The following is a 111,025-nucleotide window of genomic DNA, read 5'->3' on the forward strand; positions in this document are numbered from 1 at the left end:
CGGATCGGGCAACGATGTGCAGTTCGCCCAGAAAATCACCCTCGACTGCCTCGCGTGGCAGGTCGAAAGCAAAACCGCTGGTCTCGGCGCCGATTAGGTGCGGATGCGCGTTGGCAACGTCACGGCGCAGGATAGAAGGTTTGCCGAGGGAAATGCGCTGGTCGTCCAGCCAAGCCTCAACATGCACGCCTCCGCGTCCTGCCGCCCATCCGGCAACGCGGCCACCTGCTAATACGTCGATCGCGCCAACGGGGCCTAGCTTGCGATTAGCCCAAATAAAAAGCGGAACCCGGCGTTTGTTATCCATCTGCATTCCTGCCCTATTGTTGCGTCAACCCTTGATGGCAAGCGCGCTTACGTTCAAGAGAGCGGTCGCCTAAATCGGGGGACGCATGGCTAGCCTGTTTCAAAATTTTCTGCTTCGCGCCAATCGCTGGCACTCGGTCCGTTCGTACAATGCACTGATTGCACGCCACCGTCGTGTCTATCGCGGTGATGAGGAAATGGCGATGATCGCCTCGATTGGCGATGTTTCGCCACAGGATTTCAAGCGGCAAGGGGATACGCATGTCGCGGTGCTGCGGCACCATGGCCTTAAAGATGGCATGGCGATTTACGACCTCGGTTGTGGCTGCGGACGCACGGCAATAGCACTGCAGCGCGATGCATGGCGGGGCACGTACAAGGGAGCAGACATTGTTAAACCTTTGATCGAATACCTGAGGGCAAACTGTCCTGACTTCGAGGCGGTGATCCACCGCGACAACACCATCGCCGCACCAGACTCCTCGCTCGACATGGTATTCCACTGGTCGGTGTTTACGCATCTCTATCCCGAAGAATGCTTTCTCTACATGGAGGATACTTTCCGGGCGCTCAAGCCTGGGGGCAAACTCATCTTCTCCTTCCTCGAGTTCGAAGAAGAGAAGCATCTTGGGGTTTTCGCCGGCAAGGTAGGGCAATTCCGTCAACGTGGCTGGTCTCGGACACTCGACGTGTTCCTCCACCGCGATTGGATCCGCCTTTGGGCACGGCAGATCGGCTTCCAGGATGTGGCGTTCACCAATGGAACAGACGGAACCTATCACCCCGAGTTTTGGCAGGCTCTCGTCGCGATGCGCAAGCCGGACTAGATAAGGTGTTCCGTTCCAATCGCACCGTGGTCGGTCACAAAGGTAACACCCGTGTTGGAACGGAAAAAATGGCACTTCTTCTTACATGATCATCGGTGAATCTTGATTCACGCCTTTCGCCACCACCACATCTTACAAAACGCAGGTTCGAGCCTCGATCTCGCATTGCGCCGTTAGTTCTGCCCGAGTGCGTTTAACGGAATGTGAGGCGACCGCCTTATCGTTCCGCCAATATCTTGCGCAGATAACGGCCATAGTCCGACTTGCCGAGTGTAGCAATAATTCGCTCCATCTCGGTTTCTCCGATAAAGTCCTGTCGGAAGGCGATTTCTTCTGGGCTGGCGATCTTGAAGCCCTGCCTTTTTTCCAGCACGCGCACGAAGTCGGCGGCATCGAGCAGGCTGTCGGGCGTGCCCGTATCGAGCCACGCATAGCCGCGGCCCATGATCTCGACCGAAAGCTGACCCCGCTCCAGATAGACGCGGTTGACGTCGGTGATTTCCAGTTCGCCGCGCGGGCTCGGCTTGAGGTTGGCAGCAATGTCCACCACCTGCTCATCATAAAAGTACAAGCCGGTCACCGCCCAGTTCGATTGCGGCTGCTCCGGCTTCTCCTCGATCGACATAGCCTTCATCGCATTGTCGAAGCTGACAACGCCGTACCGCTCAGGGTCGGTGACGTGATAGGCGAATACGCTCGCCCCGTGAGTGCGGGCGCAAGCGCTTCCAAGCAATTCCGGCAAACCGTGACCGTGGTAGATATTGTCGCCCAGGATCAATGCCGACTGCTTTCCGGCGACGAAATCCGCGCCGATAATGTAGGCCTGCGCCAGTCCGTCAGGGCTCGGCTGTTCGGCATATTCGAATTGCATGCCCCACTGCGATCCGTCTCCCAGCAGTGCTTGGAATGACGGGAGGTCGCGCGGCGTCGAGATGATCAGCACTTCGCGGATTCCCGCCAGCATCAACGTGCTGAGCGGATAGTAGATCATCGGCTTGTCATAGACCGACATCAGCTGCTTGGAGGTAGCCAAAGTCATCGGATAGAGGCGAGTGCCGCTTCCGCCGGCGAGGATGATACCCTTCACGTGTCTGTTTCCTTGTCTGGGCAGCGGTTCAGGCAGCCGGAGCCTGAAGGCGGGCGACCACAGTCTTCAATGGGCCGTGCCATTCCGGCAATGCGACGTCGTGAATGCGGGCGATCGAGCCGCATTCGAGCCGCGAGTTAGCCGGCCGGGCGGCCGCGGTGGGATAGTCGGCCGTGGTGATGCGCTTGACCTGCGCCGATGGCCCGCCGAGCGCTGCGGAAGCGGCAAAGATGGCTTCGGCAAAGTCTGCCCAGCTGGCTTCTCCTGCCGCCGTCATGTGGAATACGCCGCGCATCGCCGGATCGCGATCGGCGACGAGATTGCCGGCGACCTTGAGGACGCCATCGGCGATGTCCAGCGCACTTGTCGGATTACCCAACTGGTCGGCGACAACGGAAACCTCGTCCCGGTCAGCAGCGAGACGCAGCATGGTCTTTACAAAATTGGCACCGAACGGGCTGTAGACCCAAGCCACGCGCAGGACCGTGCTGTTATCGCCATGCGCCGCCAGGACGGCCTGCTCGCCTGCCAGCTTGGACAGGCCATAAACGCCGGTCGGCCCTGTCAAGTCGGTCTCGATGTACGGGCGCTCCAGCCCGCCGTCGAAGACGTAGTCGGTCGAAAGATGGACAAGCGGCACTCCCAGCGCCCTAGCCGCTTCTGCCACGGCTTCAGCTCCGTGAGCGTTGATTGAATGGGCAAGCTCGCTCTCACTCTCCGCCCGGTCGACTGCTGTATAAGCGGCAGCCGAAACCACCACGTCGGGCGCAGCGGCCTCGAGCGCGCGGAGCACGGAAGCGGGATCGGTCAAATCGAGCTCGGGGCGACCCAGCGCGATCATCTCGTGGCCGGCCGCTTCGCCCCGTTCCAGAAGACTGGTGGCGACCTGTCCAACCTTGCCGGTGACCGCAATCTTCATGCAACGACCTCGGCGGCTGTATCCGCCTTAGTCAGCCCCAGCCTCTGACCATCGTAACGATCGCGTAGCGGGCCCCACCACCAGTCGTTCTCGAGATACCAGCGCACGGTCTTTTCGATGCCGCTGTCGAAGTTCTCCTGCGCGCGCCAGCCCAGTTCGGTTTCCAATCTGGTCGCATCGATGGCGTAGCGAGCATCGTGGCCGGGGCGATCGGTCACAAATTCGATCAGACTTTCACGCGGCGCCTCGGCGAGAACCAGTTCGTCGAGCACCGCGCAGATCCGGCGTACGACATCGATGTTGCGTCGCTCGTTGCGACCGCCGACGTTGTATGTCTCGCCCGGACGGCCTTTCTCGATGATCAGGTCCAGCGCACGGGCATGATCGTCAACATAGAGCCAGTCGCGCACGTTCTCACCCTTGCCGTAGACCGGCAGCGGGCGCCCGGCGAGGGCGTTGAGAATGGTGAGCGGGATCAGCTTTTCGGGGAAGTGATAAGGCCCGTAATTGTTCGAGCAGTTCGAGACCACCACCGGCAGCCCATACGTCCGCTGCCATGCCTTGGCGAGATGGTCTGACGCCGCTTTGGAGGCCGAATAGGGCGAACTCGGATCGTAGGGCGTGGTTTCCTCGAACAGGCCCTCGTCACCCAGCGAGCCGTAGACTTCGTCGGTTGAGACGTGAAGGAAGCGGAAGGCGTCCTTTGCGGCGCCCTCAAGCCCGTTCCAGTAGCCGCGCGCGGCCTCCAGGAGAGTGAAGGTACCGACCACGTTGGTCTGGATGAAGTCGGCCGCCCCGGTGATCGAACGGTCGACATGGCTTTCCGCCGCCAGGTGCATGATGCGATCGGGGCGGAAGGAAGCAATCGCCTCGTCCATCGCCGCGCGATCGCAAATGTTGGCCTTCAGGAAACGATGGTTCGCGTTGCCTTCGACCTCACGCAGCGACGCTTCGCAACCGGCATAGGTCAGGGCATCAATCGTCAGGACATCGTAGCCCTTTTGGACAACAAGATAGCGTACAAGGGCCGAGCCGATGAAACCCGCACCGCCGGTCACGATCACACGCATGGATTATTCGCTCCAGTCAAAATAGGGGGGAAGTTCGGACAGGAGCGGCTGCTTGCGATCCTTGGCCGAGAGTGTTTCCATATCTGCTACATCCGGCCAGGTCACGCCAATTGCCTGGTCGTCCCAGGCCAGCCCCTTGTCGCACGCGGCGCTGTAATAGTCGGTGACCTTGTAGCAGATGACCGTATTCGGCTCGAGCGAGCAAAATCCGTGGGCGAAACCGCGAGGAACCCATAACTGCTTGCCGTTTTCAGGGGTTAGCGTTTCACCGACCCAGCGCCCATAAGTTGGCGAGCCACTCCGGATATCGACCGCAACATCGAAAAGCGCGCCCGCCGTGCAGCGCACAAGCTTGCCTTGCGCATGTGGCTCGCTCTGGAAGTGGAGGCCGCGCACAGTGCCAGCCTTTGCGCTAAAGGATTCATTATCCTGAACAAAAGTAAAATCGCCGCAGTGTTCCGCGAAAGTGTCGCGCCGGAACGTTTCCGAAAAATATCCGCGTTCATCACCAATATGCTTCGGAACTACAAGTTTAACTCCGGCAATATCGAATGAAAAAACTTCCATTTACCACCTTGATAATGATGAATCCAAATAAGCGATAATAAATTATCTTGAAGGAATATTTTTCCACACATGCATTTAATGATTTTTAATGCGCAGAAATCCGGCGGTGCAGATAGAATGGATCTACTACTTACCGATAAAACGTCTCCCGAGTCATTCGGTTAGCGATCTGCACCACCTCGAACAACTGATAACTTCGCAGGAAGGTCGGGCATCGGAGGTTCCTGAAGGCGGACATCAGACAACCCGCTACAGATCGGGCAGGCAGCTCATCATCGCCTCACTCCCAGAACCATTCGTAGACGGTCCATGAGCATCCTGCTCATACGCCCAAATCCGCCCTTCCCGGCCCCCATGTCTCTCAGCAGGCCAGAAAAATCGCGACGAAGCGTACCCCGATCATCAAGTTCGCAATAGACTTCCCAGAACGCCTCTGTGCCAAGCGCACGCGGCATGTTCCAAACACCGTGGTAGCCAAAGGTAGTTCGAGGATCACCGATGCGCTCGGCTGCGAACAGGTCAGCCATTTCCCTGGGCCCGAAGCGCATGCCCTGTCCTTCCAGCCAGCCTCGATTGGCGCGCCCGATCGCCACGTCCTCGGGATGAAGCGGGACGAATCCGGGCTCACGGCACAGTTCCATCAACCGCCTGCTACGAAGCGAAAACCCGCCGTTCCCCACATCGTGGCCATCGTCGAACTGGGGCCAGCTCGCGCCGATGTAGTCGTAATCCAGGAACTCCGGCCGCCAGCGCTGCGCGTCGAGGACATGACCGTCCCATTGCGCCACGAGGCAATGCGTCGTCGCCACGTGGTCCACCAGTTCCGACAGGAGAAAGTCGGAATAGGCTGACGATGACCCAAGCCGGCGGATCGGCACGACGCGGATTTCAGGATGCGCGGGCGGGATAGGCGCATCGGTCAGCAACAGGCACTCGGCGAAAGCCACCTGATAAAGGCAGGTCTCCAGCGCGCGTAGCGTGGCTACAACGTTCACCGAAGTGACCGCGCACAAGGTCACTTGCGGGAGGGAAAGGCGCGTATCGTCTGTCATCCGTATCGCTACAGCCGCACCACGAAGTGCTCACTGAACCGATTGAGTTCAGGATGGTGGTATGGATCAATTTCCTCGTCCGGTCCTGCGTCCGTGCGCCATGCCGCCTTGAGCGCCGCCAGTTCGCCGGCGAAGCGCGCCGCTCCCACCGGATCCCGGTCGAACCCGCGCGAAACAGATTCGTGATGGATCAGCGTCGCGCGCGGCTCGTAAAGCGACTGCCAGCCCCGCGCATTGAGGCGCATGCACAAATCCACGTCATTGAAAGCGACCGCGAAGTTCTCTTCATCCAGGCCGCCGACCGCCTCGAAGCTTTCGCGCCTGACGACAAGGCAGGCAGCCGTCACCGCCGAAACGAACTGCGGAAGCGCATGGCGGCGGAAATAGCCTCCCTCATCAGGATGGAGCAATCGATGGGCATGCGCTGCGCCGCCGCAAATTCCGAGCACTACCCCTGCATGCTGGATACGCCCATCGGGATAGAGAAGCCGCGCGCCCACTGCGCCGACTTCGGGACGGAGGGCCTGACGGGCCATTGTTGCAAGCCAACTCGGTTCAATCACCTCAATGTCGTTGTTGAGCAGGCAAAGCAATTGGCCTGTTGCCAGTCTTGCGGCGCGATTGTTGAGCGTCGAGAAGTTGAATGGCCCTGAGTGGCGCAGTACCTGGTAGCGGGCGGGATTGAGGTTAGCGAGATAGTCGAGCGTCGCCGGATCGTCGCTGCCATTGTCGACTACGATTACCTCAAAGTCGGAATAGTCGGTGCGTTCGAGCCCCTCGAGGCACGTGCGCAGCAAGTCAACGCGATTGCGCGTGGGTACGATGACGCTCACGCTGGGCAGAGCCGCTTGTTGCGGTTCGAGCACCGTTGGAACGCGCGGCACTGGGCGCGAGCGGCGATGATGCAGGATGTGCGGGATTCGTAGCGGATCCCGATCCCTTGCGTTCACTTTCGCTTTTGCGGCGACCAGCTCGGCAGCCCAGTTGGAGCCGGAAAGCCGGGCAAGGTCTTCCTGTCCAGCCTTCACAATGCAGGTTCCTGTCAGGTAATCGAAGTGACGGAACAGTTCGGCATTCCAGGCTGGCTTGAAATGCGGCGCGGTGCGTCGTCCTCCAGCGTCGAGGATGTCATCGTCAGCATAGATGATACGACCACGCGCTTGGGCAGCGGCGGTTCGGTATGCGTCTATGGCCTTTGGCGATAGCACATCTCCGGCTGCGAGGGGCATAAGCCAAGGAGACGCACTCCAGTCGATAACTGCTGCGGCTGCGGCAAGGGTGGGAATCGCCGCGGTTCCGAGCGGTAGCGTCGTCGCTCCTTGCCCAAATAAACTACCAATCGTCGCGCTCTGTCCTGGGCCGGCAGCGATCAGCGCCACGATGGCAGGTCCCTTTAGCGCGTTCGATGTATCGGGACTTGGCTCATTCAGCAACCACAGACGATAGGCGCGCGGAGATGCGGCCAGCAACTGAGCAAACTGCGCACGCGCGCGCACTCGTTTTCTCAATATGCGCCACCACAAGGCGGTCAACCAGGCACGCGGAGCTAGGCATGCGGCGTCGAAATGCACCGCCAACAACAACCACACGTTGCGGTTCACGCGCAGTTCCTTCCCGTTTCTGTCCGCTTAGATCGCATCTCAATTTGGCGATAGCCGTTTGGGGAGCGACAACAAGAGGAAAAGCCGCGAAAATTTTGTAGCTTTCGGATAGCTTTCTTGGGGCACTAAAATCGCCGCCAAGCTTGAGTGGGCTAGGCGGCGCGGGCAAATTTGAGCCAGTATCTGGCGGTGGTGAGATTGACCACTCCGAGGAAGCTCTTGGCCAGTAGATCGTATCGGGTGGCGCCGGCCCAGTTTTGCATGGCGCCTGACAAATGGACCAAATTTGGCGAATTTGAGAGCAATCCAATTGATTACAAGTGTTTGAATAAGCTGTTGTATTATCCCTAGCCGCTCCATCCGCCTTCCCCTGAGCCTTTGAAATTCGGACCCATGGTCGCTTGTGCCAACGAAGCGGCAGGACAGGTTATGCGGACAGACCCTGTCCGAGTGCGCATGGGCTGCCTTGGGCGACCAACGATGTCGACTACCAGGCGCATTGCGGCGCCTCGCATTCGCCCGATCCGCGAGGGTACCGATCTGACCGACGAGTTGATCGTCGGGTTCACCGGCGTTTTCGCCAAGTGATCATGGTCTACACCAGCAGAGGCCGGGCTTTCACATTCGGCGTTGGCACGGGTCTCTGAAAGGGCTTTCGCCTCGGCGGGTTATTGCGGCAGCGGCGTGGCGGTAACGACCATTCGGCCGAGGAATACCGGCTTGTCGTTGCCGAGCACAACCGATTGCGCGGCGACATGTTGGGCCGTGCGGACGGTCTGATGCGCGCCCGGCGCGATGCCGTAGGCAAGGGAGGACGAGGCGGCGACTGCGGCTATGGCTGGCAAGAGGCGGATCATCTGGGCATCCCTTCGGTGTTCGACCTTGCCCTTGTGATCGTCGGGTGTCGCAGTGTTTTGTCCCGCCGGCATCAAATTGTCCGAAAGTGTCCCCGATGTGCGACCGTGGCGAGAGTGCCTCGCACTTTCAGCGCGGGCAGTCCGTTCAATTACAATGTTCACGAGGGTGATAGCCTCGGGAATTCCGATATGCTCCGCAAGGCTGCGTCGATGGTGTGACCGAATGCAGGTACGCTTTACGATAGCCAATAATCATGTAAGCGTCCGAATCCGAAAACTGGTGGAGGATAGAGTGGATCAGCAGGACAGCATACTGCAACCGCTGCGTATCGGCGACCGGGTTCCGCGCTTCGTCGCGCGCAGCACGCATGGGCCCTTCGATTTGGAGGACTATCGCGGGCACTGGTTGATCCTCTTCTCGCACCCGGCGGACTTCACGCCGGTCTGCACCAGTGAAGTCCTCGCGCTTGCCCGGGCCGCGCCGCAATTTGCCGCGCGCGATTGCCGGCTGGTGGGGCTCTCGATCGACAGCCTCTATTCGCACCTCGCGTGGATCCGCCTGATCCGTGACACCACCGGAACCGCCATCGGCTTTCCCATCATCGAGGATCCGACGATGGAGATCGCGCGCGGTTTCGGCATGGTCGGCGCGGACGCGCATGACAGCGCGACCGTGCGGATGACCTATTTCATCGATCCCGATGGCGTGCTTCAGGCGCTCACCAGCTATCCGCTGACCGTGGGCCGCTCGATTCCCGAGATCCTGCGCGTGCTGGCAGCGCTCCAGTGCGTGCGCGGCGGCAGCGGTCTGGCCCCGGCCGACTGGCAGGAAGGACAGGACCTGCTGCGCGCGCCCGAGGATACGACCGAGGCGGTGCTCGCCAGCGCTGATCCGGCCGCGTGGTTCTACACGCCGCTCGGCAAGGAGGGCTGACATGGTCCCCGCGACCGAAAACGAGCTTGACGCGACCGCCGAGCTGCTGCGCGCGCTGGCCCATCCACTGCGGCTCCAGATCCTCAACGCGGTTCGCGCAGCTGAGCTTTCGGTGGGCGAGATCGAGGATGTGACGGGGATTGGTCAGCCCGGGCTTTCGCAGCAGCTCGCGGTGCTGCGCAAGGCGGAGCTTGTGGCGACACGGCGGACCGGAAAGCAGGTGTTTTACCGCGTCGATGGCGGCCACATGGCCGCGCTCGCGGCATTTCTGGCGGGGATGGCGCGCGATGGCGTCTCGACGCGGGTTCTGTCGCCCGCACCGACTGCGGCCTTGGTCGAGCCGGTGAGCACGACCAAAGGCGGTGCTGCCGGATTCGCGCGCGTCCTGCGCTGAGCGGTCAGGTCAGCGCGCCGATCTCCGCGCGTTCCTTGCAAAGCGCCAGCGGCGCAGGGCGGTGGGAGACGAGGACCAGTCCGGTGCCGGTCCGGTCCAGCCATGCGCCAAGGCTTTGCACAAGCGCCGCTTCGGTGCGGGCATCGAGCCCTTCGCTGGGCTCGTCGAGCAGTAGCCAGGGCCGCCTCGCCAGCAGAGCGCGGGCCAGCGACAGGCGCTTGCGTTCGCCGCCCGAGAATGTGCCGCCGCCTTCGCCGAGCGGCGTATCGAGCCCTGCCTCGCTGCGGGAAATGCGGTCCTTGAGCTGCGCCACGTCGAGCGCGTCCCACATCTCCGCTTCGGTCAGGCCAGCGCGGGCGAGGCGCAGGTTGTCGGCCACGGTGCCGATCAGCAGCGGGGCGTCTTGCGGCGAAAGCGCGAACTGTGCACTAAGCTGGCGGGCGGTGCATGCCGATGCGTCGACGCCGTTGATAGCAAGCGGAACCGCCGGTTCCTGCATGCCCGCGAGTGCCAGCAGTACTCGCGTCTTGCCCGCGCCCGAGGGGCCGGTGAGCGCCACGCGGGAACCCGGTGCGAAAGACCGCGCGCCCAATGTGATCGTGGCCGCCTGCTGCGCCGTCAGCGGTTGGGGCAATGTGCGATCGAGTGCGTCGAGCGCGGCGATCCGGCGCAGTCCGGCATCGAGCGAGGCGCGCCGCAGCAGGCTGCGCGCGAAACCGCCCATCGCCTCCACCGCCGAGGCCGTTGCCAGCATGACGAGCGCGACGATCGGCGCGGAGGCCTGCGCCGAGAGCAACACGCCGGCCATGGCAAAGGCGCCGTAGAGCGTCAGCAGACCGCCTTGCAGCGCCTCGGCACGGAACAGGTGGGCGCGGGCGTGGTCGAACCGGGCGACGCGCGGTTCGAGTTCGGCCATGGCCTCGTCCGCCAGCCCATAGGCGGCGATTTCCGCGCGCGAAGCGGCGAGTTCGATGTAGTGGCGGCGTAAGTCGCCCAATGCCTCTGCGGCGGCTTCGGCGGGCTCTTTCGTCAACACGCGCGAGATCGCGCCGAACAGGACCGGCAGCAGAGCGAGCATGAGCGCGAGGAAAGCCAGCGCCGGAATTCCGGCAAAGGCCGCGGCGCCAAGGCTCACGGCCGCCGAAACCAGCGCGGCATGGCGGGCTGGTTCGCGGATCACCAGATCCTCCAGCGCGGCCACGTCATCGATCAGGCGGTTGCTGGCCTCGCCCGGGGAGGTGTTTGCCGCCGTGCGGGTGTCCTGCGCGGCCAGCTTGTCGAACAGCGATCCGCGCAGCGCGGCCATGCTTTCCAGCGCGACTTTGTGCGAGAGCAGTCGCTCACCATAGCGGGCGATGGTGCGGACGATGGCGAGCAGGCGGATCAGCGCGCTCGGGATCAGGTAGTTGAAAGCGCCGACTGCCACGGTTCCGGCGGTTCCCGCCAGCGCGGCGGCGGTCAGGAACCAGCCGGAGACGCCGAGCAGTCCGATGGCGGCTATCGTTGCGAAAGCGGCGCAGAGGCTGGCGACAAGCAGGCGTCCACGCGCGAGCCCGGCGACGGTCAGGGGGTTTTGACGTGGAGCGATCACAGCGCGACCTCCAGCCTTGCGGCGCTCGCCAGCGCTGCATCGTGGGTGGCGACGAGTATGCAGCGCGATCCGGCAAGGTTCTTCAGCAGTGCGATCACGGCCGCGGCGGAGGCGGCGTCGAGATCGGCGGTGGGCTCGTCGCACAGCAGCAGCGGACGGCCCGACAGGATCGCGCGGGCGAGCCCGATGCGGCGTCGCTCGCCGCCGGAGAGGCCGGACCCGGCGTGGTCGACCGCCATGTCGAGCCCGCCGCGCTGCGCCAGTAGCGGGCCGAGGCCGACTTGCTCGGCGACGGCGAGGATATCTTCTGGACTGGCATGTGGGGCGGCCAGCGCGAGATTGCGGGCCAGCGTGCCGGTGACGAGCAGCGGACGCTGCGCGGCCCATGCCACGGCCTCGCTCGGCAGGGGGGCGCCGCCGATGCCAGTCACCTGACCCGCCGCAGGTTGGAGTTGCCCGGCGATTACCGCCAGCGTGCTGGTTTTGCCGCTGCCGGTCGGGCCGGTGAGGGCGACGAGGTCGTGTGGGGCCAGCGTGAAATCCAGTGGCCCCACGGCAATGCCCGGAAAGGCGAGTGTCAGGCCTTGGACGCGCAGGCCGTCGAAGTGCAGGTCCGGCCCTGTGGAAGGCGCTTCGGGCGGCGCGGTGTAAGGCGCGAGCGTGGCTTCAGCGGCCTCGCCAAGCTGCTTTTCATGATAGGCGGCGGCAAGGCGCCGCATCGGCAGATAGAACTCCGGCGCCATGGCGAGCACGAAGAAGGCGGGTACCAGCGTCAGCCGCTCGGGCGGCGCGAACGGCAGCAGGCCGAGCAGCGAAAAGCCGCAATAGACCGCCACCAGCGCGATCGAGAGCGCGGAGAAGAATTCGAGCACCGCGTTCGAAAGGAATGCCGCGCGCAGCACTGTTACTGTGCGATGGGCGACCTGATCGGTGGCCTCGCGCACCTGACGCGAGATGCGCGCTTCGGCGCCGAAATGGCGGATCAGCGGCAAGTGGGTGACACGGTCCACGAAAAGGCCGGATAACGCCGAAAGCGCGGCAAGCTGGCGGTCGGACGCGCGCCGCGCGGCAGTTCCGGCCAGGATCGAGCCGAGCACGAAAGGCAGCAGTGTCGCCAGCATGATCGCGGCGGCAACCAGGCTGGCCGGCGCGACCAGAATGGCGACCACCAGTGGGCCCAGAACTGCGTTCAGGCGGACGGGTGAAAAGCGGACATCGCGATTCTCGATCGCCGTGTTATGGTCAATGGCAAGTGTGGTGCTTTCCCCGGTGCTTAACGGCCCCGGAAGCGGTCTACCGAGGAGAGCGGGCCACAACCGGCGGCGGCGTTCACGGCTTTCAGCCTGCGCGGTGCCGACGGCATTCCGGTCCACGGCGAAAGCCGCGCCGGCACGCAGGGTCGCCCCGCCGAGGATAAGTGCGGCGGGCAGCAGCAGGGGGCCGGATCCCGCAAGGGAACCGGTAGCAGGCCCGGACGCGTGCGCGGCAATCTGCCCCACACCACTGGCCAGACCCCACGAGAGTATGGCTGCGCCGGCGATGTCGACCATCCATGGCGCCGTTGTTTTGATATAGATCAAATTAAAGAAACCATGTAACTAATGTTTGACAGCCCACTTGGGCGAGCCTAACGCGACCCTACGAAACCAACCTGTGCGAGGCAACCTTAACTGTCTCTCCAGGCCGCTCAAAAGGCAGGATTCGACATGATCGACATGGCAGTGGTTGAACTCTCCCGGTTGCAGTTCGCCCTTACGGCGCTGTACCATTTTCTCTTCGTTCCCCTTACGCTTGGCCTTTCCTTCATTCTCGTAATTATGGAAAGTGTTTATGTGATGACCGATCGCCCCATCTGGCGGGACGTCACTCGGTTCTGGGGCAAGCTTTTCGGCATCAATTTCGTGCTCGGTGTCGCCACCGGGCTTACCATGGAGTTCGAGTTCGGCACTAACTGGGCCTATTACTCGCACTATGTGGGCGACATTTTCGGGGCGCCGCTGGCGATCGAGGGGCTCATGGCCTTCTTCCTCGAAGCCACGTTCGTCGGCCTGATGTTCTTCGGCTGGGACCGCCTGTCCAAGCGCGGCCACTTGCTGACGACATTCATGGTCGCGCTGGGCTCCAACCTTTCGGCGCTGTGGATCCTCATCGCCAACGGCTGGATGCAGCATCCGACCGGCGCGGTGTTCAATCCCGAAACGATGCGCATGGAAGTGTCCAACTTCAAGGACGTGATCTTCAATCCGGTCGCGCAGGCGAAGTTCGTCCATACCGTGAGCGCGGGCTATGTCTGCGCCAGCGTCTTCGTGCTGGGCGTATCGTGCTATTACCTGCTGCGCGGGCGCCATCTGGAGCTTGCCAAGCGCAGCTTCACCGTGGCGGCATCGTTCGGCCTGCTCTCCTCGCTCTCGGTCGTGGTGCTGGGTGACGAGAGCGGCTACGCGCTGACCGACAACCAGCAGATGAAGCTGGCCGCCATCGAGGCCATGTGGGAAACCGAACAGGCGCCCGCCGGGCTCGACCTGTTCGGCATTCCGTCGAACTCGGCGCATGAGACGGCGTTCGAGATCAGGATTCCCTACATCCTCGGCCTTGTTGCCACGCGCAGCATCACCGGCGAAGTCACCGGCATCATCCCGCTGGTCGAGCGGGCCGAACACCGCATGCGCAGCGGCATCATCGCCTATGACGCGGTGGAGCGGCTGAAAGTCGACCGCAACGATCTTGCCGCGCGCGAGGCGTGGGAGCGGAACAAGGACGATCTCGGCTTTGCCCTGCTGCTCAAGCGGTTCGTCGCCGATCCGCGCAAGGCCGATGCCGCGACTATCGAGAAGGCCGCCTGGACCACGGTACCCAATGTGCCGGCGCTGTTCTGGATGTTCCGCATCATGGCGGGGCTGGGCTTCTTCTTCATCGCCTTCTTCGCCACGGCCTTCACGTTCTCGGTCCGCCGCCAGTTCGACCGCAAGTGGTTCCTGCGCGCGGCGGTGCTGGCGATCCCCTTGCCGTGGATCGCGATCGAGGTGGGCTGGCTGGTTGCCGAACTCGGGCGTCAGCCCTGGGCGGTGGACGGCGTGTTGCCGACGTTCCTTGGCGCATCGAGCCTGACGAGAGGCCAGATCTGGACGACCATCACCGGCTTCACCGTACTCTACGGGATCATGGCGGTGATCGAAGTCAGGCTCATGCTGGCGACGATCCGCAAGGGGCCCGAGATCTACGAGGGCAACGACGATGGCGATCCCGCGCCCGAGCGGGCGCCCGCGACCACCTTCACCGCCATCCCGGCCGAGTAAGACGGAGGCAACGATGACCATTCCCTTCGACTACGAAACGCTGCGGCTGATCTGGTGGGCGCTGCTGGGCGTCCTGCTTATCGGCTTTGCGCTTACCGACGGTTTCGACCTCGGCTCGGCGGCGCTCCTGCCCTTCGTGGGGCGCACCGATGCCGAGCGCCGCATGGTGATCAACGCCATCGGCCCGACCTGGGAGGGCAACCAGGTCTGGTTCATCCTCGGCGGCGGGGCCATCTTCGCGGCCTGGCCGTTCGTCTATGCCGTCAGCTTCTCGGGCTTCTATCTGGCGATGTTCCTGGTGCTGGCGGCGCTGATCCTGCGGCCCGTCGGCTTCAAATACCGTTCGAAGAAGCCCGATGCGGGCTGGCGCTCACGCTGGGACTGGGCGCTGTTCGTCGGCGGTCTGGTACCCGCGCTGGTCTTCGGCGTGGCGGTGGGCAATGTCCTGCAGGGCGTGCCGTTCCGGCTCGATAGCGATCTGCGCAGCTTCTACGTCGGCACGCTGCTCGGCCTGTTCAGCCCCTTCGCGCTGCTGAGCGGATTGGTTTCGGTCAGCATGCTGGTGCTGCACGGTGCGGGCTGGCTGACGCTCAAGCTGGAACACGGAGCCGCGCGCGATCGGGCGCAGACTTACGGGCAGGTGGCCGCCCTTGTCGTCTTGGTGCTCTACGCGGCGGGCGGCGTGTGGCTGGCGGTGGGCGACATCGGCTACACGGTGATCGGCGCGGTCGATCCGATGGGCCCGTCTAACCCGCGGCTTGCCGTAAGCGTGCCGGCAGCGGGAGCGTGGCTGGCCAATTACGGCGCGCATCCGTGGATGATCCTGGCGCCGGTGCTGGGGCTTGCCGGGCCGCTGGTGGCGCTGGCAGGCATTCGCGGGCGCAAGGACGTGCTGGTCTTCGCGGGATCCTCGATGGCGAATCTGGGCATCATCGCCTCGGTCGGCCTGTCGATGTTCCCCTTCATCCTGCCCAGCTCGATCGACAACCGCTCCAGCCTGCTGGTCTGGAACGCCTCGTCCAGCCACATGACCCTGTTCATCATGCTGCTGGCGACGGTGATCCTGCTGCCCATCGTGCTCGCCTACACCGCCTGGGCCTACAAGATCATGTTCGGCCGGGTGACCGAGCGCGAAGTGGGCCTTAACCCCGATTTCTATTGAGGAGCCGACTATGTGGTACTTTTCCTGGATCCTCGGCGTCGGGCTGGCCGTCGGCTTCGGCATCATCAACGGCGTGTGGCACGAGTTCCACAGCGACCCGTCCGAAGAGAAAACGGTACTCGATTGACGTCATGACAGCGGCGGCGCTCTTGCAGGGAGCGCCGCCGTTTCGTTTCAGGCGGTTCGCCAGCCCATCCATGCACCCAGCCTCGGCGCGATCCGCTGGAGGCTCCACTCCGCCAGCACGGCAAGGCCCAGCGAGATCCCGAACATCGGCATCAGCAAGGCCATCAGCAGGACCAGCGCGACCAGAGCCCAGCTATGACGCAGCGGGGCCAGCGTGGTCGGTGCGCCGAGATGGCCCTTCGGCCGCCGTCGCCACCACAGCACCACGCTCGACAGGCAGAGCGTGACCAGCCCCAACAGCACCGCCAGATTGACGAGCTGGTTGGCCAGCCCCCGCCACGCCCCTTCGTGGATGGCGACACCGTAACCGACCGCGCGGTCGACCCAATGCCGCTGCGAGAAGCGCTGGATGCCGATCAGGGTACCGTCGTTCGCCACTTCGGCACTGTCGCGCATCGGGCGGTTCTCGTCCTGACTGCGGACCTGCCACGGCGCGCCGGAGGCCGTGGGCGGGCTGACCTCCACCGGATGGGCGAAACCAAGGCCGCCCGCGCGGCCGACGACGGCATCGAGTGCGGCGGGGCTTGCGGGCATGTGGCTCATGGTCATGCCGTGATGCTCGGCATGTTCGGACATCATTGCCCGCATTCCGGCATCGGCCATGGCGCGCCGGTGGGCGTCGGCATCGGAGCCGGCGGACCAGTCCTGCCGTCCGGCAGCGGTGCCGGTCAGATAGCGCACCTGCCCGAAGTAGCTCCCCCAGGCATTGGCCCAGGGCAGGCCCGTGGCGATCAGGAACACCGCGCCCAGCGTGATCCATAGGCCGGTGACGGCGTGGATATCGCGCCAGAACAGCGTCCGGCCCCGAAACAGGCGCGGGTAGAGCACCCCGGCAAGGCCGCTCGCCGCACGGGGCCACCAGAGGAACAGTCCGGTCAAAAGCATGACGATCGTCCAGCACGCCGCCGTTTCCACCAGCGCTGAGCCATAGTCTCCCGAAAGCAGTTCACCGTGCAGACGGAAGACCACGCGCATGAAGCGGCTTTCCTCCGGCACCTGGTAGAGCACCGCGCCGGTTTCGGGATGGACCCAGACGCGGATGTCGGTCGCGCCGTTGCCCACCAGCACTTCCACCGCGTCGGCCGGGGATCGGGGCAGGACGTACTTGTGGAGCATCGATCCCGGCACCGCCGCCACGGCGCCCGCGGCGATACGGTCGGGCGAAAGGCGCGGGGCCCGTCCGCTCGCGACGCCGTGATAGGGGGCATAGAGCGCCTGCTCGATCTGCGGCTTGAACAGATAGAGCCCGCCGGAGACGGAGAGCCACAGGACGAAGGGCACGCAGAACAGCCCGGCGTAGAAATGCCAGCGCCAAACCGCGCGGTACCAGCGTTCGGCCCGCATCTCCGGGCGCGTTTCGGTATGCGTTGCAGTGCCCATCACATCTTCCATCCCGCTTCCACCAGGAAGCTGCGCTGCGGGTAGGGGTGGTAGACCCAGGCCCGATCATTGGTCAGGTTGTCGACGCCCGCGCTCAGGCGCAGCTGTTCGGTCACGTCCCAGCTCACTTTGGCGTCGAGCGCGAAGAGTTCGGAGGTGTAGCCGTAGGTATCGCCGCGCTGGAGACCGAACAGGTCGGTGTTCGGGCGGCTGGCATAGCGCAGGCCCAGCGAAAGCAGGACCGGCGGGATCACGCGGTATCGCAGATTGCCGTTGAGCCGCCAGCGCGGGATGCGGGGGAACTGCACGCCCTCGGCGGCGGGGGCGGCGTCATTGCGCACGGTAATCGAATCGATCCACGCCGCGTTGGCATCCACGTCGAGACCGGGCAGCAGCCCACGCGCTTCCGCGATCAGTTCGAAGCCATATTGGCGAGTAAGGTCGATATTCTTGAACGTCGACGTCGTGACGCCATTCTGGTTGAAGCCGGTGAAGGCGAAGATCGTGTTGCTCACTCGCTGCCAGAACGCCGATCCGGTGAGCTTCACTTTGCCGAACTGGCGGGCGAGCAGCAAGTTGGCGTCGGTCGAGCGCTCGGGCTTCAGGTTCGGGTCGAAGCTGTCGGGATTGAAGCTGCCGTCGCCATTGAGACTGCCCTGGAACAGTTCGCCCACGGTGGGAAAGCGCGTGGCCTTGGCAAGGCTGAGCTGGAGGCTGGTCTGATTGTCGATCGCCCATTCGGCCGAGGCCTTGGGCTGGAAGGCGCTGGCGTGGCGGCTGTTGTAGCGGTTGAACACCGGCTGGCCCGAGGTGTCGAGCCGGCCAAGCCCGCCGCCGAACGCACGCCAATCCTCGAAGCGACTGCCCAGCGTCAGCGTGACCGTGCTGATCGGCACGCGCAGTTCGGCCCATGCCGCAAGGTTGCGGGTCTTGCCGAAAGTCTCGGTCGAGAAGGCCGCTGCCGCATCACTGCGCCAGTTGGCGAGGGCGTAATTGACGATGTCGGTCCTGTAGAAATTGCCGCTGAGGCCCCCCGCCAGTTGCGCGCCGCCGAGATCGGCGGTCAGGCCAAGGTCGCCGGTGTACCAATAAGTCGGTCCCTGCCGCGCCAAGGTGCCCGCGCCGTCCGAGGCACCGGCCACATAGCCTGTCGACGTGAAGCCGTCCGACCGCAGGATCTGGTAGGTCGAGACATTGGCGGTCAGCGTCAGCGCATCGGAAAGCGGCGCCGCCACTTTGGCACCTGCCAGCAGTTCGTCCCGCACCGTGCGGGACCAGTTGGCGCCGCTGGCCTTGTAGGTCTGCCCGCCGATCGAGACGAGGCCGTCGCAGACCACGTTGCCGCCCGCGTTGCGCAAGTAGCAATCGGGGGCGGTCTGGCTGTCGAGATTGTGCCAATAGGCCAGCAGCACTTCGCCGCTCACGCCGGAGGCGCCGTCATAGCCGAGCCGCAGCTTGGCCTGATCCTGCGTGATCGCGGCGGGGCTCTGTGCCGCGAAGATCGGACTGGCGGTGGTGCCGGGGGCGCCCGCCATGTGTTGCTTCGGGTCGATCACTGCCCCGGTGACTTCGGGGCCGGTGCCGGTCGATGGCGTGAGGCCGTAGAACATCATCGGCTGGCCGTCGTTGCGGAAATGGCGGCCGGATAGGCGCAGCGACCACGGGCCGTCTTCCTGCCGGAAGCCCACGCCCGCCTCGCCCGACCAGCCCCAATAGCTGTCATGCGTCGCGAACTGGTCGTAGGGCTGGAGCAGGCCCTGCACGGTCACGAAAGCCTCGGTCTTCTCCGGGGAACGTGTGGTGATATTGACCACGCCGCCCATCGAATTGCCCGCGTAGCGCGCCGAGTAGGGGCCGTAGACGACGTCGAACTGTGAAACCTCGCCGGGGCCGACGACGCCCCACTTGGGTGCGTAAGCGAACGAATTGCCGAGGAAGTTGGAGACGGTGAAGCCGTCCACCATCACCAGCGAACGCGCGCTCTGGGTCGAATGGGTGCCGCGAAAGCCCGGAACGCCGTTGGAATCGCCCGCGAAGCGTTTGCGCACGAAGAAATCGGGCGCGTACTTCATCAGGTCCTCGACGTTCTGGGCGTTGACGCCTTGGAACTGCTCATCGCCAAGGCTGACCGAAAGGCCGCGCGCGTCCAGGCTGATCGGCGCGTCACGCTGACCGACGACAAGGATGGAATCGCCCGTCGGAGCATCTGCGGGTTCCTCGGCCATGGCCGGGAGGGAAATAAGGGCAAGCGGAGCCGCGCCAAGCGCGCGCCAGATACGGATCATCGAAAAGTTCACCTGATCGGCACGCGCGATGGGCGTCAGCGTGCACTCAAGCCGGAGGGGCCGCACGCGAACGCGCGGCTGTGGCGGGGATCAGATGGTCGCGGGTGGTCCGCGCAAGGGGGGCCGCAAGCCGGTGCGGACGGTGGCCAGCGCCAGCGGCGCGCGCAGGATCGCGGCGACGAAGACGAAAGCGATCGCGGCGGCCAAGAGCACCGGCAGTGCGGCGTCGATCGCCGCGGCCGCATGCGACGAGAAGGCGCAAGGGTGGTCCATCGCTTTGCCGGCATCATTTCCGGCCCCACCCTTGCGGGCGAGCGCGATCATGACCTTGCCGCCGGTAGAGGCGGCGCCGGAGCAGAGTTCCACCATCAGCGGACCGCCCTGCGCGGCGGGCATATAGCCGGCGGGAACCACGGCCTTGAGGCACAGCGCCACCGCCAGCAGCAGTGCCGCCAGTCCGGGTCGGGCCCGAAAGAAGTGCCGAAGAGTGCCCACGGCAGGGGGACTAGCCGGAAACGACGGCCCCGTCACGGCTCAAGTGCATGCGTCAAGAGAGTTCGGGGCGGCGATCAGGCCGAAGGCGCGACTGCCATGTTGTCGATCAGCCGGGCCTTGCCGATCCGCGCGGCGACCAGCAGGCGCATCGGTCGCTCGCTGCGGGCACCGAGCAGGTCAAGGTTCTCGGCATCGCGCAGTTCGGCATAGTCCACCGACGCGAAACCGCCCGCGATCAGCGCCGCTTCCAGCGCGGCGATGCTCCGGGCGACCGGCTCGCCGCTCTCGATCGCGGCGATCGCGACTTTCATTGCGGTGGGCAGGGTAACCGCCTGCGCGCGCTCTTCTGCCGCCAGATAGGCATTGCGCGAGGAGCGGGCGAGTCCGTCCGCCTCGCGCACCGTCTCCACCCCGATCACGCTATCGACATGGGGCCGGGTAAGATCGAGATCGCGCGCCATGCGGCGGATTACCGCCAGTTGCTGCCAGTCCTTCTCTCCAAACAGCGCAATATCGGGCAGGACCTGATGGAACAGCTTGCACACGACCGTGGCGACGCCATCGAAATGGCCGGGGCGCGAGGCGCCGCACAGACCGTCGCTGACGCCGGTAACCCCCACATTGGTGGAAAAGCCCTGCGGATACATCGCCTCCACGGTCGGGGCCCAGACCAGCGCCACGCCTTCGGGCTCCAGTAGCGCGCAATCGCGCTCAAGCTGGCGCGGATAGGCGTCGAGATCCTCGTTTACACCGAACTGGAGCGGGTTGACGAAAATCGAGACAACCACGTGATCCGCCCGCTTGCGCGCCTCGCGCACGAGTGTCAGGTGCCCTTCATGAAGCGCGCCCATGGTGGGCACGAGGGCGATCGTTCCGGAGCCGTTGTCCGATTGGCGGAGCGCGGAAACCGAACGGCGCAGTGGATCAAGGCTGTAGACGGTTTGCATTGGGGGTGTCTGCTCCGTTAGAATGAACTTGACCGGTCCTCGCGCCAGCCCTTAGCGCCGGCGCGCCCCGGGCGGCAATGGATATCCGCTTCCGGTGGAAGGGGATCAGACTTCGCTTGCCGGGCAGGGCCGGCGACAACAGGGAAAGCGACAGGGTCCGTGACAGCGCATCGCATCGTCTTCGCCAATGAAAAAGGCGGCACCGGCAAGTCCACCACTGCGGTGCACGTCGCCATCGCGCTCGCCTACCAGGGCGCGAAAGTGGCCGCGATCGACCTCGATCCGCGCCAGCGCACGCTTTATCGCTACCTCGAAAACCGCATCGAAACCGAAAAGCTGCGCGACATCGCGCTGCCGGGTGCGCGTTTCTCGGTCTACGACGGGGATGATATCGGCGAGCTTGACGATCTCTCCGAAGCCATCGCCGAAGGTTATGACTTCCTGATCTTCGACACCCCGGGCCGTGACGACCAGTTCGCCCGCCACGTCGCCGCCACGGCGGATACGCTGGTGACCCCGCTGAACGACAGCTTCGTGGACTTCGACCTGATCGGTCAGGTGGAGAACGATACGTTCCGCGTGAAGAAGCTCTCGTTCTATGCCGAACTCATGTGGGAAACCCGCAAGAAGCGCGGGTTGAAGACGATCAACGAAGGTCGGCGTGAGCTTGACTGGGTGGTGGTGCGCAACCGCGTCCAGCACGTCGAGGCGAAGAACATGCGCCGCCTTGAAGGCGCGCTCAAGGAACTGTCGAAGCGGGTGGGCTTCCGGATTTCGCCGGGCCTGTCCGAGCGCGTTATTTTCCGCGAACTGTTCCCCTCGGGCCTGACCTTGCTCGACAAGGGGCACCTTGGCGAACTCGGCACCAGCCATCTGGTCGCGCGGCAGGAACTGCGGCAGCTGGTGGCAGGGCTCAACCTGCCGATGCCGGACCGCCGCGAGCCGCAGTTCGAACTCGCCGACGAAAAGTGAAGCAGGGGCGATGAAACTCATCTGGCTCATCGCACTGGGTTGCATCGCCTGGAAGCTGACCACCGGGCAGTGGCCGTGGCGCAATCTGGCCCGCACGATGAAGCTCAACTCCGCTGCATCGCAGGAGGACAAGGGGCTGTCATTCGCGCAAATCCACGCGCAAGTGCAGGCCCGTGCGCTGCTCGGGCTACCCGAAGGCGCGAACCGCGAGGCCATCCTCGAAGCGCACCGCCGCCGCGTGGTTCAGGTCCACCCCGATCGCGGTGGATCCAATGAGAAGGTCCATGAGGCCAACGCCGCCCGCGACCTGCTGCTGGAAACGCTCGACCGGGGCGCCCGCAACTGAGGCCTCCCGGCATGATGGAAACCCATTGCTTCGATCCGACGATCCTGCGCGAATATGACATTCGCGGCGTTGTCGGCGTCAATCTCGGTACGGACGACGCGCTCGCCATCGGCCGCGCATTTGCCACGCTGCTGCGCCGCGAAGGCGGCCGCAAGGTGGTGGTCGGCCGCGACGGGCGGATCAGTTCCCCGGCGCTGGAAGCGGCGCTGGTGGAAGGCCTGCGGGCCGGCGGCGTCGATGTGGTGCGGATCGGCGTTTCGAGCAGCCCGATGCTCTACTTCGCCGAAGCGTCAGCTGAAGACGTGCAGGGCGGCATTCAGATAACTGGCAGCCACAATCCCGCCGATCAGAATGGCTTCAAGATGGTCATGCAGGGACGCCCGTTTTTCGGGGCGGCGATCCAGCGGCTGGGCGAAATAGCTGCGGTTGGCGCCTGGGAACGGGTCCATAGTGGCGGCCTCCTCGAAGATGTCAGCGTCGAAGATCGCAGCGTCGAGCATGCCTATGTCGAGTGTTTGCTGCCCGCTCTGGCAGGTCTCCCCGCAGACCGTCTGGCCGATCTGCGTATCGGTTGGGACGCCGGCAACGGCGCTGCCGGACCCGTACTGGAACTGCTGATCTCGCGCTTGCCTGGGGAGCATCATCTTCTCTTCACAGAAGTGGACGGGACCTTCCCGAACCACCATCCGGATCCGAGCGAGGAGGCCAATCTTGCAGACCTCAGGGCGCTCGTCGCGGCAAAGAACCTCGATTTCGGAGTGGCTTTCGACGGCGATGCAGACCGTATCGGAGTCATCGACGGAGCGGGCCGGGCGCTTGCCGGGGACCAGCTGCTGCTGATCTATGCGGAAGACCTGCTGCGCCGAAATCCGGGCGCGCAGGTCATTGCCGACGTCAAGGCCTCGCGCGTGTTGTTCGACAGCGTCGCGGCGCTGGGCGGCGTGCCGGACATGTGGAAGACCGGGCACGCGCTCATCAAGGCGCGGATGAAGGAAACCGGCGCGCTGCTCGCGGGCGAGATGACCGGGCACATGTTCTTCGCCGACGACTATTACGGTTTCGACGACGCTTTCTATGCCGCGCTGCGGCTGATCGCCGCGACCTTGCGGCTGGGGCGCAGTGTCGAGGATTTGCATGCGGCGATGCCGCGCCTCGTCTCGACGCCGGAACTGCGTTTCCGGGTGGCCGAAAGCCGCAAGTTCGCCGCCGTTGAGGAAGTCCATGCGCGGCTGATCGAAGCCGGGGCCGAGGTCGTGGCTGTGGACGGCGTGCGCGTCACGACGGCCGACGGCTGGTGGCTTCTGCGCGCCTCGAACACGCAGGGTATGCTGGTGGCGCGCGCCGAAAGCGAGACGGCCGAAGGGCTGGAGCGCCTGGTTGCGGAAATCGACGTTCAACTCGCCGCTTCGGGGCTTTCGCGCTAAAGCAGCGTCAGCACGGCTGCGCCGATGGCCAGCGCGCTGGCGGCAAGGGGCAGCGCGGCGGACCGGCCATTCCGCCATCCCGCAAGGCTGAGGACCACGCCCGCCTTGTACAAAGTGTTGAGCGCGATCGGCACGGCCAGCACCAGTCCGGCCATCCGCGCGTCGAGCGAGTGTCCGGTCAGGCCGCCCAGAGTGATGATGGCGGCATCGACATCGATTGTGCCCGCAAGCGCCAGAACCGCTCCCAGGCCCCGCTCGCCGAAGTTGTCCAGAACCCAGAGCGAGGCGACGGTCAGCACCATGACCAGCCCTGCCAGCATCAGTGCGGGCCCAATGTCGAACGGGTTGCGCATCGCGATTTCGTGGCCGGGATTCGGGGTGGCGGCGTTGCGGCTGCGCCTGAGGTACCAACCGGCGGCAATGATGGCGACGACAAGGCCGGGCGCGATCAGCCGCGCAAGCGTCGGCAGGGCGATCGGCGCGAGGATGGCCACCAGCACCAGCACGCGCAGGAACATGATGACCGAGGCGAAGGCGATGGCGGCGGGGAAGACCGGGCGCGGCTCCTCTCCCTCCTTCATGCGGCTGGCAAGCGAGGCGGTCACGGCCGCTGAAGACACCAGCGCCCCGGCGGCGGCGGTGGCGATGATTCCGCGCGTCGCACCGAGCATGCGGGTCGCGAAATAGCCGCCGAACGACAGGCCCGAGACCAGCACGACCACCAACCAGAGATGGCGCGGATTCCACGCATCGTAGGGCCCGAAAGCCTTGTCCGGCAACAGCGGCAGAATGACCAGCGCGACCAGCGCATAGCGCGCAATCGACAGCACCTCGCGCTGGCTGAGCCGGTTGATCCATCCGTGAAGCTGATCGCGCAGGGCCAGCAGGAGGACCATGATGACGGCGATGGCGGTGCCGGTCAGGCGCTCCCCGACGCCGACGAGAAAACCGCTGGCAAGCGTGAGCAGGGCGACGAGGCCGCTCGTCCCGCTGGCGGTTTCGCTGAGACGGCTGTCGCGGAGGTACCCCACCAGCACCAGCAGCCCTGCCGCGCCGAGCAGAACCGTGGCCGGTCCCGGCGCGCCGCGAAAGAGCATGCCGGCAATGCCGCCGACAAGGCCGATCAGTGCGAAAGTGCGGACGCCTGCGAAACGGGCGCCGTCCTGCCGGTCTCGCTGGGCCCAGCCGCGCTGGATGCCCACCAGCAGCCCGAGCGCAAGGCTCACGGCAAGTCGGGCGAGGTCGGAAAGCTCGAGGTCGATCGGCATGGGCCCCCGCGTCGGTGGCATCGGCTTGCCATGGTGACTGCGCGCGCGGCGAAGCGCAAGTCGGACGTTCTTGCGGTACAAGGCTTTTCTCGCGCCGCGGGACGTGCTCCACCTGTTCGGCCATGGCCGTGAACCGATCCGAGCGATGACCACAAAGTCTTCCGCAGATTCTCCTGCCGAAGTTCCTGTCGAGATCGGGGACTGGTTCGCCGCACGCGGCTGGCGCGTTCGGCGTCACCAGCAGGAGATGCTGGCGGCGGCGGACCGAGGCAATCACGCATTGCTCGTCGCCGATACCGGCGCGGGCAAGACACTGGCGGGGTTCCTGCCGACACTTGCGGATTTCTGCCCCTCTCGGCGGCAGGTGGCGGCGATGCCGGAAAGGCTGCACACGCTCTATGTCTCGCCGCTCAAGGCGCTTGCCCACGATGTCCAGCGCAACCTGCTGGCGCCGGTGGAAGAGATGGGACTGCCGATCCGCATCGAGACCCGCAGCGGTGATACGCCCTCGGACCGCAAGGCCCGCCAGCGCGCCCGGCCGCCGCACGTGCTGCTGACGACGCCCGAATCGCTTTCGCTGCTGCTGACCTATCCCGAAGCGCCGGAACTGTTCTCCGGCCTGAAACGCGTGGTGATCGACGAGATCCATGCGTTCGCCACCGGCAAGCGGGGGGACCTGCTCGCGCTGTCGCTCGCGCGGTTGCAGGCGCTGAGCCCGGGTTTGCAACGGGCCGGGCTTTCGGCGACGCTGGCCGATCCCGATGCCTTCCGGGGCTGGCTGGCCCCTTGGGGGGAGATCGATGCGGTGGAACTGGTAGAGGGCGAGCCCGGCGCCGAACCGGAAGTCTCGATCCTGCTGCCACAGGAGGAGCGCATCCCCTGGAGCGGCCACGCGGCGACATGGGCGATCCCGCAGCTGATCGAACAGATCAAGGCGCACCGCACCACGCTGATATTCACCAATACCCGCTTCCTTGCCGAGTACATCTTTCAGGAATTGTGGGACGCCAACGAGGACAACCTGCCGATCGGCATCCACCACGGCTCGCTCTCGAAGGAGGCGCGGCGCAAGGTGGAGGGGGCGATGGCCGAGGGGCGGCTTCGGGCGCTCGTATGTACCGCCAGCCTCGATCTCGGTGTCGATTGGGGCGATATCGACCTTGTCGTGCAGATGGGGGCGCCCAAGGGATCCTCACGCCTGCTCCAACGTATTGGCCGCGCCAATCACCGGCTCGACCAGCCCAGCAAGGCCATGTTGGTACCGGGCAATCGCTTCGAGTTCCTGGAGGCTTTCGCCGCGCAGGAAGCGGTGCGCGAGGGCCAGCGCGACGGTGAGGCTTTCCGCCCCGGCGGGCTGGACGTGCTGGCGCAGCACGTCATGGGCACCGCCTGTGCGGGGCCGTTCCGCGAGCAGGCGCTGCTTGCCGAACTGCGCTCGTCCGCCGCCTATGCCTGGGTGGACGAGACGATCTTCGCCCGCGTGCTCGATTTCGTGGCGACGGGGGGCTACGCGCTGCGCTCCTATGACCGCTTCCGCCGGATCGTGCGCGAGAAGGATGGGGAGGGGGGCTGGCAATGGCGGTTGACCCATCCCGAGCATGCCGCGCGCCATCGGCTCAATGCTGGGATCATCGTCGATGCCGAAATGCTGGAAGTGCGCTTCCGCAACGGCCGCTCGCTGGGGCGGGTGGAGGAAGGCTTCGGGGCCAGCCTCAAGCCCGGCGACACGTTCCGGTTTGCGGGGATGGATCTGGAGGTCGAGGCTCTGCGCGAACTGGAGCTGATCGTGCGGGCGGCCAAGCGTTCAGCTACGATACCCAGCTACATGGGCCAGCGCATGCCGATCTCCACGCATCTGGCCGAGCGCGTCCGTGCCATGCTGTTCGACCGCGCGGGCTGGGCGCGCTTTCCCGACGACGTGCGCGAATGGCTGGAAGTGCAGGACTGGCGCTCGCACTTGCCCGCGCCGGGGCGGCTGCTGGTGGAAAGCTTCCCGCACCACGGCGCTGCCTATACGACGTACTATACGTTCGAGGGCTGGCCGGCGAACCAGTCGCTGGGCATGCTGATTACCCGGCGCATGGAGGATCGCGGGCTAGGGCCGCTGGGTTTCGTTGCCACCGACTATGCGTTGGTGGTCTGGGGGCTGAAGCCGGTGGAGGCCCCCACCGCGCTGCTCTCGCCCGATATCCTGACGCACGAATTCGTCGACTGGGTGCAGCAGTCCTACCTGCTGCGCCGGGCCTTTCGCGAAGTGGCGGTGATTTCCGGGCTCGTCGAACGGCAGCAGCCGGGGACGCGCAAGTCGGGCCGGCAGGTCACCTTCTCGACCGATCTGATCTACGATGTCCTGCGCAAGTATGAGCCCGATCACTTGCTGATAGAGGCCGCCTGGGCCGATGCCCGCGCGCGCATGACCGATGTGGCCCGCGTGGCCGATGTCCTCGACCGGGCGGCGCGTGAAGTGGACCATGTCCGGCTGGACCGGATCAGCCCGCTCTCGGTCCCGGCCCTGTCGATGATCGGCCGCGAATCGCTGCCGTCCGGAGCGGCCGATGAAGACCTGCTGGTGGAGGCGGAGAGCCTTGCCTCGCTGGCGATGCGGGTGGACCCGCCCGAGGAGGTCTGAGGCTATCTGCGCAGGGCAAAGAAAAAGGGGCGGATCTCTCCGCCCCTTCCTTGGTTCCCGAGGGAACCTGTCCGTTGCCCGGCTTACTTGCCGAATTCGCGGAACTGGTCGTTCCCGACGAAGCCGAACTTGGTCACGTTCGAAGCCTTGATCAGCTCCAGAACCTGAGCCGAAAGCTCGTAGCTTGCCTGGGCTTCCGGCTGGTACTGCAGTTCGGGCTCGACCTTGTAGGTCAGCGACTGCGCCAGCAGGTTCCGCAGGGTTCCCTGGTCGACGGCATTGCCGTTCCAGAGAATCTTCGCATCCGCGGTGAGCACGATCTTGTTCTTGATCGGGTCCACCGGCGGCGGCGTGGTCGTCGGGGGAGTTGCAACCGGAAGATCGATATCGATCGAGTGGGTCGCAACCGGGATGGTGATGATGAACATGATGAGGAGAACGAGCATGACGTCGATCAACGGCGTCGTGTTCATTTCCATCATCGGGGCGCCATCATCCTTGCCGCCTGACATTGCCATGGAATGTTACTCCTTCTCGAGCGTCACGCGCCCGGGTCAACCGGGTTGGTGATGAAGCCAACCGTCGGGTAACCAGCGATCTGGACGTTGTAGATCGCACCGGCCACGCAACGCCAGGGGGCGTTCACGTCACCGCGGATGTGGACCTGCGGCACGAGATCCGGATTGTCCCTAAGGGCTGCCGGACCGCCTTCGCGCTTCACGATGGCGTCAAGACGCTTGAAGGCCTGGTCGTACAGTTCCTGCGAGGTCACCGGCGTGATGTTGTTGAAGTAAACGCGGCATTCGCCATTGCGCGATGCGCCCTGGAAGCCGGGTTCACCTGCACTGCGACCCGAATCGTCGGTGGTCGAGACGGAGAGGAGGAGGTTTTCCACCTTGTCCTTCGATTCGACCGCCACGATGACGGGGATCTTCAGCTTTTCGATCGTCTGGATCGCGACCGGGACCGCGATCAGGAAGATGATCAAAAGCACCAGCATGACGTCGACGAGCGGCGTCGTGTTGATGTCGGACATCGGTTTTTCGGCACCGCCTCCGCCCGTGGATATCGCCATAGTCTTATCCTAATCCTTGCGTTGCCCTGGGGGGCGACGGATGCAAACGAAGTGCTCCGCCGCCTGGGTCCCCGTGGACGCGCTACCGTGTGACAGCGCGTCCCATGCTGCTTACGGCTTGGCCGGAGCAGCAGCCGGCTTGGCCGGAGCAGCGGCGGGCTTGGCGGCGGCGGTGGAGATGACGGGCTTAACGGTGCCCTTCGAGTTGATGTTCGCCAGCAGGTCGGCCGAGAAGCCGGTCAGCAGTTCGGCGATGCGCTTGTTGCGGCTCTGGAGGTAGTTGTAAGCCAGAACTGCGGGAACGGCGACGATCAGGCCGAGCGCGGTCATGATCAGCGATTCACCGACCGGACCGGCAACCTTGTCGATCGAAGCCGAACCGGCGATGCCGATGGCGATCAGGGCGCGGTAGATGCCGACCACGGTACCGAACAGACCGATGAACGGTGCGGTCGCGCCGACGGTGGCGAGGAACGGCAGGCCGGTGGCGAGACGCGAGTTGATCGAGGCTTCCGAACGAGCGAGCGAAGCGTGCATCCAGTCATGGGCTTCGAGCGAGTCGGTCATCTTCGAGTGCTGGTCTTCGGCGGCGATGCCGTCGTCGACGAGCTGGCGCCATGCGCTGTTCTTGTCCAGCTTGGCAGCGCCTTCACGCAGGGTGGGAGCCTTCCAGAACGCGGTGCGCACTGCGCCGAACTGGCGCAGGATCTTCGACTGTTCGAACCACTTGGTGAAGAGGATGTAGAACGAGCCGAACGACATGATGCCCATGATGGTCACGGTGGCGTACGAAATGAAACCACCGGCCTGAAGAGCTTCGACAAAGCCGAACTTGTTCTGCGGCGCTGCTTCGCCAGCGGCGGCAAGGATGTCAACGATAAGCATGCGATTTACCTCTCAAGAAGAATGCAGGATTTGGCCGAATCCAACGCGTGGGGGTTCCGGCCAGGCCGTCAAATTTAACTGAGCTTGTAGACGATCGTCGTCGCGTACGAACCGGTGGTTGCGTTACCCGCGTCATCGAGAGCGGGGTTGAAGCGACCGAAACGGTTCATGCCTTCACAGGCCGCGGCGTCGAGTTCCGGGCTACCGCTGGAGCTGGTGACGGAGCAGCTCGTGACGCGACCATCGGGACCGATCGAAACGCGGACACCGACGCGGCCTTCACGCTCTTCGCGCAAGGCCTTGGCCGGATATTCCTGGTTGAAGCGGCTGGTCCAACCACCCTTGACCGACGCGCCACGCGCCTTCGAGGGGGCCGGGGGGGCCGGCGGTGCAATCGGTGCCGCAGGAGCCGGAATCGGAACCGCGGGCAGCGCCACCGGAGGCGGCGTCGTCACGGTCGTGATGGCCGGCGGAGCCGGTGCGATGTTGATCGGCGGCGGCGGCGCCACGATCGGCGGCGGCGGCGTATCCTGCTTCTGGGGGGGCGGCGGCGGCGGCTCCTCCTTGGGTTTCTCTTCCTTGATGTCGACTGTGGTCACTTTCTTCATGACCTGCTTCACCGCGGAGTAAGCCAGACCCGTGACGAGTGCATAGCCTACAAAGACGTGGATCAGCGCGACAATGACAAGCGCGGCAATCTTGTTGCCGCTCATTTGCTGGTCAGCGTAAGCCATTCAAACGCATCACTCCATAATCAAGCCCCAACCCCACCCGGGTGCGGACAGGGCCAAAGGCGCCCATGGCCCCCTCCCCAAGGAAAGGTCCATGACGAAACTCTAAATTACCCACCCTGACGGCTGTCAGTTCACCTAACCGTAAACGTTGTAACGGGGTTGGCGAACCGTGGGGCATTTTCGTTTTTTTGCCCCGTTTTGCGGAATTCCTTAGCGGGACCGTTGCCCCTGTGCAACGCCTTATCGGCAATCGTGTCGTTAACACCTGATTCATGGCTGTTAAGTTCCAAGCTGGGAAGGGGGAAATTTGTACAGCCTTGTGCAAGTCGCTAAGGCCTCGCCCCGCGCTTTCCGGAGATCGTTCCCAATGCCTGCGAATCTGCCCCGTCTTGCCCTGAAATTGGCGTGTGCCGCCCTGGCTGTGCAGGCGTTTCCGGCGCTAGCGCAGGCCCAGCCGGCTTCCCGGGACGATGCGCCGGCGCTGCTGCGCGAGGCGACTTTCGCCGATCTTGCCACGCTGGCCGATTCGGCCCCGCTGGTGGTGCGCGCTACGGTGCGCAAGATGGCGCGCGTAGAGGATGCCCGCGCGCCGGGGCTTACGCCCGGAATGGGCCGTTTCTACGTGGATGCCGATACCCGTTCGCTGCTCACGGGCTCCTCGCCGATCGGGCAAAGTTTTGCCTATCTCGTGGACCTTCCTCTCGATGCGCGCGGCAAGCCGCCGACGCTGAAGAAGCAGGACGTCCTGCTCTTTGCACGTCCCGTCGCAGGACGCCCCGGAGAGCTGCAACTGGTCACCCCCACCGCCCAGCAACTCTGGACCGAGCAGGTCGAGGCGCGCGTGCGCGGCCTGCTGAAAGCGCTTGTCTCCCCCGATGCGCCGGCGCGAATCACCGGCGTGCGTGAACTGCTCTTTGTCCCGGGCAACCTTGCCGGGCAGGGAGAGACCCAGATCTTCCTCTCGACCGAAAGCGGGTCGGCCGCCTCGATCACGGTCGTCCATGAACCCGGCACGGTTCCCGCCTGGGGTGTCTCGTTCTCCGAACTGGTGGCCGATATCGGCCATCCGCCGAAGCCTGAGACGCTGGAATGGTATCGTCTCGCCTGCTCGCTCCCGGCCAATCCGCCGCAGCGTGCAAACGTTTCCGAAGGCGTGGATGCCATGAAGCAGGCGGCGGCGGACTATCGCATGGTGCTGAACCAGCTCGGACCTTGCGTCCGCAATCCCGTGGGCCGCTGACCGGGCCGTCAGTTGTGGACTCTATATTAAGGGTTCGGGGCGCGAAGGTACTGGAATTTCCCGGTGGGCTCGCTTAGGGCGCGCTCGCGAAAGGGAATTCCATGGTTGAACCGCTGAATATTGCGCTAGCCGGTCTCGGCACGGTCGGGGCGGGCGTTGTCCGTCTCATCGAGACCAATGCCGAACTGATTGCCCGGCGGGCCCGCCGGCCGATCCGCATCGCCGCGGTAAGCGCGCGCGATCGCAGCAAGGATCGCGGGGTAGACCTCTCGCGCTATGACTGGGTGGACGATACCGCCGCGCTGGCCTCGCGTCCCGATGTGGACGTGGTGGTCGAGATGGTGGGCGGTTCGGACGGGCCGGCGCTGGCGCTCGCCCGCAATGCCATCGCGCAGGGCAAGGGCTTCGTTACCGCCAACAAGGCGATGATCGCGCATCATGGGGTGGAACTGGCCTCGGCCGCCGAATCGGCCGGTGTCGCGCTCAAGTTCGAGGCGGCGGTTGCCGGCGGCATCCCTGTCATCAAGGGCCTGAGCGAAGGCGCTGCCGCCAATGCCATAGAGCGGGTCTACGGCATCCTGAACGGCACCTGCAATTACATACTCTCCACCATGGAGGACACCGGCCGCGATTTCGGCGACGTTCTCGCCGAGGCGCAGCGCATGGGCTATGCCGAGGCCGATCCCACCTTCGACATCGAGGGGATCGACGCCGCGCACAAGCTCTCGATCCTTGCCGCCATCGCGTTCGGATCGCAGCTTCGCTTCGATGCGGTGGAGACCTCCGGCATCTCGCGCGTGAAGGCTGCCGACATCGAGCAGGCGCGCTCGCTCGGCTACGTCATCCGCCTGATCGGCATGAGCGAGATCGACCGGGCCGAAGGTACCCCGCGCCTGTTCCAGCGCGTGCGCCCGCATCTGGTGCCGTTTGACCATCCGCTGGCCCATGTCGACGGGGCGACCAATGCCGTCGTCGCCGAGGGCAATTTCATGGGCCGCCTGCTGTTCCAGGGCGCCGGTGCCGGTGACGGGCCGACCGCCAGCGCGGTGGTTGCCGACATCATCGACATCGCCCGCGGCGAGAAGGGCGCGGCATTCTCGATGCCGTCGAGCGAGCTGGAGGCGATCGAGCCCGCCGGCACCGGCCACCGCCGCAGCCGCAGCTATATCCGCTTCACCGTGCCGGACCGGCCCGGCGTGCTGGCCGATATCACCGCCGCCATGCGCGATGCGGGGGTCTCGATCGCCAGCATGATCCAGAAGGGCCATGCCGGGCAGGAGGGCGAGGTGATCCTGGCCATCGTCACGCACGAAGGGCCCGAATCGGCCGTCAGCGAGGCAATGCGCGTGCTGGAGGGCTCGGACAGTCTGGCTGCCGCGCCGCTGGTGATGCAGATCATCGAAGGCTGACATTTTCGGCGCGCCCGTCAGCGAGGGGCGCGCCGAACCTTTTTAATGCGCGCGCAATTCGCCCTTGGCGACGAGGTCCGCGTCGGATCCGGCGGGGGCCTCGGGGATCTGCGACAGGTCGATGATCAGCGGCTGCGCGGGCGCACAGGGCGGAATGAAGCAGCCCCGCGCGGCGGTTACGCCGCCGATGTTCTTTTCGAAATTGGGCGGATGAAGCCGGCCGTCATTGGTGCCGGCAGGCCCGGTCGGGTCGCTTTCGGCGGAGGACTGGACGCGGAATTTCTCCTCGTCCGGTGCGCAGACGACGATTTCGCCCGGCCGCCCCTCGCGCGAACAGGCGCGGTGGGTGGGATCGGGCGTGACTCTGCCGCCCGACGCCATCATCCTCTCGGCCATGGCGCGGTCAGCGTCCGTGATCGGAGGGCCTACCTGACTGGCGGTGGAGGCGGAACCCGAACTGGCCTGTGCAAAGGCGGTTCCGGCGGCGATTCCGGGCGCGCAGGCGGTAGATAGTGTCGCGATTGCGAAAAGCGCGCGCCATGTCCTCGACAATTGGTATTCCTCTGTCTAATCCCCCGACCCGAACCTTTTCCCTCCACGCCTTAATGCGGAGTGATCATGCCCGAAGCAAGTAAAGTCCTCGACCGCGTCCTAGTCCTCGAGATGGTCCGCGTCACCGAGGCGGCTGCCATCGCGGCATCCGAACTGGTTGGCCGCGGTGACGAGAAGGCGGCAGACCATGCCGCCGTTGAAGCCATGCGCAAGGCCTTCGACACCCTTTATATGGATGGCACCGTCGTCATCGGTGAGGGTGAGCGCGACGAAGCGCCGATGCTCTACATCGGCGAGAAGGTGGGCGGCGCCCCCGGTCGCGGCCCGCGCATCGATATCGCGCTGGACCCGCTGGAAGGCACCACCATCACGGCCAAGGCCGGCCCCAACGCGCTGGCCGTGCTGGCGGCGGCGGAAGAGGGCGGCCTGCTCAACGCGCCCGACGTCTATATGGAAAAGCTGGCGGTCGGCCCGGGTTATCCCGAGGACGTGATCGACCTGACCAAGAGCCCGTCGGAGAACGTCAAGGCCGTTGCGGCCGCAAAGGGCGTGGCACCGGACGAGATCATCGTCTGCGTGCTTGACCGTCCGCGCCATGCCGACCTCATTGCCGAACTGCGCGCGCTCGGCTGCGGTGTCGTGCTGATCGGTGACGGTGACGTGGCCGGCGTGATCGCCGTGACCGACGAGAACACCACGATCGACATGTACATGGGCACCGGCGGCGCGCCCGAGGGCGTGCTGGCTGCAGCGGCACTGCGCTGCGTCGGCGGCCAGATCCAGGGCCGCCTGGTGTTCCGCAACGATGACGAGCGCGCCCGCGCCCGCAAGTGGGGCATCGAGGATCTCGACAAGGTCTACAAGCTGCGCGACCTGGCCAAGGGCGACTGTATTTTCGCGGCAACCGGGGTGACCGACGGCTCGCTGCTGCAGGGCGTCAAGCGCCTCAAGGGCGGCCAGATGACCACCGAAAGCGTGGTGATGCGTGCCAGCTCCGGCACGGTGCGCTGGATCAAGGGCGAGCACCGCGTTCGCGGGTAAAATTTCCCGATTCGCGCACAAGTTCTGATGAATCAGATGCTTGAGCCTGAAAACGCCGGTCCGGAGATTGCTCCGGGCCGGCGTTTTCGCGTTCATGTCACGGTGACCGCGCCACGCTTTCTGTTGCAATCCGATGACTCATGAGTAGAGGCGGGCGCGTTCAGCCAACCAATCATCACCAGCCGTCTCGGGGATTCGCCATGAAGATCATGTCCGGCAACAGCAACCTTCCGCTCGCGCGGGCCATCGCAGCCTATCTTGAGCTGCCGCTGACCGATGCGGCGGTCCGCCGCTTCGCCGACGAGGAAATCTTCGTCGAAATCCACGAGAACGTGCGCGGTGAGGACGTCTTCGTCGTCCAGCCGACCAGCTATCCCGTCAACGACAACCTGATGGAACTGCTGATCTGCATCGACGCGCTTCGCCGTGCTTCGGCCAAGCGCATCACCGCCGTGATTCCCTACTTCGGGTACGCCCGCCAGGACCGCAAGCCCGGTCCGCGCACGCCGATCTCGGCCAAGCTGGTTGCCAACCTGCTGACCGAAGCCGGTGCCGACCGCGTTCTCTCGGTGGACCTGCACGCCGGGCAGATCCAGGGCTTCTTCGACATCCCGACCGACAACCTATTCGCTGCGCCGGTCATGGCCGCCGACATTCAGGCGCGTTATGGCGACCAGTCGCTGATGGTGGTTTCGCCCGACGTGGGCGGCGTGGTCCGCGCCCGTTCGCTGGCCAAGCGCCTCGACAACGCGCCGCTCGCCATTGTCGACAAGCGCCGCGACAAGCCCGGCCAGTCGGAAGTGATGAACATCATCGGTGACGTGAAGGGCCGCGCCTGCATCCTGATCGACGACATCATCGATTCGGGCGGCACCCTGTGCAACGCCGCGCAGGCGCTGATGGACGAAGGCGCCACCAGCGTCACCGCCTACATCACCCACGGCGTGCTTTCGGGCGCGGCGGTTTCGCGTGTCACCAACTCCGCGCTGAAGGAACTGGTGATCACCGATTCGATCCAGGCAACCGACGATGCGAAGGCTTCGGACAAGATCCGCATCCTGACGATCGCGCCGCTGATCGGCGAAGCGATCCGCCGCATTGCCGACGAAAGCTCGGTATCGAGCCTGTTCGACTGAGGACGCTTCGGGTCCTTTATGGATGGTTATGAACGGCGCAGGGGGCCTCCCCTGCGCCGTTCTGCTTTCAGCTACTCGTCATTCCAGGGGCGCACTTGTCCCGGTGCCAGCCGGTTGAGCGCTTCCAGCCGCCGCGCCTGCCGCGATTCCAGCGCCAGCGTCATGATCGGCTGCGGCCGCTTCACGAACTGGCTGGGCGACATGCCGAAGAGTTCGGTGAACTCGTGGATCAGGTGGCTCTCGTCGTAATAGCGCAGCGCGATCTCGTCGGCCTCGTCACTGTCGGCCACGCCGCGCAAGTAGCTGGCCATGTCCAGCGCGCGGGCCCGGCGCAGCACTTGCTTGGGCGGCATGCCGAAATCTCGGTTCACCACGCGTTCCAGCGTGCGCCGGTCCACCCCGCATTCACGCGCGGCATCGCTGACCGCCATCGACGGGTCGCGATAGGAGATCACCTCGAAACTGCGCGTCACCGGATCGGGCGGCGGGCAATTCATGCTCTCGATCCGGTGGCGGAACGCCTGCTCCAGATGCTGGAGCCACACTTCGGACGGGGCATCGGGTTCCAGCATGGCGAGAAACTGCTCGGACGGGAGCGAGACCGCGCTGGTGCTGACCAGACGGTCCACGAAATCGCCCACCCGCGGTCCCTGCATCGCGGTGCAGGCACCTGCGCGCAGCGCCACGGCGACGCTGGCGAAGCTGCCCGTCACCGTCACCGGCATGCACCGCGAATGGGGCCCGAAGAACAGTGCCGCGTCGCGGACCCGGCGTTCGCCGTCGGCGGTCTGGACGCACCAGCGGCCTTTGGTCTGAATGCGCAGAAAGGCAGTGTCGCTGAACAGGCTGCACGAAAGCGTGTAGTCTGCGGGCGCGGACACTTTCGTCACCGACACGCGCGCGATCCACGGAGCGAGATCCGCTGCCGGCGCGCGATTGTACGATAACGGTTGTCCGTCCCGCGTATATCCTTGTTCCGGCGCGATTGCCGGATCGATAGCTGGGATTTTCCTGCGCAGCATGCCCCTACTTCTTTGCAGTAGAATATGCCCCCGCCAACGGAATAGGGGCGGCCGCAAGTTCCTGCAATGTGTGAAAAACACATAAGGGTTCGGGGCATGTGCAAGATTCTGCCAGTCTTGATGAATTTCCGGCGGGCGCTTGACCTTCCGGCACTGGAAAAGGCACAGGTCCGCCATGAAACTCGATCAGGATATCGCCCTTGCCCTGCGACTCGCCGATGCGGCAGGCGAAGCGATCAGGCCCCACTTCCGCACGGGACTGAGCGCCGAGCGAAAGTCCGATGCCTCGCCCGTCACCATTGCCGACCGCGCCGCGGAAGAGGCCATGCGGCGGATTCTCAAGGCAGAAGTTCCGCGTGACGCGATTATCGGCGAGGAGTTCGGCACGGAGGAGGGCTCCTCTGGCCGGACCTGGGTGCTCGATCCGATCGATGGCACGGTCTCGTTCATTGCCGGTCGTCCGATTTTCGGCACGCTGATTGCGCTGCTGGTCGATGGCTGGCCGGTGCTGGGCGTGATCGACCAGCCGATCCTGCGCGAACGCTGGGTCGGCGCCAGCGGCATGCCCACCACCTTCAACGGCAAGGAAGTGCGCACGCGCCCGTGCCGCGAACTGTCCGACGCCATGCTGGCGACTACCGGTCCGCAGTATTTCGACGATCACGAGGGTGAGCACTTCATGGCGCTGGCGGCCAAGACCGATCACAAGCGCATGATGATGGGCGGCGACTGCTATAACTATGGCCTGCTCGCTTCGGGCCAGATCGACCTCGTTTGCGAGGCCGGGCTCAAGCTGCACGACTGGGCCGCGCTGGTGCCAGTGGTGGAAGGCGCGGGGGGCACGATGTGCGACTGGAACGGCGAGCCGCTTCACGCGCAGTCCGACGGGCATGTCCTGGCGATCGGCGATCCCGCGCGTCTGGAAGACGTGATCGAGGCGATGGCCTGCCATCATTGATGGCGGTGCGCAGGGTCTGCCTGTTCGTCTATGGCACGCTCCAGCCTCGCGCGGGCACGCGCATGGGCCAATGGCTGGCGGAGCGCACGGAAAGCGCCGAGCCTGCCTCCGTGCCCGGGCGCATCCATGCGATAAAGAGCGGTGACGGCTGGTTTCCGGCGCTTGTCCGAGCACAGGGGGCGAGGCAGGTTCAGGGCACGCTTTGCCGGCTGGGATTGGCGCCCGGCGATCTTGCCCGGCTCGATCGCTATGAGGGGCGCGAGTACCGGCGCATCTGCCTGCCGGTGCGCACTGCTTCGGGCCGAAGGGCGCGGGCGCAAGTCTATCTCTGGCGTCTTGGGCTGCCCCGCGCGGCGCCGGTGATCCGGGACGGGCACTATCTCGGATGGCTGGAACGCACCGGCCACACGGCATTTACGACCTTGCGCTGCCGGGCCTGAAGAGCAGGCCGGGCGGGTGGGGACGGATCAGAGTCCAAACCCCTTGCCTTCCCGCCGTTCTCCCACTAAAGGCGCCCCCTTCAATCGACACGGTTGAGTCTTTGACCAAAGAGATTCGCGCGTCCGCCTGGCGAAAAGGGCTGCCATGGCTGACCGGACGTGTCCCTGTGAAAAGGAGACGAAAATGCCCAAGCTGAAGACCAAGAGCGGTGTGAAGAAGCGCTTCAAGCTCACCGCCACCGGCAAGGTGAAGCACGGCGTAGCCGGCAAGCGCCACCGCCTGATGAGCCATAACGGCAAGTACATCCGCCAGAATCGCGGCACCGAAGTCATTTCCGACGCCGATGCCAAGACGATCAAAAAGTGGGCGCCCTACGGGCTCAACTGAGGAGTACTGACCGATGAGCCGTATCAAGAGGGGTGTTACCACCCGCGCCAAGCACAAGCGTCTTCTCGAACAGGCCAAGGGTTACCGCGGCCGTCGTAAGAATACGATCCGCGTTGCCCGCCAGGCCGTCGAAAAGGCCGGCCAGTACGCGTACCGCGACCGCAAGATCAAGAAGCGCACCTTCCGCGCGCTGTGGATCCAGCGTATCAACGCTGCCGTCCGCGCCGAAGGCCTGACCTATTCGCAGTTCATGCACGGCATCAAGCTTGCCGGCATCGAACTCGATCGCAAGGCGATGGCCGACCTCGCCATGAACGAGGGTTCGGTGTTCTCGACCGTGATCGCACAGGCCAAGGCAGCTCTGCCCGCCGCCTAAGCCGCTGGCACGGCACCCTTGCGGCGCCGCGCTTTGCGACTGCGAAAACAATACGAGGCGCGAGTGTTTCGGCACTCGCGCCTCGAATTGTTTTGCCCGCCCTCAAAACTCGCGGTACGTGATGTATCGGGGTACTTTGGCGGCAAAAAGATACAGAAACAGGCGGGGAATGACGGCCAGGCGTGTCATCATCCAATATTGCCCGGTGCCATTGGAGCTTGATCGCTTCGTATCGGCTCTTTTTTACTGTGAAATCGATATTGGGGAGGGGGGACGTCTTCAGGACGTGCTCTGCCCGGACTGGGCCAGTTTCCGGTTTCACTTCGATTCACAGACCGAAGTGTCGATGCGCAACGGATCCACGATCACCGGATCGCGGTTCACGGTCAGTGGCCCGCGTTCGCAGGAAGTTCACTTTTCGATGGGCTCCTCGCGCCAGTGGGGCTTTCGCCTGACACCGCTGGGCTGGGCCGCGCTGACCGGGCAGACAGCCGACGCCTATGCCAATGTCATCGTCGATGGCGACCGCGATCCCAACTTCGAACGCTTCCGCCCGCTATATGACGCATTGCAGGCCGAACAGGGCGCGCTAGGCGCGCAGCTGGACCGGGTGGTCGCCTTCCTCTCCGCGCTCGAACCCCGGCCTGTTCCGCACGAGGATCTGATCGTCGCCATCGGGGAGGCACTTGCCGATCCGGAACTGCGTTCGTCGGTGGATCTCGTGAAGCGAGTGGGCGCGAATTCGCGCATGGTCGAGCGGGTTTGTCGCGCCGCTTTCGGCTTTCCTCCCAAGCTGCTTCTGCGCCGCCAGCGCTTTTTGCGCAGTGTCGAGCAGTTCACGCTCGACCCGACGCTGAAGTGGATTGGCGCGATTGACGCGGCCTATCACGATCAGGCCCAGTTCGTGCGGGACTTCCGCGACTTCATGGGCATGAGCCCGCGCCAGTATGCCCAGCTCGACAAGCCGCTGACGGTAACGCTGATCCGCGAGCGGATTCGCCACGCGCGCACCGCCGGGCTCTGATCCGCCACTAACGGCGCCGTCCCGGCTTCCACGCGCACCCTCGCCGTTGCGATTCTTGCCCGCGCCCCCTAAGGACCGCGCTTCCAGATTCAGCAACAGTCAGGCAGACCACCAGTGGACTACGCAGCAACCGGCCAGGAGGCGCTCTCGCGGATTGCGGAAGCATCCGATCTCGAAACGCTGGAGGCGCTGCGTGTCGAGTTTCTGGGCAAGCAGGGATCGATCTCCGGCCTGCTGAAGACGCTGGGCAAGCTCGATCCCGAAGAGCGCAAGGTCGAAGGCCCGAAGATCCATGCCTTGCGCGAAAGCGTGAGCGACGCGCTCACCACCCGCAAGGACGTGTTGGAGACGGCGGTGCTGAACACCCGCCTTGCTGCCGAGACCATCGATCTCTCGCTGCCCGCGCCCGAAGCGCCGCGCGGCACCGTTCATCCGATCTCGCAAGTGATGGACGAGATTGCCGAGATTTTCGCCGACCTTGGCTTCTCGGTCGCCACTGGGCCGGAGATCGAGGACGACTGGCACAATTTCACCGCGCTCAACATGCCGGAAAGCCACCCGGCGCGCGCGATGCACGACACGTTCTACTTCCCGGACCGCGACGCGAAGAACCGCGAGATGCTGCTGCGCACGCACACTTCGCCGGTGCAGATGCGCACCATGCTCGAGCAGGGCGCGCCGCTGCGCATCATCGCGCCGGGCCGCGTCTACCGCTCGGACAGCGACGCCACCCACACGCCGATGTTCCACCAGGTCGAAGGTCTGGTGATCGACAAGGACGTCCACCTCGGCCACCTGAAGTGGACGCTGGAAACCTTCCTGAAGGCGTTCTTCGAGCGTGAGGACATCGTCCTGCGCCTGCGCCCCAGCTACTTCCCCTTCACCGAACCTTCGGTGGAAGCGGACATCGGCTTCACCCTGATCGACGGCAAGCGCGTGATCGGCGGCGACCCGTCGAAGGGCGAGGGCGGCTGGATGGAAGTGCTCGGCTCGGGCATGGTCAACCGCCGCGTCATCGAATTCGCCGGGCTCGATCCCGACGAATGGCAGGGTTTCGCCTTCGGCATCGGCATCGATCGCCTTGCCATGCTGAAGTACGGCATGGACGATCTGCGCGCCTTCTTCGACGGCGATGTCCGCTGGCTTTCCCACTACGGTTTCTCCGCCCTCGACGTGCCGACCCTTTCGGGCGGCGTTGGCACTCCGGCTTGAGCGCGGGAAGGATTTAGAAAATGAAGTTCTCGCTTTCCTGGCTCAAGCAGTACCTTGAGACCGACGCCTCGCTTGAGGATATCGCCCTGAAGCTCAACGCCATCGGCCTTGAGGTAGAAGGCATCGAGGATCCCGCCGCCAAGCTGGCCGGTTTCCGCGTGGCTAAGGTGCTGACCGCGGACAAGCATCCGCAGGCGGACAAGCTGCAGGTCCTCACTGTCGATACGGGTGAAGGCGTGCTGCAGGTCGTCTGCGGCGCGCCGAATGCGCGTGCGGGCCTTGTCGGCGTGCTGGGTCTTCCCGGCGCGACCGTGCCCGCCAACGGCATGGTGCTGAAGGTCGCTGCCGTGCGCGGCGTCGAATCGAACGGCATGATGTGCTCCACGCGCGAGCTGGAGCTGGGCGAAGATCACGACGGCATCATCGAACTGCCCGAGGACGCGCCGGTCGGTACGCCTTTCGCAGACTACCACGGCGCCGATCCGGTGATCGAAGTGGCCGTGACCCCGAACCGTCCGGACTGCATGGGCGTCTACGGCATCGCGCGCGATCTGGCCGCTGCCGGCCTTGGCACGCTGAAGCCCATCGAGGTTCTGGACATTGCCGGCAGCTTCCCCTGCCCGGTGGACGTGCGCACCGATGATGCCGAGGGTTGCCCGGCGTTCTACGGCCGCGTGATCAAGGGCGTGAAGAACGGGCCTTCGCCGCAGTGGCTGCAGGATCGCCTGAAGGCGGCCGGTCAGCGTCCGATCTCGGCGCTGGTCGATGCTACCAACTACCTGATGCTGGCCTATGGTCGCCCGGCCCACGCCTATGACCTTGCCAAGCTGAACGGCGGTGTCGTCGCACGCCGCGCCAAGGACGGCGAGACGGTCGTCGCGCTGAACGAGAAGACCTACACGCTCGACGCCGAGATGACCGTGATCGCCGACGATTCGGGCGTGCACGACATTGCCGGCATCATGGGCGGCGAGCATTCGGGCTGCGGGGACGAGACCACCGACGTCCTGCTCGAAATCGCCTACTTCGATCCCGAGCGCATCGCCAAGACCGGCCGCAAGCTCAACCTCACCTCGGACGCGCGCAGCCGTTTCGAGCGCGGGATCGATCCGAATTTCCTCGATACCGGCCTCGACCACCTGACCAAGCTGATTCAGACGCTGTGCGGTGGTGAAGCCTCGCAGGCGGTGCGCAGTGGTGCGGCGCCGAGCACGCCGAAGACTGTCCACTTCGATCCGGCCCTGACCGAGAAGCTGGGCGGCGTAGCGATCGAGCCGGGCGAACAGCAGGGCATCCTTGAGAGCCTTGGCTTCAAGGTCATCGCACAGGAAGCCGGGTTCGACACATCCTGGACCGTCACTGTTCCTGGCTGGCGTCCGGACGTCGACGGCGCGCCTGACATCGTCGAGGAAGTCGTCCGCATCCACGGTCTCGACAAGGTGAAGAGCGTGGCCCTGCCGCGCGCCGATGGCGTCGCCCGTCCGACCGCTACGCCGACGCAGGCGCTGGAGCGCCGCGTTCGCCGCGCTGCCGCTGCGCGCGGTCTGCATGAAGCGGTTACCTGGTCGTTCCTGCCCTCGGCCGAGGCCGATGCCTTTGCGGACGGCAATGCTTTGTGGTCGCTCGCCAACCCGATCAGCGAGGACATGAAGGTCATGAGGCCGTCGCTGCTGCCGGGCCTGCTGATGGCGGCCAAGCGCAACCTCGATCGCGGTGCCTCGTCGCTGCGCCTGTTCGAACTCGGCCGTCGCTATCTGCGCGGCGAGGGCGGTGCGAGCGACGAGCGTCTGGCGCTGGGTTTCGTGCTGGCTGGCGAGAAGGTCTCGCGCGGCTGGGCGACCGGAAAGGCGGTGGCGTTCGACGCCTACGACGCCAAGGCCGAAGTGACCGCGCTGCTGGCCGAAGCCGGGGCTCCGGTGGAAAAGCTGCAGGTCATGGGTGAGGCTGGTCCGCAGTTCCACCCCGGCCAGTCAGCCACGCTGCGCCTTGGGCCCAAGAACGTGCTGGCGCGCTTCGGCATGCTGCACCCGACGGTCGCCAAGCAGTTCGACATCGAAGGCCCGGTGGCGATTGCCGAGATCTATCTCGACGCCATCCCTGGCAAGAAGGGTGCTGCAACCTTCGCCCGTACCCGCTACGCGCCCCCGGCGCTGCAGGCGGTGACGCGCGACTATGCGTTCCTGGTGCCTGCAGAACTGCCCGCCGGTGACCTGATCCGCATGGTCGCGGGCGCGGACAAGGTGAACATCGTCTCGGCCCGCCTGTTCGACGATTTCCGTGGTCAGGGCGTTCCGGAGGGGCAGAAGTCTCTGGCGCTTGAAGTCACTCTCCAGCCGCTCGAAAAGAGCTACAAGGAAGAGGACCTCAAGGCGATCAGCGACAAGGTGACTGCCGCTGCCGCCAAGCTCGGAGCCGTGCTGCGCGGCTGAGAACGCGGCTGAAGAGGCTGCTCGGGAAAAAGGGAAGATCGCCGGTGACTGACATGGAATTCGTGACCATCACCGCCGGCGATCTTACCGCGCGCATTGCCACATACGGGGCCGAGCTGTGGTCGCTGACCGACCGGTCCGGCCGCGAGTACATGACCGACGCCGATCCGGCGTTCTGGACTGGCCATGCGCCGATCCTGTTCCCGATCGTCGGCGCGCTGAACGGCAACCGCTACCGGCTGGACGGCCACGAGTACGAACTTCCCAAGCACGGTTTCGCCCGCCATTCGGCTTTCGAAGTGGTGGAAGCGAGCGATAGCGCGGTCCGCCTGCGGCTGCGCGACAGCGCGGAAACCCGCAACGCCTATCCCATCGCCTTCGTTCTGGACCTTGTGTTCCGGATCGAAGGGGCGACACTCCACGTCGAGGCGGAAGTCGCCAATCCGGGCGATGCGCCGATGCCGTTCAGCCTTGGCTTCCACCCCGCTTTCGCATGGCCGCTGCCCGGCGGCGCGCCCAAGCACGAACACACCATCGCCTTCGAACAGGCCGAGCCCCAGCCGATCCGCCGCATCGATCTGGCGAGCGGCCTCGTTCTGCCCGAGCCGGTGCCGACTCCGGTGGAAGGCCACTTGCTGCACCCGGACGCATCGCAGTTCGTCGAGGACGCGCTGATCTGGGACCACCTCGCCAGCCGCGCGCTGACTTTCGGCACGCCGGGAGGATCGCAACTGGCTGTAGCCTTTCCCGACATGCCGATGCTGGGCATCTGGCAGAAGCCGGGGGCGCATTACCTTTGCATCGAGCCCTGGCAGGGCCACGCCGATCCGCTGGGCTATTCCGGCGACTTTCGCGCCAAGCCGGGTATGCTCTCGCTGGCCCCCGGCGCCAGCCGCCGCTTTCGCATGGACGTGACCGTTCTGACTGCCGACTGAGTGACAAGGCGGATAAAAGCAGTTTTCAGGCAGGGCACAGCGACCCGTCCACCTGCAATAGCTGCGGCTGTTGGGGTTTGCCTGTTGGCCGCATTATTGATGCTTCTCGGTTTTGCGCGCCAATCTTCCGAACGGGAGCGCGAACGCAATGCGCATCCGGTCTTCGAGGCTTCGACCGATGCGGACATGCGCGATGTCGAACGCTGTCTTACAGAACAGTTGGGGCTTGATCCGCGCGGATGGGAAGGGGTGAACACCCGGGTCGATTGGCATCCGATTTGGAAGACAAAGGTTCAAATCTCCCAAGTCGCGACTACGACGCACGTAACGATGTGGACGCCTGAAGGTCGACCGCTTCGCGAACGTGAAAAGTCTGCGCTGAAAAGCTGTGTTTTGGTATCCCCGCGATCTGCCGTTGCGGCCGGTTCAATTTAAGGAGAAATTTCATGAAGACCGCACTCGTAACCGGCGCCACGTCCGGTATCGGCGAAGCCTGTGCCCGCGCGTTCGTGGCCGCGGGCTGGCGCGTGGTCGGTACCGGCCGCCGGGCCGAGCGGCTCGACGCCCTGAAGGCCGAACTGGGCGCGGACAAGTTCCACGCCGCCGTCTTCGACGTGCGTGACGAAGCCGCGCGCGATGCCGCGTTGGCGGCGCTGCCGGCCGAGTTCGCGGGCATTGACTGCCTCGTCAACAATGCCGGCCTCGCGCTGGGCACGGAACCGGCACAGAGCGCCTCGCTCGACGCGTGGAAGACGATGATCGACACCAATGTCACCGCGCTGGTCTCGCTCACGCACAAGCTGCTGCCTGCGCTGGTGGAGCGCAAGGCCGGGATCGTGAACCTCTCCTCGGTGGCGGCGACGTATCCCTACACCGGCGGCAACGTCTACGGCGGCACCAAGGCTTTCGTGCACCAGTTCTCGCTGGGCCTGCGTTCGGACCTTGCCGGCACGGGCGTGCGCATCACCTCGATCGAGCCGGGCATGGTGGAGACCGAATTCACGCTGGTCCGCACCGGCGGCAACCAGCAGGCCTCGGACAATCTCTACGGCGGCGCCAACCCGATGACGGCGGAGGATATTGCGGGGACCGTGCTGTGGGTGGCGACCCTGCCGGCGCACCTCAACATCAACACGCTGGAGCTGATGCCGGTCAGCCAGTCCTTTGCCGGCTTCCAGGTTGCGCGTCAGGGCTGAGGCTTAAACCCCGCCTTCAAACAAACCTCGTCATCCACGCGCAGGCGGGGATCCCGCTTGTTCTTGCGAGGTAGCGCGAAGGAAGCGGGGCCCTCGCCTGCGCGGGGGCGACGGAGTGGTTTGGTGCAGGGTGGTTTGGGCCGATGCGGCTTGGGCTGTAGCTCCAAACGAAAAACGGGGGCTTGCGGATGTCCGCAAGCCCCCGTTTCTATTTCAGCGCTCTGACCGGGATCAGCCGGTGATGCCTGCTGCCGCGAGCACGGCCAGCGTCAGCACATCGGGCGCGATCGCGGTCATCGGCACGATCTGCACGGGCTTCTCGGCACCGATCAGCATCGGCCCGATCGAGGTGGTACCGCCGATTTCCTTGAGCAGCTTGGCCGAGATATTGGCCGACTGCAGCCCCGGCATGATCAGCACGTTGGCAGGCGCCGAAAGGCGGCTGAACGGATAGAGCTTCATGATCTTCGGGTTCAGCGCGGCGTCGGGGGCCATTTCGCCCTCGTACTCGAAGTCCGGCTTTTCCTCGTCGAGAATGCGGATCGCCTCACGCGTCTGCTCCAGCCACTTGCCCGACGGATTGCCGAAGGTGGAGTAGCTGAGGAAGGCCACGCGCGGTTCGTGGCCCAGGCGGCGGGCAACGGCGGCGGTTTCCTTGGCGATCACCGCAAGCTGCTCGGCCGTCGGGCGCTCGTTGATCGTGGTGTCGGCCATGAACACGGTGTGGTTCTTGCCGACCAGCAGGTGGATGCCGAACGCCAGCTTGCCCTCGGCCGGGTCCAGCACGCGCCGCACTTCCTTGATGGTCTGCGCGAAAGGCCGGGTCATGCCGGTGATCATAGCATCGCCCACGCCCAGCTTGAGCAGGCCGGAGGCGAAGATGTTGCGATCGGTATTGACCATGCGCTGCACATCGCGCTGCAGGAAACCGCGACGCTTCAGGCGCTCGTAGACCATCTCCACCATCGGGCCGACATGGTCGGACACCATCGAGTTCTCGATATGGAAGCTTTCCGGATCGGGCACGCCCAGTTCGGCCATCTTGTCGAGTATGACCTGCGTGCGGCCGACCAGGATCGGTTCGCCATAGCCGAAGTCGCGGTACTGGATCGCGGCGCGCAGGACGACTTCGTTGTCCGCCTCGGCAAATATCATCCGCTTGGGATTGGCGCGGACCTGTTCGTAGACGCGGGTGAGCACCGAAGTGGTCGGGTTCAGGCGCGCCTTCAGCTGATCGCGATAGGCTTCGAAGTCCTCGATCGGGCGGCCGGCAACGCCGGAATCCATCGCCGCCTTGGCGACCGCCATCGACACCACTTCCATCAGGCGCGGATCGAACGGCGCCGGGATGATGTAGTCGCGGCCGAACTGCTGCGCTTCGCCATAGGCGGCGGCAACGTCTTCATGGACCTGCTCGCGCGCCAGTTCGGCAATGGCCTTGGCGGCGGCGATCTTCATCTCTTCGTTGATCGCGGTGGCCGAAACGTCCAGCGCGCCGCGGAAGATGAAGGGGAAGCCCAGCACGTTGTTGACCTGGTTCGGATAGTCCGAACGGCCGGTGGCGACGATCGCGTCGGGGCGCACCGCCTTGGCTTCGGGCGGGGTGATTTCAGGGTCCGGATTGGCCATCGCGAAGATGATCGGTTCCGGCGCCATTGCCTTCACCATGTCCGGCGTCAGCGCGCCCTTGGCCGAAAGGCCCAGGAACACATCGGCCCCGACCAGCGCCTCGGTCAGCGTGCGCTTGTCGGTCTTCACGGCGTGGGCGGACTTGAACTGGTCCACCTTTTCGCGGCCCGGATAGATCACGCCGCGCGTGTCACAGACCAGCACGTTCTCATGCTTGACGCCGATCGACTTGATCAGGGCGGTGCAGGCCAGCGCCGAGGCGCCGGCGCCGTTCACCACCACCTTGATCTCGTCCAACTTGCGGCCGGTGATGAGGCAGGCGTTGATCAGGCCGGCGGCGGCGATGATCGCGGTGCCGTGCTGGTCGTCATGCATGACCGGGATGTTCATCCGCTCACGCAGGGCCTGCTCGATGATGAAGCATTCGGGCGCCTTGATGTCTTCAAGGTTGATGCCGCCGAAGCTGGGTTCCATCATGGCGATGGCCTCGATCAGCGCGTCGGTATCCTCGCTGGCGAGTTCGATGTCGATGGAATCGACGTCGGCGAAGCGCTTGAAGAGGACGGCCTTGCCTTCCATCACCGGCTTGGATGCCAGCGCGCCCAGATTGCCCATGCCCAGAATGGCAGTGCCGTTGGAGATCACCGCGACGAGGTTGCCCTTGGCCGTATAGTCATAGGCAGTGGCGGGATCGTCGGCGATGGCCTGAACGGGCACGGCGACGCCGGGAGAATAGGCGAGGCTGAGATCGCGCTGCGTTGCCATCGGCTTGCTGGCGATGATCTCGATCTTACCCGGCCGGATCGTCGAATGGTAGAACAGCGCCTCGCGCTCGGTAAACTGGACCTTGGGCTTCTCGGACAAGCTTTTTCTCCCGGATTTGGGAGGGGCCCTATCGAATGTTTGCGCGACGCGATAGGGGAAAGGCGCGTCGCCGCCGCTTCACAAGGACCGAGCCGCGGGGCTAACGCTCTGCGCCATGACCAGCAATTCCGAGACATCCGGCGTGACCCCGATGATGGCGCAGTACCTTGCCTTGCGTGAGGTCGCGGGCGATTGCCTGCTGTTCTATCGAATGGGCGATTTTTTCGAGCTGTTCTTCGACGATGCGAAAATCGCAAGCCAGGTTCTGGACATTGCACTCACCACGCGCGGCGAGCACGGTGGCAAGCCGATTCCGATGTGCGGCGTGCCCGTCCATGCGGCGGAGGGCTACCTTGCCCGCCTGATCAAGGCAGGTTGCCGCGTGGCGATTGCCGAGCAGACCGAAACACCCGCCGAAGCCAAGAAGCGCGGTGGGTCCAAGGCGCTGGTCCGGCGTGATATCGTGCGCTTCGTCACGGCGGGCACGCTCACCGAGGAATCGCTGCTGGAGCCGCGCCGCGCCAATGTGCTGGCGGCGGCCTGCGATCTGCGCGGCACTGTGGGCGTGGCGGCTTGCGACATCTCGACCGGCCGGATGGAACTGGAAGAGTGTGCGCCCGATCGGCTGGGGGCCGCGCTGGCACGTCTGGGCGCGCGCGAACTGGTGGTGCCCGAAGGGTGGGAACTGGCGCCTGACGGCGCGATTGCGCGCTCGGGGCACGAATTCTCTTCTGACGGGGGCGAAGAGCGGCTGAAGCTGGTCCACGGCGTCGCCACGCTGGACGGCTTCGGCACGTTCACGCGCGCCATGCTGGCGGCGGCGGGCGGGTTGATCGCCTATCTCGATCACGTTGGCCGCGGCAAGCTGCCGTTGCTGCTGCCGCCGGTGGCCCGCGCGGGCGATGCGACCTTGGCGATGGATGAGGCGACGCGTGCCAGCTTGGAAATTCTCGAATCATCGCAAGGCGGACGCAAGGGCAGTCTGGTCGAGGCGATCGACCGCTGCGTCACCGGTGCCGGTGCGCGGCAGTTGGCAGAGGACCTCTCGGCGCCGCTGATGGATCGCCATGCGATTGCCGAGCGGCTCGAACTGGTCGAATGGCTCCATGACGATCATCTGCTGCGCGAGGATATGCGCGCGGCGCTGCGGGCGCTGCCCGATGTCGGCCGCGCGCTGGGCCGCGTGGTGGCGGGGCGCGGTTCGCCGCGCGACCTCGGTCAGCTTCGCGACGGCCTTTCGGGTGCGCGCCGCATCGGTGAACGGCTGGCGCAGATGGATGACCTGCCGGTGCTGCTCGACCGGCTGATGCCCGAACTGGGCGGACATGCGGCGCTCGTCGATCACTTCGCGCAGGCGCTGGTGGAAACCCCGCCGACCGAGCGCGGGCAGGGCGGCTATATCGCCAGCGGCTACGACGCCGGGCTGGACGAACTGCGTGTCACGTCGGGCAATGCCCGCCGCGCGATTGCCGCGCTGGAAGCGAAGTACCGCGAGGAAACCGGCGTTTCCGCGCTGAAGATCAAGCACAACAACGTGCTCGGCTACTTCATCGAAGTGCCGCAGCGCCATGCCGACAAGCTGCTGGAGCCCGACAGCGGCTTCTCGCACCGCCAGACCATGGCCGGCGCGATGCGCTTCAACGCGCTGGCGCTGCATGAGGAGGCGAGCCGCATTACCGAGGCTGGCGCCCATGCGCTCGCCGCCGAGGAAGCGCATTTCGAGGGGCTGGTGGCCGAAGCTGTCGCCGCTCGCCACGAGATCGCCCGCGCCGCCGCCGCGCTCGCCCGTTTCGACGTGGCGGCCGGACAGGCTGAGCGCGCGGCCGAGGGCGGTTGGACGCGGCCCGAAGTGGTCGACGGCCTTTCGCTCGATATCGAAGGCGGCCGCCACCCGGTGGTCGAGGCCGCGCTGAAGGTTCAGGGCGAGCGTTTCGTCGCCAACGATTGCCGCCTCGCCAGCCATGACCGGCTCTGGCTGATCGGCGGCCCCAACATGGGCGGTAAATCGACCTTCCTGCGCCAGAACGCGCTGATCGTGCTGTTGGCGCAGGCGGGCGGTTTCGTACCGGCCAAGTCGGCGCGGATCGGCATGGTGGACCGGCTGTTCAGCCGCGTCGGCGCTTCGGACAATCTTGCGCGCGGCCGTTCGACCTTCATGGTCGAGATGGTGGAAACCGCCGCCATCCTCGCGCAGGCGACCGACCGCAGCTTCGTCATTCTCGACGAAGTGGGGCGCGGCACCTCGACTTACGACGGCCTTGCGCTGGCATGGGCGGTGGCCGAAGCGGTCCACGAGACCAACCGTTGCCGCTGCCTCTTCGCCACGCACTATCACGAGATGGCGCGGCTTGGGGAAACCTGTGAGGCGCTGTCGCTTCACCACGTCCGCGCGCGCGAGTGGAAGGGCGATCTGGTGCTGCTCCACGAACTGGCCGAAGGTCCCGCGGACCGCAGCTATGGCCTTGCTGTTGCGCGGCTGGCCGGGGTGCCACCCAAGGTCATCAGCCGCGCCAAGTCGGTTCTGGAAAAGCTGGAAAAGGGCCGTGCGGAGACCGGCGGCCTTGCGGCGGGGCTCGGCGACCTGCCGCTGTTCGCGGCGGCGCAGGAAGCCCGCGAGGAAGAGTGCGACGTCCTGCGCGAAAAATTGCGCGACATGGACGTGGATGCGCTTTCGCCGCGTGATGCGCTGGAGATTCTCTACGACCTGAAGCGCGAGGCGGGCACGGAGTCTTAACCAAGCCGCGCTAGGTTGCGGTCATGTTCGGACCCAAGATCAGGAACGTCTTCAAGAGTCGCTGGCAGGCCGTGTTCTGGTCCGCCAGCATGTTGCTGACGGCCTATTGCTCGATCCCGTCGTCCGATGACGATGGCGGGAAGGACGATTCCGCCACGCAATTGGCCCAGCAAATGGCGGCGCATGTTGCGGGGCATGAGGCAGGTCATAAGAACCCCTGGGCCAAGGATCCGGCGGCTAACTAGCGCCTCGGCGGCCCACCGGTTCGCAGCATAAGCAGCCGCTCCAACACAACTCTCGTCGCCCCCGCGGAAGCCGGGGCCCCGCTTCCTTTTGCCCTGCCTCAAGAACAAGCGGGATCCCCGCCTTCGCGGGGACGACGGTGTTTGGTGGAGTGTTGCGTATGGAGCCTAAGCGGGGGCAGCGCCTATCAGCTATCGTCGTCCTCGAAATCCTCATCGGCCACGCCTTCGCGGCCATAGCGATTTTCAAGGTCGTCCATCGTTTCTTCGCCGCGATAGGCGGACATGTCGATCACGCCGCTCGAATCCATCTGGTTCATGTGATCGACCAGATCCTCGACATCGTCCTCGTCGTCGATGCCGCCCTTCACTTTCTCGCTGTCTTCGAGGCCGAACACGCCGGTCGCGCGCTCATGCGCCTCTTCGGCAACGGACTGGGCCTGCGCTTCCTCATCATCCTGCTCGGGATTGAAGTTTTCGGGCGCGGAATCGTCGGGACGTTCGATCATGGCGTGTCTCCTTTGCCGGGTTAACGGCTAGGGGAACGCCCGGGTTCCGGTATTGGAAGGACGCGACGGAAAAGAGACTTCCGTCGCGTTTCCCTCTCAGCGCGTCGGAACCGGCGTCTCGCCCGAATAATCGTAGAAGCCCCGGCCCGACTTGCGGCCGTACCAGCCGGCTTCGACGTACTTTTGCAGCAGGGGAGCGGGGCGGTACTTGGGATCGCCGGTGGTCGCCAGGAACACCTTCATGATCTCGTAGAGCGTGTCGAGGCCCACGAAATCGGCCAGAGTCAGCGGCCCCATCGGATGGTTCGCGCCAAGCCGCATGCCGGCGTCGATATCCTCGACCGAAGCCAGCCCCTCGCCCAGCACGAAGATTGCCTCGTTGAGCAGCGGGCAGAGAATGCGGTTGACCACGAAGCCCGGGGCATCGCCGGCCAGCACCACGGTCTTGCCCAGCGCTTCGCCGAAGGCCTTCATCCGCGCGGTGGTTTCCGGCGATGTCGCAAGGCCGGGGATCACTTCGACAAGACCCATCACCGGCACCGGGTTGAAGAAGTGCAGCCCGCAGAACCGCGCCGCGTCGGGCGAACTGGCGGCCATGCGGGTGATCGGGATCGAGCTGGTGTTGGAGGCCAGGATGGCATTGGCGCCCAGTACTTCGCCCACGGCGCCAAAGATCTTGAGCTTGATGTCCTCGCGCTCGGTCGCGGCTTCGATGATGAGGTCGCAATCGCCCATCGTCGAATAGTCGCCTGCCGTGGTGATGCGGGGGAGCAGCGCGTCGACGTCGGCCTGGGCGATCTTTTCCTTGGCCACCAGCTTGGCGAGGCCCTTGGCGATGCCGGCCTTGCCCTTCTCGGCAATGTCGATCGCAATATCGGACAGGACCACGTCCATGCCCTTGCTCGCCACGGTCTGGGCAATGCCCGAACCCATGATGCCCGCACCGATGATTCCGACTTTCCGCACTGCCAAACTCCTCTGCTGGTCTCGTTACGGAGCAGATGCCTAGCGGTTCTGGCCGGGTACCCAAAGCACGTCGTCGGCCCCGTTCGCATTCACCGCCCGGGCGAGCACGAAGAGATAGTCGCTGAGGCGGTTGATGTAGGCTAGCGCGGCCGGATTGGCCGGCACTTCTGCCGCCATGGCGACGGCGGCCCGCTCCGCGCTGCGGGCGGAGGCGCGGGCGATGTGGACGCGCGCGGCGGCCTCGCTGCCGCCGGGCAGGATGAAGCTTTTGAGCGGTTGGAGATGCGCATTGATCGCGTCGATCTCGCCTTCCAGCCATGTCACTTGCGCGGGCACGATGCGCAGGGTCATCTCGCCCGGCGTGAAATCGTCGCCGGGGGTGGCAAGATCGGCGCCGAGATCGAACAGGTCGTTCTGGATGCGCGTGAGGATCGCGGCGTGCGGCGTGCCGGTCAGCGCGCAGATGGCAAGGCCGATCGCGCAGTTCGCCTCGTCCACCTTGCCGATCGCGTCCATGCGGGCGGCGTACTTGGGCAGGCGCGAGCCGTCGACGAGGCCCGTGGTGCCATCGTCACCCGTGCGGGTGTAGATCTTGTTGAGCTTTACCAAGGTGGAGTCCTTTGAAAATCCGCCGTGGGCGGATTTTGGCGGCAAAAGCCTAGCGCGCCATCGCGATCAGGATGGCGCAGACCACCACGGCGGCGGCCTGATACTTGATGCGGTTGAACATCATCTTGTTCTGGAGAAGCTGGTTGGCAGTCGGCCCCGTGGCGCCCGGATCGCGGTTCAGGTCTTCCTTCGTGCTCTGCATGAAAGCGGCGATGCCGCGCACGAGGCTGACGACGACCATGATCACCAGCAGGACGATGATGGGGACGAGAATATAGGTCATGGCCTATGGTCTACGCCCGAGGAAAGCGAAATGCCAGCCGGTAAGCGGTGCTCGCGAAGCGCCTCGGCGATAGCCTTGCCGTCCTCGCCCGCGCGCCGCCGGTCGCCGAGCGAGGACGACCCGCGCCGCTTGGCGAGCTTGCGTCCGTCCGGCTCCAACAGCAGCGGGTGATGGTGCCAGATCGGCACCGGCAGGCCGAGCAGGGCTTGCAGCAGGCGGTGGACGTGGCTGGCCGGAAACAGGTCCATGCCGCGCGTGACGAGCGTGATGCCGTCCGCCGCATCGTCGAGCGTGGCGGCAAGGTGGTAGCTGGCGGGCAAGTCCTTGCGGAGCAGCACCACGTCTCCGAACACCTCCGGCGTGGCGGCCTGCGGACCGGCCAGTTCGTCGGTCCAGGTGAGCGCGCCGGTCAGGTCCAGCGCGCGGGTGACGTCAAGCCGCCAGGCCGCGCCTTCGGGATCGACGCGGTCGGACGTGCCAAGGCGCTGACGGCAAGTGCCGGGATAGACCGGGCCGTCGGGCCCCATCGCGGTGGCAGCGGCGGCGATCTCGGCGCGCGTGCAGCGGCAGGGGTAGAGCAGGCCCATGGCTTTCAGACGCTCTCCCGCTTCGGCATAGGTCTCCAGCCGGTGGGACTGGAAGCCTGCCTCCCCGTCCCAGCCAAGGCCAAGCCATTCGAGATCGCGGAAGAATTCCTCGGTGAATTCCGGGCGGCTGCGTTCGCCGTCGATATCCTCGATCCGCAGCAGGAATTCGCCGCCCCGCGCACGCGCCAGATCGTGCGCCACAACCGCCGCATAGGCGTGGCCGAGGTGAAGTGGGCCGTTGGGGCTGGGGGCAAAGCGGGTGCGGATCATCTCCCTCTGCTCCTACCTGTTGGACCGCTTGCCGCAAGGCCCCGTAACTTTGTGCATAACTTCGGGAGAAGATGTGCGTGGCCTGTGTGCATTAGACGGACAGGTTGTGGAATGGTTGTGCGCAAGCTGTGGATTGTTGTATGGGGCCACCCCGGTCTCGGCTTGACGCCGACTCGCGTAAATGCTGCAAAGAAACACATGCATTGCCATGAAACCGCAATCAGGGCCTGCGACAGGAGGCCATGCTCAAGTCGGAGCTGATAGAGCGCGCGGCCCGGTTCCGCAGCGCGGAGGATGATCCCTCCCGAAGTCTTTCAGACTGCCCTGCTCTAGTGCTCAATGCGGACTACACGCCGCTTTCCTACTACCCTCTCAGCCTCTGGCCCTGGCAGACCGCGATCAAGGCGATCGTGCTGGAAAGGGTGGACATCATCTCCAGCTACGACCGGGTGGTCCACAGCCCGAGCTGGTCGATGCAGATCCCCTCGGTGATCGCGCTTCGCCAATATGTGAAGCCTTCCGAGTTTCCCGCCTTTACCCGTTTCAACCTGTTCCTGCGTGACAGGTTCAGCTGCCAATACTGCGGCTCTCCCCACCAGCTCACATTCGACCATGTGGTGCCGCGCCGGCTGGGTGGGCGCACGAGCTGGGAAAACATCCTCACCGCCTGCGCGCCCTGCAATCTCAAGAAGGGCGGGCGCACCCCCAAGCAGGCGCATATGCCGCCGCTGGTGGCGCCGATCCGGCCGACAAGCTGGCAACTCCTCGAACGCGGCCGGGCGTTCCCGCCCAACTACCTGCACGAGACGTGGCGGGACTGGCTCTATTGGGACATCGAGCTGGAGGCTTGAGGGCGGGTTGTCTGCCTAGCTCCGCCGCATTCCTTCATTATACGACTGGGCCAAGGATGGCGTCCGAGTTAGCCGACTAGGCCAGGAAAATCGTGCAGGCTTTCATCGCGCACAATCCTGCGTCCGATACAGTTGCTCGGATCGGACAGCGCAACCCCCGAAAGTTCGTAATCACGAACGATCGCTCCGAAGCGTTCGTCTACTAGTGGAACGGTATTGGGGGACGGTTTATGGATGGGCATGTCCGGATCTGTATTGAGAACATTAATAGCGTAATAATTTCTGCCTTTAATAGAATGAAAGGGGAGAAATTCTACAAGATTGCGGCAAATGTGCTCCAGAGCATCTTTCGCTTTTTGTGAAATTACCGGTGCGCACAGCATCCACGCGACAAAATCCGCAGGCTTATAGCTGAGGCCATAAGGCGTAACGCGCGGAAGTTCCCAAGATTCTTTCATTGGCTCACAGATGAAATGCGTTCCGAAGTAGCGCAAGTCGTCTGGAATGAATGAGGTACGTCGTTTACAAAGCGGAGAGATTTCGTACTTCATGGAGCGTGTTCTATCCTACTCGCAAGACGCCGGAATGACGGCGCCGACGAACACAATCTCTTCAAATCTCCAACATCTCCGACCGGAATAGCGGACTTGCGGCAAGTGTTTGCCGCGCGGCACTCGTTCCTTCAGTGGAGCGTTTCGGGCACGCTTCCGGCCTCGGCCCGGGTGCCGCCGTCGACCGAGGCGGTCAGCGCTACGTCCATCGTCACATTGCCCACCGTGCGCATGAGGTCAGGCAGGACTTCCACCGCCACCAGCACGCCCAGCGGCCAGAGCGGCACACCCATGGCGGCCGCAATGGGGCCGATCGAGGAAACGAAGCTGATCGTACCCGGTAGCGAAACCGCGCCGAACGTCGTCGCGAAAGCCACCAATGTGCCCGCGATTAGCGCGCCGGTGGTCAGCTCGATCCCGGCCAGCTTCGCGGCATAGACCGCGACTGCCATGTTCATCGCCGGGCCTGTCGCACGGAACAGGGTGACGGCCAGCGGCAGGACGAACTCGGCAGTCGTGCCCGAAACGCCAAGCTTGCGGCTGGAGGCCAGCATCGCCGGAAGCGTTGCGATCGAGGACTGGGTGGAGATGGCGACGATCTGTGCCGGCAGGATCGCGGCGGCAAAGGCGGGCAGGGGGCGGCGTCCGCCGAAAACGGCAATCACATAGCCCGCGATCATCACGACGGTGCCGACCGCCGTGACCAGCACGATATAGTGCGCCAGCGCGCCCAGTGCCGCGCCGCCGCTGCGGACGCCAAGGCCGAAGCCCAGTGCGAACACGCCGATGGGGGCGAGCGTGAGCACCCAGCCGATCACCACCATCATCGCGCCCGCCACGCCCTCGAACAGCACGGCGAGCAGGCGGCGCGGCTCGTCGGCAAGACGCGTCGAGGCAATGGCGAAGAGCGCGACGAACACGATCACCGGCAGCATGGCGTCGGCCGCGGCGGCGGAGATCACGTTCTCCGGCATCAGCGAGGAGAGGAAGTCGGCGATGCCCGGCACTTTGCCCGGATCGTCGGCATGGGCGAACTGGACGCCGGCGGGAATCGGGAAGAATTTCAGCAGCAACGGCATGGCGACCGCGCCCAGCACGGCGCTGAAGGCAAGGAAGCCGACAATGGTGCCCAGCGTGCGCCGCGCCATGGCCCCGGCCTGCGCGACGGCAATGGTCTCGACAATGCCGGTGAACAGCAGGCCGGCGACCAGCGGCAGGATCGTCATCTGCAAGCCCTGAAGCCAGAGCGAACCGATCGGCCCGACCACTTGCAGCACCGGCACCGCCTTCGGGCTGCCGGCAAGAACAAGCCCCAGCAACAGCCCCACGACGAGGCCGATCAGGGTCAGCGTGCCGGGAACCCGGATTTCGGGAATGCGGGAGGCACTACTTTCGATGGCCATCGGGCTGGGGGTATTCATCGGGCTCCTGGGGAATTGCGACCTTGGTCTTCTTCTCCATACTGAGCGCAGTGGCGCATGGCAATTTGCCGAAGGCTTGGGTAAGAGCGCGCGTCATCGGCCATTCACGAAATGGTCTCCAAGAGGGCAGGTCATGAGCAGACAGTTCTTCGGCACAGACGGCATTCGCGGCCGCACCAATCAGGGCGCTATGACCGCCGCCATCGCCATGAAAGTCGGCCAGGCGGCCGGCACCCGCTTCCTGCGCGGCAGCCACCGGCACCGTGTGGTGATCGGCAAGGACACGCGCTTGTCCGGCTACATGCTGGAAAACGCGATGGTCGCGGGCTTCACCAGCGTCGGCATGGACGTTGTCCTGCTCGGCCCGATGCCGACTCCGGCCGTCGCCCTGCTGACCCGCGAGTTGCGCGCCGACGTGGGCGTGATGATCTCCGCCAGCCACAACCCTTACGAGGACAACGGCATCAAGCTGTTCGGCCCCGACGGCTTCAAGCTCTCCGACGAGGATGAGCTGGCGATCGAGGCCATGCTGGCGCAGGAAATCCCGCTCGCGCCTTCCGAGGAAATCGGCCGGGCCCGCCGCATCGATGACGCTCGGGGCCGCTATATCCACGCCGTGAAGCGCTCGCTGCCCGAGGCCGTGCGTCTCGACGGGCTGAAGATCGCGGTCGATTGCGCCAATGGCGCGGCCTATCAGGTGGCGCCTTCCGCCTTCTGGGAACTAGGCGCCGAAGTCGTGTCGATCGGCGTTACGCCCAACGGCAAGAACATCAACGCCAAGTGCGGCTCCACCCATGTCGAAGCCTTGCAGGAAACCGTGGTGTCCTCGGGTGCGGACATCGGCATTGCGCTCGATGGCGATGCCGACCGTCTGATCGTGGTCGACGAGAAGGGCAAGACCGTCGACGGTGACCAGATCATGGCGCTGATCGGCACCCAGCTTGCCGCGCGTGGCGCTCTGCGTGGCGGCGGCGTGGTGGCGACGGTGATGTCGAACCTCGGCCTCGAACGCTATCTGAACAGACAGGGCCTGACGCTGGAGCGCACCAAGGTGGGAGACCGCCATGTGCTGGAACGCATGCGCGCGGGCGGCTTCAATGTCGGCGGCGAGCAGTCGGGCCACATGATCCTGCTCGACCATGCTACCACCGGCGATGGTACCGTGGCGGCGCTTCAGGTGCTGGCCGCGCTGGTCCAGTCGGGCAAGCCGGCGAGCGAGGTGCTGCACCTGTTCGATCCGGTGCCGCAACTGCTGCGCAATGTCCGCTTCGCGGGCGGCAAGCCGCTTGAAGCGGACCGTGTGAAGGCCGTGATTGCGGAGGCCGAGGCCGCCTTGAACGGCAAGGGCCGCCTCGTGATCCGCGCCTCCGGCACTGAGCCTGTCATTCGCGTGATGGCCGAAGGTGACAATGCCGGCGAGGTCGAGGCGGCCGTTGCCTCGATCTGCGCTGCCGTGGAAGAGGCTGCTGCCTGACGCTTCGACAGGCTCAGGGTGAGCGGGAGATTTTGAATGCTTGAAATGCGCCCCGATTGCGAACGCTGCGGTGCCGATCTGCCTGCCGAGGCACCCGGCGCTTTCATTTGCAGCTTCGAATGCACGTACTGCGTCGAATGCGCCGAAGCGCTGGACGACATCTGCCCCAATTGCGGCGGCGAACTGGTCGACCGGCCGACGCGGGCGAAGCAGCACTTCGATTCCGCGCCGCCGTCGAAGGAACGTCACTTCAAGGGATAAAGGATTCACGCGGAGGCGCGGAGACGCGGAGAAAGTTTGCCGTGCCGTAGGCCCTCCATTCCTTCGTTCGCGGTTGTTGCCGCCGATGGAATGGAGAGCCTGCGGCGCAACCAAAACTCCTCCGCATCTCCGCGCCTCCGCGTGAACCCGAAAATGGTGCCCATGCTGCCGAAGTGGCGCTTCAGGAAGGAATGGATTCGCGCAAAGGCGCAAAGGCGCGAAGAGGTCGTGCCTGCGGCGAAGCCGCGCTTCCATTCATTCATAGCCTCGGTGGAAATGAGAAAGGGAGCCTGCGGCGCAGGATGACCTCTTTGCGCCTTTGCGCCTTTGCGCGAATCCAAAACAGCACGGCGCTTGTCGAAGCCCGCCGCTGCTGTCATCAGCCCAACCCATGACCACACCGCCCCGCATCCTCTCCATCGCCGGTTCCGATTCCTCGGGCGGCGCGGGAGTTCAGGCCGATATCAAGACCATCACCGTGCTCGGCGGCTATGCCATGACCGCGATCACCGCAATCACTGCGCAGAACACCTGCGGCGTCACGGACGTCGTGGCGCTCGCACCGGAGATGGTCGCAGCGCAGATCGATGCCTGCGTCAGCGACATCGGCGTCGACGCCGTGAAAATCGGCATGCTTGGCAGTCCGGAGATCGCCCATATTGTCGCCGAGCGGCTGGAAGCGCTGGACGTGCCAGTGATTTTCGATCCCGTCATGATCGCCACCAGCGGCTCGGTGCTGGCGGACGCCGCGACGATCGCCGCCTTCGAGCGGTTGATGGCGCTGGCCACGCTCACGACGCCCAATGTGCCCGAACTGGCCGCGCTGGGCGGCGATGCGGGGCTGGCGGCGCGCGGAGTCGCCTATATCGCCAAGGGCGGCGATGCCGAGGGCCCGGTGGTCGAGGACCGGCTGGTCCTGCCGGGGGAGGCGCCGCTGTCGTGGAACGCGCCGCGTATCGAGACGCGGCACACCCACGGCACCGGCTGCACCTTCTCCAGCGCTATCGCGACATTCATGGGCCGGGGCGAGAGTCTGGTTTCGGCCGTGGAACAGGCCCGCCAGTTCGTGCGTGCCGCGCTGCTGGCCGCGCCCGGCTTCGGCGCCGGGCATGGTCCACTGGGCCATCAGGCCGTGCGCTGAGACCAATCGGCAGCGTCGAGTCGCAAGTAGACGCTGTCACACCAGACGCCGCCGACTTGCCAGGTGCGCGCGACGCGTCCCGTTTCGCGAAAACCCAGCCGTGACAGTAGGGCAAGGCAGCGGTCATTGCGCGGGTCCACATCCGCGTGAACTTGCGGCAGCCGGTGCACCGCGAAAGCACGGGCGATCACGGCTTCCAGCGCCTCGCGGGCCAATCCCCGGCCCCAGAATGCGGGATCGAAGATGAAGCCGATCTCCGGAAATCGCCAAAGCCCGGCCTTGCCGATCACGCGGTCATCCAGCGTGACGATGAAGTCTTCGCCCGCGCCATCCGGAATAGCGATCATGCCGTCCAGCCATTCGCGCGTTTCGGCCATGTCCTTGTGCGGGGGCCGCGACCAGTAGGCCATCGCCTCCGGCTGCACGAAGATGGCGTGGAGCGCCTCGGCGTCGGTCGGCAGCGCGGGGCGCAGCAGCAGCCTTTCGGTGCGAAGCTGCGCCATCTCGCCTTACCTCAGCCGCATTCGAGATCGTAGAACTGGCGCACGACGTCCCAGCCTTCCTCGGCGGTTTCGCACCAGTGGAACAGCTTGAGATCGGCCTTGTTGATCACGCCTTCCTCGGCCAGCGCCTCGAAATTGATGACGCGTTCCCAGAATTCGCGGCCGTAGAGCAGGATCGGCATCGGCTTCATCTTGCCGGTCTGCACCAGCGTCAGAAGCTCGAAGAACTCGTCGAACGTGCCAAAGCCGCCCGGGAACACCGCCACCGCGCGGGCGCGCAACAGGAAGTGCATCTTGCGCAGCGCGAAGTAGTGGAACTGGAACGAGAGGCGCGGCGTCACATAGGGATTGGGCGCCTGCTCGTGCGGCAGCACGATGTTGAGCGCCAGCGTCTCCGCGCCCACTTCATAGGCACCGCGATTGGCCGCTTCCATGATCGAAGGGCCGCCGCCCGAGCAGACCACGAACTGGCGCATGCCCTTTTCGACGACCGCACACTTGCTGGCGATGCGGGCAAGCTTGCGCGCTTCCTCGTAATACTTGGCCTTGGCGACAAGGCGGTCGGCAACCACCTTTTCCTCGTCGGTGGTGGCGCGGGCGAGCACGGCTTCGCATTGTTCGGGCGAGGGGATGCGGGCGGAGCCGTACATCACCAGCGTGGAGCCGATGTTGGCCTCTTCCAGCAGCATCTCGGGCTTGAGCAGTTCAAGCTGGAAACGCACCGGGCGCAGTTCGTCGCGCAGGAGGAATTCGGTGTCCTGGAAGGCAAGGCGGTAGGAGGGGTTCTGCGTTTGCAGCGTGCCTTCCTGCGCATCGGCGAAAGAGGCTTCCTGCTCGGCCTTGTAGAACCGGCGCTTGGTGACTTTGGCGTCTTCAGTATCGTTCATCGGGGTACCATGGCCGCAGGACGCGGCGTGAGAAAGCACAAATATCTAGGACGCTTGTGGTTGCACGCAAGAGATGCGCTCGCCTAATCTCGAATCCATGGCGAATTCGATCCTTACCCGCCGTGGGGCGCTTGCCGGTATCGGCATTGCGGCGGTAGCGGCGGCCCTGCCGGTCTTTCCGGTGCTTTCGGCCCCCGCTGCGCCCCGGCTGGTGAAGCCGCCGCGCCTGCGCGAGGGCGACACGCTCGGGCTGGTGGCGCCCGCCGGGTTCATCGGCGATCGTTTCGGGCTGGATGAAGTCATGACGACGGTCCGCGCGATGGGTCTGGTGCCCAAGCCCGCGCCGCACATGCTGGAGCGGGAGGGCTATCTGGCCGGCTCTGACCGCACGCGGGCCGACGATCTCATGGCCATGTTCGCCGACCCGGACGTGCGCGGCGTGATGGCCGTGCGCGGCGGCTGGGGCTGCGCGCGGATCCTGCCGCTGCTCGACTATGCGAAGATCGCGAGGAGCCCGAAGCTGTTCGTCGGCTTCAGCGACAATACTGCGCTCCACCTCGCATTCGCGGCTCGCACCGGCGTGGCCAGCATTCACGGGCCCAATGCCAGTGCATCGTGGCCGCCCGCCGCATGGGCGAATTTCCACGCGCTCGCGTTCGAAGCGGCGACGCCGACCTGGCAAGTGCCCGAAGGGGCGGGCGCGAACTTGTCCGGGCGCGGCAAGGACTTGCGCACGTTTCACGGCGGCACCGCGCGTGGGCGGCTGCTCGGCGGCAATCTCAGCGTGCTTTCGGGGCTGGTCGGCACGCCTTACCTGCCCGATTTCACTGGCGCCGTGCTGTTCCTGGAAGACACCAACGAATCCGAATACCGGATCGACCGCATGCTCACCCAGCTCGCGCTGGCGGGCGTGTTCGACAAAGTGGCGGGTGTGGTCTTCGGCCAGTGCACCAATTGCACCAATCCGGACGGCGGCTTTTCGAACTTCACCATCTACGAAGTGCTGGACCGCCAGTTCGGCGGCCTGAAAGTGCCTGCTTTCCAAGGCTTGCAGATCGGCCATATCGCCGCGCAGGCGAGCGTGCCGGTTGGCTTGCCGGTGGAGATCGACGCCGATGCCGGGACGATGCGTCTGCTGGAACCGGCCGTCAGTTGATGGGCCGAGGAGGCGCGATCAGCGGATCATGCTGGCGGCCGAGTCCGTGCCGCGCGACAAGGTCCGCATAGACCCGCGCGTCCAGCGGCTCCGCGAATTCCAGCCCGGTCCCGTGCGGGGCGCTCCATGCGACAAAGGCCATCGCCGGGTGGCATCCGGGCAGGCTGAGGTTGATGGCCTCGTCGATCTCCAGCGCATCGATGCCCTCGATCCGGGCGCCGAAGCGGGAGAGGTCTTTGAGCACGACGGTGCATCTCACGAAAGCGCTCCGGAACTTCGCCATCATCTCGACCGGCTCGCGCGTATCGCGGTGATCCGGAGTGGCCCGGATGACGGGGGCGATATCGTGTCTATCCATGTGCACCATCCTGAACAGGCTAACCGGCTGTCTTAGCAGGAAAGATAGGCGCGCTTCCCTTAGCGGGCCTTTCCGCCCGGCTAAGGGTATTCCGCAGGGCTTTAACCCCGGCGCGCCAGCGGCTAGTGCTGGTAACACATCCCCCAGCATCCGGACCCCGCCGATGACCCGCAACCTGCTCGATCCCCTGCCGCTGCCCAACTACGCGGCGCTCACCCCCGACGCGATCGGCGAGGCGCTCGACCTTGCGCTGGCCGATATGCGCGCGGTCGTGGACCGGATCATCGCCGAAAAGCCGAAGGACTTCGACGCGGCCTGGCTGCCGCTCGAACAGGCCGATGTCGCCATCGAGGCGCTGTGGTCGGCGGTTTCGCACCTCAAGTCGGTGGCCAATACGCCCGAACTGCGCGAGGCGCATGCCGCCGGGCAGCAGCGCATCGTCGAGACCATGACGGCGGTGTTCCAGGATCATGACCTCTACGAAGTGATCGCCGCGCTGGAGGCGGCTCCCGAATTCGCGAAGCGCTCGGCGGCGGACCGCGCCGCGGTCGAGCATATGCTGCGCAGCTTCCGCCTTTCGGGCGTGGCGCTCGATGCCGCGCCGCGCGCGCGCTTTGCCGAGATATCGGTCGAGCTGGCCGGGCTGTCGACGGAGTTCTCCGCCGCCGTGCTCGACGCCACCGACGCCTGGTCCGAACATGTCACCGATGCCGAAGTGCTTGCGGGCATCCCCGAAGCGGCCATGGCGATGTTCGCCGCGAACGCCGAGGCCAAGGGGCTGGACGGGGGCTGGGTGGTCACGCTTCAGTGGCCGAGCGTCAATGCCGTGCTGACCTTTGCCGAGAACCGGGGCCTGCGCGAGCGCGTATATGCCGCGTTCGGCACCCGCGCCTCGGATCAGGGCCCCGATGCCGGAAAGTTCGACAATACCCAGCGCATCGCCCGCATCCTCGAACTGCGGCGTGAGGCTGCGGGCCTGCTGGGCTTTGCCGATCCGGTCGAATGGTCGCTCGCCACCAAGATGGCGCCCAATGCGGGGGAAGTGCTGCACTTCCTGCGCGATCTGGCATCGCGTGCCCGCCCCGGCGCCGAGCGCGATCTGGCCGATGCGCGCGCTTTCGCGGCGCGGGAACTCGGCATCGACGATCTCCAGCCGTGGGACCTGACCCACGTTGCCAACCGCATGCGCCTGTCGCGCTTCGCGGTCGACGAGCAGGCGGTGCGCGCCTACTTCCCGGTCGAGCGCGTGCTGGCCGGCTGGCAGGTGCTGCTCGGCCGCCTCTTCGGCATCACCTTGGTGGAGCGGACGGACGTGGCGCTCTGGCATGCCGATGCACGCTACTACGACGTTGCCGACGATGACGGCACGGTGATTGCCGGTGTCTACCTCGATCTTCATGCGAGGGCGGGCAAGCAAGGCGGCGCGTGGATGGCGCAGGCCCGCCCGCGTCTCTCTGCCGGTGCGTCGGCCAGCAATGCGGGCCGCGTACCGGTTGCCTACCTCACCTGCAATTTCGCGCCGAAGGGCGGCGATACGCCCTCGCTGCTCGCGCACAGCGAGGTGGAGACGCTGTTGCATGAGACCGGGCACTGCCTCCACCACCTGTTCACCCGCGTGAACCGGCCGAACGTGGCAGGCACCAGCGGCTTCGAGTGGGACGCGATCGAGCTGCCGAGCCAGCTGATGGAAGACTTCGCCTGGGACCGTGAAGTGCTGACCGGCATGTCCGGCCATTACCGCACCGGCGAGCCGCTTCCCGTCGATCTCTTCGAGAAGATGCTGGCTGCGCGCCGCTTCCAGTCCGGCCTGTTCGTGCTGCGCCAGATTGAATTCGGCCTGTTCGACCTCCTGCTCCACCTCGGCACCATGGGCAGCGATCCGATGGAAGTGATCGGGGCTGTGCGCGAGGAAGTGGGCGTGGTCCATCCGCCCGAATGGCACCGTTTCCCGCATGCCTTCACCCACGTCTTCTCGGGCGGCTATGCCTCTGGCTATTACAGCTATCTCTGGGCCGAAGTGCTCGCCGCCGACGGCTTCCGCAAGTTCGTCGAAGCGGGCGTGGTGGACCGCGCCACGGGCGATGCCTTCCGCGACGAAGTGCTGGCACGCGGCGCCACGCGCCCGGCGGCCGAGAGCTACCGCGCCTTCCGGGGGCGCGACGCCGAAGTCACCGCCTTGCTGGAACGGCGCGGCCTGCTGGGATGAACGCCATCGGTGCGAGCGACCGGCGCCTCTGGCTGCGCGAGGCGGTGCGGCGTATCGAGGCGGACTACAACCGGTCCGCCGATACGCATCTTATCCGGCTGGACCTGCCGCGCTTTCCGGGCATCACGCTCTATCTCAAGGATGAAAGCTCGCACCCCACCGGCAGCCTGAAGCACCGGCTGGCGCGCTCGCTGTTCCTCTATGCGCTGTGCAACGAGTGGATAGGGCCGGATACTTGCGTGATCGAGGCCAGTTCCGGCTCGACGGCGGTGAGCGAGGCCTATTTCGCGCGCATGCTGGGCTTGCGCTTCATCGCCGTGGTGCCGGCCACCACGGCGCAGCCCAAGCTGGACGAGATCCGCTTCCACGGTGGCGAGATCCATGCGGTGGACGATCCGCGCACGGTCTATGCAGTGGCCCACGATCTCGCGCGGCGGACCGGCGGGCATTACCTCGACCAGTTCACTTATGCCGAGCGGGCGACCGACTGGCGCGGCAACAACAACATCGCGGAGAGCATCTTCCACCAGATGGCGGAGGAAGAGCATCCGGAGCCCACCTGGGTCGTCTGCGGTGCGGGCACCGGCGGCACTTCGGCCACGATCGGCAGGTTCCTGCGCTATCGCCGCCATGCCACGCGGCTTTGCGTGGCCGATCCCGAGCATTCGGTCTTCCACCGCCACTTCGCCGACCGGGCCGAGGCCACGCTGCCCGAAGGCTGCGCGGCGCTGATCGAGGGCATCGGCCGCCCGCGCGTGGAGCCGAGCTTCGCGCCGGGCGTGGTCGATCGCATGATCGCGGTTCCGGACGCGGAGAGCATCGGCGCCATGCGCGCGCTCTCGGCCCGGCTGGGGCGGCGCGTCGGCGGGTCGACCGGCACCAATCTCTGGGCCTGCGCCGCGATTGCCGAGGAGATGCATGCCGCCGGGGAGCAGGGAAGCATCGTCACGCTGCTCTGCGACGGCGGCGCGCGCTATGGCTGCACCTATTATGATGACAGCTGGCTGGCCGAACGCGGGCTGGACTGGCGCCCGGCAGAAGCACGCATCGCCCGGTTCCTCGGCGCGGGCTGAGGTCCTTGCCGACCGGGAGCGCAGACCGGCCGCGCTCCCCGAAAAATGCGCGCGGGGGCAGTGTACTCACGCGCGGATTGCCGTAAGTCCACGCCGATTCGCAATTTTCGAAAAGGGCAGGCAGTGACGGCATATCGTGAAACGCGCGCAGGCCGGTGTTTGGGCCGGAGGGCGGGCCAGTGAACGAATATCGCCGCAATGCCCGCATCCTCACCGCCAGCCTCGTCGGCACGGCGGTCGAGTTCTACGACTTCTACGTCTACGCCACGGCCGCCGCACTGGTGTTCGGGCCGCTGTTCTTCCCATCCGATTCCGCATCGGCCCAGCAATTCGCGGCCTATGCCAGCTTCGGCGTGGCCTTCGTCGCCCGCCCAGTGGGCGCGACGCTGTTCGGCCACTTCGGAGACCGGATCGGCCGCAAGTCCACACTGGTCGCTTCGCTGCTGCTGATGGGCAGTGCCACCGTCGCCATCGGTCTGTTGCCGACCTACGAGAGTGCCGGATGGGTCGCGCCTTTCCTGCTCTGCTTGATGCGCTTTGCACAGGGCCTTGGCCTTGGCGGCGAATGGGGCGGCGCGGCGCTGCTGGCGGTGGAGAACGCACCGCCGGGCTGGCGCGCGCGCTTCGGCATGTTCCCGCAGTTGGGCGCCCCGGTCGGCTTCATCGCCGCCAACGGGCTGTTCCTGGTGCTGAGCATGACCCTGTCCGAAGGCGATTTCGTGCGCTGGGGTTGGCGCATTCCCTTCCTGCTCAGTTCGGTGCTGGTCGGCCTTGGCCTGTGGATCCGCTTCCGTCTTGCCGAGACGCCGTCGTTCGCGGCGATGCACGGCGAGCGACCGAAGTCGATCCCCATCGTAGAGCTGTTCCGGACCCACATGCGCCAGACGCTGGCGGGTACCTTCGCCGTCGTCGCCTGCTTCGCGATCTATTACCTGACCACCGCCTTCGCATTGGGCTACGGCACCAAGACGCTCGGCTATGGGCGGCAGGCCTTCCTTGGCGTGCAGCTTTTCGCGATCCTGTTCATGGCGGTGGGCATCGTGCTGGCCGGCTATGCTGCGGATCGCTGGTCCTCGCGCGGGGTGCTGATTGCCGGCAGCGCGGGCTCCATCGTCGTCGGCCTGCTGATGGGGCCGATGTTCGCGGCGGGATCGCTTACCGCCATCGCGGCCTTCCTGTCGCTCGGCCTGTTCACGATGGGCTTCGTCTACGGACCGCTGGCCTCGCTGCTGCCGCAGTTGTTCGACGCGCGGGTGCGCTATACCGGCTCGTCGATCGCCTTCAATGTCGGCGGGATCCTGGGCGGCGGCTTCGCGCCGGCCATCGCGCAGGGGCTGGTGGACAAGGGCGGCGTGCTGTTCGTCGGGCTCTATATCTCCGTGGCGGCTGTGCTCAGCCTTGTCGGCCTGCTCTGGGTACCGCGCCATACCGAGGCCAATTTCGCGGGCTAACTGGGCGCGCCATATTCGGCGGCGAGCGCCCGCAGGTTGTCGTCGCGCTGCACGCCAGTGGAGCGCATGACGCCGGCCAGCGCCACATAGGCGCCCACGGTGAAGAGGAAGTCGAGCATCTGCCGCTCGTCCCACTCTTCGCGCAGGGCCGTCCAGTTTTCGGGCGAAACTTCGTGGCGTTCCACCAGATCCTCGGTGGCGCGGATCACCGCGCGTTCGAATTCCGTGAAATAGGGATCATCGGCGCCCACTTGCAGCGGCCGGAACATCTCGGGTGAGAGGCCGCAGAGCATGCTGGTGTTGAGATGGCTCGACCACATGTAGCGCGCCTTGCACAGCCACGCCGTGCGCATGATCGCAATCTGGCGCTCCTTGACCGGCAGGGTGCTGGTGGAGAGCAAGTGGACGTTGAATTGCGAGAACAGGTCGCCAAGCTGCGGATGGTGCGCAAAGGTCATCAGCACCGGGTTGCGATCCGCATTCTTGAAGAAGCCGCCGGTCCAGCGGTTAAAGAACTGGTCGGTTTCCTCGGTGAAGCGTTCGGGCTCCAAGGGCGGAATGCGCGGTGCGGGATCGGGCTGGTGCATGGTTCTTGTGCCTCTGCGTGGCGGCGGCAGAGGATGGCATCGCCAAACCGGGGAGCCAATCGCGCCGGCGTTTCTTGTGCCGGACCGCGTTTCGGCGACGGCATGCAAGGAAGCGCGGAGCCACTTTCAAGGGCATTGCCGATTCGGTGATGAATAGGGCCGCGCAGGCCCTTTGCGCACGCGCCGTACGGTAACGGCGTTCGTCCGCCGCAGCATTTCTATTCGGGTCGAAAGAAAGCCCCCATATCGCCCCGTGGCGGGCGCAAGGCGTGCAAATGCCGGCAGCCAGCGCGGTCCGCGCCTTCGCGCGTGAGGGCACAATGCCCTGCTATTCCAGCAATGTATGGAGAATTGGATGCCCCGCGAGGATTCGAACCTCGATAGACGGAATCAGAATCCGTAGTCTTACCATTAGACGACGGGGCATCGGGAGGCGCCCCTCTAGTAGCGGTCGTGATTCGGGTCAACACCCTTTTTTACTGCCCTTGCTCCTTTGTCGTGGGGGCGTTAGCATCAGGGCAGGTATCCGCCACGCATGGCGGCAGATTTATTGAACGAGATTTGAAATCATGGCGGAGCACGATCCGCCGGCAGCAAGAGTCGACGTGTCGGGCCGCCCAGGAAGGCGGCGCAAGGCAAGGAGGGGCAAATCGCGCCCGTCCGGTCCAGGCACGGCCAAAGCGAAGGTGCAGGCCAAGGATGGCGGCGCCGTCGCGGCAGGCGGAGCGCCGCGCGAAGAATCATCTAACGGATCGGCGGCGCCGCCTCGCCGTGACCAGCCACGTACGGCCCGGAAAACCGGCAAGTCGCGCAAGGCGGTGCGGCGCAATTCGGCGCGGGCGAAATCGCGTCCGGCAGAGGCACGCACTCCGGAAGTACAGATCCCCGAATCGCATTTCGAGGTTCCTGCTGCTGAAGCGCGCAGGTCTGAGGCGCGCGTCACTGCCGGGCCTCCGACCATGCCGCGTCCGGGCGGGCGGCAGTCCTATGCGGCGATTGACCTTGGCACCAACAACTGCCGCCTGCTGATCGCCCGGCCTTCGGGCGAGAACTTCACGGTGATCGACGCCTTCAGCCGCGTCGTGCGTCTGGGCGAAGGGCTGGCCCAGTCCGGCCGCCTGTCCGACGAGGCGATGGAGCGCACGCTGGCGGCGCTGCGCGTCTGTGCGGACAAGCTGATGCGGCGCAACGTCTACCTCGCCCGCTCGGTGGCGACCGAGGCCTGCCGCCGCGCCGTCAACGGGCCGGAGTTCATCGAGCGCGTGCGCAAGGAAACCGGCATCGCGCTCGATATCATCAGCGCGCGGGAAGAAGCGCGGCTGGCGGTGCTTGGCTGCCACGTCCTGCTGGAAGCGGGGCTTGGCCCGGCGATGATCTTCGATATCGGCGGTGGCTCCACCGAACTCGTGCTGATCGAGAGCACGGGTACCGTGCCGCGCATCCTCGACTGGCAGTCGGTGCCCTGGGGCGTCGTCTCGCTCACTGAGAGCTGCGGGCCGGAAGGCACGACGCTCGAAGAGCGGCTGGCCCGCTACAGCCACATGCACGGCCTTGTCGCGGACAGTTTCGCGGCTTTCGCCAAGCGGGTTTCGCCCGCGCGGGAAAGCGCCGCGCAGACCGGCCCGCTGCGCCTGCTGGGCACCAGCGGCACCGTGACGACGCTGGCCAGCCTGCACCTCGAACTGCCGCAGTACGATCGCCGTATGGTCGACGGGCTGATCGTGCCTGCCGAATCGATGCGCGATATCAGCACGCGTCTCTCGTCGATGTCCCTCGCGGAGCGGCGCGAACTCAACTGCATCGGGCGTGAGCGCGCAGACCTTGTGGTCGCGGGCTGCGCCATTCTGGAGGCGATTCTCGACCTCTGGCCCGCAGCCCGTCTGGGTGTCGCCGATCGCGGCATTCGTGAGGGCATTCTGCGGAGCCTGATCGCCTCGCACTCTACCGGCCGCAGCCTGATCGCCGCAGCCGACGTACAACCATTGGAGAGCCGGCCATGAGCCGTTCCGGACGCGACCCCAACGAGCGGCTTCGCACAGGCAAGAAACGCACGACCAGCTCTGCGCGCTGGCTCACGCGCCAGATCAACGACCCTTACGTGAAGCAGGCCAAGGCCGACGGCTATCGCAGCCGCGCGGCCTACAAGCTGATCGAGCTGGACGAAAAGTTCGACCTGTTCAAGGGCGTCAACCGCGCGGTCGACCTTGGCATTGCGCCGGGCGGCTGGAGCCAGGTGCTGCGCCTCAAGAGCCCGAAGACCAAGATCGTCGGCATCGACCTGCTGCCCACCGACCCCATCGAGGGCGTGACGATCTTCGAGATGGACTTCATGTCGGACGAGGCCCCCGCCGCGCTGGAAGGCGCTCTGGACGGGCCGCCCGACCTCGTGCTGTCCGACATGGCCGCCAATACGGTGGGCCACAAGCAGACCGACCACTTGCGGACCATGGGCCTTGTCGAAACGGCGGCGGATTTCGCGATCCAGTATCTCGCGCCCGGCGGCACGTTCGTCGCCAAGGTCTTCGCGGGCGGGACCGACACCGAACTGCTCGGCATCCTCAAGCGGCGCTTCGCCAGCGTGAAGCACGCCAAGCCGCCCGCAAGCCGCAAGGGTTCCTCCGAGTGGTACGTGATCGCGAAGGGTTTCAAGGGACGCGAAGAAGCATGAGCACTTATGTCGTGCTGCCGGGCATCGGCGGCTCCGGTTCGGCGCACTGGCAGACATTGTGGGAACAGAGCGATCCGGCCATTCGACGGTTCGCGCCATCGAGCTGGGACGAGCCCGAACTGAACGACTGGATCGCCGCGCTCGACCGCGCCGTGGCGGCGGCAGAGGAGCCGCCGGTCCTGATCGCGCACAGTCTGGCCTGCCTGCTGGTTGCGCATTGGAGCGCGCGTTCGGCGCTGCCGGTGCGCGGAGCCCTGCTGGTGGCGGTCCCGGATCCCGACGGCAGCGCTTTCCCGGCCGAGGCGCGCGGGTTCGCCGAACCACCGACATCGCCTCTGCGATTTCCGGCGTTGATCGTCGCCAGCACAGACGATCCCTATGGCCCGATAGGTCATGCGCGCCTGCGTTCGCGGCAGTGGGAGTGCCCGCTGATCGAAGCCGGTGCGCTCGGCCACATCAACGGTGCGAGCGGGCTGGGCGACTGGTCCTGGGGCCGCACGCAGTTGGACGGCTTTGTGCAGAGCCTTCCCGTCACCCAAATCTGAGCAGAAACGAAAACGGCCCGCAGCGCGACTCGGTGACGCCTGCGGGCCGTTTTCTGCCGACCGAAGCCGGATTGGGTAAAGCGAAAATGCTTACTTGGCGGGCGCCGCGCTCGCCTTTGCGGCGGGAGCAGCCCCTGCCGGAGCCTTGGCATCTGCCGGAGCCTTGGCGTCGGCTGCAGCTGCCGCAGGCGCCGCAGTCGGAAGCGGCAGGTTCGAACCCTGCGAATTCAGATAGGCGATGACATTGGCGCGGTCTTCACCCTTGGGGAGGCCCGCGAAAGTCATCTTGGTGCCGGGAGCGAAGGCTTTCGGGCTCTTGAGCCACTGGTTCAGCTTGTCGAAGTCCCACTTGCCGCCCACGCCCGTGAGCGCGTCGGAGAAGGCAAAGCCGCCCACACCCTTGCCGATGTCTTCACCGACAACGCCGTGGAGGTTGGGGCCGATGCCGTTGGCGCCGCCCGGGGTGATCGTGTGGCAGGACTGGCACTTGGCGAAAGTTGCCTGACCCTTGGCGGGATCGGCCTTGGCCAGCAGCGTCTCGATCGGAACTTCCGCAGCACCTTCGGTAGTCTCTTCGACGCCTTCGATGGCATAACCCATGGTCTCGGGACGATGCGGCTTGTCCGCGCGAAAGTAATGCGAGCTGACGCTGGCAAGACCCAGACCGACGATGCCGGCGAACAGCGTCCAACCGACAATTGTGTTGAAACGATCGTCCATGTCCTGATTGCCCCGGGTATTGTTATGATGATCCTCTTAGCTTGGAGGCTCTAATGTTGCCCGCAAGTTAGCGCAAGAGCCATTGCGGTTGAGGCCAATGCCGACTAATCGCGCCAGCACTATGAATTCCTATCCCAAACCCGCATTCGACCTCGTTTCACGGATGGTGGAGGCTGCCGCTGTCGATCCCGCCCGGGCGATGGCGCTTCAGGGGGCGCCCGGATGCAATTCGCACCGGGCCGCGCTCGAATACGATTCCGGCTGCCTGCCGCTGCCGTGCTTTTCGTTCGAGGACGCGCTGGATGCGGTGAAGGAAGGCCAGGCGGAGCGCGCGATCATTCCGATCGAGAACTCGCAGCACGGGCGCGTGGCCGATATTCACTTCCTGCTGCCCGAAAGCGGCCTGTCGATCGTCGGCGAGCATTTCATGTCGATCGAGCATGCGCTGATGGCGCTGGGCGACGGGCCGTTCTCGGTGGCCTACAGCCATCCGCAGGGCCTTGGCCAGTCGCGCCGCTACCTGCGCGAGCGCGGCATCGTGCCGATGTCTTACGCCGATACTGCCGGCGCGGCAGCCTTCGTGCGCGAACAGGGCGATCCTGCCGCCAGCGCCATCGCGCCGAAACTGGCGGCCGAACTCTACGATCTCAAGATCATCGAGGAGAACGTCGAGGACGCGGCGGACAACACCACGCGCTTCGTCGTTCTGGCCCGTGAACCGCTCGATCCTTTCGCGCTTCAGGGCGAGAAGGCGATGACCACGTTCATCTTCGAGGTGAAGAACATTGCCGCCGCGCTCTACAAGGCGCTGGGCGGGTTTGCGACCAACGGCGTCAACATGACGAAGCTGGAAAGCTACCAGATCGGCGCGAGCTTCGCGGCGACGACGTTCTACGCCGATATCGAAGGCGCCCCGGGCGATCCGCGCGTCGATTCGGCGCTGAAGGAACTGGCGTTCCACTGCAAGTACGTGCGGCCGCTGGGTACCTATCGCCAGGCCCGTCCCAGAGGATGATGGCAGGGGCAACGGCGGAATAGCCCGAGCCTTATCCGTCCGGGGGAAAATCGCCGGTCGGACAGAACGTTAATGCGGCGCGCCTTGCCTGTGCCGGCGGGGCGTGCCAAGCATCCCCGCCGTGGCAGATGGTGGGGCTCAAATGGCGGGTGCAACCGCATCCCGGGACGCGGCGAGCGACTGGGAAGCCGTGCGGGGCGCGGCCGATATCCAATACGCGCCGCTCCCGAAGGTCCCCGCGCCGCCCGTGCACATGCCCGGATGGCTGCGTGTGCTGGGTGAATGGCTTGAAGCCCTGCTCGGACCGATCGGCCGGCTGCTCGGCATATCGTGGCCGGTGTTCCAATATGTCCTGATCGGCCTTGCCGTTCTGCTGGTGCTGTTCGTGCTGTGGCGCTTGCTGGGCCCACTGTTGCAGCGCCCGGCCAAAAGCGCGGAGGATCCGGCGGAAGCTTGGCTGCCCGACCGGGACGAGGCCATGGCCCTGCTTGGCGATGCCGACCGGCTGGCCGCCGAGGGCCAGTTTGCGGAGGCGACGCATCTCCTGCTTCGCCGCAGCGTCCAGCAGATCCGCGCGACCCGGCCCGAATGGCTCCACCCGGCCAGCACCGCGCGCGAGATCGCGACGCTTCCCGCCTTGCCCGAAACCGGGCGCAACGCTTTCGCCACGATCGCGCAGCGCGTCGAGCGCAGCCGCTTTGCACTGCGTGACCTCAACGCGCAGGACTGGGCCGCCGCGCGCGGGGCCTATGCCGAATTCGCCCAGATCAGGCTCACAGCATGAACGGCGACCTCCCTTCCGGAACCGTCGCGGTGGGCGCCAATCCGTTCTCGCGCTGGTCGGTGCTGGCCGTGGTCCTGCTCGGCTGCGCTCTCTTCGTTGCGTTGCTGTGGATGATCGGCACCGGAACCGGTTTCGGCGAGACCAATGACGGACAGGCCCATGCCGAGGGACGCGGCCTCAACGGCTATGCGGCGATGGCCACATACCTCGAACGGCGCGGCTATGTGGTGCGCCGCTCCCGCAACGAGGGGGCGCTGGACAAGCCGGGCCTGCTGGTGCTGACGCCGCCGGCATTCGCCAGCGGCAAGGAGATCGACAAGATCGTCTCGCGGCGGCGCTACGTTGGGCCGACGCTGGTGATCTCGCCCAAGTGGTTCGCTTTCGCCGCGTCGCGCGAACAGCAGCAGAAGGGCGCGAAGACGGGCTGGGTCAATCTCGCCGGGCCGAGGCCGCCCGAATGGAGGGGCTTCCTCGACGACCTTACCGTCGGCCTGAACCCGACCGATCCGCACGGTGCGCGCGTGCGCTGGAGCGGGATGGGCGTTCAGGGCGCCTTGCCCGGTCGCCAGCCCGTGCTGTGGGGCAAGGGCCGCGATCTGGTGCCGCTGGTACGCGATGGCGATGGGAATATCCTTGCCGGATTCATGGCAGACGGCGGCCACTATCCGGTGCTGGAGCAGGTCGCCGGGGTCGCCCCGGACGATGTGGATCCGCAGGACCGTCTCCAGCCGATCGTGATGGTTTTCGACCCCGATCTCGTCAACAACTGGGGCATGGCCGACCAGAATTCGGCGCGGCTGATTGACGCGCTGGTGGCGGCGAGCGGGGCGCGGCCCGGCGATACGATCACCTTCGATCTTACTCTTAACGGCTTCGGCAATGCGCAGAACCTGCTGACGCTGGCGTTCACGCCGCCGTTCCTGGCGGCGACGCTGTGCCTGCTGCTGGCCGCGCTGGTGCTCGGCTGGCGCGCCTTCCTGCGGTTCGGACCGCCGCTTGCGGAGGGCCGGGCCATTGCTTTCGGCAAGCGCGCGCTGGTCGCCAATGCGGCGGGACTGGTGCGCCGCACCGGGCGCCTGCACCTGATCGCGCGGCCCTATGCGGACCATGCCCGCGAGCGGCTGGTCCGGGCGTTGGCGCTGCCGCGCACGCTTGACGGACCGGACGCCGATGCCGCGATCGACCGCGCGCTGGCCTCGCGCGATCCTGCTGCCGAACCCTTTTCCGCGATCGCCGCGCGCCTCAGGCAGGCCCGGCGTCCGCAAGACCTCGTCAAGGCTGCGCGCGATCTCCACGCGCTCGAAAGGATGCTGACCCGATGACCGATGCCCAGACCCTTGGTTTCGAGGGCGACCTTGCGCAGGTCGCCGCGCTCGCGGCCGACATTCGCGAGGAGATCGCCAAGGCGGTGGTCGGTCAGCGCGAGGTTGTGGAGCATATGCTGATCGCGCTGCTGGCGCGCGGCCACGTATTGCTCGAAGGGCCTCCGGGCACGGCCAAGACGTTTCTCTCGCAGTGCTTCGCGGCGGCGCTGGGGCTCGATTTCGGGCGCATCCAGTTCACGCCGGACCTGATGCCGGGCGACATCCTCGGCTCGAACCTGTTCAACTTCCAGACCAGCCAGTTCACGCTGACGCGCGGCCCGATCTTCTGCGATCTGCTGCTGGCGGACGAAATCAACCGCACGCCGCCCAAGACCCAGGCCGCGCTGCTCGAAGCGATGCAGGAGCGCCGCGTGACGCTTGACGGCACCGCGCATGCACTTCCCGCGCAGTTCATGGTGGTGGCGACGCAGAACCCGATCGAGAGCCAGGGAGTCTATCCGCTACCCGAAGCGCAGCTCGACCGCTTTCTGTTCAAGCTCGACGTCGCCTATCCCAGTCTTGAGGAAGAGCGACGGATCGTCGCGCGCTTCGGCGAAAATCGCGGCGCGCCCACTCCGGCCGAATGCGGCGTGACGGCGGTGGCGAACCGGGCCCTGCTCGATGCCGCCTCGCGCACGGTGTCGCAAGTGAAGCTGGCCGAGAGCGTGACCGATTATGTCGTGCGCCTCGTGCGTGCCACGCGGGAGAGCCCGGACCTTGCTGGCGGTGCCTCCCCGCGCGCGGCAGTGTTGCTGGCCGGCGCTGCCCGTGCCCGCGCCGCGCTCGACGGCCGCGACTACGTGGTGCCCGACGACGTCAAGGCGCTGGCGCCCAGCGTGCTGCGCCACCGCCTGCTGCTGAGCCCGGCGGCCGAGATCGAGGGCAAGCAGGTCGAGGCGCTCGTATCCTACCTTGTCGAGCAGACCGAGGCACCGCGCTGACCCGATGAGCCTGCGTTTCGCCCCCATGGTTCCGACCGTGCGCGCCGCCGCGCTGCTGGCGCTGGCGGCGCCGGTCGCGCTGGTGATCGGTTCGACGCGGCCGGAGGCATGGATTGCGGCGCCGATCGTCGGGCTCGCGGTTTTCGCACTGGTCTTCGTCGATGCGCTGCTGGCCGGACGGGCCGAGCAGTTCCGCGTGACCGTGCCGGGCGATGTCGAAGTGGGGGCGGAGGCCTCGCTGGCGGCGGAGGTCGTGCTGCGGGGCGGACGTGCCTCGCGCGTCGATGTCGCACTGGCCTGCGATCCCCGGCTGGTTGCCGGCGGGCGCGCGACGTTCGCCTTGGCGCGGGGCGAAACGGGCTGGCGCGGGGATCTGGCGTTCCGCCCCTCGCGCCGGGGCACCGGCAAGGTCAGCCGCAGCTGGCTGCGCTGGACCGGCCCGCTCGGGCTTGGCGCGCGGCAGCTGGCGGGTGATCTCGATGAGGAGGTGCGGGTCTGGCCCAATGTTTCCGCCGTGCGCTCGCCGGCCTTGCAGATCCTGCTGAAGGACGCGCAGTTCGGCGTGCTCGCGCGGCGCATCCGGGGTGAGGGCACGCAGTTCGAAGCGCTCGCCGAATACGAACCGGGCATGGACCGCCGCCGGATCGACTGGAAATCGTCGGCGCGCCACGTCCACCTCTATGCCAAGGAATACGAGGTCGAGCGCAACAACCAGATCGTCTTCGCGTTCGACTGCGGCCAGTCGATGTGCGAGCCGGTGGACGGGATGCCCCGCCTTGACCGCGCCGTTTCGGCGGCGCTGGCTACCGGCTACGTCGCGCTGAAGGGCGGGGACCGGGTGGCGCTGTTCGGCTTTGCCTCGAAGCCCGAAGTCTCCACGCCGTTCATCGCCGCCTCGCGCGATTTCCACCGCCTCCAGCGCGCCGCCGCCGGGCTCGAATACCGCTCGGAAGAGCCCAATTTCACGCTGGCGCTGGCGACTTTGGCCGCGCGACTGGAGCGCCGCTCGCTGATCGTGGTCTTTTCCGAATTCACCGACCCGACGAGCGCGCAGCTCATGATCGAATCGATCGGGCGGCTGGTCGCGCGCCATCTCGTGCTGTTCGTCACCATTGCCGACGAGGAGCTGGAGGGCATTTCGGCCGCCGCACCCGATGACATGGAGACGCTGTCGATGGCGGTCTCGGCCGATCTGCTGCTACGCCAGCGCGCGCTGGTAACGCGCCAGTTGCGCCAGCTCGGGGTCGAGGTGATCGAGGCTTCCCATGCCAGTATCGGCACCCGGCTGATCGACGCCTATCTCGCCATCAAGCGCGCAGGATCCATCGGATGAACGCCCCATCGACCGAAGCCACCGCAATCGCCCGCGCGGCGCTGCGCTCGGACCGCTTCCGGCTGGAGCGGGAGGCTGACTGGCAGCGGCTTGAAGCCATCGTCACGCGGATGGAGAAGGGGCGGTTGCGCCGCCTTTCCGACGAGGATCTGCTGGCACTGCCCGGGCTCTACCGCACGGTCGCCTCCAGCCTGTCGATCGCGCGCGAAACCTCGCTCGACGCGGCGACGCTCGCCTATCTCGAAGCGCTGGTGCAGCGGGCCTGGTTCGTGGTCTACGGTCCGCGCTCGTCTCTATGGGACTGGCTGCGCGGCTTCCTGGGCGGCGGCTTGAGCGCGGCGGTGCGGTCGATCTGGGTCGATGTGCTGATCGCGTTTGCCGTCATGGTGGCAGGCACGGTGGTTGGCTGGCTGCTGGTCGCGCACGATACCGAATGGTATTTCGCCATGGTCTCGCCGGGAATGGCGGGCAACCGCGTACCCGGCGCCACGCGTGAGGTGCTGCACGGGGCGATCTTCGGGAATTCCGGGCAATCGGGCATGAGCGTGTTTGCCGCGGGCCTGTTCAGCAACAATGCCCAGGTCTCGATCATGGCCTTCGCCTTCGGCTTTGCGCTGGGCGTGCCGACGCTGCTGCTGCTGGTGCAGAACACCGCTTCGCTGGGCGCGATGCTCTGGCTGTTCCATGGGCAGGGCCTGCTGGTGGACTTCATCGGCTGGCTGGCGGTGCACGGGACGACCGAGCTGTTCGCGATCCTGCTGGCGGGCGCGGCCGGGCTCCACGTGGGCCGCTCGATCGCCTTTCCCGGCAACCGTCCGGTGCTTCAGGCGGCGTCCGAGGCAGGGTGCCGCGCGGCCGTGGTCATGACCGGGGTGGTGCTGATGCTGATGGTTGCCGCACTGCTGGAAGGCTTCGCGCGGCAATTGGTGGACCAGACGTTCGGACGCTTCGTCATCGGCGGTTTCATGCTGACCCTCTGGTGCGCCTATTTCTTCGCATTCCGCGGCAATCATGCCGGAGTGCGCCGGGCATGAGCCGCTCGCCCTCGCGCCATCGCGGATCGTCGCGCGATCGTCTGCTGGTGACGCCGGAAGGGATCACGCTGCCGATCACCGTCGCCAGCCGGGGCTCGCGACTGGGGGCGCTGATCCTCGATTTCATCGTCATTATCCTGGTAATTGTCGGGATGTCGCTGATCCTCGCGTCGGTCGCCGGCGGGTTGGAGAAAGTCGACCACACGGTCAGCCAGAACAATGCGGCGGGCCATGCCATGCAGTTTCTGGCGGTCCTGTGGATCATTGCCATGTTCCTGCTGCGCAATGCCTATTTCCTGTTCTTCGAGCTGGGCCCGCGCGGCGCGACGCCGGGCAAGCGGCTGGCCGGTATCCGCATCGCCGCGCGCGATGGCGGACGGCTGACGGCGGAAATGGTGATCGCGCGCAACCTGCTGCGGGATGTCGAACTGTTCCTGCCGATCGTGTTCATTGCCATGGCCGGGGTTGCCAGCGGTCTCGGTTGGCTGGCGGCGGCGGGCTGGTTTGCGATCTTCCTGCTGTTCCCGCTGTTCAACCGCGACAGCTTGCGCGCGGGCGACGTGATTGCCGGATCGTGGGTGGTCGAACGGCCGCGCCGCAAGCTGGAGGCGGCGCTGTCGGTCGGCACTGCGATGCACCCGGACGAGGACGCGCATTTCGGCGCCGCGCCGCAGCGCGAATACCGCTTTTCCGAGGCGGAACTGGCGGTCTACGGCGAATACGAGCTTCAGGCGCTGGAACGCGTGCTGCGCGAGAAGCGGGCTCCGGCGACGGAAAGCGTCTACCAGACGATCGCCCACAAGATCGGCCGCAACGATGGCTGGAATGACGAGCACGCCTTCCTGGAAGCCTATTACACCCAGTTGCGTGCCCGGCTCGAAGCGGGCATGCGCATGGGCCGCCGCAAGGCCGACAAGCATTCCGGGGATCCGCGTTGACGCTCGCATTGACCATCGTCGAGGATGACCTGACGGGTCGGGCGGTGCTGGACCTGCTCCAGTTCCACCTTGATGAGATGCACAAGTGGTCCCCGCCTGAGAGCGTCCACGCCATGCCCGCCGAGCGCCTGCGGCAGAAGGACGTGACGTTCTTCTCGGCCTGGGATGGCGAGCACCTGGCCGGATGCGGCGCGATCAAGCACCTCGATGCGGGCCACGGCAAGCTGAAGTCGATGCGCGCGGCGCCCGAATATCGGGGCAAGGGCGTGGGCAAGGCGCTGCTGCTGCACCTGCTGGAAGAGGCCCGGGCACGCGGTTACACTCGGGTCAGCCTGGAGACCGGCAAGCCCGAACCGTTCCACCCCGCGCAGGGCCTTTACCGCGCGCATGGCTTCAGCGAATGCCCGCCATTCGGGGACTATGTTTCCGACGATTTCTCGATTTGCATGACGAAAGAACTGTGATGGACGCCACTTTGAACCTGCGCCTCGCCACTCCGGCCGACGCCGCCGCATTGGCCGAACTCGGTGCCCGCAGCTTCATCGTCAAGTTCGGGGACATGTACCGCCCGGAAGACCTGTCGAACTTCCTGGCCGAATCGCATAGCGAGGCCAAGATCGCCAAGGAAATCGCCGATCCGGCGATGCGGGTGATGCTGGCTGAGGCGGACGGGCAATTGCTTGGCTTCTGCAAGCTGGTCATGACTTGCGGCTGGGCCGAGCATGCGCGCGGTGCGCGGGTGATCGAACTCAAGCAGCTCTATACCGACCCGGACGTGACCGGCCGCGGCATCGGCGCGCGGTTGATGGACTGGGCGCTCGATACGGCGCGGGATCACGGCGCGGACGAGATCCAGCTCTCGGTCTGGAGCGGCAATGACGGCGCGCAGAAGTTCTATGGCCGCTACGGCTTTGCCAAAGTGGCCGACATCCACTTCATGGTCGGCGAACAGCGCGACGAGGAATTCCTTTTCGCCCGCCTGCTCGGCTAAGCTACGCCATGGCTTATGAAACGCTGATCGCGGTTGCCGATCTTCACGCGCTGCTCGCCGCGGGCGAGGACGTGCTGATTCTCGATTGCGAATTCGAACTGGGCATGCCGGACAAGGGCCGCGAGGCCTATCGCGCCGGGCATTTGCCGGGCGCGCGTTATGCTCATCTCGACGATGACCTTGCCTCTCCTCCGGACGGGCGGAACGGTCGTCATCCGCTCCCTTCGCGCGTGGCTTTTGCGGCCTACCTGCGTTCGGTGGGGCTGCGGCAGGGCCAGCAGGTGGTCGCCTGCGATTCAAACGGCGGTGCCTGGGCGGCGCGGGCGTGGTGGCTGCTGCGCTGGATGGGCCATGCGCCGGTTGCCGTGCTCGATGGCGGTAAGCAGGCCTGGACCGCAGCGGGACTGCCGCTGGAGAGCGGAGAACCCGCCCCCGCGAGGCTGGGAGACTTTGTCGCCGGTGATGCGCTGGTGGCGGCACCTGTGAGTGCCGGCGATGTGCTGGCGAATATCGAGGTCGGGGCCGCGCAAGTGCTCGATGCGCGCGATCCGTCGCGTTTCCGGGGCGATCCCAATCCGCTCGATCCGGTGGCAGGGCATGTTCCCGGCGCCCGCAATCGCTTCTTCCGTGACAATCTTGGCTCGGATGGACGCTTCCGCGCGGCGGATGAGCTGGCGAGCGAATTCGCCGCGTTGCTGGGCGGAAAGCCGGCGATCCTGTCCTGCGGCTCGGGCGTGACCGCGTGCCACAACGCGCTCGCCATGGCGCATGCGGGGCTTGCTGGAGCCCAACTCTACCCGGGTTCGTGGAGCGAGTGGATTGCCGATCCCACACGCCCGGTGGCGACCGGCGCGGACTGATCCACGCGAAAGCGCCGCCCCTGCATTCGCAGGGACGGCGCCAATTTGAAGCGGTAGTGGCTTACTTCGCCAATTCGGCCTGAATCGCGTCCACCAGCAGTGGATCCTGCGGCGCCGTGCCCGGCGCGAAACGACCGACAACCGAGCCGTCACGCGCGATCAGAAACTTTTCGAAGTTCCACAGCACTTCGGGATCGTCGTTGGGCGTCATGCCGTAACCCTTGAAGCGCTCCTTCATCGATTCGACATCGCCCTGCTTGGTCGGGATGGCATCGGTCAGCGCGGCATAGAGCGGCTGCTTGGCTTCGCCGGTAACGTCCGCCTTGGTGAACAACGGGAACGAGACGCCGTAATTGAGCTGGCAGAACTCGACGATTTCCTCGTTCGTGCCGGGCTCCTGCGCGCCGAAGTCGTTGGCCGGGAAGCCGAGCACTTCGAAGCCCTTGCCCTTGTACTCTTCGTAGAGCTTTTCGAGGCCCTCGTACTGCGGCGTGAGCCCGCACTTGGAGGCGACGTTGACCACCAGCAGCACTTTGCCCTCATGATTGGCAAGGCTGTCGGTGCTGCCGTCGATGCGGGTCAGCGGGATAGCGGCGATCTCGGTCATGCGGGGATTCTCCCTTGGAAACGATCGGGTGGTTTGGTGCGGGAGACTGCGCCAGCTCGATGACGCGGGCAAGACGCCGCGTTCACGACGGTTGCCCGGTTATGGACGAAATCCATTCGAGATCATCGGCATAGGAAATAGGATCGCCCCGGCGAAGCGCGTCGACCCCCGTTGCGATCAGGCCCCAGCAGCGGATCGATAGTCGGCGATGATGTCGCCGCACTCGGCCAGTTCGGCTTCGTGCCCCTCCTCGCGCCATGTTTCGGCGAGGGCTTCGGCTTCCCACTGCTTCATCGCCGGGTGATCGAGCACGGTATCGACCCAGGTCTGGCACGTGCCGACATCAAGGCCATACGTGCGGATGCGATAGGCCACGGGCGCGAAGAAAGCGTCCAGCGCAGTGAAGCTTTCGCCTGCCAGCCAAGGGCCGCCGAAGCGCGACAGGCCTTCGCTGAAAATCTCGCGCAGGCGGGCGACGTCACGCACCAGCGCCGGGCGCATCGTCTTGGGGCGCACGCGTACGCCGACGTTCATCGTGCAATCGTTGCGCAGGGCCGAGAAGCCGCCGTGCATTTCGGCGACGGCACATTGCGCGAAGGCCCGCGCCGCTTCGTCCTGCGGCCAGATACCGGCGTGGCGGTCTGCCAGATAAAGCGTGATGCCGAGCGAATCCCACACCGTCCGCTCGCCGTCGAGCAGCGCGGGAACTTGCCCGGTGGGCGAGAAGCTGCGGAACGCGTCGTAATTGGCGGGGGAGGTGAAGGGCTCGATCCGATCGGTGAAATCGATGCCGAGCGCCTTCATCAGCACCCATGGCCGTAGCGACCAGCTGGAGTAGTTCCGATTGGCGGTGATCAGTGTGTAAGCCATCCCGAACTCTCCTTTGCGGGCGTCAGGTTATGTAGTGCGCCGTGGTCTTAGCGGCGACTTCGTCGGGCGTCACGCCCGGAGCGAGTTCGATCAGCTTGAACGGACTCTGGTGGTCGGGCCGCTGGAACACGGCGAGGTCGGTGACGATCATGTCGACCACGTTCTTGCCGGTCAGCGGCAGGGTGCAGGCCGGGATGAACTTGGGATCGCCGTTCTTGGCGTTGTGCTCCATCACCACGATGATCTTCTTCACGCCGGCCACGAGGTCCATCGCGCCGCCCATGCCCTTGATCATCTTGCCGGGGATCATCCAGTTGGCGATGTCTCCGTTCTCGGCAATTTCCATCGCGCCCAGCACGGCCAGATCGATGTGCCCGCCGCGGATCATGCCGAAGCTTGTGGCACTGTCGAAATAGGCCGATTGCGGCAGTTCGCTTACCGTCTGCTTGCCCGCATTGATGAGGTCGGCGTCGACTTCATCGGCGTAAGGGAAGGGCCCGATGCCGAGCATGCCGTTTTCGGACTGGAGCGTCACCGTCATGCCCGAAGGCACATGGTTGGCCACCAGAGTCGGGATGCCGATGCCAAGGTTCACATAAAACCCGTCCTGAAGCTCCTGTGCCGCGCGGGCGGCCATTTCGTCTCTGCTCCAGGACATCAGGCGGTCTCCTTCTCGCGGGTGGTCATGAATTCGATCTTCTTGTCGTAAGGCGCGCCCAACACCAGACGCTGGACGAAGACGCCGGGCAGGTGAATGCCGTCCGGATCGAGCGAGCCGGTTGGGACGATCTCCTCTACCTCGACCACGCAGACCTTGCCGCACGTGGCGGCGGGCACGTTGAAGTTGCGCGCGGTCTTGCGGAACACGACGTTGCCGGTCTCGTCCGCCTTCCATGCCTTCACGAGCGACAGGTCGGCAAAGATGCCTTCCTCAAGGATATATTCCTCGCCCCGGAAGGTCTTCACTTCCTTGCCCTCGGCAATCTGGGTGCCGACGCCGGTCTTGGTATAGAAGCCCGGAATGCCGGCGCCGCCCGCGCGCATGCGCTCGGCCAGGGTGCCTTGCGGGCAGAATTCGACTTCCAGTTCGCCCGAGAGGAACTGGCGCTCGAACTCCTTGTTCTCGCCCACGTAGGACGAGATCATCTTCGAAACCTGCTTGGTGCGCAGCAGCTTGCCGATACCCTCGTTGTCGATGCCGGCGTTGTTGGAGGCGAAAGTCAGGTCCTTCACGCCCGAATCGCGTACTGCGTCGAGCAGGCGTTCGGGGATGCCGCAAAGGCCGAAGCCACCGGCGGCGATCAGCAGGCCGTCCTTCAGCAGTCCGTCCAGCGCGGCAGAGGCGCTGGGGTAGATCTTGTTCATGCTGTTCTCCCGTTTGGAAGCGAACCTAGACAGCCAATCCCATTACGAATAGCGATTGTTTTTTATCGGATTCGATAATCAGGCATTATGAAACGCATTGCCCTCTTCCACCTCGAAACGCTGATGTGGATCGATAGGCTCGGCACGTTCGCAGGTGCGGCACAAAGACTCAATACCACGCAGCCTGCCATCTCAGCCCGCGTGCGGGAGATCGAGGAACAACTCGGCGTACCACTGTTCCAGCGCGACGGGCGGCGCATGGTGCTGACCGCGCGAGGGCGGCGACTGGTCGAGGCAGCGGAACCGCTGCGGCAGGGGCTGGAACAGGCCCTGCTCGAAGCCAGCGACTTCGCGGGCGCGACCGGCAGCGTGCGGATCGGCTCGGGCGAGATTGCGGCGGCCAGTTGCCTTCCCGGCTTCATCGCCGCCATCGAGCGCGAGCGGCCAGGCGTTACCATGGAGATCGAACTCGACCTGACCGCGCGCCTGCTCCAGCAATTGCTGGCAGGCACGCGCGATATCGTGTTTCTCGCCGGTCCCGTGGCCAGCCCCGGCATCCGCACCGCACCGATCGGCGCGGTTGAATTGGTCTGGGCGGCGAGCCCGGCCGTAGCCGCCGCGGGCGGGTTCGTGCAGCCCTTGCCGGTGTGGTCGCTGCCCGACCATTCGCCGCTCCATGCGGTAACGATGGCCGCTTTCGAAACCGGCGGGCCGGTGCCGCGCTCGTTCAACACCTGCAACAATGTGCGCACGCTGATCGAGATCGTCGCTTGCGGGCAGGGCGCGGCGGTCCTGCCCGAAATCATGGTGCGGGGGGAACTTTGCGTGGGCACGTTGGTTGAAATCCTGCCTCGCCCCGCGCGGCGCATCCACTTCGAAGCAGCGATCCGCACACGCGAGCGGGAGGCCGTGGTGCTGGACCTGTTCGAACGAGCCGCGCGGCTCTCCATCGACAGCATCGGCCACGGTACCGGCCTCTGAAAACTTCATGCCCTCAGGTGGATGCGGTAAAATGCGCAGGGGCAATTGGGGCTTTGATCTGGATCATGGTGGCTGCATACCTGCGCACTAGGGTGGATCCGATAGACGGAGGAATGCCATGCGCTCGATACTCGTGAACGCCGACCGCAAGCCCGCAAGCGACGCGCGCGTCGATACCGCACTCGAACTGGCGCGGCTGCTTGGCGGTCATGTCACCGTCCTCGTGGACACTCCGGTCTCGCGTTATATCGCGATGGATCCGATGGGCGGCAGCTATGTCATCAGCGAGGCGCTGGACAAGGCCCGGGCCGATGATGACGCTGCAGCCGAAGCGATCGAAGCGCGGCTTGCACGCGGTGACGTGCCCTTCGAAGTCGTGCGCAGCGAGGACGATCCGGTGCCGGCACTGTCTTCGGCGGCGCGGCTGGTCGATCTGGTGGTGCTCTCGCGGTCGAGCGGGATTGTCGGTGATGTGGCCTTGTCGGCCCGGGCGCCGGTGCTGGCGCTGCCGGACGAGGGCGGGCTGAGCCTGCCGATCCGCCGCGCGGTGATTGCCTGGGACGGCGGCGAGCAATCGGCCGCCGCGCTCAAGGCATCGATCCCGCTGTTGGCGAGTTGCCAGCTTGTGAAAGTCGTGACGGTGACGGAAAAGCCCGGCGGTTTTCCCGCCACCGACGCGCTGCGCTATCTGTCGCGCAGCGGCATTCACGCGGAACTCGAAGAACTCGAACGGCGCGGCTCGACCGAGGAGACGCTGGCCGTGGCCGTGCGACAGGCCCACGCCGAACTGCTGGTCATGGGGGCTTATGGCAAGAGCCGCATGCGCGAGTTCCTGTTCGGCGGCGTGACCGCCTACTTCCTGTCCAATGCCGAGGCGCCGGCCCTGCTTTTCGCACACTGATCGCCCGCAAATCTCACGGCAAATTCACCCATGGCCGGCTCCGTCACTACGGGGCCGGCCAGTTTTATCGCGTCGTTAAAGGGGGCGCGCGTTTCTGTCCGGCAAGATTACCCCCAAATCGGTTCGACCGCCTGAAACGGGCGCGCCGACTCCGCGCAAATTGCTAACCTGGGTGAGGAGATATCGCGGCGCAGCAGAAAACGGGCGCAGCAGTGGCCCGATCCATCGCCCAGCCGATTGCCCTTCCATCGACGTTGAACCCCGATTCACTTTGCAACGCACAGTAATTACGTCATTTTATAGATATTACGCGGTGTAGTTCGATGGTTTGCAACAGCGATTGCATAATTTGCAACATCAGTTTCGGGCTTTCGCACTTGCACAATCGACGCCGGGAAGTCATACAGAACTTGCCTTTCAGGCATCCTCTCCCAAAACTTCCACGGCCCGGTCGGCAACGTCCGGGCCTTTTTTTGTCCATCGAAGATGGGCGAAATGGATGCGCTTCCCGTCGCCTCCGGGTTTTCCGCGCGGCATTCCGGTGTCTGACCCGTTTGAAATCCGACAGACGCATACCTAGTTCCTTGATCAAGTTCCCATCGCGTCCGTTTCGCAAAGCGGGCGCCCCCCATCGGCATCGGGAGCCGGAAAGGAATCTCATGGCGGAAGCCCCAACTCAGGTGGACGAACGCGTGGTCAAGCTGCAAGTCGCGGCGGCCCGGCAGGAGGAAAGCGGCCAGGGCATCGCCCGGCTGTCGCGCGGGTCGCTTTCGGCGATCGGCGCGATGGAAGGCGATGTGCTGGAAATCTCCGGCAAGGCCGTCACCGTGGCACGCGCAGTCCTGGCCTATCCCGAGGACGAAGAGCTTCAGGTAATCCGCCTCGACGGTCTTCAGCGCGTCAATGCCGAAGTCGGCTCGGGCGATCATGTCACTGTTCGCAAGGCGGAATCGCGCGCCGCGCAGCGCGTGGTCTTCGCGCCCGCGCAGAAGGACATGCGCCTGCAGGGCCCGTCCGCCGCGCTCAAGCGTAACTTCTTCGGCCGCAGCATGGTGCAGGGGGATATCGTCGCCACCACCGGCCAGCAGCAGGTCGCGGACATTCCGCCCGAACTGCGCCGCATGTTCAATGCGCCGGCTTTCGCACTGACGCAGATACGTCTCAATGTCGTTTCGACCACGCCGCGCGGCATCGTCCATATCGACGAGCACACCGAAGTCGAATTGCGCGAACTGTTCGAGGAAGCCGAAGCGGCGCGCGGCGACGTCAATTACGATGACGTTGGCGGGATGAGCGACACTATCCGCCAATTGCGCGAGATGGTGGAGCTGCCCCTGCGCTATCCCGAGCTGTTCACCCGCCTGGGCGTGGCGCCGCCCAAGGGCGTGCTGCTGCACGGCCCGCCGGGGACGGGCAAGACCCGTCTCGCGCAGGCGGTCGCCAACGAGAGCGAGGCGAATTTCTTCTCGATCAACGGGCCGGAAATCATGGGTTCCGGCTATGGCGACAGCGAGAAGGCGCTGCGCGAGGTGTTCGACGCCGCGGCCAAGGCCGCGCCCGCAATCATCTTCATCGACGAGATCGACTCCATCGCCCCCAAGCGCGATCAGGTCCACGGCGAGGCGGAGAAGCGCCTTGTCGCGCAACTGCTCACGCTGATGGACGGGCTGAACAGCCGCGCCCACGTGGTCGTCATCGCCGCCACCAATCGGCCCGATGCCATTGATGAGGCACTGCGCCGGCCCGGCCGTTTCGACCGCGAGATCGTGATCGGCGTGCCGGACGAGAGCGGCCGTCGCGAGATCCTGGGCATCCACACGCGCGGCATGCCACTGGGCGATCAGGTAGACCTGAAGGAATTGGCCCGTACCACGCACGGCTTCGTCGGCGCCGATATTGCCGCGCTCGCGCGCGAGGCGGCGATCGAGGCGGTGCGGCGGATCATGCCGCAGCTCGACCTTGAGGCGCGGACGATCCCGTCCGACCTGCTGGAAAGCCTGCAGGTCACACGCGAGGACTTCGTGGAAGCGCTGCGGCGTGTCCAGCCTTCGGCGATGCGCGAGGTGATGGTGCAAGTGCCGAACATCGGCTGGTCCGATATCGGCGGGCTCGACGAGGCGCAGCTCAAGCTTCAGGAAGGCGTCGAACTGCCGCTGAAGAATCCGGAAGCGTTCCGCAAGCTGGGCATCCGCCCGGCCAAGGGCTTCCTGCTCTTTGGACCTCCGGGCACCGGCAAGACGCTGCTCGCCAAGGCCGTGGCCAAGGAGGCCGAGGCGAACTTCATCTCGATCAAGTCCTCGGACCTGCTGTCGAAGTGGTATGGCGAAAGCGAGCAGCAGATCGCCCGGCTCTTCGCCCGCGCGCGGCAAGTGGCGCCTTGCGTCATCTTCATCGACGAGATCGACAGCCTCGTGCCCGCGCGCGGCAGCGGTTCGATGGGTGAGCCGCAAGTGACCGGCCGCGTGGTGAACACCATCCTCGCCGAGATGGACGGGATGGAGGAGCTGCAATCGGTAGTGCTCATCGGCGCCACCAACCGGCCGACGCTGGTCGACCCGGCGCTGCTGCGACCCGGGCGTTTCGACGAGCTGGTCTATGTCGGCACGCCGGACGAGGCCGGACGCGTGCATATCCTTGGCATCCACACCGCGAAGATGCCGCTGGCGGACGATGTCTCGCTCAAGGACATCGCCGCGCGCACCCAGCGCTTTACCGGTGCCGATCTGGAAGACGTGGTGCGCCGCGCCGGTCTGATCGCCATCCGCAAGCGCGGGGCCGACGTGGAAGCGGTGACCAGGGCCGACTTCGAGGATGCGCTCGACGATAGCCGCGCCACCGTGACCGAGGAGATGGAGGACGAATATTCGCGCATGAAGGGCGAATTGAAGAAGCGGGCGATGGAAGTTGCCCCGCTCGGCTTCATTACGCCGGGGATGGTGGAGCCGACCCGGCCGAAAAAGCACGGCGAGTGATGAGCGGGCAGGGGGTGACGACCGCCCCCTGCTCACCCTGCACTCTTAATCCCAACACTTCCCTTAATCTCAACACTTCCCGTCATCCCCGCGGAGGCGGGGATCAGTCCAGTCCAGTATCGGACAACGTCTCAGGGACAGACTTGCGTGATCTGGTAGATCCCGTTCCAGTTCTTGCCCGTCACGAAAATGCGCTTCTTCTTCGCGTCCCAGGCGATACCGTTGAGCACCGAATCCATGCCGAACGCGCCGTCGCCCCGGCGCAGGCCGGAAAAGTCCACCCACGCCTTGATATGGCCGGTTGCCGGATCGATGCGGGCGATGCGGTCGGTCATCCAGACGTTCGCCCAGATCTCGCCGTCGATCCATTCGAGTTCGTTGAGGTTGTCGACCGGTTGGCCATCGGCGGTGACGGCCAGAGTGCCGGTCTGGTGCATGGTGGCGGGATCGCGCAGGCGCAGGCTGGACGATCCATCGCTCTGATAGATGACATTGCCGTTGCGCGTCATGCCCCAGCCTTCACCTTCGTAGCTGAAGGAACCGACCGGCTTCAGCGTCTTGCGGTCCCACCGGAAACCCTGCCCGCCGCGCCAGGTCAGGCTGATGATCTGGTCCTTCCAATCGATGATGCCCTCGCCGAACAGCGAGGGATCGATCGCCGCTTGCGTGACCGGCGTGGCATCCTCCAGCGTGCGCACAACGATGCGCGAGGCGCCCTCGCGCCCGGTGCTCTCGTAAAGCAGCCCGTTGGAATAGAAGAGCCCCTCGGTAAAGGCGCCCGGATCGTGCGGGAAGGTGGCGTCCACGCGGTAGCTGCAAGTCGGCACCGGCTCCGCATGCGCGGTCGCCGCCGGCCCGGCCAGCGCGGCCAGCGCGACGAAAATACCGGGAACCTTGCGGGTGCGAGCGACGGCTGCGGAACGGACCATGCGCCAGCGACTGCCGTACTCGTTTGCGCCCCGCAAGCCCCCGAGCGCGGTTTGAGGCCACAAAGTGCGACCGGCTGCGCTTTCGATTAACCATCTGGCAACGGAGAGAGGCATAATCTCAGGGTAATTCGGGCATATACTGTTAACCACGGCGTGAGGATTTCCGTCATGACCCTGTCCGCCGCCAACGAGGCAAGCGCCGCCGCCGAGGCTGATGCCTTCGCCAGCGATCCCGCCGTTTACAAGACCCTGCTCGAATCGACACTGGCGATTCCCTGGCGGATCGACTGGGCGACCATGACGTTCGCCTATATCGGCCCGCAGATCGAACCGCTGCTCGGCTGGCAGCGCGATAGCTGGAAAACCATCGACGACTGGGTGGCGCGCATGCATCCCGAGGACCGCGAGACGGTGGTGGAATTCTGCGTCTCGCAATCGATGGCGGGCGTCGATCACGAGGCCGACTATCGCGCGCTGACGAAGGACAACGGCTATGTCTGGATCCGCGATGTCGTTCATGTGATGCGCAAGGAAAACGGCGAGGTGGACAGCCTGATCGGCTTCATGTTCGACATTTCCGAACGCAAGAAGACCGAGCAGGAACTGGTCGACATGCACAAGCGGCTGGAGACGTTGTCCTTCGAGGATGCCCTTACCGGCGTGTCCAACCGGCGCATGTTCGATCTGCACCTCGACACCGAGTGGAAGGCGGCCTGCCGGGGCGGCCAGCCGCTTTCGCTCGTCCTGCTCGATCTCGACCACTTCAAGCAGTTCAACGATAACTATGGCCATGTCGCCGGCGACGAATGCCTGGTGGAAGTGGCCGAAGCGCTAAAGCAGGCCGGTGGCCGCCCGCGCGACGTGGTGGCCCGTTTCGGCGGCGAAGAGTTCGTGCTGCTCCTGCCGGAAACCGGTGGGAAAGAGGCCAAGGCCCTTGCCGAACGCTGCCGGAGTGCCATTGCCGGGCTCAAGGTGCCCCACGCGGGATCGGAGTGCAGCGACTGCGTCACCGTCAGCATCGGCGCGGGCACGATTGTCCCCACCGACGCCGATCATCCGCGCGACTTCATCCGCGCGGTGGACGACATGCTTTACCTGGCCAAGCAGGATGGCCGTAACCGGGTCATGGCAACCCGGCTCTAAGCTTCAACTCGAATTGGCCCGACGGTCGCCGAACTCGGCCACGGCTTCGGCCAGCGCGGGGCCGGGGGCAAGTTCCACCGGCGCCACTTGCAAGGTGCGGCGGCGAACCAGTGCCTCGGGCATCTCGCGGCGGATCCAGTCGAGCATGTGCTCGCGCATGGCGCAGCGCAGGTCGAACAGCGTCGATCCGTCGCGCGCGCTCATCAGCAGGCGCACTTCCATGGCCTCGGCCTTGTGGTCGGTCACTTGCAGCACTTGCGCGCGCCCGTCGAAGAGGCGGTGGGCGGTGACGGCGCGCGTATATTCCTCGCGCAGCGGCGCCACGTCGATTCCCGGATCGAGGTAGATCATCACAGTGCCGAGAAGCTGCGACGTGGTCTTGGTCCAGTTCTGGAAGGTGTCCTCCAGAAACCGCGTGGTCGGCACCACAAGACGGCGCTGGTCCCAGAGATTGACCACCACATAGGTTGTGCGGATCTCCTCGATGCGGCCCCATTCGCCGTCGAGAACGACGACATCGTCGATCGAGATCGGTTCGGTCAGCGCCATCTGGAAACCGCCGATCAGTGCCTTGAGCGCGGGCTGCGCGGCGGCGCCGACCGCCAGTGCGGCCAGCCCTGCCGAGGCCATCAGCGTGGCGCCTATCTTCATCACGCCCGGAATCGAGAACAGCATCAGCGACACCGTCAGGAACACGATGGCGAAAGTGGCGATGCGGCTGAGGATCGCGAGCCGCGTCCGCCGCCGCCGGGCGCTGCGGTTGTCCTCCACCGTGATATCCGCGCGCAGCGTCATGGCCTCCACCAGCGAGTGGAGGATGGCGATGGCGATCCAGCCCACCAGCAGCGGCATGACGAAGCCCGCGACCCGCTCCCAGAACGCGCTGAGGGCCGGGGTCTGCCGCGCGGCGAGCACCACGCCCATGACCACGAAGGCCCAGCGCGTCGGCCGGGCAAGGCGGACGACGAGGATGTCGTCGGACTGGCTCACGCTCGCGCGGACGATGCGCCTGAGGATGCGGAACAACACAAAGTGCACGGCCAGTGCGATGGCCGCGCCGATGGCACCGGCAATCACGGCGATGAGGATTTGTGCCGCCCAGTCAGGCAGGGCACCGACGTAGCGGTCGATCAGCTCTGTCATGAGAGGGAAACCGTGTTGCACTGCAACAGTTTCCTCTAATCCTTCGTCTCGTCGGGGTTTTGGCCCGGCTGGCGGAGGGTTTCATCCTAACACCTCCGTCGTTCCCCGAAGGCGGGGACCCCGCTTGTTCTTGAGACGTGGCGAGAAGGAAGCGGGGCCCCCGCCTGCGCGGGGGCGACGAAGTGTTTTTGGCGGGGGTGCTTTTTTGCGGGAAGTATGTTGGGGCCAGCTTCCGGACGGCTGGCTGGCCCCTTGTCTTGGGCTTAGTGCGCCGCGCCCCAGCTCAGGCCGGAGCCCACTTCCACGCCAAGCGGGACATCGAGCTTCACGGCCGGTTCCGCCGCGCTCGCCATCACGTGCCGGATCACGGCCGAGGCCGCTTCGACATCCGCCTCGGGCAGTTCGAACACCAGTTCGTCGTGCACTTGCAGCAGCATGCGGACATGACCGAGGCCCGCTTCGGCCAGCGCTGGGTTCATGCGGGCCATGGCACGCTTGATGATGTCGGCGCTGGTGCCCTGGATCGGGGCGTTGATCGCCGCGCGCTCGGAGCCCTGACGTTCGGCCTGATGCTTCGAACCGATGCGCGGGAACCACGTCTTGCGGCCGAACAGCGTTTCCGAATAGCCCTTGCCGCGCACGGATTCGAGCGTTTCGTGAATGTAGCGCTGGATGCCCGGGAAGCGCTCGAAATAGCGGTCGATCATCGCCTGCGCCTCGTCCGCCTCGGTGCCGAGACGGCCGGCAAGCCCCCAGCGCGAGATGCCGTAGAGGATCGCGAAGTTGATGGTCTTGGCGCGCCCGCGCGTGTCGCGGTCCACCGTGCCGAACATCTCCATCGCCGTGCGCGCATGGATGTCCTCGCCATTGGCAAAGGCTTCCTTGAGGCTCGGCACGTCGGCCATATGCGCGGCAAGGCGCAGCTCGATCTGCGAATAGTCGGCGGAAAGCAGGACATGGCCCGGCTCGGCCACGAAGCAGTCACGGATCTGGCGGCCGAGTTCGGTGCGCACCGGAATGTTCTGGAGATTGGGATCGGTGGACGAAAGGCGCCCGGTCTGCGCGCCGACAAGGCTGTAGCTGGTGTGGACGCGGCCGGTCTTCGGGTTGATCGCGGCTTGCAGCGCCTCGGTATAAGTCGAGCGCAGCTTGGAAAGCTGGCGCCATTCGAGCACCTTGGTCGCGACTTCCGCACCTTGCGCGGCGAGGCCTTCGAGGATGGACTGGTCGGTCGAGTACTGGCCGGACTTGCCCTTGCGCCCGCCCTTGTAGCCGAGCTTGTCGAACAGGATATCGCCCAGCTGCTTGGGGCTGCCGATGGTGAATTCCTGGCCGACCTTGGCATAGATATCGGCTTCCAGCGTGCCGATAGCCTCGGCGAACTGGCTGGAGAGACCGGCCAGCTTCTCGCGGTCCACCTTGATGCCGTGGCGCTCCATCTGGGCGACGACGGGGATCAGCGGACGGTCGACGCGCTGGTAAATGCGCGTGCCGCCTTCTTCCGACAGGCGCGGGGCGAGCAGGGCGTGGAGCCGCCAGGTGACGTCGGCATCCTCGGCCGCATAGGGCGTGGCGCGGTCCAGCGGGACTTCGCCGAAGGGGATGGCCTTCTTGCCGGTGCCGCAGACGTCCTTGAACAGCATGGTCTTGTGCGAGAGGTGGCGCTCGGCCAGTTCGTCCATGCCGTGGCCGCCGCCGATACCCTCAATCGAACGGCCCGCGTCGAGGCAGAAGCTTTCGATCATGGTGTCGTCCACCGGCGCGACTTCGATCCCGTGGCGGGCGAGGACGTTGAGGTCGTACTTGATGTTCTGGCCGACCTTGAGGACGGCATCGCTTTCCAGCATGGGCTTGAGCAGCGCCAGCGCGGTAGCCAGCGGCACCTGCTCCGGCTTTTCCGCGAACATGTCGGTGCCGCCGTGGCCGAGCGGGATGTAACAGGCATCGTTCGGCCCGAGCGCGAGGCTGATCCCGGCAAGGTCCGCCTGCATCGAATCGAGCATCGAGGTCTCGGTGTCGACGGCAACCACGTGCGCGGCATGGGCGCGGGCGATCCAACGCTCCAGCGCCTCGACGGTCTGCACGCATTCGTAGGCGGCGTAGTCCACCGCCGGCCATTCCGGCAGCGACTGGCGCGCGGCGCCTTCGGAGGGGCCGCTGCCTGCGGTCGCCGGCTTGGCGGGGTGAAGCTGGGTGGCCCGCTCGGGGCTGCCGTTGCCAAGGTCGAGCCGCTTGAGCAGGCTGGTGAAGCCATGCTTGCCCAGGAATTCGGCCAGCGGCGCGGGCGGAATGGCGTCGAGCTTGAAGTCCTCCAGCGCCATCGGCAGCGTGCAGTCTTCCTTGAGCGTGACGAGCACCTTGGACAGGCGCGCCATCTCGGTCTGCTCGATCAGGCGCTCCTGCAACTTCGACTTCTTCATCGAAGGCGCGGCGGCGAGTGCGGATTCGAGGTCGCCATAGTCCTGGATCAGCTTGCTCGCGGTCTTGGGGCCGACGCCGTAGACGCCCGGCACGTTGTCGACCGAGTCGCCCATTAGCGCCAGCACGTCGCCCACCTTTTCGGGCGGGACGCCGAACTTTTCGACCACTTCCGGGATATCGATCCGCTGGTTCTTCATCGTGTCCAGCATGTCGACGCAGCCGCCGCCGATGCCGCATTTGCCGACGAGCTGCATCAGGTCCTTGTCCGAAGACACGATCGTCACGTCCCAGCCCTGTGCCGTGGCGGCGCGGGCGTAGGAGGCGATGAGATCGTCCGCCTCGAAGCCCGGTTCCTCGATGCAGGGCAGCGAGAAGGCGCGCGTGGCGTCGCGGATCAGCGGGAACTGCGGGACCAGATCCTCGGGCGGCGGCGGGCGGTTGGCCTTGTAATCATCGTAGATATCGTTGCGGAAAGAGTGGCTGCCGGCATCGAGGATCACGGCAAGGTGAGTCGGGCCGTCGGCCTTGTTGAGGTCGTCCGCCAGTTTCCACAGCATCGTCGTGTAGCCGTAGACCGCGCCCACCGGCGTCCCTTCCGGGTTCGTCAGGGGTGGCAGGCGGTGATAGGCGCGGAAGATGTAGGCCGAGCCGTCGACGAGATAGAGATGCTGCTTGGAATCCATGGCGCAACCCGTAGCAGTGCCGGGGCGGGCCGTCAGCAGGGCCAGTGCATTTCCTGGGGCCTGCATTTCGTGGGGACGTGATTTCCCCCGGGAACCTTCCGCCGATCTCTCGGTTTCGCTGCGAATGCTTGAATCGCGGCTTGTGGGGGCCTAATTCTGCGCGACCTGATGGGAGCGGCCGGCCACGCGACCCCCGCGAGTGGCACCCGGATTCGACTTCAGCAAAGAGGGAAGACTGAAAACATGCGCAAGACCCTGATCGCCGTGACTGCCGCCGCCGCCGCACTTTCGCTCGCCGCCTGCTCGCAGAAGACGCAGGAGAACGCTTCGGACACCGTGACTTCGGCCGCCGAAGACGTGTCGCAGGCCGCCGACGACATGGGCGATGCAGTGGGCGTTGCCGGCGACAAGGCCGCGCGGGCTGCCGACGATACCAAGGACGCGGCCAGCGAAGCGGCAAAGTCCGCCGAAAAGACCGTGGACGATACCGCCGCCGATGCCGCCGCTGCCGCCAGCGACGTCACCAATGCCGAGAACGAGCCGCACGACTCTTCTGCTCCGCAGCACTGAGGTTGAGCAGGGCCCGGGCTTCGGTTCGGGCCTTCCCAAACGAAAAGCCCCGCCGGATCGTCTCCGGCGGGGCTTTTCGTTTTTGGAGCCTGCGGATCAGCGCTGGGCGGAGGCCGTGCGGCTGTAGCTTCCGGCGTCGGCGAGGTAGCCTTCGTAGATCGTGCGCGTGATGCTGGCGATCCGGGCCTCGCGGGCGGGGCGGTTGCCTTGACCGGTGACGTAGATGGCCACGGCATAGGCGCGCCCGTCAGCAGTCTCGATAATGCCCACGTCGCTGGACGTGTTGCTGAGCGAACCGGTCTTGTGCGAGACGTTCACGCCGCTGGGCAATCCGGCGCGGATGCGGTTGCGGCCGGTGAGGCAGCGGCCCATCGCGCCCATCAGCACGTCGCGGCTTTCGGGGGTCAGCCACTTGCCCTGGTAGATGCCGGTCAGCAGCTGGACCATGGCGAGCGGGGTGGCGCTGTCACGCTTGTCGACCACTTTGGCGGGATTGATCGCGCCATCGTCGCGGACCATCGTGGCGATGTCATGATCGAGGTGCCAGTCGTCGATCCCGGCGCGGCGGACCCAGGCATTGACGGCGGACGGGCCGCCGACGACCTTGAGAAGCGCATCGGTCGCGTAGTTGTTGGACCGGGTGATCATCAGTTCGAGAAGCTGGCGCGCCGACATGTAGGCGCCGGGACGAACCGGGGCGACCGAGCTGGAGAACGGCGCGGAAGCGACCGGGATCATCAGCGGATATTCGCTGGAAAGGCTCCACTTGCCCTTGTCGACGCCTTCCAGGAACGTCGCGGCGATGGCGACCTTGGCGGTGCTGGCCATCGGAAAGCGCTGACTGCCCAGCACGTCCACCGACCGGCCGGTCGAAAGGTCCACGGCGGCGACGCCGATACGGCCCTGCGAGCCTTCGGCAACGGACGCCAGCCGTCTTTCGAAATCACTGGAGAACGATCGCGGCGCCCGGACTTCGGTGCCGAACACCGAGTCGAACGATTCCTGCACATCGTTGACGTTGCCCGCATGGGCAGGTGCGAACGACACTGCGCCTGCGGCGATGATGCTTGCGACCCTGACGAAGCGCTGCGTGCCCGCAAAACACCGCGCAAGGAGCTTGTCTGCCCCGTTCATGCAGAACCCACCCTTACCTTTTCTCACGTCCCCTAGAGTTAATCCGAATTCGATAAAACGCCAGCGCCGCGCGACGAATTGCATGCAGCATACGGGCAATTGCGGGAACCAGATCGATCCTGTCGTTTTCGCGACGGATTCGGACTCGGTTTGAAAATGCGCCGGTGCCGGGCGCGGTTCAAGAATGTCGAAGGCGTACCAACGAAAAAGGCCGGAAGGATCGCTCCTTCCGGCCCAATTCGCGTCGGTGACGTGGTTGGCTTAGAAGCCGCCCATGCCGCCCATGCCGCCCATGTCGGGCATTGCCGGCATGGCGGGCTTGTCGTCAGCCTTTTCGCTGATCGCCGCTTCGGTGGTGATCAGCAGGCCGGCGACCGAAGCCGCATCCTGAAGCGCGGTGCGCACGACCTTGGTCGGGTCGATGACGCCGGCGGCAACGAGGTTTTCGTACACGTCGGTCGCGGCGTTGAAGCCCAGCGATTCGTCCGAACCGTCAAGCAGCTTGCCGGCGACAACGGCGCCGTCGTGGCCCGCGTTTTCAGCGATCTGCTTCAGCGGTGCGGTGATTGCCTTGCGGACGATGTCCACACCACGGGTCTGGTCTTCGTTGACGCCGGTCAGGCCTTCGAGGGCGCGCGTTGCATAGAGCAGCGCGGTGCCGCCACCGGGGACGATGCCTTCTTCAACGGCAGCGCGGGTCGCGTGGAGAGCGTCGTCGACGCGGTCCTTGCGTTCCTTCACTTCGACTTCGGTCGCACCGCCGACCTTGATGACGGCCACGCCGCCAGCAAGCTTGGCCAGACGCTCCTGGAGCTTCTCGCGGTCGTAGTCGCTGGTGGTGACTTCGATCTGGGCACGGATCTGCTCGACGCGGCCCTTGATGTCGTCAGCCGCACCGGCGCCGTCGACGATGACCGTGTTGTCCTTGTCGATGGTGACCTTCTTGGCCTGGCCGAGCATGCCGAGCGTGACGCTCTCAAGCTTAATGCCGAGGTCTTCCGAGATCATCTCGCCGGCGGTCAGCGTGGAGATGTCGCCCAGCATGGCCTTGCGACGGTCGCCGAAGCCCGGAGCCTTGACGGCAGCGATCTTCAGGCCGCCACGCAGCTTGTTGACGACGAGCGTGGCAAGGGCTTCACCCTCGATGTCCTCGGCGATGATGAGGAGCGGACGGCCCGACTGCACCACGGCTTCGAGGATCGGAAGCAGCGCCTGGAGCGACGACAGCTTCTTCTCGTGGATGAGGATGTACGGGTTTTCGAGTTCGACCGTCATCTTCTCGGGGTTGGTGACGAAGTAGGGCGACAGGTAGCCGCGGTCGAACTGCATGCCTTCGACGACATCGAGTTCGAATTCGAGACCCTTGGCCTCTTCGACGGTGATGACGCCTTCCTTGCCAACCTTTTCCATGGCTTCGGCGATCTTCTCGCCGACTTCGGTGTCACCGTTGGCCGAGATGATGCCGACCTGGGCGATTTCCGAGGAACCGGCAACGGCCTTCGAACGGCCCTTGATGTTCTCGACAACCTTGGTGACGGCGAGATCGATGCCGCGCTTCAGGTCCATCGGGTTCATGCCGGCGGCAACCGACTTCATGCCTTCGCGAACGATCGCCTGGGCAAGAACGGTGGCGGTGGTGGTGCCGTCACCGGCTGCGTCGTTGGCCTTCGAGGCCACTTCGCGCAGCATCTGGGCGCCCATGTTCTCGAACTTGTCCTTGAGTTCGATTTCCTTGGCGACCGAGACACCGTCCTTGGTGATGCGGGGAGCGCCGAAGCTCTTCTCGATCACGACGTTGCGGCCCTTGGGGCCGAGGGTCACCTTGACGGCGTTGGCGAGGGTGTCGACGCCCGACAGAATGCGTTCACGCGCGTCGCGGCCGAACTTTACGTCCTTGGCTGCCATTTTGAATTCCTTTTAGAAAATCTGGAAAATTCGGAAATCAGGATGCTCAGCCGATAACGCCGAGGATGTCCGATTCCTTCATGATCAGCAGGTCTTCACCGCCAACCTTGACTTCGGTGCCCGACCACTTGCCGAACAGCACGCGGTCGCCAACTTTGACGTCAAGCGGAGTGATGGTGCCGTTTTCGGCGCGGGCGCCGGTGCCGACGGCGACGATTTCGCCTTCAGCCGGCTTTTCCTTGGCGCTGTCGGGGATGATGATGCCGCCAGCCGTCTTTTCCTCGGCTTCGACGCGGCGCACGAGAACACGGTCGTGCAGCGGGCGGAAAGTCATGGGATTCTCCCTTATCCTACGAACCAGAATAGGCATAAAAACTGAATTGGCACTCTCTTGCAGGGAGTGCCAACGCCGGGGATATGGTTCGGGGCCGGGGCGCCGTCAAGCGATGACCGGCCAAAATTTTTCAAGCCGGTTTAGACTCGCGATGAGACGAGCGCGTTACAGCGGCGAGAGATGGAACTTCTCTCGCCCGTGCCAGCGCACCAGCAACAGCAGCGCCGCCGCCGTGAGTCCCACGGCAAGGCCGATCCACACGCCCACGCCTTCCAGCGGGGTGAACAGCCCGAGCGCCACCGACGTCGCGAAGCCTGCCGCCCAATAGCCGAACAGGGCGATCATCATCGGCACGCGGGTATCCTGAATGCCGCGCAGCGCCCCGGCCACGACAGCCTGCAACCCGTCGGTAAGCTGGAATATCGCGGCCACGAACAGGAATTCGAGCGCGAAATGGACCAGCACGGCATTCTCGGGCGCTGTCACATCGACATAGGCGGAGAGGATCAGACGCGGCATCAGCAGCATGGTGGACGCCGAGACGATCATGAAGGCCATGGCGATGGCGATTGCGGCGCTTCCGGCCCGGCCGACGCCGCCCTTGTCGCCCGCGCCGTAGTGATAGCCGACGCGGATCGTCGCCGCCTGGCCCACGCCGAAGGGTACCTGAAACGCGAAGGCGGCGATCTGCAAGGCGACGGTGTGCGCGGCAAGCTGCGCCTCGCCGATGCGGCCCATCAGGAACGCCGCTCCGCTGAACAGCCCGCCCTCGGCGATCACGGTTCCGGCTATCGGCAGGCCGAGCGCGAGGATCTGGCGCATACGCTCGGGCTCGGGCCGCCACCAGCGGCCGAACACGTGGAAGCGCCGGAGCCGCCGATCGCGCGAAATGGCAACGGCATAGACCAGCGTGCTCACGCAAGCGGTCATGGTGCTGGACAGCGCGGAGCCGGTAAGGCCGAGCGCGGGAAGGCCGAAGTGCCCGAAGACCAGCGTGTAATTGCCCAGTACGTTCACGAGGATCGACAATGCCGTGATCGCGGTGGCAAAGATCGGGCGACCGAGCGCCGAGACGAATGTGCGCAGGACGTTCGAGAGCGCCATGGGCACAATTGCGATCGAGAGCACGCGAATGAAGTGCCCGGCAAGGCCGACCACGTCCGGATCCTGCCCGGTCAGGTGCATGAAGGCCCCGCCGAACAGGCAGACTCCGATGCCGCAGGCCCCCAGGATCACTGCCAGCCACAAGGCCATGCGCGTCGACCGGCGGACTTCGCGCACGGAGTGGCGGCGGCGGCCGATCTCGGCGGCGATCAGCGGGGCGACCGCGCCGGTCACGCCGTTGAGCCCCATCAGCAGCAGCGCGACGATGGCCACGGCAAGGCTGGCGGCGGCAAGCGATTGCTGGCCCAGCCGCGCCACGAACATCACGTCGGTGGCGAAGACCGCCATCTGCAGCAGGTTGGCGAGCGCCAGCGGTCCGGCAAGGCGCAAGGTCGCGGCCAGTTCGGCACCAAAGGTCGAAGGAAGGTCACGCGTCGCCATGGTCAGGCCGATAGGCCCTGGGGTTCGGGAACGAAAGCGGATTTGTCGCCAAGGGCATATTGCGGACTTTCGGCAGATCAGTCACTTCCCGCTGGGGGAGTGCCACTATAGGGTCGCGCCAAATCGGGAGATCTCCATGCATGTGAAGTCAATGATCGTCGCCGTGCCGCTTGCGCTGCTGGCTGCCTGCGGCGGTTCGGGATCAAGTTCAGGGTCGGCGGAGCAGGGCCCGGCTGCCGCCGATAGCTCCGTTGCCACGCCTGCGACGACGGCTGTCGCCGACACGGCGCCGGCTGCATTCGGGATCTGCCGCTCGTGCCATTCGGTGACGGCGGGTGTGAACGGCGTGGGCCCGACGCTCCACGGCATCGTCGGCAGCAAGGCGGGTGAGGTTCAGGGCTTCCCGTTCAGCCCGGCGCTCAAGGAATCGGGAATCACCTGGGATCGTCAGTCGCTCGACACCTGGCTGCAAGGGCCGATGAAAATGGTGCCGGGCACCAAGATGGTCGTCATGGTGCCCGATGCGGCGCGGCGCAAAGAGATCATCGACTATCTCGAAACGCTGAAATGAAAAAGGCGTGACATGAAAAAGGGCGGCGCCGCTTTCATTGAGCGGCGCCGCCCTTTCATCCGGTCTTCATAGGGGGATGGGGGCTGGTGAAGACCGGGAAAAGAGGGTTCAGATGGTCTGGCCGGGCAGGGCCTGCTTCGGCTGTTCCACCGGCTTTTCGGCCTTGACGGGGATCGTCTTGTTGGATGGCGCAACCGCCTCGCACGAATCCGATGCGGCTTGCGTCATCTTCGGCTCCGTGCCCGAACCGTCCGAGCTGTAGGAGACCGAGCGGGTGCAGCCCTTGGCGTCCGTGGTCGACGAGTAGTAGGTCACGTGTGCGCCCTGGGGCATGTCGCCGACCATGGTGAAGCCGGGCACGCCTTGCTGGGCCGTGCCATTCGCGACTGCTTGTTGCTGCATCTGCGCGGCGTGCGCCTGCATCGATGCCGCCTGCTGCATCATGGCGTTCATGCGCGCGTCCATGATCGCGGAGATACGCTCCATCTGGGCGAAGGGATCGGCCATGACGGGCATCTGGGCCGCCTGCACCGCATCGGCCGGCACGACTGCGACTTTGGGCGCGACATCGCCGGAATACTGCACCTGCACCACCGAACCATCGGGGGCGTTGACGTTCATGGTGTGCAGCTTCGCGGTTGCGGCTTCGGCGACTCCGGCGCCCAACAGAGTGAGTGCGGCAGCGCCGAAAAGGCAGGTTTTGGAAGGCATTCGCATGGGAAGAAACCTCCTTCGTCGCTCGTCCCATTTGTCAGCGGGGACAAGCTGCTCCCGCGAAGCTGAACGTCAGATTACCGGCGGTCAGGCCGGATGCAGCATGGCGACATCGCACCGCGCGTAGCGGGCGCCGTAGCGCGCCATGATCCCGGCGTCGTGGCGGAAACCCAGCTTCTCATAGAGATGGATTGCCGCCTCGCAGCGCTTGTTGGTCAGCAGGTAGAGCGGATCGGCGCCCATTTTGCGGGCCCGCTCGATCGTGGCCTGGAGCAGGAATTCGCCCGCTTTCAGCCCGCGCGCCGCTGCGCGCACACCCATCTTGGTCAGTTCGAAAGATGTCTCGCCGGTCTTCTGAAGCGCGCAGGTGCCGACCACGCCAAGCCCCTCGGCTTCGACGAAAAGGATTGCACCACCGGGATCGACGATGCGTTCGCGCGGGTTTTCGAGCACCTCGCGGTCGGTCGGCTCGAGGCGGAACATCGTCTCGATCCACTCGGCATTGATGTCGTGGAAGGCGCCGGCCAGATCGTCGGAGAATTCGCGGATCGTCAGCATCGGCTGCCGCAGCCGGGCATGGCGTTCGACCATTGAGGATTCGCTGAGCGCGGTCTCGATGCGGGCGATGTGGTCCAACAGTTCGGCAGTCCGGCCGCCGCACATCTCGTCGACCGCGCGGCCGACGCCGGGCCAGACATGCATGCGCACGCGGGCCATGGTGGCTTCGCCCTGCGGCGTCAGCGACAGCAGGCGCTGGCGCAAGTCCGCGCCGGGATTGGCCTCGACCAGACCCAGTTCGGTAAGCTGTCCGATCGCGCGGGTCACGCCGGGCTGGCTGTAGCCGACCGCTTCGGCAAGCTGGCCGACGGTCATCGCCTCACGGTCGAGCGCGGTGAGCAGCGGCATGTGGCCGGGCTGCGCGCCGATGCCGGCATCCTCGATGATGCGGGCGGCGTCGCCCTGGAGCCGTTCGGCCAGGCGCTTGAGGCGGCTGCCGAGATAAACCCCGCCAAGATCGGCGATGACGTCGCTCATACGAATCTCCATACCACGTTATATATCGTGTTATGGAGATGGCGACGGAAGGTCAAGCACCTTCGGGAAGCGGGCAAAGGAAAAGGGCGGCTCCTTGCGGAGCCGTCCTTCCCGTAGATCTGCTCGGAAGAACCGAGAAGAAGCTTACTTGACCTCGACGGTGCCGCCAGCTTCTTCGATCTTCTTCTTGATGTCTTCGGCTTCAGCCTTGTTGACGCCTTCCTTGACGGCCTTGGGAGCGCCTTCAACGAGAGCCTTGGCTTCAGCGAGGCCCAGACCGGTGATGGCGCGGACTTCCTTGATGACCTGGATCTTCTTGCCACCGTCGCCGGTGAGGATGACGTCGAATTCGGTCTTCTCTTCGACAGCGGCGCCAGCGTCGCCAGCCGGGGCAGCAGCCACGGCAACAGCGGCAGCGGCGGAAACGCCCCATGCTTCTTCGAGAGCCTTGGCGAGGTCAGCGGCCTCGAGGACGGTCAGCTTCGACAGTTCTTCAACAAGCTTGGCGATATCGGCCATGATAATAACTCCTGATCTGTGGTCCCGGGGTGCTGGATGCGGTCCGCCGGGATAAATCGTAACGAATAGAATTGCTTAGGCTTGGCCCTTCGCGATTTACGAGAAATCGCTTGGGGCTTGAGCTCAAGCAGCCTTGTCGGCGTAGGCAGCGAAAACGCGAGCCAGCTTGGCCGCCGGAGCGGTCTGCAGCTGGGCGATCTTCGTCGCCGGAGCCTGAACGAGGCCGATGAGCTTGGCGCGCAGTTCGTCGAGCGAGGGCATCGAGGCGAGAGCCTTGACGCCAGCAGCGTTCAGAACCTGCGAACCCATCGAGCCGCCGACGATCTCGATCTTGTCGGTCGTCTTGGCGAAGTCGACGACAGCCTTGGCGGCAGCGACGGGGTCCACCGAAGTGGCGATGGCCGTCGGGCCGGTCAGGAAGTCGTCGATACCGACATAGTCGGTGTCCACGATGGCAAGCTTGGCAAGACTGTTCTTTGCAACCTTGTAGGTCGCGCCCGCGTCACGGATCTTGCCGCGCAGGGCGGTGGACTGGGCCACCGTCATGCCGAGGTTGCGGGTGATGACCACCACGCCGACCTCATTGAAGACCGCGTTGAGCTGGGCGACCGAATCGGCTTTCTGCGAACGATCCATGCCTTACTCCTTCACATGTGACCGCGTGGAACTTGCGTTCCTTGCGGCCGGCTACGTTTGTCCGAAGCGCGAAAGCACTTCGGGCGAGTCCGTTTCGATGGGGAAGGAGTTTCGTGTCGAAACACGAAGTTGGCACCACGTCTCCAAAGGAGTGAGGGGCCGGAAATAATCCTGTTCCCCGTCTAGGCTGGAAATTAAGCCCCCGCAAATCGAGGGCACCAACTGTCTCGGACGGATGAACGATGGGCCGAAACCCATACGGTTCGGGGGCGCCTTTGGATGAAAGCGCCCCCGGAGTCAAGTATTGCTAACAGTGGTGTCAGTGAAAGTGACGCTGCTTCGTCAAGGGACGGGAGCATCGTATCCCAGCAAGTCGCCCGGCTGGCAGTCCAGTTCCCGGCAGATCGCCTCCAGGGTGGAGAAGCGGATCGCCTTGGCCTTGCCGGTCTTGAGGATCGAAAGGTTGGCCAGCGTGATGCCGATACGCTCCGCCAGTTCCGTCAGTGTCATGCGGCGGGCGTAGAGAATGTCGTCCAGCTTGACCACGATCCGGCCTCCATCGAGAGCTTCCGTGTCTTCGTCCATCACACGGTGCCTTCCAGTTCGGCGCGCATCTCGGCGCCCTTGCGGAAGACGCGGGCGAGGATGAACAGGATCAGCATCAGCAGCAGGCCGTTGCCGGAGATGCCGCCCAGCGTATCGATCCGGGTGTGACCTTCGCCCAGCTTGTTGATCAGGGCGCCAAGGCCCGAAAGCGGGAGGCCGATGAGCTGCACGACCAGGCTGAGCCACGCCATCTGCGTCAGCCGCCGGGCATTGTCGGGCACGAACGGATCGCCATCTCCGACAGTGCCAACGATGCGCTTCAGCAGCTGGAAGATCCGGAAAAGCGTGCCGCACAGGATCGCGGCAAACACCAGCACGCCGCTGACCACCCAGAAGAACTGGGGCAGGAGAAGGGGCATATCCTTGGCGAGTTCGGCCGAAATCTGGCCCCGGAAGATCAGCATGGCCGGGATTGCGACAAGGCAGGCGGCAATGGCCAGGGCCATGCTCGCCATCAGGAACCACAGCAGTCCCTTGGCGATGGCGAGCAGCGGGTCGCGGGCGATCCGGGTGATTGGCGATGTCATGTTCGTGTCCTTCCCGGCGTCCGGATTACATCAGCGCCGGTGCGACGGCGACGACGATAGTGGTGGCCGGGCTCGCGACAGTCATGGGTTCGCGGGCGGCGGCTTCGGCGGGGTTGGAGAGGGTGGGCAGCCAGAAGGCGCCGGTGAAGACAATAGCCAGCGCCACGGCGAGGGGGCGGGAGGCCTTTTGCATCTGGGACTGGGTCATTGTTCGTTCTCCGATATGCTCGATATCGATATTCAATAAGTCGATTCGAGCTTATCGTCAATCGATAATATCGAAAAACAATATGACGCTGATCGTCTATCGGAAAGTTGCCGCGTTTCGAGGCGTGTGGCGCGCGCAAAAAACGGGGCGACCCGGATGAGTCGCCCCGCATATGGTTCCGGTCTGCCGTGCAGGGGTTACGGCGTTCCGGCTCCAGGCAGCGATCTGCTATTTGGGCCCCTGTTGCCTTGAGGGGGTGGAGGGTGAGGGCCCGGTCGTCTGCCTTAGGGTATGCGCGCCGAAGGGGATGCCCAGCTATTGCTGGTGCTTGCGGGGGAAAGGCGAGGGGGCGTGGTCTTGCGGCCCCGGGATTTCGGATCCCGGCGGAGCATGGTCAGCCCGCCGGTGAGCGATATGATCAGTGCGGCGAGCAGCCCCAGTCCGCCTTTTGCGCCGAGACGGGAAGGGGTTTCGGGTACCGAAGTTGCCAGGCTGGGTGCCGGGATGTCGCCGCGCGCCAAAGTGCCGTCGGCAGCGGTGCCGGACCGCGAGGCGGTGGGCACGCGGGGGGCTTCGTTTGTTTCCATGCTCTTCGTCGCCATATCCTGCGGCGTTGCGGCTGCGGCCGGCATGGCGGCAAGCGCGGCAGCGGCGAGCATCGGGCCCAGTGCGCGGTCTGCGATCGAGATGGTCAAGCGTCCCATGCAGCTTCAATGCGCTGGAGGCGAAAAAGTTACCGGGACTGGCGCTATTCAAGGATGGACGGCGGCGATTGTGCGGCGAATCGAGTCGCGGCGTTCCTGATCCGACCCCGCAGAAATGCGAGGCTCGTCAAATTGACATCCCGGACCCCCGCGCCTATATCCGCCGCTCGCTCGGTCGCTTCGAGCAAGGCTGCCCATGCGCGGGGGTAGCCCGGGAAGGAGGCGGTCGGGATATCATCCGATGCATAAGGCTGCTGGCCGCAACTGGCGTTCCTCCAAGGAATTCCGCGCGTGCCGGGCGGCCTTTTGGCGTTTTGGATGCCCTGCTTCACCGGCAGGGATACGTCCTCGCAGGCGAGAATTTTTAAGGGGCCGCTCATCGCGAATCGGTCCCGAAGCGAAGAGGCAAAAGACCAGATCATGGCCACCAAGCCCGTCGATATGCGCCGCTCTGCAAAGAAGCGCATCCGCAAGATCTTTGGCGACATCCACGAAGTCGTCCAGATGCCCAACCTCATCGAGGTGCAGCGCGAGAGCTACGAGCAGTTCCTGCGCTCGAACCCCGCGACCGGTTACATCTCGGGCCTGGAGAAGACCCTGCGTTCGGTCTTCCCGATCCGCGACTTCGCCGGCACCAGCGAACTCGACTTCGTCCACTACGAGCTGGAAGAGCCGAAGTACGACGTGACCGAGTGCCGCCAGCGCGGCATCACGTATGCGGCCCCGATGAAGGTCACGCTGCGCCTGATCGTGTTCGAAGTGGATGCCGAGACCGAGACCCGCTCGGTTCTCGATATCAAGGAGCAGGACGTCTACATGGGCGACATGCCGCTCATGACCGAGAACGGCACCTTCTTCATCAACGGCACCGAGCGCGTGATCGTCTCGCAGATGCACCGTTCGCCGGGCGTCCTGTTCGACCACGACCGCGGCAAGACGCACTCCTCGGGCAAGTACCTCTTCGCGGCCCGCGTGATTCCGTACCGCGGTTCGTGGCTGGACTTCGAGTTCGACGCCAAGGACATCGTCAACGTGCGTATCGACCGCAAGCGCAAGCTGCCGGTCACCTCGCTGCTGTTCGGCCTGGGCCTCGATAACGAAGCGATCCTCGATTACTTCTACGAGACCGTGACCTGGAAGCGCGGTTCGGGCGGCTGGCAGTTGCCTTACCAGTCCGAAGCATGGCGCGGCGCCAAGCCGGCGTTCGACATCGTCGACGCCAAGTCGGGCGAAGTCGTGTTCCCGGCCGGCACCAAGATCTCCCCGCGCGCTGCCAACAAGGCGCAGAAGGACGGTCTGGAAGAACTGCTGATCCCGACCGAGGAAATCTTCGGCCGCTATTCGGCCAAGGACCTGATCGACGAGTCGACCGGCCGCATCTACATCGAGGCGGGCGACGAAGTTTCGCCGGAAAACCTTGAAGCGCTCGACCGCGCGGGCATCGACCAGATCGACCTGCTCGACATCGACGACATCAACACCGGTCCCTGGATCCGCAACACGCTCAAGGCCGACAAGGCCGAGAACCGCGACATGGGTCTGGAAGCGATCTACAAGGTCATGCGTCCGGGCGAACCGCCGACGAAGGAAACCGCCGAAGCGCTGTTCGACGGCCTGTTCTTCGACGCCGACCGCTACGACCTTTCGGCCGTGGGCCGCGTCAAGATGAACATGCGTCTTGGCCTCGATGCCGAGGACACCGTGACCACCCTGCGCGTCGAGGACATCCTCGCCGTGGTCAAGGAACTGGTGAACCTCAAGGACGGCAAGGGTGAAATCGACGACATCGACAACCTCGGCAACCGCCGTGTGCGTTCGGTGGGCGAACTGCTCGAAAACCAGTACCGCGTCGGCCTGCTCCGCATGGAGCGCGCCGTGAAGGAGCGCATGAGCTCGGTCGACGTGTCGACCGTGATGCCGAACGACCTCATCAACGCCAAGCCCGCCGTGGCCGCCGTTCGCGAGTTCTTCGGTTCCTCGCAGCTCTCGCAGTTCATGGACCAGACCAACCCTCTGTCGGAAGTCACCCACAAGCGCCGCGTTTCGGCACTTGGGCCGGGTGGTCTTACCCGTGAGCGCGCCGGCTTCGAAGTCCGCGACGTTCACCCGACCCACTATGGCCGTATCTGCCCGATTGAAACGCCGGAAGGCCCGAACATCGGTCTGATCAACTCGCTGTCGACCTTCGCCCGCGTCAACAAGTACGGCTTCATCGAAACGCCGTACCGCAAGGTGAACGACGGTCACGTGACCAAGGACGTCGTCTACCTTTCGGCGATGGAAGAGCAGAAGCACACCGTCGCGCAGGCGTCGGCTGAGCTCAATGCCGATGGTTCGTTCGTCGAGGAACTCGTCTCGGCTCGCCAGAACGGCGAATTCGTGATGAGCCCGCGCGACCAGATCACGCTGATGGACGTTTCGCCCAAGCAGCTCGTCTCGGTGGCCGCCTCGCTCATTCCGTTCCTGGAAAACGACGACGCCAACCGCGCACTCATGGGCTCGAACATGCAGCGTCAGGCCGTGCCGCTCGTGAAGGCGGACGCTCCGTTCGTCGGCACCGGCATGGAAGAAACGGTTGCGCGTGACTCGGGCGCCGCAATCTCGGCGCTGCGCGCCGGTATCGTCGACCAGGTGGACGCCACCCGTATCGTCATCCGCGCTTCGGGCGATATCGAACCCGGCAAGTCGGGCGTCGACATCTACCGTCTGCAGAAGTTCGAGCGTTCGAACCAGTCGACCTGCATCAACCAGCGTCCGCTGGTGAAGGTGGGCGAAGTCGTGCAGGCCGGCGACACCATCGCCGACGGCCCGTCGACCGAGTTCGGCGAACTGGCTCTGGGCCGCAACGTGCTCGTCGCGTTCATGCCCTGGAACGGTTACAACTACGAAGACTCCATCCTGATCTCCGAGCGCATCGTGAAGGACGACGTGTTCACGTCGATCCACATCGACGAGTTCGAAGTGATGGCCCGCGACACCAAGCTGGGGCCGGAAGACATCACCCGCGACATCCCGAACGTCGGCGAGGAAGCCCTGCGCAACCTCGACGAAGCGGGCATCGTCTACATCGGCGCCGAAGTGCACCCGGGTGACATCCTGGTCGGCAAGATCACCCCGAAGGGCGAAAGCCCGATGACGCCGGAAGAAAAGCTCCTCCGCGCCATCTTCGGTGAAAAGGCTTCGGACGTCCGCGACACCTCGCTGCGTCTGCCGCCGGGCGTTTCGGGCACGATCGTCGACGTGCGCGTGTTCAACCGTCACGGTATCGAAGTTGATGACCGTACCCGCGCGATCCAGAACGAGGAAATCGAACGCCTCGCCAAGGACCGTGAGGACGAACGCGCCATCCTCAACCGCGCTACCTACAATCGTCTGAAGGACATGCTCCTCGGCCAGGTCGCCGCTTCGGCGCCCAAGGGCCTCAAGAAGGGCGTCGAGATCACCGACGAAGTGCTGGACGAGGTCGAGCGTCACGACTGGTGGAAGTTCGCGGTTGCGGACGATCACATGCAGTCGCAGCTCGAAGCGGTGAAGACCCAGTACGACCTCACCGTCAAGGCGATCCAGGAGAAGTTCGAGGACCGCAAGGAAAAGCTGGAACGCGGTGACGAACTCGCGCCCGGCGTGCTCAAGATGGTCAAGGTCTTCGTGGCCGTGAAGCGCAAGCTTCAGCCGGGCGACAAGATGGCCGGCCGTCACGGTAACAAGGGTATCATCAGCCGCATCCTGCCGCTGGAAGACATGCCCTTCCTCGAAGACGGTACCCCGGTCGACTTCGTGATGAACCCGCTCGGCGTGCCTTCGCGCATGAACGTCGGCCAGATCTTCGAAACGCACCTCGGCTGGGCCGCTCGCGGCCTGGGCGCGCGTATCGGCGCGGCTCTGGACGACTGGCGTGCAGCCAACCCGAACCCCGTTGCCGGCCAACCGCCGGAAGCCGTTCGCGAGCTGCTCAAGGAGATCTACGGCGACAACTACACCGCCGATATCGACGCCCGCGACGACGAGCAGATCGTCGAGTTCGCCCAGTCCGTCCGCAAGGGCGTGCCGATGGGCTCGCCGGTGTTCGACGGTGCTGTCGAGAAGGACGTCACCGACATGCTGCGTCTCGCCGGTCTCGACGAGTCGGGTCAGGTCAACCTGTTCGACGGCCGCACCGGCGACCGCTTCGACCGCAAGGTGACCGTCGGCTGCAAGTACGTGCTCAAGCTGCACCACCTTGTCGACGACAAGATCCACGCGCGTTCGATCGGCCCCTACTCGCTCGTCACCCAGCAGCCGCTGGGCGGTAAGGCGCAGTTCGGTGGCCAGCGCTTCGGTGAAATGGAGGTCTGGGCCCTCCAGGCCTACGGCGCCGCCTACACCCTGCAGGAAATGCTGACGGTGAAGTCGGACGACGTGGTCGGCCGTACCAAGGTCTACGAAGCGATCGTCAAGGGCGACGACACCTTCGAGGCCGGCATTCCGGAGAGCTTCAACGTTCTCGTCAAGGAAATGCGCTCGCTGGGCCTCAACGTCGAGCTGAAGAGCCACGACGACAACGAGGACG

At 65.2% G+C, this 111,025-nt stretch carries 108 protein-coding genes and 1 tRNA gene (2 of these 109 only partly in view); 54 read left to right on the top strand and 55 right to left on the bottom strand.

The features are described from left to right. A protein-coding gene (locus AC1VVK_RS10565; protein ID WP_482902939.1) for a TylF/MycF/NovP-related O-methyltransferase crosses the window boundary here: on the bottom strand, positions 1-307 show its beginning. Its footprint begins 1,007 nt before the window's first position; only the first 307 of its 1,314 coding nucleotides appear in the window; the start codon lies at positions 305-307; the stop codon falls past the left edge of the window. Between the two features lie 85 nt (positions 308-392). On the opposite strand from AC1VVK_RS10565, the gene AC1VVK_RS10570 reads away from it, so the two are divergent. Beyond that, the gene (locus AC1VVK_RS10570) at positions 393-1,133 is read left to right on the top strand and encodes a class I SAM-dependent methyltransferase (RefSeq protein WP_482902940.1); all 741 of its coding nucleotides are present in this window, start codon (positions 393-395) and stop codon (positions 1,131-1,133) included. A gap of 217 nt (positions 1,134-1,350) precedes the next feature. Here AC1VVK_RS10570 and rfbA read toward each other — a convergent pair whose 3' ends face one another. The 7 genes from rfbA to AC1VVK_RS10605 form a co-directional block, all read right to left on the bottom strand. Further along, positions 1,351-2,220: a glucose-1-phosphate thymidylyltransferase RfbA gene (rfbA, locus tag AC1VVK_RS10575; protein ID WP_482902941.1), complete on the bottom strand. Its 870-nt coding sequence runs from the start codon at positions 2,218-2,220 to the stop codon at positions 1,351-1,353. A 28-nt stretch (positions 2,221-2,248) separates the two neighbouring features. Next, on the bottom strand, positions 2,249-3,139 hold the full coding sequence (gene rfbD, locus AC1VVK_RS10580) for a dTDP-4-dehydrorhamnose reductase (protein ID WP_482902942.1): 891 nt from the start codon (positions 3,137-3,139) through the stop codon (positions 2,249-2,251). Next, positions 3,136-4,209: a dTDP-glucose 4,6-dehydratase gene (gene rfbB, locus AC1VVK_RS10585; protein ID WP_482902943.1), complete on the bottom strand. Its 1,074-nt coding sequence runs from the start codon at positions 4,207-4,209 to the stop codon at positions 3,136-3,138. Before rfbB ends, rfbD begins: the two co-directional genes overlap by 4 nt. A gap of 3 nt (positions 4,210-4,212) precedes the next feature. Then, positions 4,213-4,776, bottom strand: coding sequence for a dTDP-4-dehydrorhamnose 3,5-epimerase (gene rfbC / locus AC1VVK_RS10590; protein ID WP_482902944.1), 564 nt, complete (start codon positions 4,774-4,776; stop codon positions 4,213-4,215). Positions 4,777-5,048: 272 nt separating this feature from the next. Next, positions 5,049-5,828: a DUF5672 family protein gene (locus tag AC1VVK_RS10595; RefSeq protein WP_482902945.1), complete on the bottom strand. Its 780-nt coding sequence runs from the start codon at positions 5,826-5,828 to the stop codon at positions 5,049-5,051. An 8-nt stretch (positions 5,829-5,836) separates the two neighbouring features. Then, positions 5,837-7,429 carry a glycosyltransferase family 2 protein gene (locus tag AC1VVK_RS10600; RefSeq protein WP_482902946.1) on the bottom strand — a complete coding sequence of 531 codons (1,593 nt, stop codon included), beginning with the start codon at positions 7,427-7,429 and terminating at the stop codon, positions 5,837-5,839. 668 nt (positions 7,430-8,097) lie between these two features. Continuing rightward, positions 8,098-8,358, bottom strand: a complete 261-nt coding sequence (locus tag AC1VVK_RS10605) for a hypothetical protein (protein ID WP_482902947.1) — start codon at positions 8,356-8,358, stop codon at positions 8,098-8,100. 220 nt (positions 8,359-8,578) lie between these two features. Here AC1VVK_RS10605 and AC1VVK_RS10610 point away from each other — a divergent pair, with 220 nt between their 5' ends. Next, a complete protein-coding gene (locus AC1VVK_RS10610) occupies positions 8,579-9,220 on the top strand; it encodes a peroxiredoxin (protein ID WP_482902948.1) in 642 nt (213 codons plus the stop codon). 1 nt (position 9,221) lies between these two features. Next, complete coding sequence (locus AC1VVK_RS10615; RefSeq protein ID WP_482902949.1) at positions 9,222-9,614, top strand: ArsR/SmtB family transcription factor; 393 nt, start codon at positions 9,222-9,224, stop codon at positions 9,612-9,614. Between the two features lie 4 nt (positions 9,615-9,618). Here the strand turns inward: AC1VVK_RS10615 and AC1VVK_RS10620 are convergent, their stop codons facing one another. Both AC1VVK_RS10620 and AC1VVK_RS10625 read right to left on the bottom strand, forming a co-directional pair. Further along, positions 9,619-11,205 carry an ATP-binding cassette domain-containing protein gene (locus AC1VVK_RS10620; RefSeq protein ID WP_482902950.1) on the bottom strand — a complete coding sequence of 529 codons (1,587 nt, stop codon included), beginning with the start codon at positions 11,203-11,205 and terminating at the stop codon, positions 9,619-9,621. Next, a complete protein-coding gene (locus tag AC1VVK_RS10625) occupies positions 11,202-12,755 on the bottom strand; it encodes an ATP-binding cassette domain-containing protein (RefSeq protein ID WP_482902951.1) in 1,554 nt (517 codons plus the stop codon). Before AC1VVK_RS10625 ends, AC1VVK_RS10620 begins: the two co-directional genes overlap by 4 nt. A gap of 159 nt (positions 12,756-12,914) precedes the next feature. On the opposite strand from AC1VVK_RS10625, the gene AC1VVK_RS10630 reads away from it, so the two are divergent. From AC1VVK_RS10630 to cydX, 3 genes are read left to right on the top strand one after another with little or no spacing between them, the layout of a single operon-like run. Further along, complete coding sequence (locus AC1VVK_RS10630) at positions 12,915-14,501, top strand: cytochrome ubiquinol oxidase subunit I (protein ID WP_482905150.1); 1,587 nt, start codon at positions 12,915-12,917, stop codon at positions 14,499-14,501. A 13-nt stretch (positions 14,502-14,514) separates the two neighbouring features. Further along, positions 14,515-15,663, top strand: coding sequence for a cytochrome d ubiquinol oxidase subunit II (gene cydB / locus AC1VVK_RS10635; RefSeq protein ID WP_482902952.1), 1,149 nt, complete (start codon positions 14,515-14,517; stop codon positions 15,661-15,663). A 10-nt stretch (positions 15,664-15,673) separates the two neighbouring features. Next, the gene (gene cydX / locus AC1VVK_RS10640) at positions 15,674-15,790 is read left to right on the top strand and encodes a cytochrome bd-I oxidase subunit CydX (RefSeq protein ID WP_132387935.1); all 117 of its coding nucleotides are present in this window, start codon (positions 15,674-15,676) and stop codon (positions 15,788-15,790) included. Positions 15,791-15,837: 47 nt separating this feature from the next. Here the strand turns inward: cydX and AC1VVK_RS10645 are convergent, their stop codons facing one another. From AC1VVK_RS10645 to panC, 4 genes are all read right to left on the bottom strand, one after another. Further along, positions 15,838-17,229, bottom strand: coding sequence for a PepSY-associated TM helix domain-containing protein (locus AC1VVK_RS10645; protein ID WP_482902953.1), 1,392 nt, complete (start codon positions 17,227-17,229; stop codon positions 15,838-15,840). Further along, positions 17,229-19,514: a TonB-dependent receptor gene (locus AC1VVK_RS10650; RefSeq protein WP_482902954.1), complete on the bottom strand. Its 2,286-nt coding sequence runs from the start codon at positions 19,512-19,514 to the stop codon at positions 17,229-17,231. The genes AC1VVK_RS10645 and AC1VVK_RS10650 overlap by 1 nt, the downstream gene beginning before the upstream one ends. A 90-nt stretch (positions 19,515-19,604) precedes the next feature. Then, positions 19,605-20,009, bottom strand: a complete 405-nt coding sequence (locus tag AC1VVK_RS10655; protein WP_482902955.1) for a DUF2946 family protein — start codon at positions 20,007-20,009, stop codon at positions 19,605-19,607. Between the two features lie 74 nt (positions 20,010-20,083). Next, positions 20,084-20,956, bottom strand: a complete 873-nt coding sequence (gene panC / locus AC1VVK_RS10660) for a pantoate--beta-alanine ligase (protein WP_482902956.1) — start codon at positions 20,954-20,956, stop codon at positions 20,084-20,086. 159 nt (positions 20,957-21,115) lie between these two features. Here panC and AC1VVK_RS10665 point away from each other — a divergent pair, with 159 nt between their 5' ends. From AC1VVK_RS10665 to pgmG, 3 genes are read left to right on the top strand one after another with little or no spacing between them, the layout of a single operon-like run. Then, a complete protein-coding gene (locus AC1VVK_RS10665; protein ID WP_132387943.1) occupies positions 21,116-21,928 on the top strand; it encodes a division plane positioning ATPase MipZ in 813 nt (270 codons plus the stop codon). 10 nt (positions 21,929-21,938) lie between these two features. Continuing rightward, a complete protein-coding gene (locus AC1VVK_RS10670; protein WP_482902957.1) occupies positions 21,939-22,274 on the top strand; it encodes a J domain-containing protein in 336 nt (111 codons plus the stop codon). Between the two features lie 11 nt (positions 22,275-22,285). Beyond that, positions 22,286-23,698: a phosphoglucomutase/phosphomannomutase PgmG gene (pgmG, locus tag AC1VVK_RS10675; protein WP_482902958.1), complete on the top strand. Its 1,413-nt coding sequence runs from the start codon at positions 22,286-22,288 to the stop codon at positions 23,696-23,698. Here the strand turns inward: pgmG and AC1VVK_RS10680 are convergent. After that, positions 23,695-24,966 (bottom strand): MgtC/SapB family protein, encoded by a 1,272-nt coding sequence (locus AC1VVK_RS10680; RefSeq protein WP_482902959.1) that lies wholly within the window; start codon positions 24,964-24,966, stop codon positions 23,695-23,697. The two genes, pgmG and AC1VVK_RS10680, sit on opposite strands and share 4 nt — an antisense overlap. Before the next feature lie 145 nt (positions 24,967-25,111). On the opposite strand from AC1VVK_RS10680, the gene AC1VVK_RS10685 reads away from it, so the two are divergent. Next, complete coding sequence (locus tag AC1VVK_RS10685) at positions 25,112-27,595, top strand: ligase-associated DNA damage response DEXH box helicase (RefSeq protein ID WP_482902960.1); 2,484 nt, start codon at positions 25,112-25,114, stop codon at positions 27,593-27,595. 83 nt (positions 27,596-27,678) lie between these two features. Here AC1VVK_RS10685 and AC1VVK_RS10690 read toward each other — a convergent pair whose 3' ends face one another. The 4 genes from AC1VVK_RS10690 to AC1VVK_RS10705 form a co-directional block, all read right to left on the bottom strand. Next, positions 27,679-28,113, bottom strand: coding sequence for an ExbD/TolR family protein (locus tag AC1VVK_RS10690; protein WP_482902961.1), 435 nt, complete (start codon positions 28,111-28,113; stop codon positions 27,679-27,681). 23 nt (positions 28,114-28,136) lie between these two features. Then, positions 28,137-28,670, bottom strand: coding sequence for an ExbD/TolR family protein (locus tag AC1VVK_RS10695; protein ID WP_207904693.1), 534 nt, complete (start codon positions 28,668-28,670; stop codon positions 28,137-28,139). A gap of 111 nt (positions 28,671-28,781) precedes the next feature. Then, the gene (locus AC1VVK_RS10700) at positions 28,782-29,555 is read right to left on the bottom strand and encodes a MotA/TolQ/ExbB proton channel family protein (protein WP_132387955.1); all 774 of its coding nucleotides are present in this window, start codon (positions 29,553-29,555) and stop codon (positions 28,782-28,784) included. A 74-nt stretch (positions 29,556-29,629) separates the two neighbouring features. Continuing rightward, positions 29,630-30,289 carry an energy transducer TonB gene (locus tag AC1VVK_RS10705; RefSeq protein WP_132387957.1) on the bottom strand — a complete coding sequence of 220 codons (660 nt, stop codon included), beginning with the start codon at positions 30,287-30,289 and terminating at the stop codon, positions 29,630-29,632. Positions 30,290-30,656: 367 nt separating this feature from the next. On the opposite strand from AC1VVK_RS10705, the gene AC1VVK_RS10710 reads away from it, so the two are divergent. Together AC1VVK_RS10710 and AC1VVK_RS10715 are read left to right on the top strand one after the other, a co-directional pair. Next, positions 30,657-31,529, top strand: coding sequence for a hypothetical protein (locus AC1VVK_RS10710; protein ID WP_482902962.1), 873 nt, complete (start codon positions 30,657-30,659; stop codon positions 31,527-31,529). Positions 31,530-31,630: 101 nt separating this feature from the next. After that, the gene (locus tag AC1VVK_RS10715) at positions 31,631-32,938 is read left to right on the top strand and encodes a homoserine dehydrogenase (protein ID WP_482902963.1); all 1,308 of its coding nucleotides are present in this window, start codon (positions 31,631-31,633) and stop codon (positions 32,936-32,938) included. Between the two features lie 42 nt (positions 32,939-32,980). On the opposite strand, the gene AC1VVK_RS10720 is transcribed toward AC1VVK_RS10715, so the two are convergent. After that, positions 32,981-33,490: a hypothetical protein gene (locus AC1VVK_RS10720; RefSeq protein WP_482902964.1), complete on the bottom strand. Its 510-nt coding sequence runs from the start codon at positions 33,488-33,490 to the stop codon at positions 32,981-32,983. 66 nt (positions 33,491-33,556) lie between these two features. Between AC1VVK_RS10720 and glpX the strand changes: the two genes are divergently transcribed. Beyond that, positions 33,557-34,531, top strand: coding sequence for a class II fructose-bisphosphatase (gene glpX, locus AC1VVK_RS10725; protein ID WP_132387963.1), 975 nt, complete (start codon positions 33,557-33,559; stop codon positions 34,529-34,531). Positions 34,532-34,731: 200 nt separating this feature from the next. Beyond that, complete coding sequence (locus AC1VVK_RS10730) at positions 34,732-35,667, top strand: ribose-phosphate pyrophosphokinase (RefSeq protein WP_132387965.1); 936 nt, start codon at positions 34,732-34,734, stop codon at positions 35,665-35,667. 71 nt (positions 35,668-35,738) lie between these two features. On the opposite strand, the gene AC1VVK_RS10735 is transcribed toward AC1VVK_RS10730, so the two are convergent. After that, positions 35,739-36,689: a helix-turn-helix domain-containing protein gene (locus tag AC1VVK_RS10735; RefSeq protein ID WP_482902965.1), complete on the bottom strand. Its 951-nt coding sequence runs from the start codon at positions 36,687-36,689 to the stop codon at positions 35,739-35,741. Between the two features lie 175 nt (positions 36,690-36,864). On the opposite strand from AC1VVK_RS10735, the gene hisN reads away from it, so the two are divergent. The 10 genes from hisN (at position 36,865) to AC1VVK_RS10785 (ending at position 45,647) form a co-directional block, all read left to right on the top strand. Then, on the top strand, positions 36,865-37,647 hold the full coding sequence (gene hisN, locus AC1VVK_RS10740; protein ID WP_132387969.1) for a histidinol-phosphatase: 783 nt from the start codon (positions 36,865-36,867) through the stop codon (positions 37,645-37,647). Continuing rightward, positions 37,647-38,087: a gamma-glutamylcyclotransferase family protein gene (locus AC1VVK_RS10745; protein ID WP_482902966.1), complete on the top strand. Its 441-nt coding sequence runs from the start codon at positions 37,647-37,649 to the stop codon at positions 38,085-38,087. The genes hisN and AC1VVK_RS10745 overlap by 1 nt, the downstream gene beginning before the upstream one ends. A gap of 184 nt (positions 38,088-38,271) precedes the next feature. After that, entirely contained in the window at positions 38,272-38,475 is a 204-nt protein-coding gene (gene rpmI / locus AC1VVK_RS10750) for a 50S ribosomal protein L35 (protein WP_021232722.1), read from the top strand. 13 nt (positions 38,476-38,488) lie between these two features. Further along, the gene (rplT, locus tag AC1VVK_RS10755) at positions 38,489-38,851 is read left to right on the top strand and encodes a 50S ribosomal protein L20 (RefSeq protein ID WP_132387973.1); all 363 of its coding nucleotides are present in this window, start codon (positions 38,489-38,491) and stop codon (positions 38,849-38,851) included. Between the two features lie 346 nt (positions 38,852-39,197). Then, positions 39,198-39,875: a helix-turn-helix domain-containing protein gene (locus AC1VVK_RS10760; RefSeq protein ID WP_482902967.1), complete on the top strand. Its 678-nt coding sequence runs from the start codon at positions 39,198-39,200 to the stop codon at positions 39,873-39,875. A 114-nt stretch (positions 39,876-39,989) separates the two neighbouring features. Continuing rightward, positions 39,990-41,087, top strand: a complete 1,098-nt coding sequence (pheS, locus tag AC1VVK_RS10765; protein WP_482902968.1) for a phenylalanine--tRNA ligase subunit alpha — start codon at positions 39,990-39,992, stop codon at positions 41,085-41,087. A gap of 20 nt (positions 41,088-41,107) precedes the next feature. Continuing rightward, the gene (pheT, locus tag AC1VVK_RS10770; protein ID WP_482902969.1) at positions 41,108-43,516 is read left to right on the top strand and encodes a phenylalanine--tRNA ligase subunit beta; all 2,409 of its coding nucleotides are present in this window, start codon (positions 41,108-41,110) and stop codon (positions 43,514-43,516) included. A 53-nt stretch (positions 43,517-43,569) separates the two neighbouring features. Beyond that, positions 43,570-44,451, top strand: coding sequence for an aldose 1-epimerase family protein (locus tag AC1VVK_RS10775; protein WP_482905151.1), 882 nt, complete (start codon positions 43,570-43,572; stop codon positions 44,449-44,451). Positions 44,452-44,535: 84 nt separating this feature from the next. Beyond that, the gene (locus tag AC1VVK_RS10780) at positions 44,536-44,886 is read left to right on the top strand and encodes a hypothetical protein (protein ID WP_482902970.1); all 351 of its coding nucleotides are present in this window, start codon (positions 44,536-44,538) and stop codon (positions 44,884-44,886) included. 11 nt (positions 44,887-44,897) lie between these two features. Further along, positions 44,898-45,647, top strand: coding sequence for an SDR family NAD(P)-dependent oxidoreductase (locus AC1VVK_RS10785; RefSeq protein ID WP_482902971.1), 750 nt, complete (start codon positions 44,898-44,900; stop codon positions 45,645-45,647). A gap of 231 nt (positions 45,648-45,878) precedes the next feature. On the opposite strand, the gene AC1VVK_RS10790 is transcribed toward AC1VVK_RS10785, so the two are convergent. Continuing rightward, positions 45,879-48,140: an NADP-dependent malic enzyme gene (locus AC1VVK_RS10790; protein WP_482902972.1), complete on the bottom strand. Its 2,262-nt coding sequence runs from the start codon at positions 48,138-48,140 to the stop codon at positions 45,879-45,881. Positions 48,141-48,255: 115 nt separating this feature from the next. On the opposite strand from AC1VVK_RS10790, the gene mutS reads away from it, so the two are divergent. Next, a complete protein-coding gene (gene mutS, locus AC1VVK_RS10795) occupies positions 48,256-50,874 on the top strand; it encodes a DNA mismatch repair protein MutS (protein WP_482902973.1) in 2,619 nt (872 codons plus the stop codon). A gap of 23 nt (positions 50,875-50,897) precedes the next feature. Beyond that, positions 50,898-51,119 (top strand): hypothetical protein, encoded by a 222-nt coding sequence (locus AC1VVK_RS10800; RefSeq protein ID WP_482902974.1) that lies wholly within the window; start codon positions 50,898-50,900, stop codon positions 51,117-51,119. A gap of 185 nt (positions 51,120-51,304) precedes the next feature. On the opposite strand, the gene AC1VVK_RS10805 is transcribed toward AC1VVK_RS10800, so the two are convergent. From AC1VVK_RS10805 to gluQRS, 5 genes are all read right to left on the bottom strand, one after another. Next, entirely contained in the window at positions 51,305-51,625 is a 321-nt protein-coding gene (locus tag AC1VVK_RS10805) for a hypothetical protein (RefSeq protein WP_482902975.1), read from the bottom strand. A 96-nt stretch (positions 51,626-51,721) separates the two neighbouring features. Continuing rightward, the gene (locus AC1VVK_RS10810; protein ID WP_482902976.1) at positions 51,722-52,591 is read right to left on the bottom strand and encodes a 3-hydroxyacyl-CoA dehydrogenase family protein; all 870 of its coding nucleotides are present in this window, start codon (positions 52,589-52,591) and stop codon (positions 51,722-51,724) included. A 39-nt stretch (positions 52,592-52,630) separates the two neighbouring features. Next, positions 52,631-53,200 (bottom strand): cob(I)yrinic acid a,c-diamide adenosyltransferase, encoded by a 570-nt coding sequence (locus AC1VVK_RS10815; protein ID WP_482902977.1) that lies wholly within the window; start codon positions 53,198-53,200, stop codon positions 52,631-52,633. Between the two features lie 49 nt (positions 53,201-53,249). Then, positions 53,250-53,483 (bottom strand): HIG1 domain-containing protein, encoded by a 234-nt coding sequence (locus AC1VVK_RS10820; RefSeq protein ID WP_132387995.1) that lies wholly within the window; start codon positions 53,481-53,483, stop codon positions 53,250-53,252. Beyond that, positions 53,480-54,340, bottom strand: coding sequence for a tRNA glutamyl-Q(34) synthetase GluQRS (gene gluQRS / locus AC1VVK_RS10825; protein ID WP_482902978.1), 861 nt, complete (start codon positions 54,338-54,340; stop codon positions 53,480-53,482). Before gluQRS ends, AC1VVK_RS10820 begins: the two co-directional genes overlap by 4 nt. A gap of 242 nt (positions 54,341-54,582) precedes the next feature. On the opposite strand from gluQRS, the gene AC1VVK_RS10830 reads away from it, so the two are divergent. Next, entirely contained in the window at positions 54,583-55,191 is a 609-nt protein-coding gene (locus AC1VVK_RS10830; protein ID WP_132387999.1) for an HNH endonuclease, read from the top strand. Positions 55,192-55,259: 68 nt separating this feature from the next. On the opposite strand, the gene AC1VVK_RS10835 is transcribed toward AC1VVK_RS10830, so the two are convergent. Continuing rightward, on the bottom strand, positions 55,260-55,742 hold the full coding sequence (locus AC1VVK_RS10835; RefSeq protein WP_482902979.1) for a hypothetical protein: 483 nt from the start codon (positions 55,740-55,742) through the stop codon (positions 55,260-55,262). A gap of 131 nt (positions 55,743-55,873) precedes the next feature. Then, positions 55,874-57,163 carry a dicarboxylate/amino acid:cation symporter gene (locus AC1VVK_RS10840; protein WP_482902980.1) on the bottom strand — a complete coding sequence of 430 codons (1,290 nt, stop codon included), beginning with the start codon at positions 57,161-57,163 and terminating at the stop codon, positions 55,874-55,876. Between the two features lie 133 nt (positions 57,164-57,296). Between AC1VVK_RS10840 and glmM the strand changes: the two genes are divergently transcribed. Next, positions 57,297-58,637 (top strand): phosphoglucosamine mutase, encoded by a 1,341-nt coding sequence (glmM, locus tag AC1VVK_RS10845; RefSeq protein ID WP_482902981.1) that lies wholly within the window; start codon positions 57,297-57,299, stop codon positions 58,635-58,637. A 36-nt stretch (positions 58,638-58,673) separates the two neighbouring features. Then, a complete protein-coding gene (locus tag AC1VVK_RS10850; RefSeq protein ID WP_482902982.1) occupies positions 58,674-58,898 on the top strand; it encodes a DUF1272 domain-containing protein in 225 nt (74 codons plus the stop codon). A gap of 5 nt (positions 58,899-58,903) precedes the next feature. Here the strand turns inward: AC1VVK_RS10850 and AC1VVK_RS10855 are convergent, their stop codons facing one another. After that, positions 58,904-59,278, bottom strand: coding sequence for a hypothetical protein (locus AC1VVK_RS10855; protein WP_482902983.1), 375 nt, complete (start codon positions 59,276-59,278; stop codon positions 58,904-58,906). A gap of 11 nt (positions 59,279-59,289) precedes the next feature. Between AC1VVK_RS10855 and thiD the strand changes: the two genes are divergently transcribed. Then, complete coding sequence (gene thiD / locus AC1VVK_RS10860; RefSeq protein WP_482902984.1) at positions 59,290-60,039, top strand: bifunctional hydroxymethylpyrimidine kinase/phosphomethylpyrimidine kinase; 750 nt, start codon at positions 59,290-59,292, stop codon at positions 60,037-60,039. Here thiD and AC1VVK_RS10865 read toward each other — a convergent pair. Then, entirely contained in the window at positions 60,024-60,542 is a 519-nt protein-coding gene (locus AC1VVK_RS10865) for a GNAT family N-acetyltransferase (RefSeq protein ID WP_482902985.1), read from the bottom strand. The two genes, thiD and AC1VVK_RS10865, sit on opposite strands and share 16 nt — an antisense overlap. An 11-nt stretch (positions 60,543-60,553) precedes the next feature. After that, positions 60,554-61,429, bottom strand: coding sequence for an LOG family protein (locus AC1VVK_RS10870; RefSeq protein WP_132388013.1), 876 nt, complete (start codon positions 61,427-61,429; stop codon positions 60,554-60,556). Between the two features lie 97 nt (positions 61,430-61,526). Between AC1VVK_RS10870 and AC1VVK_RS10875 the strand changes: the two genes are divergently transcribed. After that, the gene (locus AC1VVK_RS10875; protein WP_482902986.1) at positions 61,527-62,585 is read left to right on the top strand and encodes a S66 peptidase family protein; all 1,059 of its coding nucleotides are present in this window, start codon (positions 61,527-61,529) and stop codon (positions 62,583-62,585) included. On the opposite strand, the gene AC1VVK_RS10880 is transcribed toward AC1VVK_RS10875, so the two are convergent. Continuing rightward, entirely contained in the window at positions 62,578-62,943 is a 366-nt protein-coding gene (locus AC1VVK_RS10880) for a hypothetical protein (protein WP_482902987.1), read from the bottom strand. The two genes, AC1VVK_RS10875 and AC1VVK_RS10880, sit on opposite strands and share 8 nt — an antisense overlap. Before the next feature lie 163 nt (positions 62,944-63,106). Between AC1VVK_RS10880 and AC1VVK_RS10885 the strand changes: the two genes are divergently transcribed. The 3 genes from AC1VVK_RS10885 to AC1VVK_RS10895 all read left to right on the top strand — a co-directional run bounded on the left by AC1VVK_RS10885 (position 63,107) and on the right by AC1VVK_RS10895 (position 67,673). Beyond that, on the top strand, positions 63,107-65,149 hold the full coding sequence (locus AC1VVK_RS10885; protein WP_482902988.1) for a M3 family metallopeptidase: 2,043 nt from the start codon (positions 63,107-63,109) through the stop codon (positions 65,147-65,149). Continuing rightward, the gene (locus tag AC1VVK_RS10890) at positions 65,146-66,222 is read left to right on the top strand and encodes a PLP-dependent cysteine synthase family protein (RefSeq protein ID WP_482902989.1); all 1,077 of its coding nucleotides are present in this window, start codon (positions 65,146-65,148) and stop codon (positions 66,220-66,222) included. Before AC1VVK_RS10885 ends, AC1VVK_RS10890 begins: the two co-directional genes overlap by 4 nt. A 179-nt stretch (positions 66,223-66,401) precedes the next feature. Beyond that, on the top strand, positions 66,402-67,673 hold the full coding sequence (locus AC1VVK_RS10895; protein WP_482902990.1) for an MFS transporter: 1,272 nt from the start codon (positions 66,402-66,404) through the stop codon (positions 67,671-67,673). Here the strand turns inward: AC1VVK_RS10895 and AC1VVK_RS10900 are convergent. Together AC1VVK_RS10900 and AC1VVK_RS10905 are read right to left on the bottom strand one after the other, a co-directional pair. Continuing rightward, complete coding sequence (locus AC1VVK_RS10900; RefSeq protein ID WP_482902991.1) at positions 67,670-68,260, bottom strand: carboxymuconolactone decarboxylase family protein; 591 nt, start codon at positions 68,258-68,260, stop codon at positions 67,670-67,672. The genes AC1VVK_RS10895 and AC1VVK_RS10900 overlap by 4 nt on opposite strands. A gap of 352 nt (positions 68,261-68,612) precedes the next feature. Next, positions 68,613-68,686 (bottom strand) — tRNA-Gln (locus tag AC1VVK_RS10905). Between the two features lie 143 nt (positions 68,687-68,829). Between AC1VVK_RS10905 and AC1VVK_RS10910 the strand changes: the two genes are divergently transcribed. The 3 genes from AC1VVK_RS10910 to AC1VVK_RS10920 are packed head-to-tail and all read left to right on the top strand — an operon-like array spanning position 68,830 to position 71,473. Continuing rightward, positions 68,830-70,260: a Ppx/GppA phosphatase family protein gene (locus AC1VVK_RS10910; protein ID WP_482902992.1), complete on the top strand. Its 1,431-nt coding sequence runs from the start codon at positions 68,830-68,832 to the stop codon at positions 70,258-70,260. After that, positions 70,257-70,928, top strand: coding sequence for an RlmE family RNA methyltransferase (locus AC1VVK_RS10915; RefSeq protein ID WP_132388029.1), 672 nt, complete (start codon positions 70,257-70,259; stop codon positions 70,926-70,928). The genes AC1VVK_RS10910 and AC1VVK_RS10915 overlap by 4 nt, the downstream gene beginning before the upstream one ends. Beyond that, positions 70,925-71,473 (top strand): RBBP9/YdeN family alpha/beta hydrolase, encoded by a 549-nt coding sequence (locus tag AC1VVK_RS10920; RefSeq protein ID WP_482902993.1) that lies wholly within the window; start codon positions 70,925-70,927, stop codon positions 71,471-71,473. Before AC1VVK_RS10915 ends, AC1VVK_RS10920 begins: the two co-directional genes overlap by 4 nt. 90 nt (positions 71,474-71,563) lie before the next feature. On the opposite strand, the gene AC1VVK_RS10925 is transcribed toward AC1VVK_RS10920, so the two are convergent. Next, positions 71,564-72,193: a c-type cytochrome gene (locus AC1VVK_RS10925; RefSeq protein WP_482902994.1), complete on the bottom strand. Its 630-nt coding sequence runs from the start codon at positions 72,191-72,193 to the stop codon at positions 71,564-71,566. A 121-nt stretch (positions 72,194-72,314) separates the two neighbouring features. On the opposite strand from AC1VVK_RS10925, the gene AC1VVK_RS10930 reads away from it, so the two are divergent. The 10 genes from AC1VVK_RS10930 (at position 72,315) to AC1VVK_RS10975 (ending at position 81,453) form a co-directional block, all read left to right on the top strand. Then, positions 72,315-73,208 (top strand): prephenate dehydratase, encoded by an 894-nt coding sequence (locus AC1VVK_RS10930; RefSeq protein WP_132388579.1) that lies wholly within the window; start codon positions 72,315-72,317, stop codon positions 73,206-73,208. A 142-nt stretch (positions 73,209-73,350) separates the two neighbouring features. Further along, a complete protein-coding gene (locus tag AC1VVK_RS10935; RefSeq protein ID WP_482902995.1) occupies positions 73,351-73,992 on the top strand; it encodes a hypothetical protein in 642 nt (213 codons plus the stop codon). Further along, the gene (locus AC1VVK_RS10940; RefSeq protein ID WP_482902996.1) at positions 73,989-75,314 is read left to right on the top strand and encodes a DUF4350 domain-containing protein; all 1,326 of its coding nucleotides are present in this window, start codon (positions 73,989-73,991) and stop codon (positions 75,312-75,314) included. The genes AC1VVK_RS10935 and AC1VVK_RS10940 overlap by 4 nt, the downstream gene beginning before the upstream one ends. Further along, complete coding sequence (locus tag AC1VVK_RS10945; RefSeq protein ID WP_482902997.1) at positions 75,311-76,297, top strand: AAA family ATPase; 987 nt, start codon at positions 75,311-75,313, stop codon at positions 76,295-76,297. Before AC1VVK_RS10940 ends, AC1VVK_RS10945 begins: the two co-directional genes overlap by 4 nt. A 4-nt stretch (positions 76,298-76,301) precedes the next feature. Continuing rightward, entirely contained in the window at positions 76,302-77,630 is a 1,329-nt protein-coding gene (locus AC1VVK_RS10950; protein WP_482902998.1) for a DUF58 domain-containing protein, read from the top strand. Further along, positions 77,627-78,664, top strand: coding sequence for a stage II sporulation protein M (locus tag AC1VVK_RS10955; RefSeq protein WP_482902999.1), 1,038 nt, complete (start codon positions 77,627-77,629; stop codon positions 78,662-78,664). The genes AC1VVK_RS10950 and AC1VVK_RS10955 overlap by 4 nt, the downstream gene beginning before the upstream one ends. Then, complete coding sequence (locus tag AC1VVK_RS10960; RefSeq protein WP_482903000.1) at positions 78,661-79,602, top strand: RDD family protein; 942 nt, start codon at positions 78,661-78,663, stop codon at positions 79,600-79,602. Before AC1VVK_RS10955 ends, AC1VVK_RS10960 begins: the two co-directional genes overlap by 4 nt. Continuing rightward, positions 79,599-80,066: a GNAT family N-acetyltransferase gene (locus AC1VVK_RS10965; protein ID WP_482903001.1), complete on the top strand. Its 468-nt coding sequence runs from the start codon at positions 79,599-79,601 to the stop codon at positions 80,064-80,066. The genes AC1VVK_RS10960 and AC1VVK_RS10965 overlap by 4 nt, the downstream gene beginning before the upstream one ends. Further along, positions 80,066-80,593, top strand: a complete 528-nt coding sequence (locus AC1VVK_RS10970) for a GNAT family N-acetyltransferase (protein ID WP_243652572.1) — start codon at positions 80,066-80,068, stop codon at positions 80,591-80,593. The genes AC1VVK_RS10965 and AC1VVK_RS10970 overlap by 1 nt, the downstream gene beginning before the upstream one ends. An 8-nt stretch (positions 80,594-80,601) precedes the next feature. Then, positions 80,602-81,453 (top strand): sulfurtransferase, encoded by an 852-nt coding sequence (locus AC1VVK_RS10975; RefSeq protein ID WP_482903002.1) that lies wholly within the window; start codon positions 80,602-80,604, stop codon positions 81,451-81,453. A 61-nt stretch (positions 81,454-81,514) separates the two neighbouring features. On the opposite strand, the gene AC1VVK_RS10980 is transcribed toward AC1VVK_RS10975, so the two are convergent. The 4 genes from AC1VVK_RS10980 to AC1VVK_RS10995 all read right to left on the bottom strand — a co-directional run bounded on the left by AC1VVK_RS10980 (position 81,515) and on the right by AC1VVK_RS10995 (position 84,295). Beyond that, positions 81,515-82,060: a glutathione peroxidase gene (locus tag AC1VVK_RS10980; protein ID WP_482903003.1), complete on the bottom strand. Its 546-nt coding sequence runs from the start codon at positions 82,058-82,060 to the stop codon at positions 81,515-81,517. 177 nt (positions 82,061-82,237) lie between these two features. Beyond that, a complete protein-coding gene (locus AC1VVK_RS10985) occupies positions 82,238-82,930 on the bottom strand; it encodes a glutathione S-transferase family protein (protein WP_482903004.1) in 693 nt (230 codons plus the stop codon). A gap of 22 nt (positions 82,931-82,952) precedes the next feature. Continuing rightward, entirely contained in the window at positions 82,953-83,588 is a 636-nt protein-coding gene (locus AC1VVK_RS10990) for a CoA transferase subunit B (protein ID WP_482903005.1), read from the bottom strand. Further along, positions 83,588-84,295: a CoA transferase subunit A gene (locus AC1VVK_RS10995; RefSeq protein WP_482903006.1), complete on the bottom strand. Its 708-nt coding sequence runs from the start codon at positions 84,293-84,295 to the stop codon at positions 83,588-83,590. Before AC1VVK_RS10995 ends, AC1VVK_RS10990 begins: the two co-directional genes overlap by 1 nt. An 87-nt stretch (positions 84,296-84,382) precedes the next feature. On the opposite strand from AC1VVK_RS10995, the gene AC1VVK_RS11000 reads away from it, so the two are divergent. The 3 genes from AC1VVK_RS11000 (at position 84,383) to AC1VVK_RS11010 (ending at position 89,149) form a co-directional block, all read left to right on the top strand. Then, a complete protein-coding gene (locus tag AC1VVK_RS11000) occupies positions 84,383-85,276 on the top strand; it encodes a LysR family transcriptional regulator (RefSeq protein ID WP_482903007.1) in 894 nt (297 codons plus the stop codon). Between the two features lie 118 nt (positions 85,277-85,394). Beyond that, positions 85,395-86,177 (top strand): universal stress protein, encoded by a 783-nt coding sequence (locus AC1VVK_RS11005; RefSeq protein ID WP_132388061.1) that lies wholly within the window; start codon positions 85,395-85,397, stop codon positions 86,175-86,177. A gap of 659 nt (positions 86,178-86,836) precedes the next feature. Further along, positions 86,837-89,149 (top strand): CDC48 family AAA ATPase, encoded by a 2,313-nt coding sequence (locus AC1VVK_RS11010; RefSeq protein ID WP_482903008.1) that lies wholly within the window; start codon positions 86,837-86,839, stop codon positions 89,147-89,149. A 131-nt stretch (positions 89,150-89,280) separates the two neighbouring features. Here AC1VVK_RS11010 and AC1VVK_RS11015 read toward each other — a convergent pair whose 3' ends face one another. After that, on the bottom strand, positions 89,281-90,078 hold the full coding sequence (locus tag AC1VVK_RS11015) for a glutaminyl-peptide cyclotransferase (protein WP_482903009.1): 798 nt from the start codon (positions 90,076-90,078) through the stop codon (positions 89,281-89,283). A 168-nt stretch (positions 90,079-90,246) separates the two neighbouring features. Here AC1VVK_RS11015 and AC1VVK_RS11020 point away from each other — a divergent pair, with 168 nt between their 5' ends. Further along, positions 90,247-91,221, top strand: coding sequence for a GGDEF domain-containing protein (locus AC1VVK_RS11020; RefSeq protein WP_482903010.1), 975 nt, complete (start codon positions 90,247-90,249; stop codon positions 91,219-91,221). A 3-nt stretch (positions 91,222-91,224) separates the two neighbouring features. Here AC1VVK_RS11020 and AC1VVK_RS11025 read toward each other — a convergent pair whose 3' ends face one another. Then, positions 91,225-92,364, bottom strand: coding sequence for a mechanosensitive ion channel family protein (locus tag AC1VVK_RS11025; protein WP_482903011.1), 1,140 nt, complete (start codon positions 92,362-92,364; stop codon positions 91,225-91,227). A gap of 263 nt (positions 92,365-92,627) precedes the next feature. Further along, positions 92,628-95,468: a DNA polymerase I gene (polA, locus tag AC1VVK_RS11030; RefSeq protein WP_482903012.1), complete on the bottom strand. Its 2,841-nt coding sequence runs from the start codon at positions 95,466-95,468 to the stop codon at positions 92,628-92,630. A gap of 243 nt (positions 95,469-95,711) precedes the next feature. Between polA and AC1VVK_RS11035 the strand changes: the two genes are divergently transcribed. Beyond that, entirely contained in the window at positions 95,712-96,038 is a 327-nt protein-coding gene (locus AC1VVK_RS11035) for a hypothetical protein (RefSeq protein WP_132388072.1), read from the top strand. A 96-nt stretch (positions 96,039-96,134) separates the two neighbouring features. Here AC1VVK_RS11035 and bla read toward each other — a convergent pair whose 3' ends face one another. The 4 genes from bla to AC1VVK_RS11055 all read right to left on the bottom strand — a co-directional run bounded on the left by bla (position 96,135) and on the right by AC1VVK_RS11055 (position 100,956). After that, a complete protein-coding gene (gene bla, locus AC1VVK_RS11040) occupies positions 96,135-97,172 on the bottom strand; it encodes a class A beta-lactamase (protein WP_132388074.1) in 1,038 nt (345 codons plus the stop codon). A gap of 261 nt (positions 97,173-97,433) precedes the next feature. Further along, entirely contained in the window at positions 97,434-99,077 is a 1,644-nt protein-coding gene (gene groL / locus AC1VVK_RS11045) for a chaperonin GroEL (protein ID WP_132388076.1), read from the bottom strand. A gap of 46 nt (positions 99,078-99,123) precedes the next feature. Further along, positions 99,124-99,411, bottom strand: coding sequence for a co-chaperone GroES (gene groES / locus AC1VVK_RS11050; RefSeq protein ID WP_086492655.1), 288 nt, complete (start codon positions 99,409-99,411; stop codon positions 99,124-99,126). A 165-nt stretch (positions 99,412-99,576) separates the two neighbouring features. Beyond that, a complete protein-coding gene (locus AC1VVK_RS11055) occupies positions 99,577-100,956 on the bottom strand; it encodes an MATE family efflux transporter (RefSeq protein WP_482903013.1) in 1,380 nt (459 codons plus the stop codon). Between the two features lie 136 nt (positions 100,957-101,092). Between AC1VVK_RS11055 and AC1VVK_RS11060 the strand changes: the two genes are divergently transcribed. Beyond that, a complete protein-coding gene (locus AC1VVK_RS11060) occupies positions 101,093-101,527 on the top strand; it encodes a c-type cytochrome (RefSeq protein ID WP_482903014.1) in 435 nt (144 codons plus the stop codon). 108 nt (positions 101,528-101,635) lie between these two features. Here AC1VVK_RS11060 and AC1VVK_RS11065 read toward each other — a convergent pair whose 3' ends face one another. From AC1VVK_RS11065 to AC1VVK_RS11100, 8 genes are all read right to left on the bottom strand, one after another. Further along, positions 101,636-102,244: a hypothetical protein gene (locus tag AC1VVK_RS11065; protein ID WP_482903015.1), complete on the bottom strand. Its 609-nt coding sequence runs from the start codon at positions 102,242-102,244 to the stop codon at positions 101,636-101,638. An 84-nt stretch (positions 102,245-102,328) separates the two neighbouring features. Then, entirely contained in the window at positions 102,329-103,276 is a 948-nt protein-coding gene (locus tag AC1VVK_RS11070; protein ID WP_482903016.1) for a bifunctional helix-turn-helix transcriptional regulator/GNAT family N-acetyltransferase, read from the bottom strand. Between the two features lie 144 nt (positions 103,277-103,420). Further along, positions 103,421-103,795: a 50S ribosomal protein L7/L12 gene (gene rplL, locus AC1VVK_RS11075; protein WP_132388086.1), complete on the bottom strand. Its 375-nt coding sequence runs from the start codon at positions 103,793-103,795 to the stop codon at positions 103,421-103,423. A 123-nt stretch (positions 103,796-103,918) separates the two neighbouring features. After that, the gene (gene rplJ / locus AC1VVK_RS11080) at positions 103,919-104,431 is read right to left on the bottom strand and encodes a 50S ribosomal protein L10 (RefSeq protein ID WP_132388088.1); all 513 of its coding nucleotides are present in this window, start codon (positions 104,429-104,431) and stop codon (positions 103,919-103,921) included. A 342-nt stretch (positions 104,432-104,773) separates the two neighbouring features. Then, entirely contained in the window at positions 104,774-105,016 is a 243-nt protein-coding gene (locus tag AC1VVK_RS11085; protein ID WP_482903017.1) for a helix-turn-helix domain-containing protein, read from the bottom strand. Continuing rightward, on the bottom strand, positions 105,016-105,564 hold the full coding sequence (locus tag AC1VVK_RS11090) for a DUF2975 domain-containing protein (RefSeq protein ID WP_243652573.1): 549 nt from the start codon (positions 105,562-105,564) through the stop codon (positions 105,016-105,018). The genes AC1VVK_RS11085 and AC1VVK_RS11090 overlap by 1 nt, the downstream gene beginning before the upstream one ends. 25 nt (positions 105,565-105,589) lie before the next feature. Further along, entirely contained in the window at positions 105,590-105,772 is a 183-nt protein-coding gene (locus tag AC1VVK_RS11095) for a hypothetical protein (protein ID WP_482903018.1), read from the bottom strand. A gap of 284 nt (positions 105,773-106,056) precedes the next feature. Next, positions 106,057-106,476 (bottom strand): hypothetical protein, encoded by a 420-nt coding sequence (locus tag AC1VVK_RS11100; RefSeq protein WP_482903019.1) that lies wholly within the window; start codon positions 106,474-106,476, stop codon positions 106,057-106,059. Positions 106,477-106,896: 420 nt separating this feature from the next. On the opposite strand from AC1VVK_RS11100, the gene rpoB reads away from it, so the two are divergent. Further along, positions 106,897-111,025, top strand: partial view of a DNA-directed RNA polymerase subunit beta gene (rpoB, locus tag AC1VVK_RS11105; RefSeq protein WP_132388096.1) — the 5' portion only. Its footprint extends 29 nt past the window's final position; only the first 4,129 of its 4,158 coding nucleotides appear in the window; its start codon is at positions 106,897-106,899; the stop codon falls past the right edge of the window.

It is taken from the genome of Novosphingobium sp. BL-S-32, from assembly GCF_056857055.1.

What these genes read in the sequence shown, in the direction of transcription:
- AC1VVK_RS10865 (WP_482902985.1), bottom strand. Translation starts at nt 60,542, where the DNA reads ATGGCGCAGCTTCGCACCGAAAGGCTGCTGCTGCGCCCCGCGCTGCCG.
- AC1VVK_RS10935 (WP_482902995.1), top strand. Translation starts at nt 73,351, where the DNA reads ATGGCGGGTGCAACCGCATCCCGGGACGCGGCGAGCGACTGGGAAGCC.
- AC1VVK_RS10785 (WP_482902971.1), top strand. Translation starts at nt 44,898, where the DNA reads ATGAAGACCGCACTCGTAACCGGCGCCACGTCCGGTATCGGCGAAGCC.
- AC1VVK_RS10885 (WP_482902988.1), top strand. Translation starts at nt 63,107, where the DNA reads ATGACCCGCAACCTGCTCGATCCCCTGCCGCTGCCCAACTACGCGGCG.
- AC1VVK_RS10690 (WP_482902961.1), bottom strand. Translation starts at nt 28,113, where the DNA reads ATGGCAATGTCAGGCGGCAAGGATGATGGCGCCCCGATGATGGAAATG.
- rplJ (WP_132388088.1), bottom strand. Translation starts at nt 104,431, where the DNA reads ATGGATCGTTCGCAGAAAGCCGATTCGGTCGCCCAGCTCAACGCGGTC.
- AC1VVK_RS11055 (WP_482903013.1), bottom strand. Translation starts at nt 100,956, where the DNA reads ATGGCGACGCGTGACCTTCCTTCGACCTTTGGTGCCGAACTGGCCGCG.
- AC1VVK_RS10940 (WP_482902996.1), top strand. Translation starts at nt 73,989, where the DNA reads ATGAACGGCGACCTCCCTTCCGGAACCGTCGCGGTGGGCGCCAATCCG.
- panC (WP_482902956.1), bottom strand. Translation starts at nt 20,956, where the DNA reads ATGCAAACCGTCTACAGCCTTGATCCACTGCGCCGTTCGGTTTCCGCG.
- AC1VVK_RS11065 (WP_482903015.1), bottom strand. Translation starts at nt 102,244, where the DNA reads ATGCGAATGCCTTCCAAAACCTGCCTTTTCGGCGCTGCCGCACTCACT.
- polA (WP_482903012.1), bottom strand. Translation starts at nt 95,468, where the DNA reads ATGGATTCCAAGCAGCATCTCTATCTCGTCGACGGCTCGGCCTACATC.
- AC1VVK_RS10715 (WP_482902963.1), top strand. Translation starts at nt 31,631, where the DNA reads ATGGTTGAACCGCTGAATATTGCGCTAGCCGGTCTCGGCACGGTCGGG.
- AC1VVK_RS10990 (WP_482903005.1), bottom strand. Translation starts at nt 83,588, where the DNA reads ATGTCCTGGAGCAGAGACGAAATGGCCGCCCGCGCGGCACAGGAGCTT.
- AC1VVK_RS10805 (WP_482902975.1), bottom strand. Translation starts at nt 51,625, where the DNA reads ATGATCGAACGTCCCGACGATTCCGCGCCCGAAAACTTCAATCCCGAG.
- glpX (WP_132387963.1), top strand. Translation starts at nt 33,557, where the DNA reads ATGCCCGAAGCAAGTAAAGTCCTCGACCGCGTCCTAGTCCTCGAGATG.
- pheT (WP_482902969.1), top strand. Translation starts at nt 41,108, where the DNA reads ATGAAGTTCTCGCTTTCCTGGCTCAAGCAGTACCTTGAGACCGACGCC.
- rfbD (WP_482902942.1), bottom strand. Translation starts at nt 3,139, where the DNA reads ATGAAGATTGCGGTCACCGGCAAGGTTGGACAGGTCGCCACCAGTCTT.
- gluQRS (WP_482902978.1), bottom strand. Translation starts at nt 54,340, where the DNA reads ATGATCCGCACCCGCTTTGCCCCCAGCCCCAACGGCCCACTTCACCTC.
- AC1VVK_RS10835 (WP_482902979.1), bottom strand. Translation starts at nt 55,742, where the DNA reads ATGAAGTACGAAATCTCTCCGCTTTGTAAACGACGTACCTCATTCATT.
- AC1VVK_RS10920 (WP_482902993.1), top strand. Translation starts at nt 70,925, where the DNA reads ATGAGCACTTATGTCGTGCTGCCGGGCATCGGCGGCTCCGGTTCGGCG.
- AC1VVK_RS10945 (WP_482902997.1), top strand. Translation starts at nt 75,311, where the DNA reads ATGACCGATGCCCAGACCCTTGGTTTCGAGGGCGACCTTGCGCAGGTC.
- AC1VVK_RS11010 (WP_482903008.1), top strand. Translation starts at nt 86,837, where the DNA reads ATGGCGGAAGCCCCAACTCAGGTGGACGAACGCGTGGTCAAGCTGCAA.
- AC1VVK_RS10595 (WP_482902945.1), bottom strand. Translation starts at nt 5,828, where the DNA reads ATGACAGACGATACGCGCCTTTCCCTCCCGCAAGTGACCTTGTGCGCG.
- AC1VVK_RS10700 (WP_132387955.1), bottom strand. Translation starts at nt 29,555, where the DNA reads ATGCTTATCGTTGACATCCTTGCCGCCGCTGGCGAAGCAGCGCCGCAG.
- AC1VVK_RS10855 (WP_482902983.1), bottom strand. Translation starts at nt 59,278, where the DNA reads ATGACAGCAGCGGCGGGCTTCGACAAGCGCCGTGCTGTTTTGGATTCG.
- AC1VVK_RS10705 (WP_132387957.1), bottom strand. Translation starts at nt 30,289, where the DNA reads ATGGCTTACGCTGACCAGCAAATGAGCGGCAACAAGATTGCCGCGCTT.
- AC1VVK_RS10850 (WP_482902982.1), top strand. Translation starts at nt 58,674, where the DNA reads ATGCTTGAAATGCGCCCCGATTGCGAACGCTGCGGTGCCGATCTGCCT.
- AC1VVK_RS11015 (WP_482903009.1), bottom strand. Translation starts at nt 90,078, where the DNA reads ATGGTCCGTTCCGCAGCCGTCGCTCGCACCCGCAAGGTTCCCGGTATT.
- rfbB (WP_482902943.1), bottom strand. Translation starts at nt 4,209, where the DNA reads ATGCGTGTGATCGTGACCGGCGGTGCGGGTTTCATCGGCTCGGCCCTT.
- groL (WP_132388076.1), bottom strand. Translation starts at nt 99,077, where the DNA reads ATGGCAGCCAAGGACGTAAAGTTCGGCCGCGACGCGCGTGAACGCATT.
- AC1VVK_RS10685 (WP_482902960.1), top strand. Translation starts at nt 25,112, where the DNA reads ATGACCACAAAGTCTTCCGCAGATTCTCCTGCCGAAGTTCCTGTCGAG.
- AC1VVK_RS10730 (WP_132387965.1), top strand. Translation starts at nt 34,732, where the DNA reads ATGAAGATCATGTCCGGCAACAGCAACCTTCCGCTCGCGCGGGCCATC.
- AC1VVK_RS10955 (WP_482902999.1), top strand. Translation starts at nt 77,627, where the DNA reads ATGAACGCCCCATCGACCGAAGCCACCGCAATCGCCCGCGCGGCGCTG.
- AC1VVK_RS10970 (WP_243652572.1), top strand. Translation starts at nt 80,066, where the DNA reads ATGGACGCCACTTTGAACCTGCGCCTCGCCACTCCGGCCGACGCCGCC.
- AC1VVK_RS10870 (WP_132388013.1), bottom strand. Translation starts at nt 61,429, where the DNA reads ATGAACGATACTGAAGACGCCAAAGTCACCAAGCGCCGGTTCTACAAG.
- AC1VVK_RS10820 (WP_132387995.1), bottom strand. Translation starts at nt 53,483, where the DNA reads ATGACCTATATTCTCGTCCCCATCATCGTCCTGCTGGTGATCATGGTC.
- rplT (WP_132387973.1), top strand. Translation starts at nt 38,489, where the DNA reads ATGAGCCGTATCAAGAGGGGTGTTACCACCCGCGCCAAGCACAAGCGT.
- AC1VVK_RS11100 (WP_482903019.1), bottom strand. Translation starts at nt 106,476, where the DNA reads ATGGGACGCTTGACCATCTCGATCGCAGACCGCGCACTGGGCCCGATG.
- AC1VVK_RS10985 (WP_482903004.1), bottom strand. Translation starts at nt 82,930, where the DNA reads ATGGCTTACACACTGATCACCGCCAATCGGAACTACTCCAGCTGGTCG.
- AC1VVK_RS10875 (WP_482902986.1), top strand. Translation starts at nt 61,527, where the DNA reads ATGGCGAATTCGATCCTTACCCGCCGTGGGGCGCTTGCCGGTATCGGC.
- AC1VVK_RS10900 (WP_482902991.1), bottom strand. Translation starts at nt 68,260, where the DNA reads ATGCACCAGCCCGATCCCGCACCGCGCATTCCGCCCTTGGAGCCCGAA.
- AC1VVK_RS10745 (WP_482902966.1), top strand. Translation starts at nt 37,647, where the DNA reads ATGGCGGTGCGCAGGGTCTGCCTGTTCGTCTATGGCACGCTCCAGCCT.
- AC1VVK_RS11090 (WP_243652573.1), bottom strand. Translation starts at nt 105,564, where the DNA reads ATGACATCGCCAATCACCCGGATCGCCCGCGACCCGCTGCTCGCCATC.
- pgmG (WP_482902958.1), top strand. Translation starts at nt 22,286, where the DNA reads ATGATGGAAACCCATTGCTTCGATCCGACGATCCTGCGCGAATATGAC.
- hisN (WP_132387969.1), top strand. Translation starts at nt 36,865, where the DNA reads ATGAAACTCGATCAGGATATCGCCCTTGCCCTGCGACTCGCCGATGCG.
- cydB (WP_482902952.1), top strand. Translation starts at nt 14,515, where the DNA reads ATGACCATTCCCTTCGACTACGAAACGCTGCGGCTGATCTGGTGGGCG.
- AC1VVK_RS10615 (WP_482902949.1), top strand. Translation starts at nt 9,222, where the DNA reads ATGGTCCCCGCGACCGAAAACGAGCTTGACGCGACCGCCGAGCTGCTG.
- rplL (WP_132388086.1), bottom strand. Translation starts at nt 103,795, where the DNA reads ATGGCCGATATCGCCAAGCTTGTTGAAGAACTGTCGAAGCTGACCGTC.
- AC1VVK_RS10960 (WP_482903000.1), top strand. Translation starts at nt 78,661, where the DNA reads ATGAGCCGCTCGCCCTCGCGCCATCGCGGATCGTCGCGCGATCGTCTG.
- AC1VVK_RS10975 (WP_482903002.1), top strand. Translation starts at nt 80,602, where the DNA reads ATGGCTTATGAAACGCTGATCGCGGTTGCCGATCTTCACGCGCTGCTC.
- AC1VVK_RS10775 (WP_482905151.1), top strand. Translation starts at nt 43,570, where the DNA reads ATGGAATTCGTGACCATCACCGCCGGCGATCTTACCGCGCGCATTGCC.
- AC1VVK_RS10645 (WP_482902953.1), bottom strand. Translation starts at nt 17,229, where the DNA reads ATGGGCACTGCAACGCATACCGAAACGCGCCCGGAGATGCGGGCCGAA.
- AC1VVK_RS11060 (WP_482903014.1), top strand. Translation starts at nt 101,093, where the DNA reads ATGCATGTGAAGTCAATGATCGTCGCCGTGCCGCTTGCGCTGCTGGCT.
- AC1VVK_RS10980 (WP_482903003.1), bottom strand. Translation starts at nt 82,060, where the DNA reads ATGACCGAGATCGCCGCTATCCCGCTGACCCGCATCGACGGCAGCACC.
- AC1VVK_RS10800 (WP_482902974.1), top strand. Translation starts at nt 50,898, where the DNA reads ATGTTCGGACCCAAGATCAGGAACGTCTTCAAGAGTCGCTGGCAGGCC.
- AC1VVK_RS10605 (WP_482902947.1), bottom strand. Translation starts at nt 8,358, where the DNA reads ATGCCGGCGGGACAAAACACTGCGACACCCGACGATCACAAGGGCAAG.
- AC1VVK_RS10650 (WP_482902954.1), bottom strand. Translation starts at nt 19,514, where the DNA reads ATGATCCGTATCTGGCGCGCGCTTGGCGCGGCTCCGCTTGCCCTTATT.
- AC1VVK_RS10695 (WP_207904693.1), bottom strand. Translation starts at nt 28,670, where the DNA reads ATGGCGATATCCACGGGCGGAGGCGGTGCCGAAAAACCGATGTCCGAC.
- AC1VVK_RS10760 (WP_482902967.1), top strand. Translation starts at nt 39,198, where the DNA reads ATGCGCAACGGATCCACGATCACCGGATCGCGGTTCACGGTCAGTGGC.
- AC1VVK_RS10890 (WP_482902989.1), top strand. Translation starts at nt 65,146, where the DNA reads ATGAACGCCATCGGTGCGAGCGACCGGCGCCTCTGGCTGCGCGAGGCG.
- bla (WP_132388074.1), bottom strand. Translation starts at nt 97,172, where the DNA reads ATGAACGGGGCAGACAAGCTCCTTGCGCGGTGTTTTGCGGGCACGCAG.
- AC1VVK_RS11025 (WP_482903011.1), bottom strand. Translation starts at nt 92,364, where the DNA reads ATGACAGAGCTGATCGACCGCTACGTCGGTGCCCTGCCTGACTGGGCG.
- AC1VVK_RS10735 (WP_482902965.1), bottom strand. Translation starts at nt 36,689, where the DNA reads ATGCTGCGCAGGAAAATCCCAGCTATCGATCCGGCAATCGCGCCGGAA.
- AC1VVK_RS11035 (WP_132388072.1), top strand. Translation starts at nt 95,712, where the DNA reads ATGCGCAAGACCCTGATCGCCGTGACTGCCGCCGCCGCCGCACTTTCG.
- AC1VVK_RS11000 (WP_482903007.1), top strand. Translation starts at nt 84,383, where the DNA reads ATGAAACGCATTGCCCTCTTCCACCTCGAAACGCTGATGTGGATCGAT.
- AC1VVK_RS10840 (WP_482902980.1), bottom strand. Translation starts at nt 57,163, where the DNA reads ATGAATACCCCCAGCCCGATGGCCATCGAAAGTAGTGCCTCCCGCATT.
- AC1VVK_RS11005 (WP_132388061.1), top strand. Translation starts at nt 85,395, where the DNA reads ATGCGCTCGATACTCGTGAACGCCGACCGCAAGCCCGCAAGCGACGCG.
- AC1VVK_RS11085 (WP_482903017.1), bottom strand. Translation starts at nt 105,016, where the DNA reads ATGGACGAAGACACGGAAGCTCTCGATGGAGGCCGGATCGTGGTCAAG.
- rfbC (WP_482902944.1), bottom strand. Translation starts at nt 4,776, where the DNA reads ATGGAAGTTTTTTCATTCGATATTGCCGGAGTTAAACTTGTAGTTCCG.
- AC1VVK_RS10925 (WP_482902994.1), bottom strand. Translation starts at nt 72,193, where the DNA reads ATGGACGATCGTTTCAACACAATTGTCGGTTGGACGCTGTTCGCCGGC.
- mutS (WP_482902973.1), top strand. Translation starts at nt 48,256, where the DNA reads ATGACCAGCAATTCCGAGACATCCGGCGTGACCCCGATGATGGCGCAG.
- AC1VVK_RS10930 (WP_132388579.1), top strand. Translation starts at nt 72,315, where the DNA reads ATGAATTCCTATCCCAAACCCGCATTCGACCTCGTTTCACGGATGGTG.
- AC1VVK_RS11070 (WP_482903016.1), bottom strand. Translation starts at nt 103,276, where the DNA reads ATGAGCGACGTCATCGCCGATCTTGGCGGGGTTTATCTCGGCAGCCGC.
- glmM (WP_482902981.1), top strand. Translation starts at nt 57,297, where the DNA reads ATGAGCAGACAGTTCTTCGGCACAGACGGCATTCGCGGCCGCACCAAT.
- AC1VVK_RS10880 (WP_482902987.1), bottom strand. Translation starts at nt 62,943, where the DNA reads ATGGATAGACACGATATCGCCCCCGTCATCCGGGCCACTCCGGATCAC.
- AC1VVK_RS10625 (WP_482902951.1), bottom strand. Translation starts at nt 12,755, where the DNA reads ATGGTCGACATCGCCGGCGCAGCCATACTCTCGTGGGGTCTGGCCAGT.
- groES (WP_086492655.1), bottom strand. Translation starts at nt 99,411, where the DNA reads ATGACTTTCCGCCCGCTGCACGACCGTGTTCTCGTGCGCCGCGTCGAA.
- AC1VVK_RS10670 (WP_482902957.1), top strand. Translation starts at nt 21,939, where the DNA reads ATGAAACTCATCTGGCTCATCGCACTGGGTTGCATCGCCTGGAAGCTG.
- AC1VVK_RS11020 (WP_482903010.1), top strand. Translation starts at nt 90,247, where the DNA reads ATGACCCTGTCCGCCGCCAACGAGGCAAGCGCCGCCGCCGAGGCTGAT.
- AC1VVK_RS10710 (WP_482902962.1), top strand. Translation starts at nt 30,657, where the DNA reads ATGCCTGCGAATCTGCCCCGTCTTGCCCTGAAATTGGCGTGTGCCGCC.
- AC1VVK_RS11095 (WP_482903018.1), bottom strand. Translation starts at nt 105,772, where the DNA reads ATGACCCAGTCCCAGATGCAAAAGGCCTCCCGCCCCCTCGCCGTGGCG.
- rpmI (WP_021232722.1), top strand. Translation starts at nt 38,272, where the DNA reads ATGCCCAAGCTGAAGACCAAGAGCGGTGTGAAGAAGCGCTTCAAGCTC.
- AC1VVK_RS10910 (WP_482902992.1), top strand. Translation starts at nt 68,830, where the DNA reads ATGGCGGAGCACGATCCGCCGGCAGCAAGAGTCGACGTGTCGGGCCGC.
- AC1VVK_RS10950 (WP_482902998.1), top strand. Translation starts at nt 76,302, where the DNA reads ATGAGCCTGCGTTTCGCCCCCATGGTTCCGACCGTGCGCGCCGCCGCG.
- cydX (WP_132387935.1), top strand. Translation starts at nt 15,674, where the DNA reads ATGTGGTACTTTTCCTGGATCCTCGGCGTCGGGCTGGCCGTCGGCTTC.
- thiD (WP_482902984.1), top strand. Translation starts at nt 59,290, where the DNA reads ATGACCACACCGCCCCGCATCCTCTCCATCGCCGGTTCCGATTCCTCG.
- AC1VVK_RS10830 (WP_132387999.1), top strand. Translation starts at nt 54,583, where the DNA reads ATGCTCAAGTCGGAGCTGATAGAGCGCGCGGCCCGGTTCCGCAGCGCG.
- AC1VVK_RS10915 (WP_132388029.1), top strand. Translation starts at nt 70,257, where the DNA reads ATGAGCCGTTCCGGACGCGACCCCAACGAGCGGCTTCGCACAGGCAAG.
- AC1VVK_RS10680 (WP_482902959.1), bottom strand. Translation starts at nt 24,966, where the DNA reads ATGCCGATCGACCTCGAGCTTTCCGACCTCGCCCGACTTGCCGTGAGC.
- AC1VVK_RS10995 (WP_482903006.1), bottom strand. Translation starts at nt 84,295, where the DNA reads ATGAACAAGATCTACCCCAGCGCCTCTGCCGCGCTGGACGGACTGCTG.
- AC1VVK_RS10570 (WP_482902940.1), top strand. Translation starts at nt 393, where the DNA reads ATGGCTAGCCTGTTTCAAAATTTTCTGCTTCGCGCCAATCGCTGGCAC.